Annotated in this window: 110 protein-coding genes, 1 tRNA gene and 1 riboswitch (1 of these 112 only partly in view); of the genes, 61 read left to right on the plus strand and 50 right to left on the minus strand. The window is 71.3% G+C overall.

Annotated elements, in window-relative coordinates:
- Positions 1-308 precede the first annotated feature (308 nt).
- The gene (locus AB0K18_RS00815; protein ID WP_364907921.1) at positions 309-614 is read right to left on the minus strand and encodes a DUF6355 family natural product biosynthesis protein; all 306 of its coding nucleotides are present in this window, start codon (positions 612-614) and stop codon (positions 309-311) included.
- Positions 615-847: 233 nt separating this feature from the next.
- Between AB0K18_RS00815 and AB0K18_RS00820 the strand changes: the two genes are divergently transcribed.
- Positions 848-1834, plus strand: a complete 987-nt coding sequence (locus tag AB0K18_RS00820; RefSeq protein WP_364907924.1) for a hypothetical protein — start codon at positions 848-850, stop codon at positions 1832-1834.
- A gap of 354 nt (positions 1835-2188) precedes the next feature.
- Positions 2189-2596, plus strand: coding sequence for a hypothetical protein (locus tag AB0K18_RS00825; protein WP_345400377.1), 408 nt, complete (start codon positions 2189-2191; stop codon positions 2594-2596).
- A gap of 124 nt (positions 2597-2720) precedes the next feature.
- Here AB0K18_RS00825 and AB0K18_RS00830 read toward each other — a convergent pair whose 3' ends face one another.
- Together AB0K18_RS00830 and AB0K18_RS00835 are read right to left on the minus strand one after the other, a co-directional pair.
- The gene (locus AB0K18_RS00830) at positions 2721-3173 is read right to left on the minus strand and encodes a hypothetical protein (protein WP_364907927.1); all 453 of its coding nucleotides are present in this window, start codon (positions 3171-3173) and stop codon (positions 2721-2723) included.
- A 367-nt stretch (positions 3174-3540) separates the two neighbouring features.
- On the minus strand, positions 3541-3915 hold the full coding sequence (locus AB0K18_RS00835) for a tetratricopeptide repeat protein (protein WP_364907929.1): 375 nt from the start codon (positions 3913-3915) through the stop codon (positions 3541-3543).
- A 791-nt stretch (positions 3916-4706) separates the two neighbouring features.
- Here AB0K18_RS00835 and AB0K18_RS00840 point away from each other — a divergent pair.
- On the plus strand, positions 4707-5051 hold the full coding sequence (locus tag AB0K18_RS00840) for a hypothetical protein (protein WP_364907932.1): 345 nt from the start codon (positions 4707-4709) through the stop codon (positions 5049-5051).
- Between the two features lie 49 nt (positions 5052-5100).
- Here the strand turns inward: AB0K18_RS00840 and AB0K18_RS00845 are convergent, their stop codons facing one another.
- A complete protein-coding gene (locus AB0K18_RS00845) occupies positions 5101-5982 on the minus strand; it encodes a hypothetical protein (RefSeq protein ID WP_364907935.1) in 882 nt (293 codons plus the stop codon).
- A gap of 84 nt (positions 5983-6066) precedes the next feature.
- Between AB0K18_RS00845 and AB0K18_RS00850 the strand changes: the two genes are divergently transcribed.
- The 3 genes from AB0K18_RS00850 to AB0K18_RS00860 all read left to right on the plus strand — a co-directional run bounded on the left by AB0K18_RS00850 (position 6067) and on the right by AB0K18_RS00860 (position 10697).
- The gene (locus tag AB0K18_RS00850) at positions 6067-7023 is read left to right on the plus strand and encodes a helix-turn-helix domain-containing protein (RefSeq protein ID WP_364907937.1); all 957 of its coding nucleotides are present in this window, start codon (positions 6067-6069) and stop codon (positions 7021-7023) included.
- Between the two features lie 174 nt (positions 7024-7197).
- Positions 7198-8997, plus strand: coding sequence for an ABC transporter ATP-binding protein (locus AB0K18_RS00855; protein ID WP_364907940.1), 1800 nt, complete (start codon positions 7198-7200; stop codon positions 8995-8997).
- The gene (locus AB0K18_RS00860) at positions 8994-10697 is read left to right on the plus strand and encodes an ABC transporter ATP-binding protein (protein WP_364907943.1); all 1704 of its coding nucleotides are present in this window, start codon (positions 8994-8996) and stop codon (positions 10695-10697) included. The genes AB0K18_RS00855 and AB0K18_RS00860 overlap by 4 nt, the downstream gene beginning before the upstream one ends.
- Here the strand turns inward: AB0K18_RS00860 and AB0K18_RS00865 are convergent.
- Positions 10675-11322, minus strand: a complete 648-nt coding sequence (locus AB0K18_RS00865) for a helix-turn-helix domain-containing protein (protein WP_345400413.1) — start codon at positions 11320-11322, stop codon at positions 10675-10677. The genes AB0K18_RS00860 and AB0K18_RS00865 overlap by 23 nt on opposite strands.
- 128 nt (positions 11323-11450) lie before the next feature.
- Here AB0K18_RS00865 and AB0K18_RS00870 point away from each other — a divergent pair, with 128 nt between their 5' ends.
- From AB0K18_RS00870 to AB0K18_RS00890, 5 genes are read left to right on the plus strand one after another with little or no spacing between them, the layout of a single operon-like run.
- On the plus strand, positions 11451-12524 hold the full coding sequence (locus AB0K18_RS00870) for a Gfo/Idh/MocA family oxidoreductase (RefSeq protein WP_364559209.1): 1074 nt from the start codon (positions 11451-11453) through the stop codon (positions 12522-12524).
- Between the two features lie 38 nt (positions 12525-12562).
- Positions 12563-13321 carry a phytanoyl-CoA dioxygenase family protein gene (locus AB0K18_RS00875; RefSeq protein ID WP_364907946.1) on the plus strand — a complete coding sequence of 253 codons (759 nt, stop codon included), beginning with the start codon at positions 12563-12565 and terminating at the stop codon, positions 13319-13321.
- A 5-nt stretch (positions 13322-13326) separates the two neighbouring features.
- Entirely contained in the window at positions 13327-14244 is a 918-nt protein-coding gene (locus AB0K18_RS00880; protein WP_364907949.1) for a sugar phosphate isomerase/epimerase, read from the plus strand.
- Positions 14245-14257: 13 nt separating this feature from the next.
- Positions 14258-16327 (plus strand): alpha-amylase family protein, encoded by a 2070-nt coding sequence (locus AB0K18_RS00885; RefSeq protein ID WP_364907952.1) that lies wholly within the window; start codon positions 14258-14260, stop codon positions 16325-16327.
- Positions 16324-17277, plus strand: a complete 954-nt coding sequence (locus tag AB0K18_RS00890; RefSeq protein WP_364907955.1) for a zinc-binding dehydrogenase — start codon at positions 16324-16326, stop codon at positions 17275-17277. Before AB0K18_RS00885 ends, AB0K18_RS00890 begins: the two co-directional genes overlap by 4 nt.
- A 49-nt stretch (positions 17278-17326) precedes the next feature.
- Here the strand turns inward: AB0K18_RS00890 and AB0K18_RS00895 are convergent, their stop codons facing one another.
- On the minus strand, positions 17327-18349 hold the full coding sequence (locus AB0K18_RS00895; protein WP_364907958.1) for a LacI family DNA-binding transcriptional regulator: 1023 nt from the start codon (positions 18347-18349) through the stop codon (positions 17327-17329).
- Positions 18350-18569: 220 nt separating this feature from the next.
- Here AB0K18_RS00895 and AB0K18_RS00900 point away from each other — a divergent pair, with 220 nt between their 5' ends.
- The 4 genes from AB0K18_RS00900 to AB0K18_RS00915 are packed head-to-tail and all read left to right on the plus strand — an operon-like array spanning position 18570 to position 22970.
- Positions 18570-19883 carry an ABC transporter substrate-binding protein gene (locus tag AB0K18_RS00900; RefSeq protein ID WP_364907961.1) on the plus strand — a complete coding sequence of 438 codons (1314 nt, stop codon included), beginning with the start codon at positions 18570-18572 and terminating at the stop codon, positions 19881-19883.
- Positions 19884-19923: 40 nt separating this feature from the next.
- The gene (locus AB0K18_RS00905) at positions 19924-20871 is read left to right on the plus strand and encodes a sugar ABC transporter permease (RefSeq protein WP_364907964.1); all 948 of its coding nucleotides are present in this window, start codon (positions 19924-19926) and stop codon (positions 20869-20871) included.
- Entirely contained in the window at positions 20868-21776 is a 909-nt protein-coding gene (locus AB0K18_RS00910; protein WP_355418131.1) for a carbohydrate ABC transporter permease, read from the plus strand. The genes AB0K18_RS00905 and AB0K18_RS00910 overlap by 4 nt, the downstream gene beginning before the upstream one ends.
- Before the next feature lie 3 nt (positions 21777-21779).
- A complete protein-coding gene (locus AB0K18_RS00915; RefSeq protein WP_364907967.1) occupies positions 21780-22970 on the plus strand; it encodes a hypothetical protein in 1191 nt (396 codons plus the stop codon).
- 77 nt (positions 22971-23047) lie between these two features.
- Here AB0K18_RS00915 and AB0K18_RS00920 read toward each other — a convergent pair whose 3' ends face one another.
- Positions 23048-23398 carry a Rieske (2Fe-2S) protein gene (locus tag AB0K18_RS00920; RefSeq protein WP_364907969.1) on the minus strand — a complete coding sequence of 117 codons (351 nt, stop codon included), beginning with the start codon at positions 23396-23398 and terminating at the stop codon, positions 23048-23050.
- A gap of 87 nt (positions 23399-23485) precedes the next feature.
- Here AB0K18_RS00920 and AB0K18_RS00925 point away from each other — a divergent pair, with 87 nt between their 5' ends.
- A complete protein-coding gene (locus AB0K18_RS00925; RefSeq protein WP_364907972.1) occupies positions 23486-24616 on the plus strand; it encodes an amidohydrolase family protein in 1131 nt (376 codons plus the stop codon).
- A gap of 94 nt (positions 24617-24710) precedes the next feature.
- Here AB0K18_RS00925 and AB0K18_RS00930 read toward each other — a convergent pair whose 3' ends face one another.
- Positions 24711-25874, minus strand: coding sequence for an endo-1,4-beta-xylanase (locus AB0K18_RS00930; protein WP_364907975.1), 1164 nt, complete (start codon positions 25872-25874; stop codon positions 24711-24713).
- 116 nt (positions 25875-25990) lie between these two features.
- Here AB0K18_RS00930 and AB0K18_RS00935 point away from each other — a divergent pair, with 116 nt between their 5' ends.
- Positions 25991-26371: a DUF6578 domain-containing protein gene (locus tag AB0K18_RS00935; RefSeq protein ID WP_364907978.1), complete on the plus strand. Its 381-nt coding sequence runs from the start codon at positions 25991-25993 to the stop codon at positions 26369-26371.
- 409 nt (positions 26372-26780) lie between these two features.
- Here the strand turns inward: AB0K18_RS00935 and AB0K18_RS00940 are convergent, their stop codons facing one another.
- Positions 26781-28376 (minus strand): ATP-binding protein, encoded by a 1596-nt coding sequence (locus AB0K18_RS00940; protein ID WP_364907980.1) that lies wholly within the window; start codon positions 28374-28376, stop codon positions 26781-26783.
- 237 nt (positions 28377-28613) lie between these two features.
- Between AB0K18_RS00940 and AB0K18_RS00945 the strand changes: the two genes are divergently transcribed.
- Positions 28614-28982 (plus strand): hypothetical protein, encoded by a 369-nt coding sequence (locus tag AB0K18_RS00945; protein WP_364907983.1) that lies wholly within the window; start codon positions 28614-28616, stop codon positions 28980-28982.
- Between the two features lie 41 nt (positions 28983-29023).
- Complete coding sequence (locus AB0K18_RS00950; RefSeq protein ID WP_364907986.1) at positions 29024-29431, plus strand: DUF305 domain-containing protein; 408 nt, start codon at positions 29024-29026, stop codon at positions 29429-29431.
- A gap of 164 nt (positions 29432-29595) precedes the next feature.
- Here the strand turns inward: AB0K18_RS00950 and AB0K18_RS00955 are convergent, their stop codons facing one another.
- Positions 29596-30690 (minus strand): hypothetical protein, encoded by a 1095-nt coding sequence (locus AB0K18_RS00955; protein ID WP_364907989.1) that lies wholly within the window; start codon positions 30688-30690, stop codon positions 29596-29598.
- Positions 30691-31078: 388 nt separating this feature from the next.
- The gene (locus AB0K18_RS00960) at positions 31079-31975 is read right to left on the minus strand and encodes a helix-turn-helix transcriptional regulator (RefSeq protein WP_364907991.1); all 897 of its coding nucleotides are present in this window, start codon (positions 31973-31975) and stop codon (positions 31079-31081) included.
- Between the two features lie 157 nt (positions 31976-32132).
- Here AB0K18_RS00960 and AB0K18_RS00965 point away from each other — a divergent pair, with 157 nt between their 5' ends.
- Complete coding sequence (locus AB0K18_RS00965) at positions 32133-33203, plus strand: kelch repeat-containing protein (RefSeq protein WP_364907994.1); 1071 nt, start codon at positions 32133-32135, stop codon at positions 33201-33203.
- Between the two features lie 91 nt (positions 33204-33294).
- On the opposite strand, the gene AB0K18_RS00970 is transcribed toward AB0K18_RS00965, so the two are convergent.
- The gene (locus AB0K18_RS00970) at positions 33295-33861 is read right to left on the minus strand and encodes a hypothetical protein (protein WP_364907997.1); all 567 of its coding nucleotides are present in this window, start codon (positions 33859-33861) and stop codon (positions 33295-33297) included.
- Between the two features lie 245 nt (positions 33862-34106).
- Here AB0K18_RS00970 and AB0K18_RS00975 point away from each other — a divergent pair, with 245 nt between their 5' ends.
- A complete protein-coding gene (locus tag AB0K18_RS00975) occupies positions 34107-35147 on the plus strand; it encodes a hypothetical protein (protein ID WP_364908000.1) in 1041 nt (346 codons plus the stop codon).
- A gap of 144 nt (positions 35148-35291) precedes the next feature.
- Here AB0K18_RS00975 and AB0K18_RS00980 read toward each other — a convergent pair whose 3' ends face one another.
- The 5 genes from AB0K18_RS00980 to AB0K18_RS01000 form a co-directional block, all read right to left on the minus strand.
- Positions 35292-36788, minus strand: coding sequence for a hypothetical protein (locus tag AB0K18_RS00980; protein ID WP_364908003.1), 1497 nt, complete (start codon positions 36786-36788; stop codon positions 35292-35294).
- 272 nt (positions 36789-37060) lie between these two features.
- Positions 37061-37867 (minus strand): LLM class flavin-dependent oxidoreductase, encoded by an 807-nt coding sequence (locus AB0K18_RS00985; RefSeq protein WP_364908006.1) that lies wholly within the window; start codon positions 37865-37867, stop codon positions 37061-37063.
- A gap of 130 nt (positions 37868-37997) precedes the next feature.
- On the minus strand, positions 37998-38819 hold the full coding sequence (locus AB0K18_RS00990) for an alpha/beta hydrolase (protein ID WP_364908009.1): 822 nt from the start codon (positions 38817-38819) through the stop codon (positions 37998-38000).
- A 19-nt stretch (positions 38820-38838) separates the two neighbouring features.
- Positions 38839-39408 (minus strand): DJ-1/PfpI family protein, encoded by a 570-nt coding sequence (locus AB0K18_RS00995; protein ID WP_345400512.1) that lies wholly within the window; start codon positions 39406-39408, stop codon positions 38839-38841.
- 86 nt (positions 39409-39494) lie between these two features.
- Positions 39495-40265: a GntR family transcriptional regulator gene (locus tag AB0K18_RS01000; RefSeq protein ID WP_364908012.1), complete on the minus strand. Its 771-nt coding sequence runs from the start codon at positions 40263-40265 to the stop codon at positions 39495-39497.
- Positions 40266-40680: 415 nt separating this feature from the next.
- On the opposite strand from AB0K18_RS01000, the gene AB0K18_RS01005 reads away from it, so the two are divergent.
- The 7 genes from AB0K18_RS01005 to AB0K18_RS01035 are packed head-to-tail and all read left to right on the plus strand — an operon-like array spanning position 40681 to position 48850.
- A complete protein-coding gene (locus AB0K18_RS01005) occupies positions 40681-42069 on the plus strand; it encodes an extracellular solute-binding protein (RefSeq protein ID WP_364908015.1) in 1389 nt (462 codons plus the stop codon).
- Positions 42066-43016, plus strand: a complete 951-nt coding sequence (locus tag AB0K18_RS01010) for a sugar ABC transporter permease (RefSeq protein WP_364908018.1) — start codon at positions 42066-42068, stop codon at positions 43014-43016. The genes AB0K18_RS01005 and AB0K18_RS01010 overlap by 4 nt, the downstream gene beginning before the upstream one ends.
- The gene (locus AB0K18_RS01015; RefSeq protein WP_364908021.1) at positions 43016-43927 is read left to right on the plus strand and encodes a carbohydrate ABC transporter permease; all 912 of its coding nucleotides are present in this window, start codon (positions 43016-43018) and stop codon (positions 43925-43927) included. Before AB0K18_RS01010 ends, AB0K18_RS01015 begins: the two co-directional genes overlap by 1 nt.
- Complete coding sequence (locus AB0K18_RS01020; protein ID WP_364908024.1) at positions 43927-44994, plus strand: ATP-binding cassette domain-containing protein; 1068 nt, start codon at positions 43927-43929, stop codon at positions 44992-44994. Before AB0K18_RS01015 ends, AB0K18_RS01020 begins: the two co-directional genes overlap by 1 nt.
- On the plus strand, positions 44994-46070 hold the full coding sequence (locus AB0K18_RS01025) for an ABC transporter ATP-binding protein (RefSeq protein WP_364908027.1): 1077 nt from the start codon (positions 44994-44996) through the stop codon (positions 46068-46070). Before AB0K18_RS01020 ends, AB0K18_RS01025 begins: the two co-directional genes overlap by 1 nt.
- Before the next feature lie 37 nt (positions 46071-46107).
- Positions 46108-47568, plus strand: a complete 1461-nt coding sequence (locus AB0K18_RS01030) for an NAD-dependent succinate-semialdehyde dehydrogenase (RefSeq protein ID WP_364908028.1) — start codon at positions 46108-46110, stop codon at positions 47566-47568.
- 43 nt (positions 47569-47611) lie between these two features.
- Positions 47612-48850 carry an iron-containing alcohol dehydrogenase gene (locus AB0K18_RS01035; RefSeq protein WP_364908031.1) on the plus strand — a complete coding sequence of 413 codons (1239 nt, stop codon included), beginning with the start codon at positions 47612-47614 and terminating at the stop codon, positions 48848-48850.
- Between the two features lie 99 nt (positions 48851-48949).
- Here AB0K18_RS01035 and AB0K18_RS01040 read toward each other — a convergent pair whose 3' ends face one another.
- The 7 genes from AB0K18_RS01040 to AB0K18_RS01070 all read right to left on the minus strand — a co-directional run bounded on the left by AB0K18_RS01040 (position 48950) and on the right by AB0K18_RS01070 (position 56147).
- A complete protein-coding gene (locus AB0K18_RS01040; protein ID WP_364908034.1) occupies positions 48950-50494 on the minus strand; it encodes a cellulose binding domain-containing protein in 1545 nt (514 codons plus the stop codon).
- A 484-nt stretch (positions 50495-50978) separates the two neighbouring features.
- The gene (locus tag AB0K18_RS01045; protein ID WP_364908037.1) at positions 50979-52172 is read right to left on the minus strand and encodes a serine hydrolase domain-containing protein; all 1194 of its coding nucleotides are present in this window, start codon (positions 52170-52172) and stop codon (positions 50979-50981) included.
- 503 nt (positions 52173-52675) lie between these two features.
- Positions 52676-53875 (minus strand): cytochrome P450, encoded by a 1200-nt coding sequence (locus AB0K18_RS01050; protein ID WP_364908039.1) that lies wholly within the window; start codon positions 53873-53875, stop codon positions 52676-52678.
- 9 nt (positions 53876-53884) lie between these two features.
- Positions 53885-54649 carry an ABC transporter permease gene (locus tag AB0K18_RS01055; RefSeq protein WP_364908042.1) on the minus strand — a complete coding sequence of 255 codons (765 nt, stop codon included), beginning with the start codon at positions 54647-54649 and terminating at the stop codon, positions 53885-53887.
- Positions 54650-54661: 12 nt separating this feature from the next.
- Positions 54662-55426 carry an ATP-binding cassette domain-containing protein gene (locus AB0K18_RS01060; RefSeq protein WP_364908044.1) on the minus strand — a complete coding sequence of 255 codons (765 nt, stop codon included), beginning with the start codon at positions 55424-55426 and terminating at the stop codon, positions 54662-54664.
- Positions 55426-55815: a DUF1048 domain-containing protein gene (locus AB0K18_RS01065; protein ID WP_364908047.1), complete on the minus strand. Its 390-nt coding sequence runs from the start codon at positions 55813-55815 to the stop codon at positions 55426-55428. The genes AB0K18_RS01060 and AB0K18_RS01065 overlap by 1 nt, the downstream gene beginning before the upstream one ends.
- A gap of 2 nt (positions 55816-55817) precedes the next feature.
- Positions 55818-56147: a PadR family transcriptional regulator gene (locus AB0K18_RS01070; protein WP_364908049.1), complete on the minus strand. Its 330-nt coding sequence runs from the start codon at positions 56145-56147 to the stop codon at positions 55818-55820.
- 304 nt (positions 56148-56451) lie between these two features.
- On the opposite strand from AB0K18_RS01070, the gene AB0K18_RS01075 reads away from it, so the two are divergent.
- Positions 56452-56937 carry an IS3 family transposase gene (locus tag AB0K18_RS01075; protein WP_364908052.1) on the plus strand — a complete coding sequence of 162 codons (486 nt, stop codon included), beginning with the start codon at positions 56452-56454 and terminating at the stop codon, positions 56935-56937.
- Positions 56938-57685: 748 nt separating this feature from the next.
- Here AB0K18_RS01075 and AB0K18_RS01080 read toward each other — a convergent pair.
- Together AB0K18_RS01080 and AB0K18_RS01085 are read right to left on the minus strand one after the other, a co-directional pair.
- Positions 57686-57759: transfer RNA gene (locus AB0K18_RS01080), tRNA-Ile, on the minus strand.
- A gap of 285 nt (positions 57760-58044) precedes the next feature.
- Entirely contained in the window at positions 58045-58977 is a 933-nt protein-coding gene (locus tag AB0K18_RS01085) for a LysR family transcriptional regulator (RefSeq protein ID WP_364908054.1), read from the minus strand.
- 96 nt (positions 58978-59073) lie between these two features.
- Between AB0K18_RS01085 and AB0K18_RS01090 the strand changes: the two genes are divergently transcribed.
- Positions 59074-59301: a DUF6158 family protein gene (locus tag AB0K18_RS01090; RefSeq protein WP_364908057.1), complete on the plus strand. Its 228-nt coding sequence runs from the start codon at positions 59074-59076 to the stop codon at positions 59299-59301.
- Entirely contained in the window at positions 59298-59534 is a 237-nt protein-coding gene (locus tag AB0K18_RS01095) for a hypothetical protein (RefSeq protein WP_364908060.1), read from the plus strand. The genes AB0K18_RS01090 and AB0K18_RS01095 overlap by 4 nt, the downstream gene beginning before the upstream one ends.
- Positions 59535-59632: 98 nt before the next feature.
- On the opposite strand, the gene AB0K18_RS01100 is transcribed toward AB0K18_RS01095, so the two are convergent.
- The 3 genes from AB0K18_RS01100 to AB0K18_RS01110 all read right to left on the minus strand — a co-directional run bounded on the left by AB0K18_RS01100 (position 59633) and on the right by AB0K18_RS01110 (position 62608).
- Entirely contained in the window at positions 59633-60361 is a 729-nt protein-coding gene (locus AB0K18_RS01100) for a hypothetical protein (RefSeq protein ID WP_364908062.1), read from the minus strand.
- Positions 60358-61479, minus strand: a complete 1122-nt coding sequence (locus AB0K18_RS01105) for a VWA-like domain-containing protein (RefSeq protein WP_364908064.1) — start codon at positions 61477-61479, stop codon at positions 60358-60360. Before AB0K18_RS01105 ends, AB0K18_RS01100 begins: the two co-directional genes overlap by 4 nt.
- 73 nt (positions 61480-61552) lie before the next feature.
- A complete protein-coding gene (locus tag AB0K18_RS01110; protein ID WP_364908067.1) occupies positions 61553-62608 on the minus strand; it encodes a MoxR family ATPase in 1056 nt (351 codons plus the stop codon).
- A gap of 116 nt (positions 62609-62724) precedes the next feature.
- On the opposite strand from AB0K18_RS01110, the gene AB0K18_RS01115 reads away from it, so the two are divergent.
- The gene (locus AB0K18_RS01115; RefSeq protein WP_364908070.1) at positions 62725-63504 is read left to right on the plus strand and encodes a putative hydro-lyase; all 780 of its coding nucleotides are present in this window, start codon (positions 62725-62727) and stop codon (positions 63502-63504) included.
- Here the strand turns inward: AB0K18_RS01115 and AB0K18_RS01120 are convergent.
- Positions 63501-64301: a hypothetical protein gene (locus tag AB0K18_RS01120; RefSeq protein WP_364908073.1), complete on the minus strand. Its 801-nt coding sequence runs from the start codon at positions 64299-64301 to the stop codon at positions 63501-63503. The two genes, AB0K18_RS01115 and AB0K18_RS01120, sit on opposite strands and share 4 nt — an antisense overlap.
- Positions 64271-65224: a hypothetical protein gene (locus AB0K18_RS01125; RefSeq protein ID WP_364908076.1), complete on the minus strand. Its 954-nt coding sequence runs from the start codon at positions 65222-65224 to the stop codon at positions 64271-64273. The genes AB0K18_RS01120 and AB0K18_RS01125 overlap by 31 nt, the downstream gene beginning before the upstream one ends.
- A gap of 41 nt (positions 65225-65265) precedes the next feature.
- On the opposite strand from AB0K18_RS01125, the gene AB0K18_RS01130 reads away from it, so the two are divergent.
- Positions 65266-65517: a TetR/AcrR family transcriptional regulator gene (locus tag AB0K18_RS01130; RefSeq protein WP_364909161.1), complete on the plus strand. Its 252-nt coding sequence runs from the start codon at positions 65266-65268 to the stop codon at positions 65515-65517.
- Here the strand turns inward: AB0K18_RS01130 and AB0K18_RS01135 are convergent.
- Positions 65459-66055 (minus strand): AAA family ATPase, encoded by a 597-nt coding sequence (locus AB0K18_RS01135; protein WP_364908079.1) that lies wholly within the window; start codon positions 66053-66055, stop codon positions 65459-65461. The genes AB0K18_RS01130 and AB0K18_RS01135 overlap by 59 nt on opposite strands.
- 85 nt (positions 66056-66140) lie before the next feature.
- Between AB0K18_RS01135 and secY the strand changes: the two genes are divergently transcribed.
- Entirely contained in the window at positions 66141-67430 is a 1290-nt protein-coding gene (secY, locus tag AB0K18_RS01140; protein WP_364908082.1) for a preprotein translocase subunit SecY, read from the plus strand.
- 95 nt (positions 67431-67525) lie between these two features.
- Here the strand turns inward: secY and AB0K18_RS01145 are convergent, their stop codons facing one another.
- The 4 genes from AB0K18_RS01145 to AB0K18_RS01160 all read right to left on the minus strand — a co-directional run bounded on the left by AB0K18_RS01145 (position 67526) and on the right by AB0K18_RS01160 (position 71070).
- The gene (locus tag AB0K18_RS01145) at positions 67526-68203 is read right to left on the minus strand and encodes a response regulator transcription factor (RefSeq protein ID WP_364908085.1); all 678 of its coding nucleotides are present in this window, start codon (positions 68201-68203) and stop codon (positions 67526-67528) included.
- Positions 68204-68438: 235 nt separating this feature from the next.
- Positions 68439-69671 (minus strand): histidine kinase, encoded by a 1233-nt coding sequence (locus AB0K18_RS01150; RefSeq protein WP_364908087.1) that lies wholly within the window; start codon positions 69669-69671, stop codon positions 68439-68441.
- Positions 69672-69716: 45 nt separating this feature from the next.
- The gene (locus tag AB0K18_RS01155) at positions 69717-70106 is read right to left on the minus strand and encodes a PPOX class F420-dependent oxidoreductase (protein WP_364908090.1); all 390 of its coding nucleotides are present in this window, start codon (positions 70104-70106) and stop codon (positions 69717-69719) included.
- 49 nt (positions 70107-70155) lie between these two features.
- Positions 70156-71070, minus strand: coding sequence for an aryldialkylphosphatase (locus tag AB0K18_RS01160; RefSeq protein WP_364908093.1), 915 nt, complete (start codon positions 71068-71070; stop codon positions 70156-70158).
- Between the two features lie 148 nt (positions 71071-71218).
- On the opposite strand from AB0K18_RS01160, the gene AB0K18_RS01165 reads away from it, so the two are divergent.
- Positions 71219-71683: a TIGR02611 family protein gene (locus AB0K18_RS01165; protein WP_364908095.1), complete on the plus strand. Its 465-nt coding sequence runs from the start codon at positions 71219-71221 to the stop codon at positions 71681-71683.
- Between the two features lie 45 nt (positions 71684-71728).
- Entirely contained in the window at positions 71729-72667 is a 939-nt protein-coding gene (locus AB0K18_RS01170) for a hypothetical protein (protein ID WP_364908098.1), read from the plus strand.
- Positions 72668-72677: 10 nt separating this feature from the next.
- Here the strand turns inward: AB0K18_RS01170 and AB0K18_RS01175 are convergent, their stop codons facing one another.
- Positions 72678-72998, minus strand: coding sequence for a co-chaperone GroES (locus AB0K18_RS01175; RefSeq protein ID WP_345400594.1), 321 nt, complete (start codon positions 72996-72998; stop codon positions 72678-72680).
- 76 nt (positions 72999-73074) lie between these two features.
- Here AB0K18_RS01175 and AB0K18_RS01180 point away from each other — a divergent pair, with 76 nt between their 5' ends.
- Positions 73075-74331: an ArgE/DapE family deacylase gene (locus AB0K18_RS01180; protein ID WP_364908100.1), complete on the plus strand. Its 1257-nt coding sequence runs from the start codon at positions 73075-73077 to the stop codon at positions 74329-74331.
- 129 nt (positions 74332-74460) lie between these two features.
- Here the strand turns inward: AB0K18_RS01180 and AB0K18_RS01185 are convergent, their stop codons facing one another.
- Genes AB0K18_RS01185 through AB0K18_RS01195 form a run of 3 tightly spaced genes read right to left on the minus strand, consistent with a single transcriptional unit; the run spans position 74461 to position 77341 of the window.
- Positions 74461-75264, minus strand: coding sequence for an ABC transporter ATP-binding protein (locus AB0K18_RS01185; protein ID WP_364908103.1), 804 nt, complete (start codon positions 75262-75264; stop codon positions 74461-74463).
- Positions 75264-76271, minus strand: coding sequence for an iron chelate uptake ABC transporter family permease subunit (locus tag AB0K18_RS01190; RefSeq protein WP_364908106.1), 1008 nt, complete (start codon positions 76269-76271; stop codon positions 75264-75266). Before AB0K18_RS01190 ends, AB0K18_RS01185 begins: the two co-directional genes overlap by 1 nt.
- The gene (locus tag AB0K18_RS01195) at positions 76268-77341 is read right to left on the minus strand and encodes an iron chelate uptake ABC transporter family permease subunit (RefSeq protein WP_364908109.1); all 1074 of its coding nucleotides are present in this window, start codon (positions 77339-77341) and stop codon (positions 76268-76270) included. Before AB0K18_RS01195 ends, AB0K18_RS01190 begins: the two co-directional genes overlap by 4 nt.
- Positions 77342-77431: 90 nt before the next feature.
- Between AB0K18_RS01195 and AB0K18_RS01200 the strand changes: the two genes are divergently transcribed.
- Positions 77432-78460 (plus strand): ABC transporter substrate-binding protein, encoded by a 1029-nt coding sequence (locus AB0K18_RS01200; protein WP_364908111.1) that lies wholly within the window; start codon positions 77432-77434, stop codon positions 78458-78460.
- 6 nt (positions 78461-78466) lie between these two features.
- On the opposite strand, the gene AB0K18_RS01205 is transcribed toward AB0K18_RS01200, so the two are convergent.
- Together AB0K18_RS01205 and AB0K18_RS01210 are read right to left on the minus strand one after the other, a co-directional pair.
- The gene (locus AB0K18_RS01205) at positions 78467-80881 is read right to left on the minus strand and encodes a helicase-associated domain-containing protein (protein ID WP_364908113.1); all 2415 of its coding nucleotides are present in this window, start codon (positions 80879-80881) and stop codon (positions 78467-78469) included.
- A gap of 78 nt (positions 80882-80959) precedes the next feature.
- On the minus strand, positions 80960-81454 hold the full coding sequence (locus tag AB0K18_RS01210; protein WP_364908114.1) for an ATP-binding protein: 495 nt from the start codon (positions 81452-81454) through the stop codon (positions 80960-80962).
- Positions 81455-81683: 229 nt separating this feature from the next.
- Between AB0K18_RS01210 and AB0K18_RS01215 the strand changes: the two genes are divergently transcribed.
- From AB0K18_RS01215 to AB0K18_RS01240, 6 genes are all read left to right on the plus strand, one after another.
- Positions 81684-82505, plus strand: a complete 822-nt coding sequence (locus AB0K18_RS01215; RefSeq protein WP_364383510.1) for a helix-turn-helix transcriptional regulator — start codon at positions 81684-81686, stop codon at positions 82503-82505.
- Positions 82506-82742 (plus strand): DUF397 domain-containing protein, encoded by a 237-nt coding sequence (locus AB0K18_RS01220; RefSeq protein WP_364908116.1) that lies wholly within the window; start codon positions 82506-82508, stop codon positions 82740-82742. It begins immediately after the preceding gene.
- An 88-nt stretch (positions 82743-82830) separates the two neighbouring features.
- On the plus strand, positions 82831-83106 hold the full coding sequence (locus tag AB0K18_RS01225) for a hypothetical protein (RefSeq protein ID WP_364908118.1): 276 nt from the start codon (positions 82831-82833) through the stop codon (positions 83104-83106).
- A gap of 44 nt (positions 83107-83150) precedes the next feature.
- Positions 83151-83909 (plus strand): hypothetical protein, encoded by a 759-nt coding sequence (locus AB0K18_RS01230; RefSeq protein ID WP_364908121.1) that lies wholly within the window; start codon positions 83151-83153, stop codon positions 83907-83909.
- Positions 83910-83929: 20 nt separating this feature from the next.
- Entirely contained in the window at positions 83930-84811 is an 882-nt protein-coding gene (locus AB0K18_RS01235; protein ID WP_364908124.1) for a maleylpyruvate isomerase family mycothiol-dependent enzyme, read from the plus strand.
- Positions 84811-85074 (plus strand): sigma factor, encoded by a 264-nt coding sequence (locus AB0K18_RS01240; protein ID WP_364908127.1) that lies wholly within the window; start codon positions 84811-84813, stop codon positions 85072-85074. Before AB0K18_RS01235 ends, AB0K18_RS01240 begins: the two co-directional genes overlap by 1 nt.
- On the opposite strand, the gene AB0K18_RS01245 is transcribed toward AB0K18_RS01240, so the two are convergent.
- Complete coding sequence (locus AB0K18_RS01245; protein WP_364908130.1) at positions 85071-85652, minus strand: histidine phosphatase family protein; 582 nt, start codon at positions 85650-85652, stop codon at positions 85071-85073. The genes AB0K18_RS01240 and AB0K18_RS01245 overlap by 4 nt on opposite strands.
- Before the next feature lie 38 nt (positions 85653-85690).
- Positions 85691-86602 (minus strand): TIGR03621 family F420-dependent LLM class oxidoreductase, encoded by a 912-nt coding sequence (locus AB0K18_RS01250; RefSeq protein WP_364908132.1) that lies wholly within the window; start codon positions 86600-86602, stop codon positions 85691-85693.
- Between the two features lie 58 nt (positions 86603-86660).
- Here AB0K18_RS01250 and AB0K18_RS01255 point away from each other — a divergent pair, with 58 nt between their 5' ends.
- The 9 genes from AB0K18_RS01255 to AB0K18_RS01295 all read left to right on the plus strand — a co-directional run bounded on the left by AB0K18_RS01255 (position 86661) and on the right by AB0K18_RS01295 (position 94853).
- Positions 86661-87428 carry a phytanoyl-CoA dioxygenase family protein gene (locus tag AB0K18_RS01255; RefSeq protein WP_364908134.1) on the plus strand — a complete coding sequence of 256 codons (768 nt, stop codon included), beginning with the start codon at positions 86661-86663 and terminating at the stop codon, positions 87426-87428.
- Positions 87413-88369 (plus strand): phosphotriesterase-related protein, encoded by a 957-nt coding sequence (locus tag AB0K18_RS01260; protein WP_364908137.1) that lies wholly within the window; start codon positions 87413-87415, stop codon positions 88367-88369. Before AB0K18_RS01255 ends, AB0K18_RS01260 begins: the two co-directional genes overlap by 16 nt.
- Positions 88366-89574: a cytochrome P450 gene (locus tag AB0K18_RS01265; RefSeq protein ID WP_364908140.1), complete on the plus strand. Its 1209-nt coding sequence runs from the start codon at positions 88366-88368 to the stop codon at positions 89572-89574. Before AB0K18_RS01260 ends, AB0K18_RS01265 begins: the two co-directional genes overlap by 4 nt.
- A 49-nt stretch (positions 89575-89623) precedes the next feature.
- The gene (locus tag AB0K18_RS01270) at positions 89624-90487 is read left to right on the plus strand and encodes a Gfo/Idh/MocA family oxidoreductase (RefSeq protein WP_364908143.1); all 864 of its coding nucleotides are present in this window, start codon (positions 89624-89626) and stop codon (positions 90485-90487) included.
- A gap of 7 nt (positions 90488-90494) precedes the next feature.
- Positions 90495-90614: riboswitch (cobalamin riboswitch) on the plus strand.
- A 72-nt stretch (positions 90615-90686) separates the two neighbouring features.
- Positions 90687-91670, plus strand: a complete 984-nt coding sequence (locus AB0K18_RS01275; protein ID WP_364908146.1) for an ABC transporter substrate-binding protein — start codon at positions 90687-90689, stop codon at positions 91668-91670.
- A gap of 2 nt (positions 91671-91672) precedes the next feature.
- The gene (locus AB0K18_RS01280; protein ID WP_364908148.1) at positions 91673-92797 is read left to right on the plus strand and encodes an iron ABC transporter permease; all 1125 of its coding nucleotides are present in this window, start codon (positions 91673-91675) and stop codon (positions 92795-92797) included.
- Positions 92794-93567 carry an ABC transporter ATP-binding protein gene (locus tag AB0K18_RS01285; protein WP_364908151.1) on the plus strand — a complete coding sequence of 258 codons (774 nt, stop codon included), beginning with the start codon at positions 92794-92796 and terminating at the stop codon, positions 93565-93567. Before AB0K18_RS01280 ends, AB0K18_RS01285 begins: the two co-directional genes overlap by 4 nt.
- On the plus strand, positions 93564-94223 hold the full coding sequence (locus AB0K18_RS01290) for an adenosylcobinamide amidohydrolase (protein WP_364908154.1): 660 nt from the start codon (positions 93564-93566) through the stop codon (positions 94221-94223). The genes AB0K18_RS01285 and AB0K18_RS01290 overlap by 4 nt, the downstream gene beginning before the upstream one ends.
- A 45-nt stretch (positions 94224-94268) precedes the next feature.
- Entirely contained in the window at positions 94269-94853 is a 585-nt protein-coding gene (locus AB0K18_RS01295) for a Uma2 family endonuclease (protein WP_364908156.1), read from the plus strand.
- Here AB0K18_RS01295 and AB0K18_RS01300 read toward each other — a convergent pair.
- Together AB0K18_RS01300 and AB0K18_RS01305 are read right to left on the minus strand one after the other, a co-directional pair.
- Positions 94816-96501, minus strand: coding sequence for a hydantoinase B/oxoprolinase family protein (locus AB0K18_RS01300; RefSeq protein WP_364909164.1), 1686 nt, complete (start codon positions 96499-96501; stop codon positions 94816-94818). The two genes, AB0K18_RS01295 and AB0K18_RS01300, sit on opposite strands and share 38 nt — an antisense overlap.
- Positions 96501-98504: a hydantoinase/oxoprolinase family protein gene (locus AB0K18_RS01305; protein WP_364908158.1), complete on the minus strand. Its 2004-nt coding sequence runs from the start codon at positions 98502-98504 to the stop codon at positions 96501-96503. Before AB0K18_RS01305 ends, AB0K18_RS01300 begins: the two co-directional genes overlap by 1 nt.
- 105 nt (positions 98505-98609) lie before the next feature.
- On the opposite strand from AB0K18_RS01305, the gene AB0K18_RS01310 reads away from it, so the two are divergent.
- From AB0K18_RS01310 to AB0K18_RS01335, 6 genes are all read left to right on the plus strand, one after another.
- Positions 98610-100076: a zinc ribbon domain-containing protein gene (locus AB0K18_RS01310; protein WP_364908161.1), complete on the plus strand. Its 1467-nt coding sequence runs from the start codon at positions 98610-98612 to the stop codon at positions 100074-100076.
- Complete coding sequence (locus AB0K18_RS01315) at positions 100076-101707, plus strand: serine/threonine-protein kinase (RefSeq protein WP_364908163.1); 1632 nt, start codon at positions 100076-100078, stop codon at positions 101705-101707. Before AB0K18_RS01310 ends, AB0K18_RS01315 begins: the two co-directional genes overlap by 1 nt.
- A gap of 79 nt (positions 101708-101786) precedes the next feature.
- Positions 101787-102443: a response regulator transcription factor gene (locus tag AB0K18_RS01320; RefSeq protein WP_364908166.1), complete on the plus strand. Its 657-nt coding sequence runs from the start codon at positions 101787-101789 to the stop codon at positions 102441-102443.
- A gap of 89 nt (positions 102444-102532) precedes the next feature.
- Positions 102533-104596 (plus strand): DUF6421 family protein, encoded by a 2064-nt coding sequence (locus AB0K18_RS01325; RefSeq protein WP_364908169.1) that lies wholly within the window; start codon positions 102533-102535, stop codon positions 104594-104596.
- A complete protein-coding gene (locus tag AB0K18_RS01330; protein WP_364908171.1) occupies positions 104593-105222 on the plus strand; it encodes an SDR family NAD(P)-dependent oxidoreductase in 630 nt (209 codons plus the stop codon). Before AB0K18_RS01325 ends, AB0K18_RS01330 begins: the two co-directional genes overlap by 4 nt.
- On the plus strand, positions 105219-106277 hold the full coding sequence (locus tag AB0K18_RS01335) for a low specificity L-threonine aldolase (RefSeq protein WP_364908174.1): 1059 nt from the start codon (positions 105219-105221) through the stop codon (positions 106275-106277). The genes AB0K18_RS01330 and AB0K18_RS01335 overlap by 4 nt, the downstream gene beginning before the upstream one ends.
- A gap of 57 nt (positions 106278-106334) precedes the next feature.
- Here the strand turns inward: AB0K18_RS01335 and AB0K18_RS01340 are convergent, their stop codons facing one another.
- Positions 106335-107741, minus strand: a complete 1407-nt coding sequence (locus AB0K18_RS01340) for an NAD(P)/FAD-dependent oxidoreductase (RefSeq protein ID WP_364908177.1) — start codon at positions 107739-107741, stop codon at positions 106335-106337.
- 5 nt (positions 107742-107746) lie between these two features.
- Entirely contained in the window at positions 107747-108376 is a 630-nt protein-coding gene (locus tag AB0K18_RS01345; RefSeq protein ID WP_364908180.1) for a DUF305 domain-containing protein, read from the minus strand.
- A gap of 133 nt (positions 108377-108509) precedes the next feature.
- Here AB0K18_RS01345 and AB0K18_RS01350 point away from each other — a divergent pair, with 133 nt between their 5' ends.
- Complete coding sequence (locus AB0K18_RS01350) at positions 108510-109220, plus strand: DUF3105 domain-containing protein (protein WP_364908183.1); 711 nt, start codon at positions 108510-108512, stop codon at positions 109218-109220.
- 19 nt (positions 109221-109239) lie between these two features.
- On the opposite strand, the gene ald is transcribed toward AB0K18_RS01350, so the two are convergent.
- Positions 109240-110355: an alanine dehydrogenase gene (gene ald / locus AB0K18_RS01355; protein ID WP_364908186.1), complete on the minus strand. Its 1116-nt coding sequence runs from the start codon at positions 110353-110355 to the stop codon at positions 109240-109242.
- A 163-nt stretch (positions 110356-110518) separates the two neighbouring features.
- Here ald and AB0K18_RS01360 point away from each other — a divergent pair, with 163 nt between their 5' ends.
- Positions 110519-111457: an excalibur calcium-binding domain-containing protein gene (locus AB0K18_RS01360; protein ID WP_364908189.1), complete on the plus strand. Its 939-nt coding sequence runs from the start codon at positions 110519-110521 to the stop codon at positions 111455-111457.
- Here the strand turns inward: AB0K18_RS01360 and AB0K18_RS01365 are convergent.
- Positions 111454-111875 carry the 3' end of an NCS2 family permease gene (locus tag AB0K18_RS01365; RefSeq protein ID WP_364908191.1) on the minus strand. 958 nt of this gene lie beyond the right edge of the window, so the window shows 422 of its 1380 coding nt (coding positions 959-1380); its start codon lies off the right edge, out of view — the gene reads right to left on this strand; the stop codon is at positions 111454-111456. The genes AB0K18_RS01360 and AB0K18_RS01365 overlap by 4 nt on opposite strands.

The following is a 111875-nucleotide window of genomic DNA, read 5'->3' on the forward strand; positions in this document are numbered from 1 at the left end:
GGCGAACCTCGCCTCCAGCACCACGCGCGTCGAATGACAGGGCGAACTTCGCCTCCAGCACCATGCGCGTCGAATGACAGGGCGAACTTCGCCTCCAGCACCATGCGCGTCGAATGACAGGGCGAACTTCGCCTCCACCACCATGTCATTCGACGTTGAGGTCCAGTCGCTCGCACTGCCGGTATTTGCGGGTCACCGGAATGCACCCGTAGCGCTATTTCCGGATTTATTCGATTAATGGCGGTGAATGCGGGCGGGCCCGGCGCGTGGTCGCACGCGCCGGGCCCGGCCCCCGAGCTCGTCTCCGGTCAGCAGGTGCCGCGGTGGTAGACCCTGAAGACGTTGTTCCAGCTGCCCAGGTGGGCGACGCTGCCCGGCGTGACGCAGTGGTAGGTGTTCGACGAGACGATGCGGGTCACGAACAGGTTCTCGTTGGCCTGCGAACAGTTCTTGTACATCGCCTGGTCGTTGTCCCGGTACAGCCCGCACGGGTTGCGCGCGGCCGCTGCCGCTGCCGCCGCGCCGGCCGGCACCGCCGCCGTCCCTCCCGCGAGCAGGATCGCGCCGATCGAGGCGGCGAGGACCATACGTCGTGCGGTGTTCGTCCTGGTCATGGTGGTTCTCCTTCGTGCTGCTCGCTCCCGCCGGGCGGCGGGGAGACGACCGTCAGTGAAGTCGTGGAGGCGAGGTGTCCAACAGGACCTCGGACGGATTCGGCCGAACCCGGACGCGGAGAGTGATGGATCGTAAACTTTCCGCAAGGATCGGCGGACGGGACAGAGGGGCGATGAGCGCGGATCTGCAAGGGGGTACGGAGCGTCGCGGCGACTTCGATGCGCTTGCGGCGGTGACCTGTCACGAGGGCCTGGTGAGGCTGCTGGCCGAGGAGTTCGCGCGGGCCGACGCGTCGCTGCGGGAGCTGGAGTCACGGGCCGGCAAGCTGGGCGGCACCCGCCTGCCCCGCGCCACGTGCGCCGACATGCTGGCCGGGCGGCGGTTCCCGAAGAAGGCGGTGATGCTGGCGTTCCTGCGGGCCTGCCGGGTGCCTGAGGAGCGGCTGCCGGAGTGGGAGCGGGCCTGGGAGCGCGTACGGGTGGGGCGGTTGCCCGTGACCACGGAGGACGCGGTGCGTGGCGGGACGGCCGCCGCGGTTCCCGGCGAGGTGGGCGCGGCTGCGGGTGGTGTCGGTTCGCACGGTGAGGCGCTCGCGTCCGGTGGCGACCTCTCCCACGGCGCGCCGTCCAAGGTGGTCGTGGCCACTGTGCTGGCGGCGGTGGTGGCGGCAGGGGTGACCGCGGTGGTCGTCATCGGCCTGCACCGGGTGGATCCGCCGCCGCGCCGTACCGTCGTCGGCCGCATCGTCACCGACGACGGGCGGGCGTTCGGTCCTGGCGGGTGGAGCCGCTTCACGGTGCGGGTCTCCCCGGCCAACACCGGCGTGCGCCTGATCCGCCGCCTCGACGTGGGCGTCCCCCTCCAGCAGGCCACCATCACGGTGGACGGCCTCCCGGCCGGCGCCTGGCCGCCGCTGCTCGGCGACGACGTCTACAAGTGGCGCGACCAGGTGGTGGACCTTCCCCCCGAGGTGACCGCCGGCCGCCGCTCCCTCACCGTCGTGAACACGTTCGCCTCGCACAACGACGGCTTCAACGAGTTCCGGTACGACGTCCAGCACCAGGTCGGCGGCCGCTGGTCCACGGCGGACACCCTGGACGTCGGCCCCGCCCACACCGCCGACGAGGCCGCCCACGACTACCGCATCGAGGGCGAGGGCTGGCGCGGCAGCCAGACGTTCGCGTACCCGCCGTCCAAGGAGGACTGGACCGTCCGCTGAACGAGCCCACCCACGCCAGCCCACTCCGGCCGCCTTGTGGGCTCCCGATCCCACTCGCTCGGGTGACCTCGGCGCGCCGGTGGTTCCAGCCTGAACCCCCTTCCACGAAGCGCTTCCAGTCGCCTTCTGGGGCCGGATGAGCGTCCTGTTATTGAATGCAATCTGTGGGTTTTGACGGGTTGTTTGGGTTTAAGGAGGTAACTGAGAACATCTGCATGGGTACGTCTGCTTGCGTCTAGGTGTCCCGACAAAAGTGCGGGTGCCGGATTCTGGCCGATTTATCCAGGCAAGGAAACGAGAGCAGTGAATACCAACATTCGCCAAGCGCGCGCGTCTCGTCGCGGACGGTACGCGATGCTGGCCGTGGCCGCCGCCGCCTCCAGCGTCATCTTCCTTCCAGTGGCCCAGGGTGTGGCCTCCGCGAGCGCGGGCTTCCACACCGTTCAGGCCGGCGGCCCGCCCGCCCCGGCGGCGCCGGTGCGCCACGTCACCAAGGTGCGCCACGTCCCGAGGGAGAAGCCCATCCTGCACAACCCGCGGTACCACATGCCGCGGATCAGGGTGATCATCCACAACCGCAACCACAACAAGAACCGCCGCCACCACGAGATGCGCCACCACCGCCACGAGCGGGTCCTGCCGCAGCGAGAGGTCGAGCCGGAGGTCAACGAGGAAGAGCAGCCGCCGATCGAGGAAGAGATCGAGGAGAACGAGCCCGTGAGGAACGACGGCCGCTGGTGGTGGCCGAACGAGCTGCGCTAATGCGCGAGCGGTGCTCGTACGTACGACAGGGCCGCGGTGCAAGCGGTGGCTGCGACGGGACCGCGGGCGCCACGCGCCACGCGGACCCGTCCCCGGCCGCCCGCGCCGCGGCCCTGTCGCGGCATCACGTGAACGGGTTGTCCGACGTGTACGACTTGGTACGGGTGTTGTACTGGCTGCCCGGGTAGAACCAGCCACCGGTCACCTCGAAGCGCACATTGGCGACGGCGGCGCCGTGGGCGACCTCGGCGGCGTACAGGGTGGTCATCTGGCAGCCCGGCGTGGACGTCGTCCCGGTCGACACCGGCCAGATCTGGGTGCCGCCGTTGACGTAGATCCGCAGATTGGGCGCGGGATAGGCATGCAGCCAGCACAGCCGCACCGCGTAGCGGAACATCGTGTCCCCGTCGTCGAACGCGATCGTGCCCTCCAGCCGGGCCAGCCCGGTGTTGCCGGGATCGGTCCCCTTCAGCTGGATGTAGACGGGCTGGTCGGGCCCGTACGCCGCGTGCGCGGGGGAGAGCGGCAGGAAGACGGCGGCCAGCGCCGCGACGACGACCGCCATCGCCCTCACCACGCGCCGGACCGTGGAACGTGCTGCCAAGTCACACCTCATCTCTTCGAGGAAAGCTCGGCGCATTATGCGATCACCGATGACCACCGGTCCAGAATGACGCCCACGGATGCTGTTTCCGGTCGTACCACCACCAGTCCAAATCCGTTCTTTTTGTACGCCACCAGCATGGGAAGGCCAACGAGCACACCCGTAATGCGTTGGATGCGGTGAAATTTTCATCCGTCGTTCGGGAATCGCCCGGCGGTCGCCGGTGAATGGAGAACGCTTTCCCGGTAGTCCGAACCTCTGGACGGCGCTTGAAGGGCTTTCGGCGCAGAAAAGTTCGCTGAGCCGCTGGGATGGCTCGACCTCGTCTCACTGAGCGTGACTACAGGCTGAACGGGTCGAAGTCCCAGTCGAACCGTTCGCTCCTTGCCGCCACCAGCCGCTCAGGGTGGTCGGGTGGCAAGAGCCGCTCGTAGAGAGCCATTGTGTCCGCGTACAGCTCCTCGCTTTGCGCCACCTCGCCGACCGTGCGCAGGTCGACGGAGAGGTTGACGGCGGCGGCCAGCGACAGCAGGTTCTCGTCGCCGTAGAAGGCCTGGACCTGCTCCACATTCTTCTCGTCCAGCTCGCGTGCCTTCTCGTGCATACCCAGGGCCGCCAGATCGTTGGCGAGGTTGACGGCGCTGCCGAAGGTGTAATCGTGATCGGGGCCGACCTTGGCCAGCAGCCCTTTGCGGGCTTCCTCGTCCATCTCCATGGCCCGCTCGGTGTCCCCGCGCAGCCGATAGAACAGGGCGCAGGCTCAGCACGTTCCGGTTGTATGAGCCACCCTCTGCGGTCCGGTTCTGAAGGAACTCCTCACCGAAGGCCTTGGCGAAGTTGTAGTTGGCCGTCTGGTGGAGGTAACGGACGATGTCGACGCCGAAGCGTTGCACGGCCTCCTCCTTGCAGGCGGTCATGCCGGACGGGCGCACGTGGGGCAGGAGAGTCGCGTAGGCGTCCCAGTTCTGGGTGTTCTCCGGGTCGCTCGGGGCTCCGGTGGCCAGGAGCTGGTGCACCTCGTGGTGGATCTCGTCACGGAGGACGCCCTGGTGCATCGAGCGCGGCATCGGCGCGATGGCCGCGACCTCGTCCGTGGACGTCGTGCGGCGCGGCCTGCGCGTGATCGCCCGGGCGGCGGCCACCTCCGGCGGTCACGCGGTGGCCGTGGGAGCGCTGACGTCAATACGAGGCTGCGGCACGCCGGTGTGCGGGACGTGCCGGCCTTTCTGGCGGCCGCCACCGACGCGGGGCTGCTCCGTCCGGAGGGCGGTGGGATCTACCATTTCGTGCACCCGAGAATACGCGAACACACCGCCGAGATTCCTGACTGATCACGAGCGGCTGTCCAAGAAATGGCGGAGAAATGCGCGTCCGAGTGTCTGTATTTCGTCAACGCGCGTTTCAAACCGGCGACGATCGTGCGGGCGGAAAAAAGAATGCAGACGCAGGCTCTTGACGTTTCCCCGCGGTCGTCCGTCACGATGAGCGTGAGGAAGGGAGGAGCACATGCTCAAGGAAGCATGCGCCACCGCCGCACTGGTGGCCGCCACCCTCGTCCCGTCAACATCGCAGGTCCAGGCCGGTACCGCGGACTGTGTCCGTGCCGCCGCCGGTGTCGCGGAGTCGCGTGCGGCCCCGTGCAAATGGATGACGAGCGATTCCGGCAGGAAGTGCCTCTACTGCAAGGGGAAGCGCGGCGGCTGGAAACGCCAGTACTGCGAGAAGAAGGAGACCAAGCCGAAGCTCAGGGAATGCGACACGGCGCCCGACCCGGCCAACCCGAAGAAGGTCTGCACGATATGCAAGGAGGACGGCACGGTGGTGTCGAGGGACTGTAAGACGACACCTTAGGAACGTGCGTCCACGCCCCGGCCCCCTTGGAGGTGGCCGGGGTCGCGCGTCATGAGAGGCGGTTCGGTGGCGGGATCAGTTCCGTGCGCAGGTCGTGGCCGCCGTCCGGGCGGCGGGCCTCGTAGTAGAGGCGGTGGGTGCCGTCGGGGAGGGGGAGGACCTCCAGGTAGCGGACGTCCGCGACGGGGCCGCCGGTCACCGGTGTCAGGAGGCCCGATGCGCCGGGCACGGCCAGGCCCGTTCGTTCGCGCCAGTTCTCGGCGGCCGAGGCGCGGCCGTCGTAGCAGGCGCGGCCGTCCGGCAGCACGCTCGTCAGGCGGGCGCCGCGGGCGTCCCACGTGCCGGGGCGGCCGGTCAGGACCGTGCCGTGCCGGCGCCAGGTCAGGCCGTCCTGGCTGGTCGCGTACACGGTGCTCATGCGGTCCTCGGCGCCCGGCACGTCCAGCGGGTGGCAGCAGAGCCACGCCCGCCAGGTCCGGCCGTCGTGGCGGATGACGGGGTCCTTGACGCCGGTGCGCGCGTCGCCCGCGAAGACCGTGCGCACGCCGGCCGTCGCCAGATCCTCGGGTGAGTCGGCCTCCAGGACGCCGATCCACCAGTGCCTGGTTCCCGGGGTGGCGCAGCTGACGTACAGGCGCCAGCGGCCCGACGGGGTGCGGACCAGGGCGGGGCGCTCCACCATGGCCGCGCGGAACCGGTCGCGGGGCAGCAGCGCGACCGTGGTGAAGCGCTCGCCGTCGGCGGAGCGGGCGATGACGTTGTGGTCCTCGCCGTCGCGGACGCGGTAGGCGAGCACGTACGTGCCGTCGTCGTCGAGCGCGGCGCTCGGCGCGCCGGCCCAGCGCTGCGGCCCTGGACCCGGCGCGGGGACGGCGATCTGCGAGCGGCCCTGGCCCGGCAGGGGGAAGGGCAGGTGCGTGGTGAGGGTCATGCGTCTCAGCGTCGCGGGACAGGGGGGCGGCGGGGGAGTGGCAGGAACGCCCATATACCGGAATTTCCTGCCATACTGCGAGGCGTGATCCGGGATGTCGTCGCCGTGGTCGGAGACGTGGCCGCCACGTTCGAGCTGGGGATCGTCTGCCAGGTGTTCGGCCTCGACCGCGCCGACGACGGGCTGCCCGTCCACGACTTCGCGCTCTGCGCGCCGGAGCCCGGCATGGTCCCGACGACGTCGGGGTTCGCCGTGCGGGTCGAGCACGGGCTCGATCGCCTCGCCCGCGCCGACCTGGTGACCGTGCCCGCCTGGCCGGCGCTCACCGCGCCCGTGCCCGAGCCGCTGCTGGACGCCCTGCGCGCGGCGGCCGACCGCGGCGCGCGGATGCTGACCGTCTGCACCGGCGCCTTCCTCGCCGCCGCCGCGGGGCTGCTCGACGGGCGGCGGGCCACCACGCACTGGCAGTTCGCCGGGCTGCTCGCCCGCACCTATCCGCGCGTCCAGGTCGAACCGGACATCCTGTACGTCTCCGACGGCCCCGTGCTCAGCAGCGCCGGAGCGGCGGCCGGGATCGACGCCTGCCTGCACCTCATGAGGGCGGAGTACGGCGCCGCCACGGCCAACGCCCTGGCCAGGCGCCTCGTGATGCCCGCGCACCGCTCCGGCGGCCAGGCCCAGTACGTCGAGGCGCCCATGCCGCCGCCGCGCACGCCGTACGAGCTGTCGGAACTGCTCGACTGGATGCTGCGGCACCTCGACGAGCCGCTCACCGTGGACGCGCTCGCGGCCCGCGCCGCCATGTCGCCGCGGACGTTCGCCCGCCGCTTCAAGGCATTGACCGGCACCACGCCGCACCGCTGGCTGCTGGAGCACCGGCTGCGGCTGGCCGAGGAACTGCTGGAGACCACCGACCTGAGCGTGGACGCGGTGGCGGCGCGGGCCGGGTTCGGCGGCGCCGACACCCTGCGGCACCACTTCGCCGCCCGCCGCGGCATCGCCCCCGCCGCCTACCGCCGCGCCTTCCGCCACAGTCCCTGACGCCGGCGCCCGCTCCGGCTCCTTCCTGCGCAGACGGCCGCCCAGGCTCCTTCCCTGACGCCGGCGCGCGCTTCGGCTCCTTCCTGTGCAGACGGCCCTTCCCCACGGCTCGCGCGTCGGCGGTCCTCCTCGCGTACCCTTATTCGTACGCGTACGAAAATCGAAGGGAGCGCGATGACCACCATCGACTCCGCGCCGCCGGCGACGCGGCGCGAACGCGTCCGTGACCCCGCGGACGACGCGAGCATGACCACCCTGCTGCGCCCGCACCTCCCGGCCTTCGCCGCCGTCGTGACCCTCCAGATCGCCGGCGCGCTGGCCGGTCTGGCGCCGCTGCTCGCGGTCGTCGAGCTGGGCCGCACCCTGCTCGCGCCCGGCCCGGCCGACCCCGCCCACGTGCGCACAGTGGTGATCGCGGGCGCGGCAGGACTGCTCGTAAGGCTCGTGTGCACCGCCGCCTCGTCGGGGCTCGGGCACGTCCTCGACGCCGACGTGCAGCTCGCGCTGCGCCGGAGGCTGGCCGCGCGGCTCGGCCGGGCGCCGATCGGCTGGCTGTCCCGCCGCAGCACCGGCGAGCTGGCCAAGGTGGCGGGCGAGGACGTCAGCGCCGTGCACCCGCTCATCGCCCACGCCCCGGGCGAGCTGGTGGCGGCGTTCGTGGTGCCGGCGGCGTCGCTGGTCTACCTGCTCACGATCGACTGGCGGCTCACGCTCGTCACGCTGATCCCGGTCGTGCTCGCCCTCGCACTGGTGCCGCTGCTCATGCTGCCCGCCAGGGCGCGCGAGCAGGAGGAGTTCGACGCGGCGATGGGGCGCATCGCGGGCTCCGTGGTCGAGTTCGTGCAGGGGATCGCGGTGGTGAAGGCGTTCGGCGGGTCGGGACGCGCCCACCGCGCGTTCCTCGTCGCCGTGGACGATTTCATCGCCACCTTCGTGCGCTGGGTGCGCGGCATGTCGCTGGTCGCCGCCGGGATGCAGCTCGCGCTGTCGCCGCCGTTCGTGCTGCTGGTCGTGCTGACCGGCGGCGCGGCGCTCATCTCAGGGGGCGGCCTCGCCCCGGCTGACCTGCTGCCGTTCCTGCTGCTCGGGCTGGGGCTGACCGCTCCTGTGGCGGCGCTCGGCCACGGCTTCGACGACCTGACCGCCGCGGGCCGCGCGCTCGGCCGGGTCAAGGACGTGCTCGCCGTAGGTCCCCTGCCCGAGCCCGCCACCCCCGTGACGCCGCACGGGCACCGGGTGGAGCTGCGTGGCGTGCGCTTCGGCTACGAGCCGGGCCACGAGGTGCTGCGCGGCGTCGACCTGGTGCTGGAGCCCGGCACCACGACCGCCGTGGTGGGCCCGTCGGGCGGCGGGAAGTCCACGCTGGTCCGGCTGCTGCCGCGGTTCTTCGACCCGGAGCACGGCGCGGTCCTGCTGGGCGGCGCCGACCTGCGCGACATCGGCGGGGACGAGCTGTACCGGCGGGTCGCGTTCGTCTTCCAGGACGTGCGGCTGCTGCGCGCGCCGGTCGCCGACAACATCGCGCTCGCGGTGCCGTACGCGAGCCGCGACGCCGTCGTCCGCGCCGCCCGGCTGGCCGGCATCCACGACCGGGTCATGGAGCTGCCGCGCGGCTACGACACCGTGATCGGCGAGGAGGCGCGGCTGTCGGGCGGCGAGGCGCAGCGCGTCGCGCTCGCCCGCGCGCTGCTGGCCGACGCGCCCGTCCTGGTGCTCGACGAGGCCACCTCCTTCGCCGACCCGCAGACCGAGCAGGCGGTACGCCGCGCGCTCGCCGGCCTCGGCGGCGACCGGACGATCCTGGTCATCGCCCACCGCCAGGAGACCGTGGCCGGCGCCGACACCGTCGTCCTGCTGGAGGACGGCGTGATCACCGAGCGGGGAGCGCCCGCCGAACTGCTGGAGCGCGGCGGCAGGTTCGCCGCCTTCTGGCACGCCCGCAATCCCGCGCGCCAAGAGGAGGAGCTGCGATGATCACCACGCTGCTGCGGGTGCTGGGCGACGCCTACGCCCGCCCGATGCGCCGCACCCTGGCCCTGATGACGGTGGCCGCCGTCGCGGAGGGCCTGGCGTACGCGCTGCTCGTCCCCGTCCTGCGGGCGCTGCTCGGGGGCGAGCCGGCGACGCCCTGGCTGGTGGGGTTCGGTGCGGCGGTGGCCGGGTACGCCGTGTTGCGCTACGCCGCCGACCTGTCCGGCATGCGCGTCGGCACCACCCTGCTGCGCGGCATGTACCACCGCCTCGGGGAGCACCTGGCGAGGCTCCCCATCGGCTGGTACGACACCACCCGCGTCGGCGAGGTCTCCGTCATGGCGGGCCGCGGCCTGCTCCAGGCGATGGGCGTGGCCGCGCACCTGCTGGGGCCGTTCGTCTCCGCGCTGGTGACGCCGCTGACGATCGTGGCCGTGATGACCGCGTACGACTGGCGGATGGGCCTGGCCGCGCTGGCCGCGGCGCCCGCCGTCGCGGCGGTGCAGGCGCGGGCCGGCCGCGCGACGGCGGCCGCCGACGCCGACCGGCACGAGCGCGACAAGGAGGCCACCGGCCGGGTCATCGAGTTCCTCCAGGCCCAGCCGGTGCTGCGGGCGGGCGGCCGGAGCGGTGAGCGGTTCGCGCTGCTCGACGACGCGCTGCGGGGCGTGCGGCGGGCCTCCCGCGCCACGGTGCTGGCCACGGTGCCCGCCGCCGTGGGCCTGACGCTCACCGTGCAGGTGGTCTTCACCGCGCTGCTGGCACTCGGGGCCTACCTGGCGCTGGGCGGGAGCATCGGCGCCGCCGAACTGCCGGCGATCCTGGTGCTGGCGGCCCGCTGCGCGGACCCGCTGCTGTCGCTGTCGGAGATCGGCGGCAGGCTGCGCGCCGCGCGCGCCGAACTGGACCGGCTCGACGCCGTGCTGCGCACCGAGCCGCTGCCCGAGCCCGCGACGCCGGTCCTCCCTGACCGGCATGACCTGGAGCTCGACGCGGTCACCTTCCGGCACGGCGACCGCACGGTGCTGGACGGCGTGTCGCTGACCGTGGCGCAGGGCGAGCGGCTCGCCGTGGTCGGGCCGTCGGGCGCGGGCAAGAGCACGCTGCTGCACCTGCTCGCCCGCTTCTACGACGTGGACGCGGGCGCCGTAAGGGTCGGCGGCGTGGATGTGCGCGACATCGGCGCCGAGGCCCTCATGTCCCGCGTCGCCATCGTCTTCCAGGACGTCTACCTCTTCGACGGCACCATCGAGGAGAACGTCAGGCTCGGCCGCTCCGGCGCCACCGACGCCGAGGTCAGGGCCGCGGCGCGGGCGGCCCGGCTGGACGAGGTCGTCGAACGCCTGCCCGGCGGCTGGTCGGCGCACGTCGGCGAGGGCGGCGCGCTGCTGTCCGGCGGCGAGCGCCAGCGCGTCTCGATCGCGCGGGCGCTGCTCAAGGACGCTCCCATCGTGCTGCTCGACGAGGTGACCTCCGCGCTCGACCCGGTCAGCGAGGCCGCCGTGCACGCGGGCATCGAGCGGCTGATGGCGGGCCGCACGGTGGTGATGGTCGCGCACCGCATGCGGACGGTCCGGCGAGCCGACCGCATCGTGGTCCTCGACGGCGGCCGGGTGGCGGAGGAAGGCGGCCACGACGAGCTGGTGCGCCTGGGCGGCCGGTACGCCGCGTTCTGGGCGGTCAGCGCAGCAGACCGTCGATGAGCGCCGCCAGCGCCTCCCGGTGGGTGTCGCGGGCGTTGAGCTCGGCCCAGCGCCCGGCCAGCGCCGCCAGCCTCGGGTGCGTGCCGCCGCGCAGCCCGGCCACCACCCGGTCCTCGTACGCGGGGACGCCGGCCCGGCGGCGCGCGCCCTTCACCCGGATCGTCAGGTCACCGACGATGTAGAACCAGATCGACCGGTAGACGAACAGCGCGCGCTCAGGCGGGTTGCCGCACTCGACGGCGGCGTCGATCATCTCCTCGACGAACCACAGCGCCGAGGGCGCGATGAGGTCGCCGCCCGCCAGCACCTCGACGATCCACAGCCGCTCGGCGAGCTCCTCGTACAGCAGGGCCGCCACCGCCAGCAGCCGCTCGCGCGGATCCGCCGGCAGCTCGGGGCGGGGGAGGGCCTTGGCCTGCTCCTCCATCAGGAGCAGCAGCAGCTCGTCCTTGTCGCGTACGTGGTAGTAGAGCGTCATCGGCGCGCTGCCCAGCTCCTGGGCCAGCCGGCGCATCGACAGCTTCTCCGGGCCCTCCGAGCGCAGGATGCGGTCGGCCGCCGCCAGGATCGCCTCAAGGGTGAGGCGCGGCGGGCGGCCGACGCCCTTCGCGCGGTCCTGTGCCATGGTCACCAGCCTATGGGGGGCCGTCCCGCCCTTCGCACGGGCGTTGACCCGACGGTGTGCGTCCCTTTACCGTGGCTCTGCAAACCGATTTGCATCGCTGGGGGACACCACCACCGAAAGGCGAAGAGTTGAGCAAGCTGCGCGTCGGCGTCATCGGGCTGGGCGAGGTCGCCCAGGTCATCCACCTGCCCGTCCTCGAATCGCTGCCCGACCGCTACGAGCTCGCCGCGATCTGCGACATCTCGCCCGGCCTGCTGGAGCGGATGGGCGAACGCCATCGGGTCGGGCGCCGCCACACCGACTACCGGGAGATGATCGCCGCCGGCGGCCTCGACTGCGTGATCGTGCTCAACAGCGACGAATACCACGCCGACTGCACGATCGCGGCGCTCGACGCGGGCCTCGACGTGCTCGTCGAGAAGCCGATGTGCCTCAGCCCCCGCGAGGCCCAGGACGTCATCGCCGCCCGCGACCGGTCGGGCAGGACCGTGATGGTCGCCTACATGCGGCGCTTCGCCCCGGCGTTCACCGAGGCCGTCGAGCGGCTGCCCGAGCTGGGCCCGATCCGCTACGCCCGGGTGCACGACGTGATCGGCGAGAACCGGCTCATCGTCGACCAGACCTCCTACGTCGACCGCCCGGACGACGTCCCCCAGGAGGCGATCGACGACAAATGGGCGCGCAGGTCCGCGCTGGTGAAGGAGGCGATCGGGGACGTCCCGCAGGAGCTGGAGTGGACGTACGGGCTGCTGTGCGGGCTCGGCAGCCACGACCTGTCGGCCATGCGCGAGCTGCTCGGCCGCCCCGAGGAGGTCTCAGCGGCCAAGATGTGGCGCAGCGGCGGCTACGTCGTCGCCCTGCTCGACTACGGCGACTTCGTCGTCACCTACGAGACGGGCGTGGACCAGCAGCTGCGCTACGACACCTACATCGAGGTGTACGGCGCGAGCGGCACGATGAAGGTGCGCTACGACACCCCGTACGTCCGGCACTTCCCGACGACGCTGCACCTGGAGCTGACCGACGGCGACTCCTACGAGCGCTCGGTGCGCCGCCCGCACCTCAAGGACCCCTACACCTATGAGCTCGAGTACTTCCACGAGGTCGTCACCACCGGCGCGACGCCGAAGACGACCCCCGAGGACTACCTCCAGGACATGGAGCTCTTCATCGACATCATCCGGGCCCTGGACAAGAGCTGACCCCCATGACCGCGACCCCCCGGAAAGGCGCCACCGCGATGACCGAGACCCTGACCGAAGCCGACGTCGCCTTCTTCCGCGCGAACGGCTACCTGCTGCCCGGCCGGCAGCTGCTCACCGAGGAGCGCCTGGCCCGGCTCGAACTGATCTTCAACGAGCACCTGAGCGCCAAGGGCGACAAGCTCTCCGACGAGCTGGACACCCCGCACTACCGTGACGACCGGCTGCTGGACTTCCTGCTCTCCGACGAGGTGCTCGACTGGATCGAGCCGCTCATCGGCCCCGACATCGCGTTGTGGTCGAGCCACTTCATCTCGAAGGACCCCTTCACCGGCCGGGCGACCCCCTGGCACGAGGACAGCGCGTTCTGGGAGGGCCGTTTCGATAGGTACGACAGCATCGTCACGATCTGGCTGGCGCTGGAGGAGGGCTCGTTCAAGGAGAACGGCTGCATGCGCGTCATCCCCGGCTCGCATCTCAACGGCGGCTTCTCCGACGGCTACCGGCCGACCGACATGACCGAGCAGACTTTCCACGCCGAGCTGTCGGGCGTGGACGAGTCGAAGGCGGTCTCCTTCGAGCTGAAGCGCGGCGAGTTCTCCATGCACGACGGCCGCATCGTGCACGGCGCCCGCCCCAACACCAGCGCCACCCGCCGCACCGGCTACACCATGCGCTACTTCCCCAGCTCGGTGAAGATGCAGGACGTCCCGCAGAACGAGGGCTGGAAGATCTGGCTGGCCAGGGGGCGTGACCTGGCCGGCAACGACTACGCCGACGTCCCGGCCGGCCGGTGAGCCGGATGAGGCTGGGGCTGCTGACCGCCTGCCTGCCGGGCGAGCCGCTGGAGGACGTCGCCCGCTGGGCCGGCGGCCACGGCTACGCCGCGCTGGAGATCGCCGCCTGGCCCGACCGGCCCGGCAGAGACTGGGAGGCCAGTCACCTGGACGTCGAGTCGTTCGGGAAGGACGACGCCGCCCGGGTGGGCGCGATGCTCGACCGGCACGGCCTGAGCGTGTCTGCGGTCGCGTACTACGAGAACAACCTGCACGCCGACCTCGAGGTCAGGGAGGCGACGCACGAGCACCTGCGCCGCTGCGTGGACGCCGCGCAGCTGCTCGGCGTGGGGCTGGTCGGCACCTTCGTGGGCCGCGACGTGACGCTGACCGTGGCCGAGAACCTGCGGCTCGCCGAGCGGGTGCTGCCGCCGCTGGTCGAGTACGCCGCGGCCAGGGACGTCCGGCTCGTCATCGAGAACTGCCCGATGGAGGGCTGGCACCCCGACGGCTACCCGGCCAACCTCGCCTACTCGCCCGAGCTGTGGGGCCGGCTGGCCGAGCTCGGCCTGTGGCTCAACTACGACCCCTCGCACCTGGTCTGGCTCGGCATCGACCCGCTGGCCGCGCTGGAGGCGCACGCGGACAGGATCCTGCACGTGCAGGCCAAGGACGTCGAGGTGCACGCCGCCGCCCGCGACAGGTACGGCGTCTTCGGCCGGGTGCTCGACCGGCGGCCCTGGGAGAGCGGCTGGTGGCGCTACCGCATCCCCGGGCTCGGCGAGGTCGACTGGCGGCGCCTGATCGACGCGCTGCATCAGCACGGGTACGAAGGCGCCGTCTCCGTCGAGCACGAGGACCCGGTCTGGAGCGGCAGCCCCGAGCGGGTCCGCCAGGGCCTGACCATCGCGCAGCGCACCCTCGACCCGCACGTCAACGTCTAGGAGGGCCCTGCCCATGCACCGCGGTGTCTACTTCGACGCCTGGTTCCCCCGCCAGCACTGTTATCACCCGAGCCTGCCGCCCCGCCGCCTGCGCATGATCGACGACCTCGCCGACTACCGCGCGACCGTGCTGGTGTGGGCGTCCATGGGCGGCGGCTCGCTGTCCCTGCCCTACCTCGAACAGGAGGCGTTCGGCCCGGTCGACGCCCGCTCGCGCTTCTACGGCTTCGTCAACGACAGCGAGTTCGTCGCCGCCTGCCACGAGCGGGGCATCAAGGTGCTCGGCATCGTCTTCGAGGCCCAGGGCTGGGAGTTCCCCGTCGAGCTGACCGAGCAGGAGGACGCCGTCCTCGCCATCAACGAGCTGCGCGGCGCGGGCAGGCGCGGCTGGATGGGGCTGCGCGAGTTCAGCGCCAACCGCTACCCGAAGCTGTGGAAGCCGGTCGAGCACTACTTCCCCGGCGGGCTGGTCAACTCCGACGGCGAGCCGGTCACCGACCTCATCGAGGAGTGCGTGGCCCGCGACATCCACGGCGAGCCCTGCCACGCCCACTGGGTGGAGTGCCCCGACCGCGAGCACCAGTGCTTCTACATGGACCGCAACAACCCGGTCTGGCGCGAGTACCTCAAGGCCGTGATCAGGATCCAGATCGACGCCGGCGTGGACGGCATCCAGCTCGACGAGGCCGAGCTGCCGATGGGGGCCTTCCAGTACGGCGCCTGCTTCTGCAAGGACTGCATGAAGGGCTTCCGCGCCCACCTGCAGGGGCTCCCCGAGGTGGACCCCGCGCTCGACGGGGTGGACCTGGACACCTTCCACTACGGCGAATGGCTGCTCGCCCAGGGCTACGACTTCAAGACCGGCCGCGAGTCCACGCCGCTGTTCGGCGAGTACTACGCCTTCCAGTGCCTGTCGATCAAGAAGTACTTCGCCGAGCTGGCCGGCTACGCCCGCGACCACGCCCGTTCGCGGGGCCGGGAGATCATCGTCTCCGGCAACTTCTTCAACTGCGAGCCGATGTACCTCGCGCTCGCCGACGACGTCGATCTCGTCATCACCGAGATGCGGAACACGACGTACCGGCAGCCGGAGTGGTACCGCTACGTCGCGGCGTTCGCCGGCGACAAGGACGTCGTCGTGGTCGAGAACCCGTACGGCGGGGTCGTCCCCGAGCTGGTCGGCCTGCTCGGGCAGGGCAAGGGCTACGACCTGTTCCGGCTGTCGCTGTTCGAGGCGGCGGCGATGGGCGTCAACATGTCGGTGCCGTACGGCTCGTGGATGGGCAGCGTCATCGAGGACTCCTTCTCCGCGCCGCACGGCCTGGCCGTCGAGATCCAGGACTTCCTGGCCGGGCACGAGGAGCTGTTCGCGCGCCGGACGGCCAACGAGGTCGCGGTGGTGTTCAGCGTCGCGAGCACGCGCGAGCTGATCGGCAAGGCGGACGTCAGCGACAACACGGCCAACGCCCGCGACGCGTCGGTGGTGGTGCCGTACCGCGTGGTGACGGGGACGCTGTCGGAGTCCGCGGTGCCGTACGACGTGGTGATCTGGCCGGACGGCGTCACCGCGCCCGACCGGGCGGACGCGAGCGAGCTGCTGCACTACTCGACCGTCATCCTGCCGGACGTCTTCGCGCTGACCGAGAGGCAGGCCGCCGCCGTCCGGCACTACCTGGCGGCCGGCGGGACGGTCGTCGTCACCGATCGGGTGGCGGACGCGCTGCCGCGGCACGACAACGTCCGCACCGCGCGCCACGACGTGCTCGGCGAGCTGCTGCCGCGCGGGCGGCAGGTCGAGACCCCGGCGCCGGTGGCCGCGAACCTGCACCGCCTGGCCGGCGGCTCCTACGCGCTGCACCTGGTCAACTACGACTACGACCGCTCGGAGGACGCCGTGCGGGTGCGTACCGGCGTGCCGCTGCGCGTGCGGCTGCCCGAGTCCAGGCCGCACGCGACGGCGGTGGCGAGCGACGGGACGCGGACGCCGCTGGAGGTGACCCAGGAGGACGGCGTGCACGTCGTCCTGGTGGACACGCTGGGCGTCTACACGATCGTCGTCTTCCACGACGGGGAGCTTTCATGAGGATCGCGGCGCTGCGCGGGCGCGAGAAGTGGATCGTCGAGGAGGCTTCGGTGCCGTCGATCGGGCCCGACGAGGTGCTGGTCAGGGTCGTGGCGTCGGGCGTGTGCGCGTCGGAGCTGGAGCCGTGGCTGACCGGACCGCCGGAGGGCGCGGCTCGCTATCTGGGCCACGAGGTCAGCGGCGTCGTCGCCGAGGCCGGCGCCGGCGTGAGCGCGTTCTCCGCCGGTGACCGGGTCGGCGTGTGGGTGACCGAGCGCGGTTTCGCCGAGTACGTCGCGGTACGCGCCGAGCACTGCTTCCCCGCCGGCTCGGGGCCGCTCGACGAGGCACTGGCCGAGCCCCTCGCCTGCGCGGTCAACGCCGTGGAGGCCGCCGGCGTCCGGCTCGGCGACGACGTGGTGGTCATCGGGGCCGGGTTCATGGGGAACCTGGTGCAGAAGCTGGCAGCCCTGCGCGGGCCCCGGCAGCTCATCGTGGCGGACGCGCGCGCCGACGCCCTGGAGCGGGCCGCCCGGCTCGGCGCGACCAGGACCGTGGACGTGACCAGGGAGTCGCTGCCCGACGTCGTACGCACGCTCACCGGCGGGCGCGGCGCCGACGTCACCTTCGAGTGCACCGGCACCCAGCGCGCGCTCACGGCGTGCGGCGACACCACCCGCATGAGCGGCACGATCGCGATCGTCGGCTTCCACCAGGGCGCCGACCGGTCGGTCCCGCTGGCGTACTGGAACTGGATGGCCTTCACCCTCGTCAACGCCCACTTCAGGGACGTGAACGTCATCATGCGCGGCATGGCGACCGGCATGCGCCTGCTCGCCGGCGGCGTGCTGTCGATGGACGGGCTGGTCAGCCACCGGTTCCCGCTGGAGGAGATCGACACCGCGTTCGCCGCGCTGCGCGACAAGCCTGAGGGCTTCGTCAAGGCGGTGGTGACGTTCCCCGAGGAGTGACGCCTCCGCGCCTCCGCGCCTCCGCGCCGGCGCGCGCGGCCGCCCCGGCTCAGGCCGTGCCGCGCTCGACCAGGGGACAGGGCAGCACGACCGTGCGGCCGGTGCCGGTGTAGCGGCCGGACATGCGGCTCAGCAGCAGGTCGCCGGCCGTGCCGCCGGCCTCGTACGCCGGGTTGCGCACGGTCGTCAGGAGGGGCGTCACGATGGTCGCGGCGTCGACGTCGTCGAAGCCCACGATGGCCACGTCATCGGGCACCGACAGCCCCAGCTCGTGGGCGACGTCGAGCGCGCCGATCGCCATCAGGTCGTTGGCGCAGAAGACGGCGTCGGGCCGGGACTTGAGCGTCATGAGGGCCTTCATCGCGGTGTAGCCGCCCTTGCGGGTCCAGTCGCCGCGCACCATGCGCTCGGCCGGCACCTTCCGCTTGGCGGCCTGCATCGCCGAGCGGAAGCCCGCGGTGCGCGTCACGCCGTAGTGGGGCGGGCCCTGGATCATCGCGATGCGCTTGTAGCCGCGCGCGGCGAGGAAGGCGCCCGCCGCGCGCGAGCCGGTCTCGTCGTCGGGGACGACCGCGTCGCACAGCGGATGGTCGAGCTGCGCGCCGATGCAGACGATGGGCGTCTGCTGGTCGACCTCCGCGAGCTGGACCTGCGAGGCGGTCTCGCCCGAGGCGAAGACGATGCCGTCGACCCCGCGGTCCATCGCGTCCTGGAAGAACTTCAGCTCCCTGTCGTGCTGGCCGTCGGTGTTGCAGACGTACGTGCCGAGCCCGGCGGCGTCGACCGCGTCGGCCAGGCCGCGGGTGAGCACGGCGTAGAACGGGTTGGTGATGTCGGGGACGACCACCGCGATCATGTGCGAGCGCCGGGTCCGCAGGTTGCGGGCCACGATGTTCGGCCGGTAGCCGAGCTCGCGGATGGCCGCCAGCACCGTGCCCCTGGTCGCCGCTCCGACCGCACGCTTGCCGGACAGCACGTGGGAGACGGTCGTGGGGCTCACTCCCGCGTGGCTGGCGACCTGGGCGATCGTCACGCGGGAGGGTGGGCTGGGCTCAACCTCGCTCCTCGACATGGGGAGCATTCTACTGAGATTCTTGAGGCAAAACGATTTGACGGCGCAGTTCGCTGTGATCGGCTGGCGTGGTCTCGGGGCCGTCACAATGTGACGCGAGCCACTGTGCATCCATTGACAACCCGCCCGGACGTTGGCAAGACTTCCCGCCAGGCGCCAATCGATTTGCATCAGTCGAAGCTCCGGATCTTCCACTGAGCGAGCAGCAGGGAGCGGTGTGATGAGAATCCATGGATCCTGGACGGCCCCGGCCGTCATCGTGATGGCGCTCGCGACGACCATGAGCCTGACCGCCTGCGGAAGCGACGCCCCGCCGCAGAACACCGGCATCGGCAAGGGCACGGGCCCCGTCAAGGACCCGGCCTCGCCGCAGACCGTGACGTTCTTCTCCTGGGTCGGCAACGAGCCGCAGATGAAGAAGATGGCCGCCGAGTTCACCGAGCAGCACCCCAACATCACCATCAAGTTCGAGAACGCCCCCGCCGAGCAGGCGCAGCAGGTGCTCAGCACCCGCATCGCCGGCAACACCGCCCCCGACGTCGCCTACATCAACGCCAGCGACACCAGCGACTACGCCGCCCGCGGCGCGCTGGTCGACCTCGGCGAGTACATGGGCCGCAGCGAGGTCGTCAAGCCGGACGACTACGTCGACGGCTTCAGGACGTTCGTCACCTGGAACGGCAAGATGTGGGGCCTGCCCTTCGACGGCGAGACGACCGGCCTGTTCTACCGCACCGACCGCTTCAAGGAGGCCGGCCTCGCCGGCCCGCCGAAGACCTGGGAGGAGTTCAGGGCCGCGGCGGAGAAGCTCACCGCGAACGGCAAGTACGGCTTCGAGATGTTCGCCTCCGAGGCGGCCTACTACTTCTACCCCTGGCTCTACCAGGCCGGCGGCGAGCCGGTGAGCGCGGACGGCAAGGACGTCGCCTTCGACAGCGAGGCCGGCAAGACCGCCGCCGCCTTCTACGTGGACCTCGCCAAATACTCGCCGCGCGACTACCTCAACTCCAACTCCTACGACGGCCGGGTGGCCTTCGCCAGGGGCGACGTCGCGATGTACGTGGCGGGCGCCTGGTTCGCCGGCACGCTGGCCGACGAGTACCCCAAGCTCGAAGGCAAGTGGGCCGCCGCGCCGCTGCCCGAGGGGAGCGCCGGATGCAAGACGACCATCGCCGGCGACTCGCTGGTGATGTTCAGCCAGACGAAGGTCTCCGACGCCGCGTGGCTGTGGATGGAGTTCCTGTCGCGGCCCGAGAACCTGGCCGACTGGACGTACAAGACCGAGGGCACGCTGCTGCCTCCGACGAAGTCGCTGCTCGAAGGCGAGGACCTCGCCAAGGAGAAGCCCGTACTCAAGCCCTTCGCCGACCTGATGGCCTGCGGCGTCGCGAGCGCGGTCGCCAACCCCAAGTACCCGCGGGTCGAGACCATCCTCAACGAGGAGCTCAGCAAGGCCATCTACGGCGACCAGACCGCCGCCGAGGCGCTGGACAACGCCGCCCAGCAGGGCAGGGCGATCCTCGGCCGGGGCTGAGCGGCGGCGCGCGGCGGCGTACGGAGGAAGGAAGAGACAGATGGCGCAGCCGCTGGTGACCACCGAGCCGGTGAAGAGTGCTCCTCGACCGCCTGGCAGGCGCGGCCTGCCGGCCCTGATATGGCGGGAACGCTCGGCGTACGTCTTCCTGATGCCCGGCATGGTGATCTTCTCGGTCTTCACACTGGCCGCCCTGATCTTCGCCGTCTACCTGACGTTCCACCGGTGGAGCATCATCGAGCCGGACAAGCCGTTCGTCGGCCTGACGAACTACCGCGACATGATCCACGACGAGCGGTTCGTCGAGTCGGTGCTGAACACCGTCTACTTCAGCGGCGCCTCGGTGCCGCTGTCGATGGCGACGGGCCTGCTGCTCGCGCTGCTGCTCAACCTGCCGCTGCGGCTGCGCGGCCTGTTCAGGGCGGCGTTCTACCTGCCGGTCATCACGCCGTTCGTGGTCTCGGCCATCCTCTGGAAGTGGCTCTACAACGGTGACTACGGCCTGTTCAACTACTACCTGCTGCAGGCGCACCTCATCGACGAGCCGCTGCTGTGGCTGTCGGACAAGAACCTCGCGATGCCGGCGGTCGTGCTGATGAGCGTGTGGGCGGGCGCCGGGTTCTCGATGGTGGTCTACCTCGCCGGGCTGCAGGCCATCCCCAGGGAGCTGTACGAGGCCGCCCGCATCGACGGCGCGGGCCCCTGGCAGCGCCTGCGCTATGTGACGATCCCCAGCCTGCGGCCCACCACCCTGTTCCTGCTGGTCATGGGCATCATCAGCTCCCTGCAGGTCTTCACCCAGATCTTCGTGATGACCAACGGCGGGCCGGTCAACAAGACGACGACGATGGTCTATTACATGTATCTCTGGGCGTTCAAGTACTTCGACATGGGCTACGCCAGCACGCTGGCGTTCGCGCTCTTCCTCATGCTGCTCGTGTTCACGGCGCTGCAGCTGCGCCTCGCCCGGCGGGGCTCCGCCGTATGACCGGCAACCGGTTCGGGCTGCGGCAGAAGCTGCTGACGTACCTGGTGCTCGCGCCGCTCGCGATCCTGTTCCTGGCGCCGTTCGCGTGGCTGGTCAGCGCGTCGTTCCAGCCGATGGGGGAGATCTTCTCCACGACGCCGCACTGGATCCCGCAGGACGCGACGCTGGAGGGCTACAAGGGTTTCCTGAACGTAGGCGACCTCACCAAGGCGCAGCAGGCCCAGGGGCACGGCGACTGGCGGTGGTTCGCCAACAGCGCGTTCGTCGCGCTGTCGATCACCGTGCTGCAGACGTTCTTCAACGCGCTGTGCGCCTACTCCTTCGCCAAGCGCCGTTTCCCCGGACGTAACGGGATCTTCGTCCTCTTCCTGGCGACGATGATGGTGCCGGGGCAGGTCACGCTCATCCCGAACTACCTCATCATCCAGCACATCCCCTTCTTCGGCGGGAACGACTGGACAGGCAGCGGCGGGCACGGCTGGCTCGACTCCTACTGGGGGCTGATCATGCCGGGCATCGTGTCGGCGTTCGGCATCTTCCTGCTGCGCCAGTACATGCTCTCGATCCCCGACCAGCTGCTGGAGGCCGCCCGCATCGACGGGGCCGGCGAGTTCCGGATCTTCCGCTCGGTCGTGCTGCCGCTGTGCGGGCCCGCGCTGGCGGCGAACGCGATCTTCACCTTCCAGGGGGCGTGGGAGGACTTCTTCTGGCCGCTGATCATCATGTCTAGCCCAGACAAGATCACCGCACCGGTGGGTCTTGCCCTGTTCGTGGTGCAGAACCGTACATCCTGGACCTTGTTGTTCGCCGGGTCGGTGATCGCGGTGCTGCCGATGATCGTCGTGTTCCTGGTCTTCCAGCGGAGGTTCGTGCAGGGCATCGCCCTCACCGGGATCAAGGGGTGAATCGTGACGGCGCAAAGTCCTGACGAGGTACGCGACCTGCTCGCCCGGCTGCTCGACGCCGGGAACGGCGTGCTGCGCTGTGCGCCCGCCTGGGTCGCGCGCGACTTCCTGCCGCCGGGCAGGCGGCTCGGCCTGCCCGAGGACGCCTACGACGTGGGCGAGCGGGGCGCCGTCTGCGAGCGCTGGCTCGCCTCGACGACCAAGGCCGACAACCGCGTCGGGCCGCCCGACGAGGGGCTCAGCCACGTGGTGGGGGAGCACGGCGAGCGGCTCCTGCTGCGCGACGCGGTCGCCGCCGACCCGGCCGCGGTCATGGGCGCCGCGTACGCCGCCGCGCATCCCGGCGGGCTCGGGCGGCTGGCGAAGATCTTCGACTACGCCTACCGGCTGCCGTACCACATCCATCCGCCCCAGGAGTACGCGGCGCTGGTCGGCAGGAACGCCAAGGACGAGTCCTACCATTTCCTGCCCGGCGTGGACATGGGGGCGCATCCTGAGACGTTCTTCGGGGTGCACCCGTGGATCGCGGAGCAGGGCGCGTACGAGGTGCTGCTGCCGTACCTCGTCGACTGGGACAGCGACCTGATACTCCGGCACGCCCGCGCCGAGCTGCAGGTGCCCGGCGAGGGGTTCCACGTGCCGTCCGGCGTGCTGCACGCCCCCGGCACGGCGCTCACCCTGGAGCTGCAGGAGGACTCCGACGTCCTCGCCATGTTCCAGGCGCTGAACGCCGGCCGGATCATCTCCAAGGACCTGCTGTTCAAGGACGTCCGCCCCGGCGACCGCTCGGAGCACGGCGAGCGGTTCCCGCTCGGCTTCGTGGACTGGCGCACCAACGGCGACCCCTGGTTCTACGAGAACCGCCACCTGACTCCGCAGCCCATCGGCGGCGGGGAGAGCTGGGTCTTCTACAACACCGGCAAGTACGCCGGCAAGCGCCTCGTCGTCCCGCCCGGCGGCGTCCACCGGCTGCGCGAGCCCGGTGTGTACAGCGTGTTCGCCTGGACGGGGACGGGCACGTACGCGGGGCACGAGGTGCGCGGCGGCGAACCGGGGCTTGACGAGCTGGTCGTCACCCACGACGCGGCCGTGCGGGAGCACGAGGTCGTCAACACCGGCGCCGACGACCTCATGGTGTTCCTCTTCTTCGGCCCCGACCTGCACACGGACGTCCCCTCGATCCCCGGCAGGTGAGTCACACGTGCAGGACTGATTCAAACAGGCAGGACTGGATCACACGTGCAGGACGGGATCACACGTGCAGGACGGGATCAAACGTGCAGGATGACCTCCCCGTCCTGCTGGGACACCCGGTACGTCCTGAGCCCCACGCGCTTCGGCTCCAGCAGCGACCGCCCGCTCTCGATGTCGAACTCCCAGCCGTGCCACGGGCAGCGGACGACCCGCTCGTCCCTGCCGTACACGTACTCGTGCGGCCCGGCGGCCACGAAGGTGCCGCCCAGCGAGCCGGCGCACATCGACGCCCCCATGTGCGGGCACTTGTCGCTGATCGCGAAGAACTCCTCGCCCACGCTGACGACCCCGACCCGCCGCCCGTTCACGTCGACGATCCGGCACCCGTCCCTGCGGACGTCCTCCACGCTGCCGACCCGAACGTCCATGTCACCGCTCCACTGTCGCCATGCCAATCGATTTGCTATGCATGACTATGACCGCTCAGCGGCCTCTCGGCAACCACCGGAGCCTCCATGACCGACCCCGTCACCCGTACGCCTCCCCGCTACCGGCTCGTCGACTGCGACGTCCACCCGATCACCAAGCACGGCCTCGCCGACCTGCGCCCCTTCCTGTCCACGGCAGAGCGGCGCCGCCTCGGCCTCGACGAGCGCCGCGCCCTCACCACGACCGGGCACCGCGAGGCGGTCTCGATCCCGCGCAACATGCTCTACGTCAACCCGGCCGGCGTGCTCCGCGACGACGCCCGCGCCCCCGACGGGTCCGCCCCGGGCGCCGACCCGCTCTTCACCGCGCGGCACCTCCTCGACGCCCACGGCATCGACCGCGCGGTGCTCATCGGCGGCGAGGTGCTCGGCCTCGGCGCCATGCCCGACCCGGACGCCGCCGCGATGATCGCCTCGGCCTACAACCGGTGGCTGGCCGCGACCTGGTTCGACGCCGACGACCGCTACCGCGGCTACATCGTGGCCGGCGCGCAGGACCCGCACCTGGCGGCGCGGGAGATCAGGCGCGCGGCCCAGGACGAGCGCTTCGTCGGCGTGCTGCTGCCGCTCACCGACCTGCTGATGGGGCAGCGGCACCACTACCCGATCTACGAGGCCGCGCACGACCTCGGCCTCCCTGTCGCCGTCCACCCCAACTCGGGCGAGGGCATCTTCCGTACCTCGCCGCCCATGGCCGGCGGGACGCCGACGTACTACGTCGAGTGGCACAGCGGCCTCAGCCAGGTCTTCCAGGCGAACGTCATCAGCCTCGTCTGCCACGGCGTCTTCGAGCGCTTCCCCGGCCTCAAGGTGATCATCACCGAGGGCGGGCTGGGCTGGATCCCCGACGTGATGTGGCGGCTCGACAAGAACGTCAGGGGCCTGCGCGACGAGGTGCCGTGGGTCAGGCGGCTGCCCAGCGAGTACATCGTGGACCACGTCCGCTTCACCACCCAGCCGCTGCCCGAGCCCAGGCGCCGCCATCACCTGCATGTGCTCTGCGAGATCGCGCACGCGGAGCGCACGCTGATGTTCAGCTCCGACTACCCGCACTGGGACTTCGACGACCCCCGCTACGCCCTCACCTCGCTGCCGGAGGCCATCAGGCAGCGGGTGAGCAGCGAGAACGCGGTCGAGACGTACGGGGATCGCCTCTGAGGGCTCTGAGGGCTCTGAGGGCTCTGAGGGCTCTGAGGGCTCTGAGGGCTCTGAGGGCTCTGAGGGCTCTGAGAGCTATGAGGGATGTGAGGGCTCAGAGGGGCCGGCGCGCCGGAGCCTGCTGGAACGCGCGCAGCATCGCCGCGTACGCCGGCTTCGGCCGCAGGTCCTCGTCGAACGGCAGCGGCCGGCGCGCGGCCCCGTCCGCACGCGGGTAGTCCTCCTGCAGCCAGGTGTAGCGGTCGCTGAGGCCGAAGCTGAGCACCACTTTCACCGCCGGCTCCTGGAGGGCCACGGACAGGTAGCGGGCGTAGACGTCCGCGACGGCCGCGTCCCTGACGGCGACCTCGGCGGGCAGGCCGTCGTCCTGGACGTCCATCTCCGTGATGAAGATCGACAGCCCTCGCGCCGCGACCTGTCTGAGGAAGCTCCGGTACGCCTTCGCGTCGAAGCTCTCGGCGAACCCGTCGGCGTTCAGGTGCGCCTGGACGCCCAGGGCGTGCACGGGGACGTTCCTGCTCCTCAGGTGGTCGATGGCCTTGAGCATCGACCTGCGGCGGGCGACCGCGTCGTCCCCCGTCTCGAAGCCGAACTCGTTGATGAGCAGCACCGCGCGGGGGTCGTGGCGGTGCGCGAGGCGGAACGCCTCCTCGACGTAGGAGGGGCCGATGGTCTGGTACCAGGGCTCCTGCGTCCAGTAGCCGTTGGCGTCCTTGTCCTCGCCGTCGGTCACCTCGTTCGCCACCACCCACGCCTTGACCCGGCCCGCGTAGTGGGCGACCTCTCTTTTGATCGTGCCGAAGAGCAGGTCGCGGGCCTCCCGTTCGCCGAGGCCGAACAGGGCGTCCTCCTCCCATCCGTCGCCCAGGCCCTCGTCCCAGACCAGGTGGGCGGCGAGGACCGGCTGGCCGTTGCCGGCGGCGTACTGCACGATCTGGTCGCCGTACGTGAAGTCCAGCGGGGCGTCGGGCGTCGGTTTGAGCCGGTACCACAGGAGATCGTCCTCGGTGAGCAGCATGCCGCTCTCGCGCGCGTACAGCTCCGCGTAGGCGGTGTCCGGCTGCACCTGCCAGGTGGCGGCGGAGGAGCCGTACCTGATCCCCTTGGCGAGAGCCGCCCGCCTCAGCGCACCCGCCGGCTCGGCCCAGGCCGTACCCGCCGTCAGGAGCTGCGCCGCGCCACCGCCCAGCATCGCCATCGCACCCAAGCCACCACCGGCGAGGAACGAACGCCTGCGGAGCCCTCCCTGATCTGCCATCGCTTTCCCTTCACCGTTCCGACGGACGCGCGCGCAGTGATGCAAATCGATTTCCCTACAGATACACCCGCCCGCCACCGGTGGGAAGGCCCAAGGCCGCCGGGTACATTGCCGGAGTGAGATGGAACGTCTGGGTCGACGAGTGGCAGATGGAGTGCTGCGGCGACCCCTTCCACGTCGGATCGACGGTCACCTGGACCCTCGCCCCGGCCGACCGCGAGTGGCTGACGCGCGCCCTGGGCGAGGAGACCGCCGCCACCATCGAGTGGGCCGAGGAACACCACGACGAACCCACCTCAGCCCACATCACCGTCGAAGCCCACGTCAGGCACATCTCCGCCGCCCACGCCCGCCACGTACAGGCGGAAGGCGACACCTACCTCCACCCGACCGACGCCGTCCTGACCCCGCTCACCTCAGCCGACGGCTCACGGCCACCGTCCTCGGACGACCGCGACTTCATCGGTTACGTCGTCACCTTGGAAGCAGATCAGTAGCGGCAACAGTCACCCCCCTCGCGTGCCGACCACGCGGTCCGAGACATTCAGGCGCCGTAATGGGCTCGACACATATGGCTGCGACCCACTGTCGTATCGTCCCATTTGCTCTTTGAGCCGCATCTAAGCACCGAATAGCCATACCTCCGGAGCTAAGATGCATCGCACCTTGGATATGCCTTATTTGCTCCAGCTTCCACGGTGGGGTGTCTCGGCGTGTCCCGGATTCCGGACCTTGTCGACTTTTTCCACCATGCCAACATGTGCCGTTCTCCGAAGAGACGGAATGGTGGCAAAGACAAGATCGATTTGCTCAGAGGCTTGCGACCGAATGAATCAATCCTGTGGGCCGGAAACCAGCACATCGTTCGAGTAGCAGAATCGGTTCTGCTCGAAACTCGGGCAGCTGTCACACGCGCAGGACGGTGACCTGGCGGCCGGACGGGGTGGTGGCTTGGTCGAAGCCGCCGCGTTCCTGCCAGGGCGGGGCCTCGGGACGGCGGTCGAAGATGACCAGGACGCCGGTGGCGAGGGTGAGGCGGTCGAGGTAGCGGTCGAGCTGGGCCAGGCCCTCGGGCTTCGGGTCGTCCGCGCCTGGCCGCCACACCTTGAGTTCCATGGCTTCGCGTTGCATCAATCGTTCGCCGTCTGGGCCGCTGTACGGCCAGCGAACGAGCACGTCCAGGCGTTTGGTGCCGGCGGCGTACTCGCGGTCGAGGTAGCCGCCGCCGTTGACCAGGCGGTGCAGGAAGGCCATGAGGATGATCTGACACGCGGCCTCGTGGTAGCCCTCCTGCTGGATGAGGACTTCGCCGTGCTCACGCCAGAACACGACGAACTCCTCCAGCAGGCGTGGCAGGTCGAACCGGCCGTCGGGGAGCACGAAGCTGTGCGGGTCGGCGTGGATGTTCTGCTCCGTGAGGTCGCCCAACACGCGCAGGATGACCTCCCGATAGATCGGGTTGGCCACCTGTGGCGGAGGTTGTTGCGTGATCAGGCCCAGATCGCGGGCGTAGGACAGGTCCTCGGAGTTGCCGCGGTCGGTGTAGGGGCCGCCGGCCACGATCGGCTCCATCACCCGCTTGACCCGAGGCTCGTACAGCCGGGCCGCCAGAGAGTCCAGGTGGATGGCGCGCGCCCGGATCAACCGCTCTTTCGCGTCCTCCACCTGCCGGTCGCCGATTGTCCTGGTCACCCCCATCTTGAAGGTGATCTCATGGGCGAGGGCGTTGACCAGCCACGGTTGTCCCTGGGTGAGCTCGAAGACGCGGTCCACCGCGTCCTTGGTGAACTCCTGGCCGGTGGCCTGGGTGTGCTGGTCGTAGAGTTCGGCGATCTGGTCGGCGGTGAAGTCGCCCAGGCGCAGCGAGTCAGCGAGGATGTTGAACGGGCTGGCCGCGTTGAACCGGCCGGGGGCGCCGCCGGAGGCGACCTTGTAGTCCCGCAGGTTGCGCAACCCGCACAGCACCACCGACGAGGGGAACGGATAGCCCTTCGATCGCCTGTTGTGCCCGTCGCGGAGCTGGCCGAGGATGCTGGCCAGGCTGTTGCCCTGCAGGGCGTCGATCTCGTCGAGGAACAGCACCACCCGGCGCGGGCAGCGTCGGCACCACTCACGCAGCGCCGCACCGAACCGGCTACCCGGCGTGGCCTTCGGCCAGGAACGCGGCGGTAGCAGCTTCTTCGGCCAGCCCGACAGATCAGCGGCCTCGCGGAGGGAATCCAGCAGAAGCGCCTCAGCCCAGGCGACGTCGTCGCCGGCCGCTTTGGCGCGCTCGCAGGAGAACATCAATGCGGCGGTGTCGCCCTCGGCGGTCAGGTCGGAGGCCAAAGCGTCCAGGACGGTGGTTTTTCCGGTCTGCCGGGGGGCGTGCAGGACGAAGTAGCGGTCCACCTCGATGAGCGCCCGTGCCTCAGGAAGCCGCGGTGCGGGGGGCAGCATGTAGTGGCGCTGCGGATCGCAGGGACCGGTCGTGTTGAAGTACCTCGCTCGGGGTGGCGGCATGGTCACATCCTGCCACCGTTCTGATGTGAGGACTCGAAGGTCCTCAGGCATGCCTCGGCCGGCTTGAACCGGCTCGGGCAGATCGCCGAAGGCCGGGTTCAGGCGAGGTGCAGGGCATCGAGCCGGAACCCGCCGACGGTGCGGCGCTTCAGGAAGCGACGCAGTGGTACGGGAAAGCCTCAGAATCGCCTTCACGGTTTCCTCGTCTCGGCGATCGCAGTGCTCATCGCGCCGAGAATGGGCGAGCGGTGCGAGATCGAGGACCTCGCGGCGTTCAGCGACGAGGTCGCCGCCATGCACCGCTGCGAGCGTCGACCGGTCAACGAGTTCGTCGTGGAGGAGGTCGTTCTCCCCGACCGTGTCCGCCAGCGTCTCGCCGCTGCTGATGGACTGCCGCGCATCGACTGGTCGAGATCCTTTTGGGTCTGTGGGCTGGGTGGGTCCACCGGTGAGGCGGACGCGGCGCCCATGGGCGTGCTCAGTGCGATGGTGAAAGCGCCGGTGATGAGTACACGTGCGGACAAGGTGATCATTTCGACCTCCTCGGCCGGGTACGAATACCTGCGGCCGTCACGAGAGGATTTGCCTGGACCGGGTAGTCGATAACGGTCGATATGGCGAATAAGTGAAGGATGCGGGCCCGGGTAATGCGACAGCTCGGGCAGTCCATCGTCACGACGCAGACCGCCGAGGTCGGCGAGATGAAGGGCCGGCTGGAGCGGTGGTATCCGAGAAGCCCGGCACCGAGCCCGCGCGAAACCACGATGCCGGACCTGTCAGGGCTTTCCGGGGATCAGCTCGACCAGACGTTCCTGCGGCACATGATCCCGCACCACATGATGGCGATCATGATGTCGCAGCAGCTCCTCATGCATGGTGAGGCGCAGCATGCCGAGGTCGCCGGCTTCGCCCGCAAGGTGCGCGACGACCAGTGGGCGGAGGTGCGGACAATGCGGCGGTACCTGGCCCAGTGGTTCGGTGAGCAGAATCCACCCTGCTTCCCGGCAGGCCCGGGCATGCCCGGCATGACACCGGGGCCGCCCGGGCCGGACTGAGCGCCGCTCCACTCGTGGCTCGCGCTATCAGGACGGCATGACTCGTCGCGGGACGGCGTAGGCGCAACCGTGGTCGCTGCCTCTACGCCATCGACGTCCTGTACTCAGCAGCGCACCATCGAAAACCGCATCGGCAGCTTGAGCAGTGACACGTCGGTGGCCCGCTACAGGAGTCTTTCGGGTCTGGTCGCTGCTTCTTCGCGGAGCGCGGTGACGAAGGTCTGACGGGCTTCCTGTGAGTGGGGGTTCTGGGTGTGGCGCTGGTAGAGCTGCCAGCAGGTGTTGATGCCGTGGAGCAGGTTGTCAAGGAGGTCGGGGGCGGGGCGAGCGGGGTGGAGTGAGGTGAGGGGCAGGTAGATGGTGTCCGGGCTGAGATCGAGCTTGGCCTGATCGGCCTGGACCCTGTCGATGAGCTGCTGGGCGGCCGTGATGCGGTCCTGCACTTCGAGGATGCCGAGCAGGTGGCCGTCGGCGACGTTGAGTGCATTGCGGATGAGGGGCATGATGACATGCCTGGCGCGGGCGCCCAGGTTCATGGCGGTGGCGATGTCGGTGAGGCTTTCCAAGGCCAGCGGTTTGTCGGGCTGCTCGGCGCTGGCTACCACGTGCATCGGGTGCATGCCAGTGCGCAGGGCGGTGACGTTGAGTGCGGCGTGAAACCAGTGGGCGGCGGCGATGGTGGCCGCGGTGGGGTCGACCTGGGTGAGGAGGTCCTGATTACCGAAGGGGTTGTCGCGGAGCAGGCGGTCCGCCTGCGAGATCTGCAGGGGTGAGGCGTCCTCACGGCTGAGGGTGACGGCCTGCTGGGCACGGTCGGACAGGTCGCCGCGTTCGGCTTGTTCGATGGCGGCGAGTTCGGCGGCGACGTCTGTGGTGACATGCGTCGTGAGCTGAGACGTGTCGAGTACGCGTAGGGCGCGGGCGAGGTCATGGGCGGCGTGCTCGACCTTGGTACTGATCGGCCGGTCGGTGGGCCGGGAAGCGGTGATCAGGGGGAGGACCTTGGCGAAGGCGTCGCGTTCCTGTTGCCGATGCCAGCCGAGGCTGCTGGGGTTGTGCCGGTCGGCGGCGCTGGCGGGGTGCGTGTAGGAGCGCCAGCAGACGTGGGACAGGCGGGTCAGCGCACCGGCGAGCTCGCGGGTGTTGTGGGGAAGCTGGTCGTGGGTGAGCCGGGCCACGATGATGGCGGTGTCGCCGATGCCGGTGCTCCACAGGGCGAGCAGCGTGTTGTGGGCACGGTCGATGGCATACCGAGTCACGGATACCTCTTCAAAGAGAAAGGGGGCCAGAGAAAGAGCTCTGCTCACGGCAGTTCTGGACACGCCCAGGATGCTGGATCGGCCGCTCAGGCGAAGCCTTTTTCGCCATTGTTCTGCGTCGCTGATCAGCGGTTTTGCTCACGTACGCGGCATAAATCCTGTCGCCAGCGAGTACCGTCCCGGCATGCCTCATCCGCCCGCGTACGCGGCCAGCCTCCTGTCTCCGGAGACTGCCCGCGACACCCTTCTCGCGGTGGCCGGTGACACGCTCGTTCAGCAGGACGACCAGTGGTGGGACCAGATCATCTGGGCGGTCGCCGCCCGGCACCACGTGCTGGTGATCGGTGACGAGGACTTCCTGCGGCGTGCGTACGCGATCGCCGCCGCGTCATGTGAGCCTGGTCGAAGCGTCCGTGTTCACGTCCGGATCACTGACGTGCACGCCCTCCGGGCTCATGTCCTGGGTGCCGATGACCGACAGCAGCTCCAGCTGGGCCGCCCCTCGGCTGCCGGGTGGTGCGGTGAACCACAGCAGACGCTGGCGGCCGTCCTCGCTGAAGAGGCTGTGGCAGTCCACCTCGATGATCCCCAGCACCGGGTGGACCAGGCGCTTGTGGTCGGCGCGGCGCAGCGCCACGTCATGGGCGTCCCATAGGGCGGCGAATTCGGCGCTGCGCCGCCGCAGCGCGGCGACCATCTGCGCCACGTGCGGGTCGCGGCCGCGGCGGGCGGCGACCGCTCGCAGGTCGGAGACGAAGACCCGCGAATGGTGCGGGTGCTCCTCCGGCGGATAGAGGGCGCGGGCGGCGGGGTCGGTGAACCAGCGGTAGACGTAGCTGGCCTTCGGGCCCTGCCGGTACGGGTGTCGGCCGATCAGCGCGGCGGCCAGGTCGTTCTGGACGAGGGTCGCGTGCAGGTCGGTGATGATCATCGCGGGCGTCGTGGCGAGCCGGTCCAGCATGGCCAGCATGGACGTCTGGACGTGCGTGGTCGTGCCGTGCGACGCCGGGACGGGCCGTTCCGCGAGATGGAACAAGTGATCGCGCTCGTCGCCCGCCAGCCGCAGCGCGCGGGCGAGCGCGGCCAGCGTCTGGGCCGACGGCTGGGCGCCCCGCCCGCGTTCGAGCTCGGTGTAGTAGTCCGCTGACAGACCCGCGAGCTGTGCGACCTCCTCCCGGCGCAGCCCGGGCACCCGGCGCCGGGTGCCGGCGGGCAGGCCGACGTCCGCCGGACGTACGCGGGCGCGGCAGGTCTTCAGGAACGCGGCGAGTTCGCGGAGGTTCACCTCTCCATCGTGACCTCCGGCGGTGGCCGTAGCCAGGGGCTGACAACCCCTGGGTGAACGCAGCCCTGGCCCGCGGCCGGGTGGCAGGCGAGCGTGAACGGGACCCAAGGCGTTCGTGGCCCGACGGCCCGAGCACCGACGAAGGCTAGGAGGCATCATGAGACGTGGTATCGCCCTGCTCCTCGGCGCGGTCCTCGCGGCGAGCCCCGCCCTGCCCGCTCACGCGCACCCCGACCACCCGACGCCCACGGCGACCGCGACGGTTCCCGCCGTCGAGCCGGTCTACGGGAAGGGGTGGCGGCCGCGGGCGGCGATCGGCAAGGGGCCCCGCCAGGAGCACAGCGTCGCCGCGGTCGGCCACCGGGTGTACCTCATCGGCGGCATCATCCCTGACGCGGCCGGCGGCGTCGAGACCACCGGGCGGATGGAGGTTTATGACACCCGGCGCGACACCTGGTTGACGGCGGCCCCGCTGCCCGTCCCGATGAACCATCCCAACGTGGCGACCGTCGGCGGCCGGATCTACGTGCTCGGCGGGCTGTCCGGCGGCGCGTCGTGGCAGGCACTGCGGGACAGCTTCGTGTACGACCCGCGTACCGACAGGTGGACGCCGCTGCCGCCGATGCCCGCCGGTATCGAACGGGGCAGCGCCGCCATGGGCGTGCGCGGGACGAAGATCTATCTGGCGGGTGGCATGCGCACGCTGACGCCCGGCCCCGGCGGCTTGCAGGACACGGTGGACCTCGTGTCGTCGTACGACGTCGCGACCGGCCGGTGGGAGCGGCTGCCGAGCCTTCCGCAGGCGCGCGACCACGTCGGCGGCGCCGTCATCGGCTCGACCTTCTACGTGCTCGGCGGTCGCGACCGGGGCCAGGTCAACGTGCGCGACACCGTGTACGCGCTCGACCTGCGGGCGCGCCGCTGGTCGGAGCGGGCGCCGATGCCGACGGCCCGGGGCGGGATCGCCGCCGCGGCCGTAGATGGCAAGATCTACACGTTCGGCGGCGAGGGACGGCACGACGGGACGAACCCGAACACGGTCTTCTCCGAGACCGAGGCGTACGACACGGCGCACGACCGCTGGGTGCGCCTGGCGCCGATGCCGGTGCCCCGGCACGGCACCGCCGCCGTTGCGGTGGGCGGCACGATCTACATCCCGGGCGGCGGCACGGCGGCCGGCGCGGCCCCCGTGGACGTCAATGACGTCTACCGCCCGGCGGCCTCGTAGCCGGAAAGACGGCCTGGCGGGACAGGAGGGCCACCACCCCCAGGGGGATCGCCAGTAGTCGCCGCGGGCGTGCGCGGTACGACGGGGGCCGTCAGGGGCGCGGGTCGATGACGTGCAGGCGTTCGGGGCCGGGGTCGTGACCGAGCAGACGGACCAGGTCGGAGGTGCCGCCGGCGCCGTCGCCGGGCCGGCCGTCCCAGACGACGACCGCGCGCGGCTCGGGGTCGAGGGCGCGTGCCAGCCGTACCATCCACTCGTTCGTACGCGCGAACACCTCGTCACCGCGGCCCGGCTCCCCGGGCAGTACGGCGACGCGGGCGCGCCGGCACAGCCGCTCGAAGCGTTCGTGCCAGTCGGTGCCCTCCAGGTCCACCGACCGGCGGGCGAAACCTTCAGGCGGCAGCGCCAGGCACAGGCGTACCGAGGCGCCGCGGAGCAGGGCCTGTTCGGCGCCGATGATGTCCGCGCCGCGTGCGCCGCCGCAGATCACGGTGGTGCGCGGGCCGACGTGCCAGGCGTCGAAGGCGGCGCTCATGGCGGCGGTCACCGCGCCGACCAGCGCCTGGGGGAAGCGCGGCGGGTTCCTGCCGGGGGCGTCGACGAGGTGGCCGCTCACGATGAGCGCGCGGGTCACGTCTTCGTCCGGGATCTGCTGCACAGGGGCCACCACCGCCTCAGGTCACCGGTCACGCTACCCACCCATGATCGGCGTTACCAGAGGGTCATTGACAGCACTTCGGTCCGACCGTAACGTGGCGATATGAACACTCAGGCATGAATATTTATTCCGCCGCTCCAATCGGGAAATGCCAAGGAATGCAGGCTGCCCGTCATTTCCTGATATTTCCGCCTGCCCTCACGCGCTCCGGCGACCCCCGTCCGGCCCCTTGAAGGGAACCCCCCATGAAACCGCTGACCAGCCTCCGCAAGGCCGCCACGCCCAAAGCCGCCGCCGCGACATTGCTCCTCGCCACCACCATCGTCGCGACCAGCCAGAGCGCGGCGTCGGCCGCCCCCTGTGACGACCGTCTCGTCGGATGGGGAACGGTCCCCGGCTACGGCTTGAGCACGACGACGGGCGGCGGAAACGCGACGCCCCAGACCATCACCACGCTGGAGGAGCTGGAGCGGTACGGCGGTGACGCGACGCCACGGGTGCTGCGCATCTCCGGAAAAATCACCACCGGTTCGTACGCCGTCGACATCGCCAGCAACAAGACCCTCATCGGCGCCGACGAGAACGCCACCATCCACGGCGGCATCAACATCGCCCCCGGCAGCAGCAACATCATCGTCAGGAACCTGAACTTCGAGGGCTTCTGGCCCGAGTCAGGGCCGGACGACACGATCTCCGCCCGCGGCGCCCACCACCTGTGGTTCGACCACCTCAACATCTGGGACGCCGGCGACGGGCTGCTCGACCTCACCAAGGGCTCGGACCTCATCACGGTCTCCTGGGTGAAGTTCTGGTACACCGACCCGTCCCACCCGCACCGCCTGGCCACCCTGAACGGATCCGACGCCAACGACGACGAGATCGACGCGGGGAAGCTGAACGTCACCTACCACCACAACTGGTTCGCCGACCTGGTCGACCAGCGCATGCCGCGCGTCCTCTTCGGCAAGGGGCACGTCTTCAACAACTACTACACGACCGTCGACAACAATTACGCCGTGGGCGCCGGCGCGCTCGCCTCGGTGCTGATCGAGAACAACTACTTCAGGAAGACCAACAACCCGCACCAGTTCATGTACGTGCGGCCGTCGTACATCACCGCGCGCGGCAACGTCTACGACCAGACCACCGGCCTGCGGGACACCGGCGCGGGCGGCACCGGCGGCGGCGTCACCCCGTTCACGCAACCGCCGTACCCCTACAAGGCCGACAACGCCCACAAGGTCCCCAACCTCGTGACCCGCTGCGCCGGCCCGACCCTGTCCTGAACGCCCGAGGTGACCCGGAGGCGAGACTCCTCCGGCCACCGGCCGCTTCGCCGCGCTGGACCACGCCGCCCATCTCGGCGCGCGCCCTGACCCGCTCGGCGACGACGTGACGGCGATTCGGATCGCCGTCACCCGGTCGGCGGGTTACGCGGGTGGCTGGGAGGCGAGGACCACATGGGAGGTCTTCGCCGATTCGACCGTCGAGTTCCCCACAAGCTGGATGACGTACGTGTACTTGCCGGCCGTCGCCGGCGTGTCGGCGAAGCCGAACGACCCGTCGGCGGCGGCGGTCATCTTGGCCACGCCTTTCGAGGTCGTGCCGTCGGAGTTGGAGACGTGACGGACGACGGTGACGATGGTGCGCGGGAACGTGATGCCGTCGGCGGCGAACGTGCCGCTGAATTCGAGCCGCTCACCGACGACGCCCGTCTTCGGGCCGGTCACCCTGAGCATCGGCCGGTACCGGCCCGCCTCGACGACGGCCGTGTCCCAGCTGCTGTTGAACCATGAGTTGCCCGGCCAGGACAGCCGATACTCGTACGACCCCGATTTCGGCACGGTGTCGGTGAACCGGTACGTGCCGTCCGCCTCCGTGGTGACCTCCCGGAAGGGCCGCGAGGTGCCGTCGGGGAGCCAGCTGTACAGGTGCAGCGTCTGTACGCCGGGCGTCGCGCCGGTGCTCAGCGTGAGCCGCCCGCTGAAGGTCAGCTCCTTGAGGGCGGCCGGCTCGTCGGGAGCCGTCATGGTCAGGGCGGAGGCGTGGTACGGGGAATGCGGCAGCCGCCAGAGGTGCAGCCGCCCGGTGTCAGGGTCCTTCAGCGTCGCGTAGGTGAGGACGCCGTAGAAGGCGATGCTGCCCGGCACCAGCGCCTTCCCCTCGTGCTCGGCCGAGTAGATCACCTCCGACGTGCCCTGGTCGTACACCACGAGCTCCGCCGCGTCGCCCCTGTTCCAGCCGCCCACGACGTAGTCGTCGTCCGGGCTGGCCGAGACGGCGGCAGGGGCGCCCTGCTCGCCCGGCCTGTCGTAGGCGCGCGTCCTGGCGTTGGTCGTCGTGTCCCAGGCGTCGAACCGGTCACTGTCGACCGGCGCCGACAGGGCCGTATCCCCGTAGTGGGCGACAGCGAGATCCCGCAGGGACGTGTCCGCGCGGATCTCGCCGCGCGTGGTGGCCACGTCGGCGCTGACGTCGTACACCTTGATCGAGGCGGGACCGGCGCCCGGCTCGCCCGCCAGCAACGTGTTGCCTTTGACGGCGAGGAGCGGAGGCTGCGTCGTGCCCGTCCCGATCGGCACGAGGGCGGGCGTCGGCCGCCACAGCTCAAGGGCGACGACGCCTCCCTGCCCCGCCTGGCCGCACCCGTATCCGACCCAGATCCGCTCGTACGACTGGGCCAGCGTGGACGGGCACGGGTAGGCGGCGAGGTCGACCCGCTTGGTGATGGCGAGCGTCGCGATGTCGACCTCGATCACCTCATGCGAGTCGCGCAGCGCCGCGTACACCCGCCTGCCGTTGTCCGCCACGGACAGAGCCACGGCACCGGCCAGGCCGCCGATGGTGTCGATGAGCGTACCGCCGCTGTCGGTGACCACGATCCGATCGTCGGCGGCCACGAAGATCTTGCCGGTGTGCCCCACCACGTCACCACCCCTGCCGGCGTCAACTCCGAGGTCGATGACGATATCGGCGGCCGAGACGGCAGACGCCTGACCGGCGACCAGACCCGCCGCCAGGAGCAACGACCCAGCCAGGGCGCCTAATCGGTGGGAGAGGGGAGTACGGCCATTGCTTGAGAAGCGCACATGCACTCCGTTCAGGAGAAGCGATTGTCGAACGTATGTTCGCACGCCTGATCATCACCGTCCAGAACCGCCCAGGAGAAGACGCTCCCCACGATCTTCCGGCAGGTGCGTCACCCGGGCGGGCCCGCCTTCACGCGCTGCGTCAGCCGTTCCACCGAGCCCCGGTAACCGTGGAGGTGTTCCAGCCACCACGTGGCGCCCGCCTCGGCGTAGGCCCGTACCGGCGAGCCCGGCTCGCTCACTCCGATGACCGCCACGTCGAGATCGTCGGCGGTGGCCCGGTGCCGGCGCAGCGCGGCGACCTGAGCGGCCAGGGAGCCGGGCGAGAGCGTCATCCGGCCTTCCTGGTCGTCGCCGGCGACGATCCAGCCGTCCCAGCGGGCGGCCCGCCGGAGCGCGCCCGCGGCCGTGCCGCCGACCCAGATCGGGACCCGGGGCCGCTGGAGTGGCAACGGCGCGAGCCGCACCCCGTCCACCGTGTGATGAGCGCCCCGATGCCGAACCTCGTCACCGGACCAGAGCGAGGACATCACGTCGAGCGCCTCATCGAGCACCGCCCCACCAGGACGCGCCGAACCGAACGCGGTGAACTCCTCCCGCACGCCACCCAGCCCGGCCCCCAAGATCACGCGGCCACCGCTCAGCCTGTCGAGCGTCGCCACGGTCTGGGCCAGGACCTCCGGCCGATGCCGGGCCACGGCCGTCACCGCCGTGCCCAGCCTGATCCGCGAGGTCGCCTGGGCCGCGGCGGCCAGCGCCACCCACGGATCCGCCGACGGCGTGCCCCAGGCGAAGGCCAGATGATCCCACACCAGCACGGCGTCCCACCCGGCCGCCTCAGCCTCGCGGGCGAGAGCGACCAGCCGCGCCGGCTCCGCGAGCTCACCGAGGATCGCGACGTCGATGCCGTAACGCATGCCCCCACCCAAGCACCCGCCACCGACACTTCCGCCGCCGGCCTCGGCCACAGCGTCTCGTGGGATCAGGGCTTGAACGGGGCACAGATCTCCCCGTTCAAGCCCGTCGGATCTGCTGCTGCCGCAGCGGTCAGGAAGCTCGGTCCCGGCCGAGGAAGCATGACAGGAGTCGCCTGAAGTCGTGCGGGTGCTCGAGCGCCGGCACGTGCCCGCACCGGCCGAACACGTGCAGACGGACGTCGGCGAGGTGGTCGAGCAGGGGCAGGGCCGCCGTCCCGAGCGGGGTGACCCGGTCCTCGGCGCCGTGGACGAGCAGCACGGGCGCGCGGATCCCGGCCAGCGTTCGCGCCGAGAGGGTGAGGTCGTCGGCCCAGCGTGCCCTGGGTGGAGGGAACAACGACGTGTACGCGGCCGCCCCCGCTCGCATCGCGGCGGCACGGGCGGCGACGGCCGACTCGGTCACGAGCGCTTGGTCGAGGACGAGGCGACTCAGCATGTCTCGTGCCCCGATCGGGTCGGGGGCGGCGGCCCAGACCGCGTCGAGTTCGGCGGACAGCGGCGCCCCGGGGGCGCCCATCGTCGAGACCGCCACGACACGGGTGACCTGCCGGGGACGCGCGGCCGCCAGCGCCAGCGCCACGGCGCCGCCCATGGAGTGGCCCACCACGGCGTAGCGCTCGGCGCCGAGAGCGTCCATCAGGCCCGCGGCCTGCTCCGTCCACAGCCGGAGCCCACCCCTGGAGCCCGCCGGGATCGGCGTGCGGCCGAACCCCGCCTGGTCAGGGGCCACCAGGTGCCAGGACGTGCCCAGCGCCTGTGCCGTCGTCGCCCAGGCGCCGGGTCCGGTCGTACCGGGTCCGGAGCCGTGCAGCATCAGCACCGCGGGCCCGGTGCCGCTCTCCAGGACGTGGACGGGGGAGCCGTCGACCGTGACGGTCCGGAGTGCCGTCACCGGGACGGGCCGGGCGTGCTCATGACGATGCGGAATTGAGGGACTTCGAGAAGACCTCCATCATCGCCCTGCCGAACTGCGGCATGTCAGGCCATCCCCGGCAGGAGACGAGGTTGCCGTCCACGACGTCGGGAGCGTCGATGACCGTCGCCCCCGCGTTCTCCATGTCACCGGTGATGGGCGGGAAGCACGCCGTCTTCCGCCCTTTCAGCAGCCCGTACACGGCCGGCACCTGCGCGCCGTGGCACACCAGCGCGATCGGGAGGTTGCGCGCGAAGAAGTGCTCGGTGATGCGCCTGACGTCGGCGTCGACCCGGATCCACTCGGGAGCACGTCCTCCAGGGATGATGAGGGCGTCATAGCGCTCGACGTCGACCTCGGCCCAGGGCACGTCCACCGGCAGCTTCCGGCCGTTCTTCTCCACGTAGGCGTCGGAGTTGGGATCGAACTCGTGGATGACCAGCTGAACGTCGCGCATCGTCCGTGACGAGACGTCGACGTCCCAGCCGCCCTCCTGCACGCGATAGTAGGGATACATGGTGTCGAGCTCCTCGGCGGCGTCGCCGGTCAGGAGCAGCGCTCTGGGCACCTGCTTCTCCTCGCATCCGGGGCGGTGAGGTGGATCCAATCCGATCCGATCGGATTGAGTCAGCATTCCTCGGCCCGGCCCGCCCGTCAAGCCTCCATCGCCTTTCCGTCCGCGCCCTCGGCCTCGTCGAACAACCGCCGGAACCGCTCGCCGGACCGCAGGATGTGCCGGCGCATGGCGTAGGCGGCGGCGTCGGGGTCACGCGCGGCGATCGCGGCCAGCACCTCTTCGTGCTCGGCCATGGCCAGGTGAGTGACCTGGGCGTCGCGGTGCAGCCGGAAGAGGTGCACGTGCGTGTGCAGGCGAGCGAGTGCCTCGCGGATGACCTGGTTCTCCGCGCTCAGGGCGACGAGATCGTGAAAAGCGGCGTCGCGCAGCCCGAAGGCGCCGTAGGCCATGGGTCCCTTGCCCCCCTCCAGCTCCTCCATGTCCTCCAGCATCCGTCGCATGCCGGCCACCTGCTCCGAGGATGCGCGTTCTGCGGATCTGCGCGCCGCGGCCGGCTCGAGGAGCAGGCGGACCTCGAGCATGTCCTCGAATCGGTGACGGGTGATCTGCGGGGGGATGCGATAGCCGGCATGGGGCACTCGTACGACCAGGCCCTCGGCCTCCATGCGGTTCAGGGCGTCTCGGATCGGCGTCTGTGAGACCCCCAGCTCTCGCGCCAGGACATCGATCGTGACGCGGGAGCCAGGCTCTATCCGTAGCGACATCATCTGTCCGAGCAACGTGTCGTACACCTCGTCGGCGAGCCGGCCGCGAGATCTTCGCGGCGGCGTCCCGCCCGTCCCGCCGGTCCCGCTCGTCCCGCCCGTCATGGCCTCACGGCGCCGCGCGATCACCGCTTCGTCGTCCATCGTGACGTGAGGTCCTTTCTCGCGTCTTCGGGAACCTGTTGTCATCGGTCGCCATACTGCGGGATGTTGACGCTCCCAATCGGATCGTATAGGAAAGGTGGCGGATGCCAGCCATCCCTCACCTATCGGGGAACCGTCCGCCATCGCTCCGCTTCGATCAGTTGGAGCTTCCATGAGCATGCTCGACGTCCTGCTCGGTGCGCCACCGGGCCGCACGAGGACCGAATTCTCGACTGCTTGAAGCCCCATCACGTCGCGGCGTATCCGTGTCTCCGGTCCGCGGGTCGGCCCCCGCGACAGCCGGCGACACGCCTGAACAACCCGGCAACCGCTCGGCGAAGCACGCAGCAAGGCTCCAGAAGTCCCCGCCCAGAAAGCAGGCGAGAAGATGCGGTATCCCAAGCGAAGAGGACGAATGTCCGTTCCCAGCCGAAAGGCGCGGCTGGCCACGGCGGTCATGTTGGTGGCCACGACCGTGGCGGCCTGCGGCGGCCAGAACGACAGCGCCCCCAAGGCGCCGGCGACCATCCCGGAGCTCACCAAAGATCCGCTGACCCTCAGCTTCATCTGGTTCGACTGGCCACCCGCCCACGCGCTGGAGACCTTCGCGAACGCGGAGTACGCCAAGGAGCGGCCGAACGTGACCGTCAAGGTCAAGACCGTGCCGAACGCGAACTGGCACGACGCGATGTTCACCCAGTTCGCCGCGCACAAGACCGACTTCGACATCCCGATCCTGGACTCCCAGCACATCGGCGAGGCCGTGACGAACGGCAACATCCTGGACATCACCGACTTCGTCAAGAAGAACATCGACGTCAACGCCTACAACCCGTACCTCCTGGCGGCCTACGGCCAGTTCCCCCAGGCGGAGACCGGCAAGCGCGACGAGAACGCCAGCCTGTACGGACTGCCGCTGCTCGGCGACACCTGGACGATGATCTACCGTAAGGACCTGATCGGCGACAAGCCACCGCAGACCTGGGACGAGATGATCTCAGTCGCCGAGAAATGCCAGGCGGACAACCCCGGCGTCAGCGGGCTGGCCTTCCACCAGGCCAACGGCTCCGACGCCGCGGCCGTCACCTACAACACGGTCAACGGCGTCTACGGCGGCAACCTCTGGAACCCCAAGACGCGCAAGATCGACGGCGTCCTCAACGACGCCGCGGGCCAGGAGGCGATGGACGTCCTGGTCAACAAGATGAAGCCGCTGACCGCCAAGGGTTCCGGCAACTGGTTCATCGACGAGGTGAACGCGGCGGTCGCCCAGGGCAAGGCGTGCATCGCGTTCAACTGGATCGCCGCGAGCGGCGGCCTGCTCGACCCGAAGCAGTCGACGCTCGGCACCACGCGGGAGCAGATCCTCGACAAGCTGGGTTTCGCCACCCTGCCGACTCAGAAGACGAACCTGGTGCCTCTCGGCGGCATGGGGATGCACGTGTCGGCCTATTCGCCCGAGGCGAACCAGCATGAGGCCCTGAACTTCATGAAGTGGTTCGAGCAGGCCGACATCCAGAAGAAGTGGGCCGCGGCCGGCGGCGTGCCATCGCGTACGGACGCCCTGGAGTCGCCCGAGTTCCTCGACGCCGCGCCGTTCAACCAGGTGTACACCGACTCGGTGCCGCGGATGCGGGACATGTGGAACGTCCCCGAGTACGCGCGCCTCGTCGACATCGAGAACACCAACGTGAACGCGGCGCTCAACGGCGCGAAGGCGCCGAAGGAGGCGCTCGACGACATCGCGAAGGGGCAGCAGAGCGTGCTCGACGCCGCCAGCGGGAAGGGCGGCGGCGGACTGTGAGTGACTCCGCCCCCCTGACGACCGACGACCCCGGGCAGGTGGCGTCCGCGACGCCGCCTGCCCAGGGCCGGTTCCGCCGCCTGAGCGATCGCGGGCTCGCCGTGGCCTTCACCTCGCCCGCGCTGCTGCTGTTGCTCGCGATGTCGGTGTTTCCCTTGCTGTGGGCGTTGTACCTGTCCTTCACCGACTACTCGGCCACCCGCGGGGGGCCGGCCCAGTTCATCGGGTTCGGGAACTACACCGCCATCCTGGCTTCGGAGCAGGTCCACCTGAGGGCCTTGACGACGTTGATCTACGTGGTCGGCGCGGTCACCCTGCAGACCGTGCTCGGTTTCGCCATCGCCTATCTGATCTCCCGGCGCACGCACGGGCGAGGACTGCTGACCACGCTGTTCCTGGTGCCGATGATGCTGTCGCCGGTCGTGGTCGGGCTGTTCTGGCGGTTCATGCTCGACGCGCAGTTCGGCGTGATCAACAGCATGCTCGGCTCGCTCGGCCTGGGGCAGGTGGAGTGGCTCACCGGGCAGCGGACGGCACTGATCTCCCTGATCCTGGTCGACACCTGGCAGTGGACGCCGTTCATCATGCTCATCGCGCTCGCGGGCCTCACCGCGGTCCCCAAGTACCTGTACGAGGCCGCCTCGATCGATCGGGCGTCCGAGTGGTTCCGGTTCCGCACCATCACCCTTCCGCTGGTGTGGCCACTGCTCCTCATCGCCGTGCTGTTCAGGGCCATCGAGGCGTTCCGGCTGTTCGACCTCGTCTACATCCTCACCAGCGGAGGTCCGGGGGTCTCCACCGAGACGTTGTCGTTCCACGTCTACAAGGTCGCCTTCCTGGGCTTCAACACCGGAACCGCCTCGGCGTACGGGATCCTGATGATCCTCGTCGTCATCGTCCTCACGCAGCTCTACCTGCGCTACCTGAACAAGCTCAAGGAGGACTGATGGCAGTCTCCGTCGACGAGGCCGTGTCCGCACGTCCCGGCCGGGATCGCAGGCCCCCCGCGCGCCGCTTCGGCGGCCGGGGCCGCGCCGTGCTGGAGGTCGCGCTGCTGACCGTGCTGGCCGTCGTGATGCTCTTTCCTGTGCTGTGGATGATCGAGACGTCCATCAAGGAGAACCGGGACGTCTACGCCGTCCCGGCCAAGTTCTTCGACTTCAAGGTCACCCTGGACCATTTCAAAGACGTGTTCGTCTCCTCCGGCGGCGGTCGTTCGACCCTGTCCGGCTCGTTCCTCAACTCCGTCGTGGTCGCCGGGGCCTCCACGGCGCTGGCCACCGTGCTGGGGGTGCCGGCGGCCTGGGCCTACTCACGCTTCGCCATGAAGGCCAAGAAGGACCAGCTGTTCTTCATCCTGTCCACGCGCTTCATGCCGCCCGTGGTGGTCGTGATCCCGATCTTCCTCATGTATCGCCAGGTCGGACTCATCGACACCAAGCTCGGCCTGATCCTCATCTACGCCGCGTTCAACGTCCCGTTCACGATCTGGATGATGAAGGGGTTCGTCGACGAGGTGCCCGCCGAGTACGAGGACGCCGCCATGCTCGACGGCTACACCCGCTTGCAGGCGTTCTGGCGCTTCACCCTGCCCCTGCTCCTGCCCGGCATCGCCGCGACGGCGGTCTTCGCGCTCATCTTCTCGTGGAACGAGTTCGTGTTCGCCATCTTCCTCACCTCCAGCGACAGCGTGCGGACGGCCCCACCCGCCATCGCCGGCCTCATCGGCGGAACCACCGTGGACTGGGGTCTGGTGGCCGCCGCCTCCGTGGTGTTCGCCCTGCCGGTGCTCGTCTTCGCCTACCTGGTGCGCAGGCACCTCGTCGCCGGTGTGACGCTCGGGGCGGTGCGACGCTGATGGCGGGCATCGAGGTGCAGGCCCTGCACAAGCGCTACCCGGACGGGACGGTCGCGGTCGATCACGTGGATCTGTCCATCCGCGACGGCGAGCTGTTCGTGATGCTCGGCCCTTCGGGCTGCGGCAAGACGACCACACTGCGGGCCATAGCCGGCCTGGAGAGGCAGACGACGGGCGACATCCGGATCGGCGACACGCTGGTCAACGACCTGCCGCCCGCTGAGCGCGACATCGCCATGGTCTTCCAGTTCTACGCCCTCTACCCGCATCTGAGAACCCGCGACAACCTGGCCTTCCCCCTGCGGGCCGAGGGACTGCCCAAGGCGGAGGTGCGCGAGCGGGTCGAGGAGGCCGCCCGGCTGATGCGGCTCGGTCCGCTCCTGGACCGGCGGCCGCGCCGGCTGTCCGGCGGGGAGCAGCAGCGCGTCGCGCTCGCTCGCGCCCTGGTGCGACGACCGCGCGCCTTCCTCATGGACGAACCTCTCACCAATCTGGACGCGGAGCTGCGGGCGGACATGCGCACGGAGATCAAGCACCTGCAGGGGGAGCTGGGGACGACGATGGTCTACGTCACCCACGACCAGGTCGAGGCCATGTCGCTCGGCCACAGGATCGCCATACTCAACAAGGGCCGCGTCGAGCAGATCGGCACGCCGCTGGAGGTCTACGACCGTCCGGCGAGTCTCTTCTGCGCCGCGTTCATCGGCTCCCCGCCGATGAACCTCATCGAGGTGGAGGTGGCCGACGGGAAGCTGCGCAGCCAGGGCGGACTGGCCCTCATGCCACCGCCGGGCCTGCCGCGCGAGCGTCGCCTGGTCGCAGGCGTCCGGCCGGAGGCGCTGGAAGTCACCGAACCACGGGCGGAACGCTCGGTCCCGGCCCGCGTGGTCTCGGCCGAGTGGCTCGGCGACGAGATCATCTACGTGGTCGACCACGGCGGCGGGCGGGACGTACGGGTCCGGATGCCGCCGACCGTCCGTTTCGCCGCTGACCAACCGGTCGGGCTGCGGCACACCGGCGGGACCCCGGTGGTCTACGACGCGAGCACGGAAGAGCTGGTGGCCTGATGGGCAGCGTGACAGTGCGCGGGCTGCACAAGTCCTTCGGCAAGGTCCAGGCTCTGGACGGGGTGACGCTGGACGTGCCGGACGGATCGTTCTTCGTCGTGCTCGGACCCTCCGGGGCGGGCAAGACGACGACCCTGCGAGCGATCGCCGGCCTTGAGAAGCTCGACGCCGGGTCGGTGCATCTGGACGGCAAGGACGCGACCGGTGACGCCCCGGCCGCACGCGACCTGGCCATGGTCTTCCAGAACTACGCCCTCTACCCGCGGCACACGGCGTACGAGAACATCGCCTCGCCGCTGCGGGCACGCCGCCGATCCGCGAGCGAGATCGCCGCCGCCGTCGAGCGGATCTCGGGCCTGCTGCACATCGAACGTCTGCTGCAGCGTCGTCCGGCGCAGTTGTCGGGCGGTGAGATGCAGCGCGTCGCCCTGGCCCGGGCGCTGGTACGTCGCCCGCGCGCGTTCCTCATGGACGAGCCGCTGACGAACCTCGATCTCAAGCTCCGCGTCGAGATGCGCACCGAGCTCACCCGCATCCACCGCAGCCTCGGCGCGACCTTCGTCTACGTGACCAACGACCAGGTCGAGGCCCTGTCCATGGCCGACCAGGTCGCGGTGCTCAAGGAGGGGAAGGTGCAACAGGTCGGAACGCCGGCCGAGGTGTACGAGCGCCCGGCCAGCCAGTGGGTCGCGGGATTCGTCGGGAGCCCGCCGATCAGCCTGCTCGCCTGCCACGCCGAGGGAGATCGTCTGGTCGGGGCGGAAGGCTGGACGCTGCCGCGGCCCCGCTGGACCACGGCCGAGGACGGCCGTCCGCTGCTGCTGGGCCTGCGCGCGGAGGACCTGTCCGTCGAGCGGCGTGGGGACGCGTCGTTGCCGGGTGAGCTCTACGGCCTCGAGCCGCTCGGCGACCGGACGGTGGTCGACGTCCGCGTGGGCAAGGAGATCCTCAAGGTCAAGGCACGGACCACCGTCACCGGTACGCCGGGCGAGCGCCTGCTCGTCACGGTCGACCTGGACCGTGCGCACCTGTTCGACGCGGGCACCGGGCTGGCGCTGTCCGAAGCCGGAAGGTGATCGGTGGCGCACCGAGAACATCACAGGAGGCGGCGCGATGAGTGACCCGATGAACGTCCTGGCCCCCGAGCACCGGCGGCTCCGGATCGGCGACGCCTGGCGCGACGCCGCCGGCGGAGCCACCTTCGCCGTCGAGGACCCGGCCACCGGCAAGACCATCGCCGAGGTGGCGGACGCCGGCGCCGTCGACGGGCTCGCCGCCCTGGACGCGGCGAGCGAGGCGATGGCGGAGTGGGCGGCGACCCCGCCGCGGAAACGGTCGGAGTCGCTGACCGCGACGTACCGGGCGCTGATCGAGCGATCCGAGGAGGTCGCCCGGCTGATCACGCTCGAAATGGGCAAGCCGCTCGCCGAGGCTCGCGGAGAGGTGGCCTACGGCGCCGAGTTCTTCCGTTGGTTCGCCGAGGAGGCGGTGCGGGTCGAGGGGCGCTACAACACCGCTCCCGCCGGTGGATATCGCATCCTCACCGTGCCGAAGCCGGTCGGGCCGTGCGTCTTCGTGACGCCCTGGAACTTCCCGCTGGCCATGGGCGCCCGCAAGATGGCTCCTGCGCTGGCGGCGGGCTGCACGACGATCACCAAGCCGGCCGCCCAGACGCCGCTCACCATGCTGTTCCTGGCCCGCATCATGGAGGAGGCCGGCGTCCCCCCGGGTGTCGTCAACGTCGTGACGACCACGCGCGCCGGCGAGGTGGTCGCACCACTGCTGGCCGACCGCCGGACCCGCAAGCTCTCGTTCACCGGGTCGACCGAGGTCGGGCGCGTGCTGCTCCGGCAGGCGGCCGACAACGTGCTGCGCACCTCCATGGAACTGGGCGGCAACGCGGCCTTGATCGTCTGTGCCGACGCGGACCTGAACGTCGCGCTCGACGGTGCCATGGTGGCCAAGATGCGCAACATCGGGGAGTCCTGCATCGCGGCCAACCGCATCTACGTCGAGGAGCCGGTGCGCGAGGAGTTCACGGCGCGCTTCGCCGAGCGGATGGGCGCGCTCTCGATGGGCCACGGTCTCGACGAAGGCGTGGACGTCGGGGCGTTGATCGACGAGGCGTCGGTCACCAAGCTCGACGAGCTCGTCGCCGACGCGGTCGATCGCGGCGCCCGTGTCCTGGTGGGCGGCGAGCGCCCGGACGGGCCGGGCTCCTTCTACCCGCCCACGGTCCTCGTCGACGTGCCCGAAGACGCGCGGATGCTGCAGACGGAGATCTTCGGCCCGGTGGCGCCGATCCTCTCGTTCACGTCCGACGACGAGGTGCTGGCGAAGGCCAACGACACCGAGCACGGCCTGGCCGGATACGTCTTCACCCGTGACCTCCAGCGGGCGATCCGGTTCGCCGAGGGGCTGGAGACGGGGATGCTCGGCGTCAACCGTGGCCTGATCTCGGACCCGTCGGCTCCGTTCGGAGGCGTGAAGCAGTCCGGGATCGGCAAGGAGGGGTCGCACGAGGGCGTCCTCGAGTACCTCGACGTCACCTACGCGGCGATCGACCTACCGTGACCGGCACGGACCCGCACCGCCGACGTTCCAGAGAGGCACTGACATGCTTGAGACCGTCCGCGGACCACGCCAGCTGATAGTGGGCGAAGGGGTCGCGCAGAACATTCCACGCGTGGTGGCCGAGTGCGGCTCGCGCGTCCTCATCGTGACCGACCGGGTTCTTCTGGGACAGCCGGGCGTGGCCGGGATCGTGGCCGCCGTACGGGAGAAGGTCGAGGTCGTCGGGATGTTCGCCGACGCCACCCCGGACGTGCCACTCGCCGATGTCGCCCTGGCCGTCTCGGCCGCCGCAGAGGTGGACGCCGACGTGATCCTCGCCATCGGAGGTGGCACGGTGATCGACCTCGCCAAGATCGTCGGCGTCATCCGGTGCCACGGCGGGACGCCGCGCGACTTCTACGGCGAGTCGAAGGTGCCGGGGCCGACGACTCCTCTCGTCGCGATCCCGACGACGTCAGGCACCGGCTCCGAGCTCACGCCCGTCTCGGTGCTGACCGACCCGGACCGCGAGCTGAAGGTGGGGGTCTCCAGCGTCCACATCGTGCCCGACTTCGCCATCGTCGACCCCGAGCTCACCTACACCTGCCCCGCGACCGTCACCGCCCACTCCGGCATCGACGCGTTCTGCCACGCCGTGGAGAGCTACACCGCGCGACCCCGGCCCCACGGACCGCGCGACCCGGTGGAGCAGGTCTTCCTCGGCCGCAACCCGATCACCGATCACTACGCGCTCCTGGCGGCGGAGCGGATCGCCCGCAGCCTGCCCCATGTCGTCAGGGACGGAGGCGACAAGGAGGCGCGCGCGGACATGTCCTACGGGTCCATGCTGGCCGGGCTCGCCTTCGCCCACGCGGGCAACGCGGCTCCGCACGCCCTCCAGTACCCCATCGGCGCAGCCACCCGCACACCGCACGGCCTGGGCGTCGGGCTGCTGCTGCCCTACGCGCTGGACGCGGCCAGGGACGCCATCGGCGACCGGCTGGCCATCCTCGCCGGGGTGTGCGGGCTCGACGTGACCGACGCCTCGGAGGCCGAGGCCGCCGACACGTTCCTCACCTGGCTCGACGGGCTTCTCGCCGACATCGGCATCCCTCCTACCCTGGCGGACATCGGCGTGGCACGCGCCGACCTGCCGCGCTTCGCGGAGATGGCCGGCGGTGTCACCCGCCTGATCCAGAACCATCCGGGTCCGACCGACACCGCCAGCCTGACCGCGATCCTCGAAGCGGCCTGGCACGGGGACCGGGCCCGACGCGTCCTGACCCCGGAGCAGGGACAGTGACGAGCCTTTCGTGTGACGATCGCCGGCTACGCCTTGATGGGAGCCGCCGTGGGCCCGCCCCTACCGGCGGGTGCCGGTAGGGGCGGGCTCGCACATCGATCAGGGGCTGGTGCAGGTGTATCCGGAGGGCAGGGCCGTGTTGCCGTCGGGACGGCTGACCTGGAAGCCGAGGCTGGTGGTGCCGGCTCCGGGGGCCAACGTGCCGTTGTAGCTCATGCTCTTGGCCGTGACGGTCTGCCCGCTGGTGGTGACGGCGGCGTTCCACGAGCCGGTCAGCGTATGCCCGGCCGGGAGCGTGAAGGTGACCGTCCAACCGTTGATCGTCGAGGTACTGGTATTGGTGATCGTCAGCGGCTGGACCACATAGCCCGAACCCCACTGGGTCTGCACGGTCGGCGTGGCCGTACAGGCTCCGGTGCTGCCGCCGCCGGTGGTGGTGACCGCGACGGTGGCGGACACCGGCGAGAGGTTGCCGGCGGCGTCCCGCGCGCGGACCTGGTAACGGTAGGTGGTGCTCGGGGTCAGGCCCGTGTCGCTGTACGAGGTCGTGGCCGAGGTGCCGACCTGGGCGAAGGTGCCGCCGCTTGCCCCGGGTGCGCGCAGGACGTCATAGCCGGCCACCCCGACGTCGTCGGTGGCCGCGGTCCAGGACAGGTTGGTGCTGCTTGCGGTGGTGCCGGAGGCCGCCAGTCCGGCAGGGGCGGTGGGTGGCGTGGTGTCGTCCGTGCCCCCCTGGAACTGGTTGAAGAAGTTCCACACCACTTCCTTGGTCCAGGTCCGTGCGCCGTCGTCGCCGGTGGACCCGTCCACTGGACCGGGGGTGTGACCCCCGTCGAACGCCGCCCATACGACCGGGTACCCGGACCGGCATCCCGAGTAGGCGGTGACGACGTGACTCAGGCTGCCCTGTGCCGGCTCAGGAGGGTTCTGTGCGGTGCAACCGTTGTTCCTGACGAACGTGTCGCGCAGGGACCGGCCCAGCGAGATGTTGAGCACGTTGTCCCTGAGGCCGTGCAGCCCGATGTAGGCGATGGGCTGGGTGCCGCCGCTGCATCCGCTGAGCTGTGCGCCGGCGTAGACGGCGACCGCGCGGAAGACCGTCGCCCGGGCGCAGGCCAGGGCGTAGCTCATGCCGCCGCCGTAGCTGAAGCCTCCGGCGAACCGCTGCGTGGTGTCGACACACAGGTCTGCTTCGATCAGCTTGAGCATGTCGTCGACGAAGGTCAGGTCCTCGCCGCCGGAATTGGCCCAGCCGTTGTTCAGGCCCTGGGGGGCGACGAAGATCGCGGTGTTGTTCGCCAGTTGCCTGAGCCCGTAGTAGGACCAGGTGAATCCGCTGGACCCGCCCGAGTCGACGTCGTTGGCGGTGCCGCCCAGCCAGTGGAACCCGAAGATCAACCGGTAGGGATCGGCGTTGTTGTAGTTGTCGGGAATTCTCAAGATGAAGGAGCGAGTCCGGCCACCGCTCTGGATCGAGTGCGTGCCGCTTCTGAGCGTTGGAGTCTTGCCGCAGCCCGCCGTCGCCGCGGCGGCGCTCGCCGTGCGTGACGCGGCTTCGCTGCTGCTCAGCGCCGTACCACCGGTGGCCGTCACGAGAAGCGCCGCGACCGCGACGGCGGCGAAGATGGATGTACCCCGTAACATCACTCACCTGCCTGTGGCTTCGCCGAGAGGGGCGGTGCCGGGGCCTCGGATAGCGTCAACATGGGGTTGATCAGTCCTCTCGTCCGTGCCGGCCTGGTGGCAGACGAAAGGCGTGACACATAATCGTGTTACCGCTAACACAGCTCTCGCGCCTGCCCTCCGCCGATGGGTGGTGGTGCGACCGGAGCAAATACGAGGCGGGCAGATGCCGTCAAGGCGCGGCCCGCTCCTCCGTTACGGATGAGCGGCGACTCATGCCCCTCCTGCTGGCAGGTGACACATCGTTCACCCGGAACAGACTGAAAGTTTCACGGCAACAAGCGTGCTACACCTGGCCTGCGCCGAGACTCCGTAAGGGTCGCGAGCCGAAACGCGCTGAGCACCGCCAGGCCGCCGCGCTTCCCAACCAGGCCCGCAGCAGCAAGGGAACGGACCCCGCCGGACGTGCCGGACGGGGTCGTGGTGTCCGGTGAGCCTTCGCAGGTCAGCTTGCGGCCGGCTCGTCGCAGAACGCCGCCTTGACGAGCCCGTCCAGCAACTTGGGGTAAGTGGCGAGGTCGAATGGGGCGTCGCCGGTGGTCACTGAGGCGGTCAGCGTCTTGCTGCCGTCGGGCGAGCTGTACATCAGCGCGGCGTAGCCCGCCGGAGGGCTGCCGTTGTGGTTGAGAACGATGCCGCAGGCCGGACCCAGGTCCTTAACGAACATGCCCAGCCCGTAGCGGCCATAGAGGGGGTCGCTCTTCGCGTGCGGCTCGCGCATCTCGGCCTGCAGCTTGGCCGGCAGGAGCTTTCCGCCGTTCAGCGCGGAGAAGAACGTCTGGAGATCCTGGGTGGTCGAGATCATGTCTCCGGCACCTGCCAGCAGGGAGGGGTTCTGGCGGGAGACATCGGCCACCTTCCACTGGCCGGCGTCCTGATAGCGGAAGTAGCCGTGGGCGTACGGGGCGGGCAGCTGTGTCCGGTTGCCCGGCACGACAGTGCCCTTCAACCCGAGCGGCCGCACGATCCGCCGCTTCAGCTCCGCGTCGAACGAACGGCCGGCGACCTTCTCGATCAATAGCCTGGCCAGCGTGTAGTTGGTGTTGGAGTAGCTCCAGTCCGTCCCCGGCGCGAACTTCCTCGGCTTGGACAGCGCGAACCGCACCAGCTCCTGCGGCCGGTAGGAGTGGAACCGGTTGTCCAGCCACTCCTTGCCGGTCGCGGGGAGACCGGGCACCCACTTCCCGTCGGGGTTGAGGTCGCCGGTGTAGTTGAACAGGCCGCTGGTGTGCTGCAGCAGCATCCGCACCGTGATCCGCCGGTCCAGCCCGAGGTTGGGCAGGTAGCGGGCTACTGGGGCGTCCAGCCCGATCCTGCCCTCGGCCACCAGTTGCAACACCACGGTCGCGACGAAGGTCTTGGTCACGCTGCCCACCCAGAAATGCCCGTTGCTCGGCGGCTTCGCGCTTGCGCCCAGCTTGCGCGCCCCGGCGCCGCCGACCCACTCGCCCCGCTCATCGTGCACTCGCAGCTGTACCCCGAGGAAACCGGCATCGACGAACGCCTGGATGGCCTGCTGCAGGTCCGGGCGATCCTGTTCGGCGGCGGCCTTCGGCACGGCCGTGCTGCTGTCCGCGGAGGCCACCGCGGGTGCGATCGTTCCGGCCAACAGCCCGGCCGCCAGCGCCGTGACCGCCACCGGCCGGAAGACGGTGTGCCGGCGTCTCGGCCCGGCACCGTCACGGCGCATCGTCCCGATCGCTCCGGCGTGCGTCTGACCGCTCTGGCCGGCTGGCCCGGGAACCCGCCCAGGAGTCGGCTCGGTTTCGACATGTCGTGCCAGCACTTCGCGCAGTCTGCGCAGCCCCGCTGTGGAAAAGCGGTGGTTGTCTTGTCCCATGATGAATGTCCTTATCTGCAGTGTTCGATCTTGCGAGCCGCTCCGGGGCCGGGGCGTGACCGCCATCGGAGTAGCTCTTGACGAACGCCCCGCCTACTCCGCCGGGTCGTCCCCGACGATCTCAGGGATCGGCGTCCCGTGGTCGCGCAGCCAGGTGGTGGAGCGGCGGCGTGAGTTGCCGTGGATCCGGATGTGAGGGGTGCGGGATGGGGCAGGGCAGGTACTGGTCAGCGTGGCGCGAGTGATGAGTGGTCGGTGACGCGTCTGGCTCGTGCGAGCCCTCGCCCGACGTCGGTTCGTGATCAGGCGTCCCAGGTGACCGGGAGGCTCTTGACGCCATAGATGTCGGCGGCCTCGGGGCGCAGGGCGACCTCGTCGGCGGGCACGGCCAGGCGGAGCGCGGGGAAGCGGCCGAGCAGCGCGGGCAGCGCCACCCGCAGCTCGACGCGGGCGAGCTGCTGGCCCAGGCACTGGTGGACGCCGTGGCTGAAGGCCAGGTGGCCGCCCTCCTGCCGGTGCACGTCAAGCCGGTGCGGGTCGGTGAAGCGGTCGGGGTCGCGGTTGGCGGTGGACAGGGACAGGACGACCGTGCTGCCGGCCGTGATGGTGTGGCCGCCCAGCTCGACGTCCTCCAGGGCGACCCGGAAGAACTGCTTGGCGACTGTCAGGTAGCGCAGTAGCTCCTCCACGGCCTGGTCGGTGAGGGAGGGGTCGGCGCGCAGCGCGGCGAGCTGGTCGGGGTTCTGCAGCAGGGCGAAGGTGCCCAGGGCGATCATGTTGGCGGTGGTGTCGAAGCCGGCCGACAGCAGGATCAGGGCCATGCCCTTCAGTTCCTCGTCGGTCAGGTCGCTGTCGAGCAGGTCGCTGAGCACGTCGTCGGTGGGGTCGGCCCGCTTGGCCGCGATCAGCTCGGCGAGGTACTGCTGCGTGGCGACGTAGGCGGCGAACAGTTCCTCGTCGCCCACCTCGCCGCCGAGAAACTTGTCGATGTTCTCCTGGAAGAAGCCGCGGTCCTCGTACGGCACCCCGAGCAGCTCGCAGATCACGATGGCCGGGATCGGCTTGGCGAATGCGGTCACCAGGTCCACGGTCGGCCCGGCCTTCTCCATGGCGTCCAGGTGCTCGGCGGTGACCTGCTCGACGCGCTCGGTGAGCAGCCGCATCCGGCGGACCGTGAACTTGCCGACCAGCGGCTTGCGGTAGCGGCCGTGCCGCGGCTCGTCCATCAGCAGGAACTCGCCGGGCGGCGCCGGGGGCACCTCGATGTCGCCGTAGTCGACGGTCGGGTGGTGCTTCATCAGCTCCCGGCGGGAGCTGAAGCGCGGGTCGGCGAGGATCTGCCGGGTCAGCTCGTAGCCGGTGACGACCCAGCCCTGGTGGCCGTCGGGGAAGGTGAAGTGGCTGATCGGGCTCTGCTCGCGGGCGTCGATCAGCTCCTTGGGCGGGTCGAAGGGGCAGCCGGGCCGGCGGCTGGTGGGCATGGAGGGGAGGGTGTGAGTCATGGGGACTCCTCAGGAGATCTTGCGGCGGTAGGTGTTCATGGCGAAGGCGTAGGCGACGACGAGGATGCCGACGCACCAGCCCAGGGCGACCCAGATGTCGTTGCCGACCGCCTGGCCGGCGAACAGGGCGCGGATGGCGTTGACGATGGAGGTGACCGGCTGGTTGTCGGCGAAGACGCGCAGCGGGGTGGGCATGGTGTCGGTGGGCACGAAGGCGGAGCTGAGGAAGGGCAGGAAGATGAGCGGGTAGGAGAACGCGCTGGCGCCCTCCATGGTCTTGGCTGTCAGGCCGGGGATGATGGCGATCCAGGTCAGCGCCAGGGTGAACAGGATCAGGATGCCCGCCACCGACAGCCAGGCCAGCACGCCGGCGCTGGAGCGGAAACCCATCAGCAGCGCCACGAGCATGACGACCACGAGCGAGACCAGGTTGGCGACCAGCGAGGTCAGCACGTGCGCCCAGAGCACGGACGAGCGGGCGGTCGGCATCGACTGGAAACGCTCGAAGATGCCGCCCTGCATGTCCATGAACAGGCGGTAGGCGGTGTAGGCGATGCCCGAGGCGACGGTGATGAGCAGGATGCCGGGCAACATGTAGTTCACGTAGGAGGAGTCCGACCCGGTCCTGATCGCGCCGCCGAAGACGTAGACGAACATGAGCATCATGGCGATCGGCATGATCGCGGTGGTGATGATGGTGTCGGGGCTGCGGGTGATGTGGCGCAGTGACCGCCCCAGCAGGACGGTGGTGTCGCCGAAGAAATGCTTGCTCATGGTGGGGGTTCCTTAGGCTTTCGTGCCGACGAGGGAGAGGAAGACGTCCTCGAGGGTGGGCTGCTTCTCGACGTACTCGACCTTGGCGGGCGGCAGCAGCCGCTTGAGCTCGTCCAGGGTGCCGTTGACGAGGATGCGGCCCTCGTGCAGGATCGCGATCCGGTCGGCGAGCTGCTCGGCCTCGTCCAGGTACTGGGTGGTGAGCAGCACCGTGGTGCCGCCCTGGGCGAGCTCGCGAACGGCCTGCCAGACCTCGATGCGGGCCTGGGGGTCGAGGCCGGTGGTGGGTTCGTCGAGGAAGACGACCGGCGGGTCACCGATCAGGCTCATCGCGATGTCCAGGCGGCGGCGCATGCCTCCGGAGTAGGTGGCGACCTTCCGGCCGCCTGCGTCGGTGAGGGAGAAGCGGGCGAGCAGATCGTCGGCGATCTTGCCGGGGTTCCTGAGGTGGCGCAGGCGGGCGACCAGGACGAGGTTCTCGCGCCCGCTGAGGATCTCGTCCACGGCGGCGAACTGGCCGGTGAGGCTGATCGATGCGCGCACGTCGGCGGCCTGGGTGGCGACGTCGAAGCCGTTGATGCGGGCGGTACCGGCGTCGAGCTTGAGCAGCGTGGACAGGATCTTCACGGCGGTGGTCTTGCCGGCTCCGTTGGAGCCGAGCAGGGCGAAGATGCTGCCGCGCGCCACCTCGAAGTTCACGCCGCGCAGCACCTGCAGATTCTTGTAGGACTTCTCCAGGCCGTGCACCTGGATGGCGGGAGGTTGCTGGGTCGTCATCACTGTGTCCTGTCTTGTTCTGCGGCGCGGTCGATGGCGCTGGTGAAGCGGTTGCGCTCGCGGGTCCGGTATTGGCCGAGGGGGTAGTTGGCCATGAATGCCTCGACGAACTCCACGGGGTCCTCGCCGAAGATGTCGCGGATGGGGGTGCGGTCGGCGGCGCTCTGCTCGAACAGGTCGGCGAGGTCCTCGTACATCGCCATCGCGCCGGCACCGTCGGCCGGCCCGAAGTGCATCAGGTATCGCTCCAGCGCCTCGACGGCCGTGCGGTAGTTGTCGGGGAGGTGCTTGATGCGCGCCTTGTACTGCCACCAGCGCTTCTTCTCCTCCAGCGGCCCGGTAACGAGCTCCAGGTACTGCAGGTAGCGATTCTTCGATTCGTCGGCCATGTCTACTTGCTCCCTTCGCGGAGCTGTTCGAGCCTCTCGGCCAGGAAGCTCCAGGTCCTCCAGAACTCTTCGAGGTACTCCCGCCCCTGGCCGTTGAGGGAGTACACCTTGCGCGGCGGCCCTTTTTCCGACGGGACCTTCTCCACGTCGACCAGGCCGCGCTGTTCGACCCGGACCAGCAGGGCGTAGATGGTGCCTTCGACGATGTCGGTGAAGCCCTGGTCGCGCAGTCTTGCCGTGATCTCGTAGCCGTAGGCGGGACGGGCGGAGAGGCTCGCCAGGACGATGCCCTCCAGCGTGCCCTTGAGCATCTCCGTCGCGAGCTTGCCCATGGAGCACCTCCTTTCAGCTACTCGGTGACGCTGACTACCGGTATAAAGTAACACTGACTACCGGTACCTAGCAACACCGGATAGCTGAGAATGGGTCAGAATTCCGAGCGTGGAGGTGCGGGTGGCCTGATCGCCGTTTCGTGAGCGAGGGCGCATCCGCTTCAATTGGAAGCGGAACTGGGGCACCCCAGTGCGCATGTTCGGCGGAAGATCACCGACCTGATGCTGGCCGTCCTCAAGGCGGTGTGCCCCGGGTTGAGTGGAGGTGATTTTCTGGATTCTTGTGCCGCTTGATGAGAGGAAGGTGGCATGGGACGACGGGGCTACCCGCCTGACCAGCCTGATCCGGCAGATCCACCAGGACTCGCGCGGCACCTACGGCGCCCGCCAGGTGCACGCCGAACTGACCCTCGGCCACCAGGTCACGGTCAGCCACGAAGCGGTGGAGCCACTCATGCGCCGGGCCGGGCCGGAAGGACTCAGCGGCCGGCCCAAGTGGCGGCGCGCCAGACCGGACCAGATCGCCACCGACCTGGTCGACCGCGCCTTCACCCGGACCGGGCCCAACCAGCTGTGGATCACCGACATCACCGAGCACCCGAACCCGCGAGGGCAAGGTGTACTGCTGCATAGTGCTGGACGCCTACTCCCGCCGGGTGGTCGGCTGGTCCATCGACTCCCCCAGACCGCCACGCTGGTGACCAGCGCGTTAGGCATGGCCATCGACAACCGCACACCACCCGCAGGAACCATCATCCACTCCGGCCAGGGGGTCCAGCTCGGATCCTGAGCCTTCACCCAGCGGGCCAAGGACTCCGGCCTGCTGCCCTCGATGGGCAGCGTCGGCGACTGCTTCGACAACGCCATGATGGAATCGTTCTGCTCCCGGATGCAGGTCAAGGCGCCGCGCGTCCCATCAGCCTAGAACGCATCGGCCCTGGTCCATATGGCCTCCAAGAAATCCCCCTTATGGGGCATAGGCGGTACGCCGAAGCGCTACACGGACTCGGGGAAGAGGCACGACGGGCGGGGCCTGAAGCATCGCGACGTGAAGACGACCCGCATCGTTCCGATCCCTCCCGAACTGGTGTCCATCCTCAGGGAGCACATCGAACAGCACGGCGTGGCGGACGATGGCCGGCTGTTCCGCAACTCGAACCGGTGAGGTCTTCTCGGGCTCGACCATCTCCAAGGTGTGGAAGGTGGCGCGGGCCTTCGCCCCCGCTCCCGAGCAGGTCGTCCCCGCTGGCTGCCCGGCCGTACGACCTGCGGCACGCCGCCGTGTCGCTCTGGCTCAACGCCGGCGTCCATGCCCCGGAAGCCGCAGAGCGCGCCGGGCACGGGGTGGATGTGCTGCTCAAGGTGTACGCAAAGTGCATCGACGGACAGCGGGAGGTCGCCAACGGCCGGATCTTGGGAGCCCTTTCGCAGCGACGCGGAACGCAATGGACCCCGGACTCCAACCGGGGTCTTTTGCTAGGTGTGACCTGGGAAAACGTCCCAAGATCCATTCCGCGTATGTGCGGTGGTGAGAAGAGTAGGGCGGGTGGGACTTGAACCCACGACCCACGGATTATGAGTCCGATGCTCTGACCGGCTGAGCTACCGCCCCTGGATGAAGTTGTGTCGTGTCTGGCGCGGCGGCTGAAGGATCTTGCCGTGGCCTAGGCGCTAACCAAGGCTAGAGCATCGGATCCGGTCGTGGTGCCGGGCCAGGCGGGGTGAACGGGTTCCTGCGACATCATTCCATGTCTGCCGGGGTTGGTGGAGTGCGGAACGATCATATTCTCCGTGGGCGTACTGCCGGGCGGGGCCGGTCGGGAGGGGGCCGGTGGGAGATGCGGAGGGCTGGGAGTTCTGAGTGGTCAGGGGGCGCGGCTCCCTGACGTGGGCGGGGTTAGGGGGCGGTGCCGTAGCCAGGGGTGCGGACCAGCCAGTCCGAGTAGATCGGGCTGCGGCGTACGGCGTCCAGATGGGCCTGTTTGGCCTGCGAGATCACCCAGGCGGCTTCGGGGGCGGTGGGGTGGCGGCCGAGGAGTTGCCGCCAGCGCAGCGGCGCGCCGGCCAGCGGCACCATGACGAGCCCCTGGGCGGGCTGGTGGGTGGCCTGGCACAGGACGACGGCCCGTCCGACCTGGGCGAGGTGGGTGCAGGTCGGTACGTCGGTCTCGTAGATCGTTCCCGGCGTGAACCCGGCCCGCGCGCACGCCATCGCGAAGCAGTCGGCGAAGCAGCCGTCGCCCGGCGTGACCGCCCACTGTTCGTCGGCGAGGTCGGCCAGCTGCACCTCCTTCTCCCGCGCGACCGGGTGATCGGCGGAGACCAGGCAGAAGACGGGGTCGAGGCTGATGGTCTCCCAGACGAGCGTGCCGGTGGGGGTGCCGGAGTCGCCGCAGGCGCCGGTGAGCACGTAGTCGAGGCGGCCGAGCTCGACCATGCTGTTCAGCTCGTACGTCGACCACGACGTGTACGTGCTGACCTTCCGCTCGGCGGCGAGCCGGTCGACCAGCCCGCCCAGTATCGGCCCGTTGGTGGCGCCGATGCGGAAACCGGGGGAGGGGGTGTGAGCGAAACGTACGGCTTCGTCCTGCAGTTCTTTGGCTGCGGGGAGAAGCACACGCGCGCGGGCGAGCACGAGTTCGCCGAGGCGGGTGGGCCTGGCGCCGTGGCGGTCACGCTCGAAGAGGGCGCCGCCGAGCACCCTCTCGATGCGCTTGAGCTGCGCGGTCAGGGCCGGTTGTGCCAGCCCGAGCAGGGACGCGGCTTTGCTCACACTTCCCGCGTCCGCGACTGCGCGGACGATCCTGAGGTGCCGTAGCTCGAGGTCCATAACGGGAAGGTAAAGCGGCGGTCTCTTACAGACAATGCCTCTATGTCAGGAATTGTGACAGATATTGGTCGAGGGTTCCTGGGGTAGGGGGAGCGCATGACGACCATGGGAATAGACCCCGCCCAGCTCAGCGACGAAGACGTCGTACGCGAGCTGCGCCAGTTGCACGCCACCAGAAGCGACACGTTCTTCCACGGATCGGACGACGCCCTCGCCCACCACACCTCCCGCACCAGCGAACTGGAGGCCGAGTACCTGCGCCGCTTCCCCGATCGCGAGATCGACCCCGCCAGGCTGAGGGAGGGAGCGAGGCAGCGGTCATGACTGAAGGCCACGATGTGCAGGCCCTGTCGGACGTGGACTTCCACGTCTACGAGGCCGTCGCCGCCCAGGCCGTCACGTCCGGCGTCGCCCGGCTCGACGGGCTGACGCGCGCGTGCGGGCTGGGCGAGGAGGAGGTGCGGGCCAGTCTCTCGACGTTGATCGAGCATGGGTACGTGGTGCCGCTCGGCGACGGGTACGGGCTGGGGCCGCACACGTTCGAGGTCGAGTACTGACGGGGCTCGGCTGGATGCCCCGGACGGCAGCGGTGGGTATCAAGCGGTGACGGCACCCTGGTTCAAGGCGGGTTGGTGCCGGGCGACGGTTGCGCCCCTCATGTGCCGGGCGGCGGCAGTGCCTCGTCCGCGCCGAATGACGACAGTGCCCTGAGCACGGCTGCTTGCTCCGCCGTGACGCCCGCCCCCCGCTGGGCGGACGCCTCCTCCGGCGTGAGCCCGGCCGCGCACCAGGCGGCCACCTCGGCCAGGGGCACCGCGCCCCACCAGGCCGCCATGACCTCCAGGGCGGGACGTCCGAGCGCGGCGGCCTCGGCGGCGGTGAAGCCCAGGGTTCGGAACAGCCGCGCGTCCCCCTGATCCACCCGCCGCCGCGCCCACTCCAGGGCCTCGTCGCCGTCCCAGCCGGCGTCGGCGTACGCGCGGGCCACCGCCGCCGGCACGCCCGCGCGCAGCAACCGGCGCAGCGCCTGCGTGACGGCCGGGTCGGGCAGTTCGGGCTCGGGCGTGACCAGGCGGGCCAGCCAGCGGACGCGGCGCGGGCGTTCGCCGGCGAGGTGCCTGCGGGCCGCGTCGTGCGGGGCGACGCCCAGCTCGTGCCAGCGTACGGCGTCGGCCGGCGTCATCCCGGCGCGCTGCCACGCGGTGACGGTCGCGGGCGTGGCGGCGGCCGTGGCCCACAGGCGGGCGTCGCCGGGGTCGGTCACCCCCGCCTCCCGCCAGGCCGTGGCCTCCTCCCGCCCGAACCCGGCCGCCCGCCATCGACGCAGCTCGCCCTGCGTGAAGGACTGCTCCGCGGAGCCGTCCTCGCGGGGTGTGCCGGTCATGCGGCACTTCCTTCCGTCACGCGTACGGTGTGCGCCCACGGCGGTGGCTCGGGTCCGGTGCCGAACAGGCAGACCACGACCTGGGGGCGTGGCCGGCGGTCGGGCCACGGGGTGTCGCCGTCGGTGAGGACGACCAGCAGGTCCGCGCCCGGCGCCGCGGCCTCGAAGCCGGGGCGCAGATCCGTGCCGCCACCGCCGGCCAGCTCGACCTGGGCCGCCGACCTGACCCGCTGCGCCGGGTACGCCTGCGTGTCGCAGCACGTCACGTCGACCCACTGGTGGCCGGTCGCGCGGAGGATGCCGTCCAGCTCGGTGAGGCCCCGTTCCAGCGCCGTACGGGTCACGCTGCCCGACGTGTCGACCAGCACCGCGACCCGGGGGAGCGGGCGTACCAGGGCGGGCAGCACGATCGACGGCGTCGCGGAGGCGCGTCTGGACGGGCGGCGGTGGCTGTAGTCGACCCGGCCGGACGCCTGCGCGAGACCCCTTCTGACCAGACGGGCCAGCCGCGCCCGCCAGTCCACCTCGGGACGCAGCACCGCCTCGGCCCAGCGCCGCCAGCCGCCCGGGGCCGTCCCTCTGGCGTCGATCTCGGCGGCGACGGCTCTGGCCAGTAGCTCGCGTTCCAGGGACGTCATCGACTCAGGGCCGGTGAACGGCGGCGGCGCGCAGGGAGCCAGGCCGGGCGGGACGTCGATGAGGTCGAGCAGCTCGGCGTACCGCTCGGCGAGCAGGCCGTCGGGCAGGCCCAGGGTGTCCGGGGTGATGGCGTCGGCGGGGACGGCGTCCAGGCGGGCGAGGTCGTCGTTGATCTCGGCGTCGGCGGCCTGGGCCCAGCGCAGGGCCGTCTCCTCGTACGGGCGGGCGCGGGTGTGGTGGTCGCGCAGGAAATGGCCGACGTGGTGGAGCAGCCACCAGCCGAGCTCGGGGACGGGCAGGGCGGTGGCGGGGTCGAGGTGCACGTTCCCGTGCTCGTCGGCCGAGGGGCGGGGCGGTGCGGTGTCGTGGACGAGCGGCTGGAGGGCGAAGAGCGCCGAGGCCAGGTACGGCGCCCGCGCCGCCGCCCACAACCGCGCCGCCGCGAACCGCTCACCGGCCTCCCGCTCGCGCCCGGTCACGGCCGCCCCCCGGCGGAGCGTTCACGGCCGGTCCCGGTGAGCGTTCGCGGAGTCGCAGCAGCAAGGAGCGGGCTCATGGCAGCAGCCCTGCGGAGCGGAGGATGGGCGTGAGGTGCAGGACCGTGCCCGGCAGGACGGCGCCCCTGGGGCGGCGGGCGGCCAAGGAGCGGGCGGCGGTGGCGGCCACGTCCGGGGTGTGGCGGGCCACGCGGGCGATCAGCGTCCAGGCGCGCTGCCACGTGTCCGCGCTCCCGTCGGCCGCGACGTGCGCGACCACCGAGCCGAGCACGGCGTGCACCCGGTCCACGCGGTCCGGCAGCGGCGCGGTGGGGTCGCTGAGCAGGGTCTCGGGGTCGGGCAGGTCGAGGTCGCGCAGCCAGGACAACAGCTCGAAGCCGGCCGCCTCCCCGACCGCGCCGACCACCAGCTCGGCCCGTACGGTCTCGGACGACCCCGTGTAGGCGAGGGCGGTGGCGGCCAGCTCCCAGGTACGGGGGCTGGGCCAGGCGCGGGCGGGCCCGTCGGGCACGGAGAGCACCAGCTCAGGCCGTACCCGCAGAAAAGCCCCCACCAGCGCCCGCGAGCGTGACACGTCGGCGGGACGGACGGCGGCCGGATCGAGGCCGTCCAGGGACGGCGGCGGGAAACCGGCGGTGAACCCGTCGGCGACGGAGGCGGCGCTGACCGTCCAGTCGAGGTGGATCAGCCGGTTGGCCAGCGGCGCCGACAGGTCCCACCCGTCGGCGGCCTGCTCGGGCGGGTTGGCGGCGGCGACGACGCGTACGGAGTCCGGCAGCGTCAGGTCACCGACGGCCCGTTCGAGCACGACCCGCAGCATCGCGGCCTGGACGGCGGGCGGCGCGGTGGTCAGTTCGTCGAGGAACAGGATGCCGGTGCCCGACTCGGCGAGCCGTTCCGCCCACCGGGGCGGCGCGAACCAGGTACGCCCGTCCCGCAGCACGGGCAGCCCGGCGAAGTCGCTCGGCTCCCTGATCGAGCCGACCACGACCTCGACCGGCAGCCCGAGCCGCTCCCCGAGCGCCAGCACGGTCGACGTCTTCCCGGTGCCCGGCGCGCCCCACAGGAGCACGGGCAGGTTCGCCGTCACGGCGACGGACAACGCGTTCACGAAACCCCCCAGAACTCTCGTCAACCCATGTTGACGGTGACAGAGTCAACGTAGGTTGACGAGGGCCGGGATGTCAAATGGTGGACCGCCGCACTCAGGGCTCATAGTGTCGAGAGGTGGACGTCGCCGACCTGAGCCCCGCGCAGGCGCGGGAGCGCTTCCGCACCGGCGAGCGGGTGCCGACCGCCGGCTGGTGCCGGGGCTGGACGCAGGCCAACCTCATCGCCGTGCCCAGCGAGCTGCGTTACGAGCTGCTGCTGTTCGCCCATCGCAACCCGCAGGCGTGCCCGGTGCTCGACGTGGGTGAGCCCGGGGTCTGGTCGACCGAGCTGTTCTCCGGCGACCTGCGTACGGACCTGCCCGGCTACCGCCTCTACCGCGACGGGCGGGCGGTGGCCGACCTGGACGACGTGGTCGCGGAGTGGCGGGCGGACCTGGTGCCGTTCCTCATCGGGTGCAGCTTCACCTTCGAGCGTGCGCTGCTGGCCGCCGGGGTGCCGGTGCGGCACCTGGAGGCGGGGACGAACGTGCCGATGTACGTCACCTCGATCCCCTGCGAGTCCACCGGCAGCCTGGCGGGGCCGCTGGTGGTGTCGATGCGGCCGGTGCCGGAAGAGCTGGTGGCGACCGCCGTCGAGGTGAGCGGCCGCTACCCGAGCGTGCACGGCGCGCCCGTGCACACCGGCGACCCGGCCGCCATCGGCGTCGAGAACCTCGCCGCGCCCGACTACGGCGACCCGGTCGAGGTGCGGGCGGGCGAGGTGCCGCTGTTCTGGGCGTGCGGGGTGACGCCGCAGCAGGCGGTGCTAGCCAGCGGCGTGCCGTACGCGATCGGGCACCTGCCCGGCCACATGGCGATCATGGACGTCCGAGACGACCACTATCGAGTGACTTAACGAGATATTTCGCCGTATAGGTGGAGGCTTCGCACAGCTCCGCCGGTGTCCCCTCGAACACCACCTCGCCCCCGTGCCGCCCCGCCTCCGCCCCCAGGTCGATCACCCAGTCGGAGTGCTTGACCACGTCCAGGTCGTGCTCGACCACGATCACCGTGTTGCCCGCGTCCACCAGCCGGTCGAGCAGCGCCAGCAGCGTGTCCACGTCGGCCGGGTGCAGGCCGATGGTCGTCGCACACCCGCGTCACCGGATCCATGAACGCCAGATCGGTTCTGATCTCGCCCCTGCCCCTGCACACCGGGCAGGCGCCCGCCGAGTTGAAGCTGAACAACCCCGCCGGCACCCCGTGCGCCTCGGCGAACATCCGGCGCAGCGGGTCCATCGCGCCGAGGTAGGTGGCGGGCGTGGAGCGGGGCGCGGCGGCGATGGGCGACTGGTCGATGAGGATCGTCTCGGGGTGCTGCTCGACCGGCTCCTTGCGGACGAGCGTGCTCTTGCCCGAGCCGGCCACGCCCGTCACGGCGGTCAGCACGCCGAGCGGCAGGTGCACGGTGACGTCCTTGAGGTTGTGCGCGTTCGCGCCCGCCACGGTCAGCCGGCCGGACGGCTCGCGGAGGCGTTCCTTGAGCCCGCGCACCCGCCGCAGCGTGCGGCCGGTCAGCGTGTCGCCGGCGGCCAGCCCGGCCACCGGGCCCTCGTACACCACGCGGCCGCCCGCCGCGCCCGTGCCGGGGCCCAGGTCCACCACGTGGTCGGCCAGCCCGATCAGGTCGCGGTCGTGCTCGACGACCAGCACCGTGTTGCCCTTGTCGCGCAGCTCCAGCAGCAGGTCGCCGAGCCGGTGCAGGTCGCGCGGGTGCAGGCCGCCACCGGGTCGCCGAGGCGGTCCAGCACCTCGATCAGGCCCGTGACCTCCATGGCGCAGTAGCCGGCCAGGTTGCGGCCGTCGATCACCGAGGCCAGGGCGGCGGCGTTGAGCCGGGCGCCGCCGCAGGCCGGGCAGGTGCGCTCGGTCACGTAGGGGCGGGCCTCCTCGTCCACCTGCTCGCGGGCCCGCTTGAGGTAGAGCCGGTCGAAGCGGACCAGCACCCCCTCGTACGTGTTGTCGTACTTGCCGCGCCTGACCTTGAAGCCGCTGCCGTACAGCAGCAGCTCGCGCTCGCGCGCGGTGAAGTCGCGCAGCGGCTTGGCCGGGTCGAACCGCCCCGACCGCGCGTAGATCTGCCAGGGCGCGGAGCCGACCGGGTGCAGCGCGAGCGCGCCCTCGTCGAGCGAGCGGTCCTCGTCGATGAGCCTGCCGAGGTCCGGCGCCACCTTGCGCCCCAGGCCGTCGCACTCGGGGCACATGCCCTGCGGGTCGTGGAACGAGTACGCCGTCGCCGGGCCCGCCGACGGCTCGCCGCGCCGCGAGAACAGCACCCGCAGCAGCGCGTGCACCTCGGTCATCGTGCCCACCGTGGAGCGCGCGCCGCCGCCGACCGGCTTCTGGTCCACGACGACGGCGGCCGTCAGGTTCGCCATGCGCGCGGCCCTGGGCCGCTCGTGCTTGGGCAGCCGGTGCCGTACGTACGCGCCGAACGTCTCGTTGAGCTGCCGCTGCGACTCCACGGCGACCGTCCCGAACACGACGGACGACTTGCCCGAGCCCGACACGCCCGTGAACACCGTCAGCCGCTCCTTCGGCAGGCGCAGCGAGACACAGGCCGAGATCCTCGCCATCGCGCTCGACGTCATGGCGGAGGAGGGGGGCGGGGCTGAGCCTGGCCACCGTCGCCAGACGGCTCGGCGTCCGGCCGCCGTCGCTGTACAAGCACTTCCCGTCGCGGCACGCGATCTACGACGAGCTGTTCAGGCTGGGCCAGGAGGGCCTCGACCTCGCCGCCTCCCTGATCGCCGGGCTCGTCTCCCAGCAGCTCGCCAACCAGCCCGGCGCCACCTACGAGCAAGGCCGCTTCACCCGGCTCGTCCCCCGGCTGCCGGACGTGCTCGCGGCGGTATACCCGCCGCCGTGAGCTGCTCGCCGATCGGCGCCGCGCCGGGACGGTTGTCGATCTCCAGGTGCGGGACGACCGGCGGCTCGTCCACCCGGATATCACGCAGGTAGTCGTCGAACGCGGCGAGCTTGCCCGCGTCGCGCGCCAGGCCCCGCGCCACCAGCCGCGCGCGCAGCGTCGGCCCGTCCGAGCGCACCCACAGCAGGCGCACCGGCGGGCCGCCCAGCTCCACCACCCACCGCTCCCAATGGGCCGCGTCGTGCACCTGCGTGGTGAACGGGCCGTCCAGCGCGACCGGGCAGCCGTGGCTCCTGATCTGCCGGGCCACCCGGGTCAGGCCGGCGTATTCGTACCGCTTGATGTGCTCGTCGTACCAGGGGCCCTCGCGCTCGCCGTCCGGGCGGCCGTGGGCGCGCAGCACCGTGCCCGCGAACTCGCCGTAGACGGTGTCCTTGTCCAGCAGCGCGGGCGCCGGGCCGAGCCGGGCGAGCAGCTCCGCCGCCACCGTCGACTTGCCCGCGCCGGGCGGCCCGCTGATCACCCACACAGTCGTCATGCGATCAACGTACGCGGATCCGCGTACGCCGGTGCCTCGTCTCGGCGGACGACGCCCGGCCCGCCCCCGGTCAGACTTCTTGCCCATGCTGACCGTCTTGACCAGGGCCTTCCGCGTGCCGGAGCTGCGCGGGAAACTGCTGTTCACACTCGCGCTCATCGGGTTGTTCCGGCTGGGGCAGACGCTGCCCGCGCCCGGCGTGGACGTCGTGGCCGTCCGCGAATGCGCCGGATCCGCCGAGGGCGGCCTCCTCGACATGGTGCAGCTGCTCAGCGGCGGCGCGATGCTGCACCTGTCGGTGTTCGCGCTCGGCGTCATACCGTACATCACGGCCAGCATCATCATGCAGCTCCTGGCCGTCGTGGTGCCCCGCCTCGACCTGCTGAGGAAGGAGGGGCAGAACGGCCAGGCCAAGATCAGCCAGTACACCCGCTACCTGACCGTCGGCCTCGCCCTGCTCAACGCCGGCACCGTCGTCACCCTCGCCCGCGCCGGGCAGCTCCTGCCCGGCTGCGCCCGGCCGCTGCTGCGCGACCCGGGGCTGCTCAGCGTCGCCGTGATCGTGCTGACCATGGTGGCGGGCGCCTGCGCGGTCATGTGGATGGGCGAGCTGATGACCGACCGGGGCATCGGGAACGGGATGTCGCTGCTGATGTTCACGCAGGTCGTGGCGGTCTTCCCGGGGTACATGTCGCGGATCTTCGTCATCAGCCCGGTGAGCTTCGCCGTCATGCTCGCAGCCGGGCTCTGCCTGGTGACCGCCGTGGTCTTCGTCGAGCAGGCGCAGCGGCGGGTGCCCGTGCAGTACGCGCGGCGGGTCGTGGGGCGGCGGTCGTACGGGGGGACGAGCACGTACATCCCGCTCAAGGTGAACCAGGCCGGCATCGTGCCCGTCATCTTCACCTCGTCCCTGCTGTACCTGCCGACGCTGGTCGCGCCGATGCTCCCGGACACGGCGCGGACCTGGGTCGAGATCAACCTCACCTCGGGTGCGCATCCGCTCTACATGACGGCGTACGTGGTGCTCATCGCCGCCTTCGCCTACTTCTACGTGTCGATCACCTTCAATCCCGCCGAGGTGGCGGACAACCTGCGGAAGTTCGGGGGGTTCGTGCCCGGGATCCGGCCGGGGCGGCCGACCGCCCAATACCTCGGGTTCCTGGTCTCCCGGCTCACCGCACCCGGGGCCGCGTACCTGGCCGTGCTGGCGCTGCTGCCGCTGATCGCGTTCGCCATCCTGCGCGATCCTGGGACGCAGCAGAACTTCCCGTTCGGCGGGACGAGCGTGCTCATCATGGTGGGGGTCGGGCTCGACACGGTGAAGCAGATCGAGTCGCAGCTCCAGCAGCGCAACTACGAGGGCTTCCTGCGCTGACCCTTGGGCGGGGTCAGATGGGCCGGGTCCGATCGGCACGCTCAGGTGGATGCTCAGGTGAGCGGGGCCAGGTGGGCGGGCTCAGGTGGGCGGGCTCAGGCGGGCAGGGCGAGGCCGGCGCGCATCGCGAACACCACCAGCTGCGCCCTGTCCCGCGCGTGCAGCTTCACCATGGCGCGGCTGACGTGGGTGCGTACGGTGTCGGGGCTGATCGTCAGCTCCTTGGCGATCTCCTCGTTCGACCGGCCCGTCGCCACCCACGCCACCAGCTCCCGCTCGCGCGGCGTCAGCGTCTCGACCCCCTCCACCGGGCCGCCCCCGTGCCGCCCGAACAGCCCGATCACCTTCCTGGTGATGGCGGGCGACAGCAGCGCCTCCCCGGCGGCGACCACGCGCACGGCGTTGACCAGCTCGTCGGGGGCGCTGTCCTTGAGCACGAAACCGCTGGCGCCGGCCTGGAGTGCGGCGAAGACGTACTCGTCGACGGCGAACGTCGTCACCACGACCACCTTGGTGCCGCGCAGGCCGGGGTCGGCGGCGATGGCCCGCAGGGTGTCGAGGCCGTCCATGCCGGGCATGCGGATGTCGAGCAGCAGCACGTCGGGACGGACCCGCCGCAGCAACGCCAGCGCCTCCCGCCCGTCGGCCGCCTCCCCGGCCCAGCTCAGCCCCTCGGCACGGTCGAGCAACGCCCGCAACCCCATCCGCACCACAGCCTGATCATCAGCCACCGCCACCCGCACCACCGCCGCCTCATCCGGCGCGGCGGTCATGAGAACACCTCAGCGGTCATGCGGGCGAGGCGGGGCTGCGGGCACGTCGCCCGCCGGAAAGGTCCCGCGGACGCCTCACCCGAAGCAGCGGTGGTGCGGACATCTACGGAAAGCAGGCCGCCGCCTGGAAGGCGCAGTCCTTGCGGGGGTGCCGGTGTGGCAGTCGTGTGGATGTCTGGGGGGAGTAGGCCGCTGTTTGGAAGGCGCAGTCCTTGCGGGGGTGCCGGTGTGGCGGTCATGTGGATGCTTGGGGGAAGTGGGCCAGGACCTGGAAGCCGCCGCCCTCTCGGGGGCCGGTTGTGAGGTGGCCGCCTGCCTCAAGCACGCGGGCGCGCATTCCGGACAGGCCGCGTCCTTCCACATCCTCCGTCCGTGGGCCGGTGCCTCGGTCGCAGACCTCCACCATGAACGCGTCCGCGCTCTCGCTTGCGCGGACGAATGCGCGGGTGGGGCCGGCATGGCGGAGCACGTTGGTGAGTGACTCGCGGACCACCTGGTAGACGGTGTCCTGGAGGCGCGCGGGCACGGCCAGATGCGGGGGATCGAGGTCCACGGGCAGGCCCGCCGCGCGTACGCCGTCGATGAGCCTCGCCAGGTCGCCGTCCGGCGGGTCGATGCCGTCGAGCGCTGCCCTGAGCTGTGCCAGCGCGGTCGTGCTCGTCTCCTTGATCGCCAGCAGTGAGGCCCGCGCCTGCTCGGGGTCGTCGTCGAGCGTGACGAGCGCGACACCGGCCTGCATCGCGATGGCCGCCAGCCCGTGACCGGCCACGTCGTGCACCACCCCGGCGATCCTGGCCCGCTCCACCGCGACGGCGTCCGCCGGAGCGGTGCCGGAAAGGGCGGCCTCCGCCGGTGCCGTGCCGGAAAGGGCGGCCTCCGCCGGTGCCGTGCCGGAAAGGGCGGCCTCCGCCGGTGCCGTGCCGGAAAAGGCGGCGTCCGACGGGGTCGTGCCGGGAAGGGCGGGGTGCGCCGGGGTGGCGCTCACCGCAGCGGCATCGGCCGTGTCTGAGGGCGGGTCGAGCGCGCGGATGGTGCCGACCGGTGCCGTGTGGGCGGCCGGGATGCCCCAGGTCGCCTGCCGCGCGTCGGGATCCGCGAGGGACGCGTGCTCGGGGCGGGTCAGGGCGGCGACGGAAGGCGCGGAGCCCGCGGGGAAGCGGGACGCCGTGCCGCCGGCGGTCGCTTTCTCCGAGTGGCCGGGGGAGCGGGACGCCGGGCTGGAGGGCGCTTCTTCCGAGGAGCCGGGGGCGGGCTGGTGGTGGGAGGGGGCGGCGGCGGCTGCGGCGTAGGCGGCGCGGGCCTGGGCGAGGCCGCTGAACGACCACGGCACCGCGAGCCACCCGGCCCACGCCAGCATGACCACGACCGGCACGTCGCCCGCCCTGCGCAGGCGTGACAGCGCGGCGAGCGGCCTACGCCACCGCCCGTCGCCGCGCGTGTGCCGCAGCCGGGAGTCCTCGGTCGCCATCCCCCACCCGATCAGGCTTGTCGTCGCCCCGATCCTAGCGAGCTTTCAGGGGGTGCGGCTCTGCCGGTCGCCGTCCAGACCCCACGAAATGATCTTGGTCGGCGTGATCCTGATGACCTCGCGGGAGAAGAACGGCAGCGGCGGATCCACGTCGGCCAGCGCCTGCGCGGTGCCCCTGATCTCGATCCCGCGCGCCACCCACGGGTCCACGGAGGCCAGGTCGTCCACCACGAGCGAAACCGTGCTGCCCCGCCGCACGTTGCCGAACTTCTTCGACGCGCCCATCGCGTGCCCGCCGATGGTGATCGTGCCGGTCTCGGCGTCCAGGAAGTAGCCGACCGGGTTGTTCTGCACCTGCCCGTCGGGGGCGACCGTGGCCAGCCGGCCGAGGTGCTGGCCGGCGAGATAGTCCTGTTCTGCGGCTGTGAAGATCATGCGCCTCAGTCTGCAACCTTAACATTGGTTGAGGTCAAGGGCAGACCTTTCAGGAGGCGCTCAGGGACTCGGTCAGCCAGCGCAGCGGGTTGGTGTGGGTGATCGTGTGGAGGACGTCGTCGCCGACGCCGGCCTCGCGCAGGCGGGGCAGCAGCGCCTCGAAGAGGTCGGCGTACCCGGGGCCGTCGTACCTGCGCACCTGGGCGACCCGGCTCAGGCCGGTGCTGAGCAGGAGGCGACCGGCGTGGCCGTCCTCGATGAGGCCGAGCGCGAGCCTGGCCGCCTCGTCGGCGCCCAGGGCGAGGGAGCCGAGGCTGACGTACGCCCCCGCCTCGGCGATCTTCCTGGCCGTGCCGAGGTCGCCGCCCGCGTAGCCGACGGCGACGCGGGAGGCGGGCAGGTTCTGGCCGAGCAGGATCTCCAGCAGCGCGAACGCGTTCCTGCCGTGGGTGGCGACCGGCAGTCTCGTACGCAGGGAGGCGCGGGCGGCGGCGACCAGGCAGCGTTCCTCGGCGGGGGTGGGCTCCGCGCCCCAGCAGCCGACCTCGCCGATCACGCCGGGGAAGACGCCGGTGCCGTCCACGCCGCTGAGGATCTCGTCCATGAGGCGGGCGGTGAGCGTGTCCACGTCGGCGTCACCGACGTGGCAGAACGGGCCGGCGTACAGGCCGGTGGCGGCGATCACGGGGACGCGGCTGCCCGCGGCGATGCGGGCGAGCGCGGCGGCGTCGCGGCCCATGCCGAGACAGGTGAGGTCCACCACGAGCCCGAGCCGTCCTGACTGGCGGAGTTCGCGGAGCTCGGCGGTGACGGTCTGCTCCTCGTCGAGCCACCGGTGCGGGTCGGAGTCGATGCCGACCGCCCACCGCATGTCGGTGCGCAGATGCTCATGGGGGAGTACGACGCCGTCGATGGCGGCCGCGCGTACAGGGCCGGTGACGGTACGGAGCAGAACCTCGGGCATAACAGACATTAACCGATGTTTGCCTGCCATAGCCTGCTTGAGCAGCAAATTTTACGGAGAATGGTGTTTGTTGACTTGCTAGTCGGCTGCAAGTGAGTCCGCAGACCGGGCCGTATCCTGGGGTGCACACCGACTGCCGGGGGGAAATGTGCAGATTCAGAACTCCGACACCGGCGAAGCCGACGTGATCAAGGACGAGGCCGCCGCGCGCTCCGGCATGCCCGCACGCCGCAGGGGCATCCAGGGCCGGCTCGACGGCATCAGGGCCACCCGCACCGGCGCGCTCACGCTGAAGATCGTGGTCGGCATCATCGGGGTGGTCATGGTGGTGGGCGGCCTGATCATGGTGCCGTTCCCCGGGCCTGGCTGGCTGGTCGTGTTCGCGGGGCTGGCGGTGCTGTCGACGGAGTTCCACTGGGCGCGCAAGCTGCTGGAGTTCGGCAAGCGCACGCTGCACGCCTGGACGGAGTGGTACAAGCGGCAGGGCTGGACCGTCCGCATCCTCGTGCTCATCGTCACCCTGGCCGCCGCCGGGGCGATCGTCTACGCCGGGCTGCGCACGCTCGGCATCGACGTCATCGAGATCGGCCTGAACTTCGTCCAGACCCGATAGGCATCGCTCGGGAAGTCCGGCGATCGGCTGCATAGTCTGCGGGGCGTGATCGCTCACCTCGCCGCCGCCCTGTCCTTATTCGTACCCGCCGCTCCCGCGGTGACCGCCGCCGGTCTGCCCCTGCCCGGCACGGGCGGCATGACGTACCAGGAACGGAAGGGCGATCCCGTCCGCCTGTCGGCCTACGGGCTCGGCACCAAGCGCACCTACCTGCGATCGGCCACCGGCAACTCCTTCACCTGGGAGAAGAGCCTGTCGGAGGTGTCGGTGTCACCGGGCGGCACGCTGACGGCCGGGGTGCCGGTGGCGTACCGATCCGGCTACGACGCGCTGCAGGTCACCGACCGCGCCACCGGACGAACCACCACCATCCGCACCGTCAAGAAGCCCATGACGGCCTCCTACGCCTCCTGGTCCCGCGACGCCAAGCGGGTCGCGCTGACCGTCGAGCAGAAGATGGGCGGCGCCTGGCAGGTGCTCGGCTTCACGGTCGTCGACGTGGCCGCCAAGCGGGCCCGCACGGTCCGCATCGCCGGGCTCAGCCGCAAGGCGGGCTTCTGGTGGAGCCCCGACGGCAATCTGGTCTCCAGGCATGGCGCCGGCCTGCGCGTCTATCGGCCGTCGGACGGGAAGGTGCTGCGCACGCTCGCCGGCGCCGGCCTGCCCACCGGCCCCGAGGACGCGTACTCGCCGTCGGGCCGGCGGCTGGCCACCTGGTGCCCGGCCCGCTTCAAGGAGCAGCTCTGCCTGGTCGACCCGGCCACCGGCGCGATCGCGCGCCGGGTGGCGGCCCGTCCTGAGGCGGTCTTCGGCTGGTGGGACGAGAGCCACCTCATCGCCGTCACCGCGCACGGGCGCGCCTACCGGCTGGCGGTCATCGACTTCAGCGGCAGGGTGACGCGGGTGCTGGCCGGTGTGCCCGCCGCGACGTGGGGCTCGGACCTGTGGCTCTCCTTCGCGCGTACGAGGGCGAAGGCGTCGTAGGAGGGGCGGGTCAGAGGTAGAGGCCGGTGCCGTGGTCGGTCTCCTGGGTGGCCACCGCGTGCAGGTCGCGCTCGCGCATCACCAGATAGGTCTGGGCGTGCACCTCGACCTCGAACTGGTCCTCGGGGTTGAACAGCACCTTGTCGCCGACCTTGACCGAGCGCACGTTCGTGCCGACGCCGCAGACCTCGCCCCAGGCCAGGCGGTTGGCCATCTTGACCGTCGCGGGGATGACGATCCCGGAGCCGCTGCGCCGCTCCTCGGCCTCCTGCTCCAACCTGATCATCACCCGGTCGTGCAGCATCTGAATCTCGAACTTGGGCTCTACCACAGGCTCAAGTTTACGAGCAGGCGGACGCGCCGGACTCCAGGACGGTTCGTCGCCCACCCGTGAGAAGGTGTGCTCCATGCACGACGTGGAAGCCCGGGTCCTCGATGCCATCGACGCGCCCGAGACCGTGAACCTGCTGGCCGAGACCGTCAAGGTCCCCAGCGTGACCGGCACAGACGCCGAGTCCGAGCTGCAGCACCACTTCGCCCGCCTGCTCACCGAGGCCGGCATGGACGTGGACGTCTGGAAGCTCGACCTGCCCGACCTGACCAGCCGCCCCGGCTTCCCCGGCACCGAGGCGCCGCGGAGCGAGGGGTACGGCGTGGTCGCCGTCACCTCCGGCGGCGAGGGCCCGCCCGCCCTCGCCCTCCAGGGCCACGTGGACGTGGTGCCGACCGGCGACCTCGCCAAGTGGGCGGGCAGCGACCCGTTCGCCGCCCGCATCACCGGCGACGTGCTGCACGGCAGGGGCGCCTGCGACATGAAGGCCGGCCTGGTCGCGAACCTGGCGGTGGCCCGCGCCGTGCACCGCGCCGGCATCCGGCTGGCCAGGCCGCTGGCCGTGCACTGCGTGATCAGCGAGGAGGACGGCGGGCTGGGCGCGTTCGCCACCCTGGCCAGGGGGCACACCGCCGAGGCCGCGGTGATCAGCGAGCCCACCTCGGGGGCGGTCATCACCGCGAACGCGGGCGCGCTGACGTTCCGGCTGGAGATCGCCGGGCGGGCCGCCCACGGCGCCACCAGGAACGAGGGGGTCAACGCGATCGAGGCGTTCTGGCCGGTGTTCGCCGCGATCAGGCGGCTGGAGGCCGAGCGCAACCGCGACGTGCCCGAGCTGTTCGCCGGGAACGCGCTGCCGTACCCGATCGAGGTCGGGACGGTCCGCGCCGGCGACTGGGCCAGCACCGTGCCCGACCTGCTGATCGCCGAAGGACGTCTCGGGGTGCGGCTGGACGAGGACCCGGCGCGGGCGCGGGCGGCCTTCGAGGAGGCGGTCGCCGACGTCGCCGACCCCTGGCTGCGGGCCAACCCGCCGGTCGTCACGTGGCCGGGCGGGCAGTTCGCCAGCGGGCGGCTGCCGGCCGGGCACGAGCTGCTTGCGCAGGTGCGCGACGCGGTGACCGCCACGACGGGCGCGACGCCGGCCGAGACGGCGGCGCCGTACGGGAGCGACCTGCGCCTGTACACGGCGGGCGGCATCCCGACCCTGCACTACGGCCCTGGCGACGTCCGGTTCGCGCACGCCCCCAGGGAGCAGGTGCGGCTGAGCGAGCTGCGCGACGTCACCCGCGCGCTGGCCCTGCTCGCGGTCCGCCGCTGCGCCGCCTACTGAGCCGCTTACTGAGCCGCCTGCTGACCAGGCCCGGGGCGGCCACGCCGCCCCGGCCACCACCGTCGAAGCCGCCGACCAGGCGGAGGCGGCGACGCCGCGATCAAGGCGGCGCGGCGGTCAGGCAGGCGGTCAGGCGGTGGCGGCGACGCGGCGGCGGGACTCGGGGACGATGAGCGGGGTGCCAGACTGCGGGTCCTGGATGATCTCGCAGCGCAGGTCGAACACCTCCCGCACCAGCTCGGACGTGACGATCTCGGCCGGATCGCCCGAAGCGACGACCTCGCCGCCGCACATCACGATCAGGTGCGTGGCGTACCGGCACGCCTGGTTGAGGTCGTGCAGCACGGCCACCATGGTCCGCCCGGCCTCGTGCAGGTCGGCGCAGAGGTCGAGCACCTCGATCTGGTGGGAGATGTCCAGGAACGTGGTCGGCTCGTCCAGCAGCAGGATCGGCGTCTCCTGCGCCAGCGCCATGGCCAGCCACACCCGCTGCCGCTGCCCACCCGACAGCTCGTCCACGATCCGGTCGGCCAGCCCGGCCACGTCGGTGGCGCGCATGGCCTCCGTCACCGCCGCCTCGTCGGCCTTCGACCACTGCCGCATCAGCTTCTGGTGCGGGTAGCGGCCACGGGCCACCAGGTCGGCCACGGTGATGCCGTCCGGCACGATCGAGCTCTGCGGCAGCAGGCCGAGCCGCCGCGCCACCTCCTTCGACGGCAGCGAGGTGATCACGCTGCCGTCCAGGTGCACGGCGCCGGACTTCGGCTTCAGCATCCGCGCGAGCGCCCGCAGCAGGGTGGACTTGCCGCACGCGTTCGGGCCGATGATCACGGTGAAGGACGCGTCGGGGATCGCCACGCTGAGGTCGGAGGCCACGACGCGCTGGTCGTAGGCGAGGGTGAGGCCGGTGCCGGACAGGCGGGAGGAGACCATCAGTGGCGGTCCTTTCGCAGAAGCAGGACGAGGTACGTGCCGCCGATCGCGGCGGTCAGCACGCCGACGGGAAGCTGAGTGGGGGCGAGCAGCCGCTGCGCGGCCAGGTCGGCGGCGATCAGCAGCACGGCGCCCATCAGCGCCGACGCCGCCAGGGTGACGCCGGGGGAGCGGGTGAGCCGCCGGGTGAGCTGCGGCGCGGCCAGCGCGACGAACACGACGGGCCCGGCGGCGGCCGTGGCCACCCCGGCCAGCAGCACCCCGGCCGCGATGGCCGCCGCGCGGACGACCTCGACCCTGATGCCCATGGCCTTGGCCGCGTCGTCGCCCATCTCGATCATGCGCATCGGCCGCGCGATGGCCGCGCACACCGGCAGCAGCACGACCAGCGCGAGCGCGACGGGCCCCGCGTGGTCCCAGCCGCGCCCGCTCAGGCTGCCGGTGAGCCAGGCGCCCGCGGTGGCCGCGTCGTTGATGTTGGCCCTGGTCAGGATGTACGAGTTGACGGCCAGCAGCAGCGCGTTGGCCCCGATGCCGACCAGGACGAGCCGGTAGCCGGCCACGCCGCCCCGGTAGGCCAGCGCGTACACCAGGGCCGCGGTCACCACGCAGCCGAGCAGCGCGCCGCCGGCGATCATGACGGCGGAGCCGCCGGCGACGACGGCGATGATGCCGCCCGTGGAGGCCCCCGCGGTGAAGCCGATGAAGTCGGGGCTGCCGAGCGGGTTCCTCGTCAGGCTCTGGAAGATGGCCCCGCTCAGTCCGAACGCGGCCCCGACCAGCAGCCCGGTCACCACGCGCGGGGCGCGCAGCTTGCTCACGATCAGCTCGGCGACCGGCGTGCCCTGGCCGAAGAGGGCGTCGATGATGTCGGGCGCCGGCACGGTGAACTCGCCGGTGGACAGCGCGGCCACGCTCACGGCGAAGCCGGCGAGGACGAGGATCGCGGTGACGAGCAGGGCGCGCGGCGCGAGCCGTACGGACCAGGGTCCGACGCGGACGTTCACAGCGCCGCCACCCGCCTCCGCCTGGCCATCAGGATGAAGATCGGCGCCCCGATCACCGCCCACACGATGCCCACCTGCACCTCTCCAGGACGGGCGATGAGCCGCCCGACCACGTCGGCGCCGAGCAGCAGCACGGGCGCGGCCAGCGCCGAGTACGGCAGCACCCACCGCTGGTCGGGCCCCACCGCGGCGCGCACCGCGTGCGGCACGATGAGCCCGACGAACCACAGCGGCCCCGCGGCGGCGGTGGCCGCGCCGCACAGCAGCGTGACGGCGACGCCGGTGAGTAGCCGCGTGCGGTTGACCGCGACGCCGAGCGCCTTGCCCGCGTCGTCGCCGAGCGCCAGCATGTTGAGCGGCCTGGCCAGCAGCAGCCCCATCACCAGCCCGGCGGCCATGAACGGCGCCAGCCGCACCAGCGTGTCGGCCGTCTGCCCGGCCAGGGAGCCGGTCAGCCAGAACCGCATGCGGTCGAAGGTCTGCGAGTCCATGCGCAGGATGGCCGAGGCGACCGCGGTGCACACCATGCCGAAGGCGACGCCGGCCAGGGCCAGGCGTACCGGGCTCGATCCCGAGCGGCCCGACGCGGCGAGCGCGTAGACGACGAACGAGGCCAGGGCGGCGCCGCCGAAGGCGAACCAGACGTACACGGTGGGGTCGCCGAGCCCGAACACGCCGATCGCCAGCGTGACGCCCAGCGCGGCGCCCTCGTTGATGCCCAGCAGGCCGGGGTCGGCGAGCGGGTTGCGGGTCAGGCTCTGCATGAGCGCGCCGGCCAGCCCGAGCGTGGCGCCGACGCCGAGGCCCAGCAGCGTACGGGGGACGCGCAGCTCGCGGATGACCGTGTGGTCGCTGGAGCCGTCGGGCGCCAGGAACGCGTCGATCACCGTGCCGAACGACACCGACCGCGCGCCCAGCGCCACGCTGGCCAGCGCGACCAGCACCAGAACGGCGAACGTGACCACCAGCCCGACGACCAGCACGGACGGGCGCCCGCCGGCCCTCCCCCCGGCCCTCCCCTCGGCGGTCCCGCTCACGGCCACCTGGGCCGTGTCCTCTGCCGGGCGCACCCGACCCCCTCTCGTCGTACGTCAAACTTAGGCAAGGCTAATCTAATGGTCCAGCAAGCAAGCAAGGCCAGGCAACCTTAGGAGATGCACATGTCGGGACCGGTACTGCCTCGCAGGGGCTTCCTCGCGGGCGCGGCGGGACTCGCGGCGGCCCTGACACTGGCGGCGTGCGGCGACGGCGGAGGCGAGGCGGCACCGGCCGGGTCGCCCGCCGGGTCGCCTGCCGGGTCGGGCGCGCCGTCCGCGCAGGGCTGGACGTTCACCGACGACCGTGACAAGAAGCTCGACCTGCCCAAGGTCCCCACGAGGATCGTCGCGCAGGTCGGCGCCGCTGCCGCGCTGTGGGACTTCGGCGTGCGCCCGATCGGCGTCTTCGGCCCCCACAAGCTCGCCGACGGCGGCAAGGACCCGCAGGTGGGCAACGTCGACATCACCAAGGTCACCGGCCTCGGCAACGTGTGGGACGAGTTCAACGTCGAGCAGTACATCGCGCTGCAGCCCGACCTCCTGGTCAGCAGCATGTACGTCAAGGGCACCCTCTGGTACGTGCCCGAGAAGTCGAAGGACACCATCGAGCAGGTCGCCCCGACCGTCGGCGTCATGCTCACCGGCAAGAGCGCGACCGAGGTCATCGGCACGTACGAGCGGCTCGCCCAGTCGCTCGGCGCCGACCTGGCGGGCGTGCCGGAGGCCAAGGCCCGGATGGAGGCGGCCACCGCGAAGCTGGCCGAGTTCAAGGACCTCAAGGTCCTCATGGTGTCGGGCGGCGCCGACGCGTTCTGGATCGTCAACCCGCCCGAGTACCCCGACATCGTGCACCTGACCAGCGCCGGCCTCGACGTCGTCAAGCCGGACAAGGTGGACGACGGCGGCTTCTTCCAGACGCTGAGCTGGGAGAACGCCGACACCTACGACGCCGACGTGATCCTCTACGACACCCGCACGCAGGCGCTCAAGCCCGAGGAGATGATGAAGAAGCCCACCTTCGCCAAGCTCTCCGCGGTCGAGGCGGGCCAGCTCTACCCGTGGAACGCCGAGGCGCCCTTCAGCTACCAGGGCTACGCCGACTTCCTGGAGGGCCTGGTGGCCGACCTGGCGAAGGCGAAGCCGCTGAAGTAGCGGGGATCAGTAGGCCCCCCGCACCTCGACGATCTCGGCGAGCGGGAACTCCAGGTAGTCGCCCGCCTCCTCGCACCAGGCGTCGAGCGCGCCGCCCTTGAGCTCGCCGTGGCTGATCGTGGCGGTCAGCCCGTCGGCGAGCGTGATGCCGGCCCGCACGCCGCGATCGACCACGAACCCGAGCAGCGACTGCTGCGCGGTCGGCAGCCGGGTGGCCATGCGGCCGATGATGGCCCAGGTGCGGCCGTTCCTGTCGTCCTCGGGCCGGCCGGCGGCGAGCAGCCTGCGGGCATGCTCGTACGGGTCGGGCGCGGGCTCGGCCAGCATGTAGGGGGGCGTCTCGGTGATGCCGGGGAAGTCGGACAGCTCGGCCACCTGCCCGCCGGGCAGCAGGATGAGCTTGCCGCCCGCCGGCTCCTCCGGGCGCGCCCGGTGGATGGTGATCTCCCCGGTGTCGGAGACCGGCACGGGGGAGTAGCCGACCTCGCGCAGCGCCGACAGCGTGCGGTCGGCGGGCGCCCTGCTCACCAGCACCGTGGGCGCGAGCAGCCGCAGCCCTAGCCGGCCGAGGCGCCGGTGCGCGGCGATCTCGGCGAGCAGCGCGGTGTCGGTGGCCTGGATGACGCAGCCGACCGTGGTGACCGTCACCTCGCCGTGGCGCCGCGCCGTGTCGCGGACCAGGTATTCGAGCGGCTGCGGGATCGTGCCGACCGCGGCCAGCTCGTCGAGCAGCGTGTCGGCCTCGTAGCCCTGATCGAGGGCGCGGCGTACGCTCTCGGTGGTGAAGCGCCACACCGAGGCCGCGCCGCGTGACTCGCGCTCGGCGGTGCGGTCGAGCAGCGCCGCGAGCTCGGCCGAGGGCGGGCCGGTGACGACGGCGGTCAGGTCGGGGCCGAACAGCGCGCTCCTGCGGACGCTGGCCAGCGCGCGGGTGGCGGCCTCGGCCAGCATGGGGTCGTGCTCGACCATGGGGACGGCGTCGTCGTTCTCGTCGCCGGGCCGCGCGGTGAGCCCGGCCAGCGCCCTGCCGAGGTCGGTCAGCGCGTTGTTGGCCAGCAGCCCGAGCAGGCGGGCCTCGTCGAGCACGGCGGGCGCGCACGAGCGCAGCAGCCGCACGTCGAGCAGCGGCGCGTGCCAGTGGACGCCCGCGATGAGGCTGTCGCGGTCGGCGAACGCGGTGCCGGCGGGCAGGCCGGCCAGCACCGACAGCACGGCTCTGCGGATCTCGGCCAGCGTGCCGCCGATGGGGTCGTCGCCGAGCACGGTGCCGTACTTGCCGTCGATCTTGCGCAGGGAGGACCGCTCCATGCGCCACCAGGCGGCCAGCAGCACCCGCAGCCGGGCCGAGCCCTCGTCGAGCCGCCAGCGGTCGAAGCGCTCGGTGGGGATCATGCCGCCGGACGGCTCGTCCCAGGCCAGCAGCCTGGCCACGGCGCAGATCTCCAGCAGCAGGCGGGTCTCGTCCTCGTCGCAGCCGGTCTCCTTGGCCACCCTGCGGACCTCGCGCACGCCGACGCCGCCGGTCTTGAGCAGCGGCAGCGGCGTCTTGGAGGTGTTGTCGAGCAGCGCCGCGCAGCGCTCGACGACGTGCGGCGCGGCCAGCGTCATGAGGTGGTCGACCTCTTCTGGATCGACCGGGATGGTGGCGATCTCGGGGGCTTCGGGCCGGTAGGGCGGGTGGTAGCCGGGGCCGCGCAGCGTGATCGCCACCTCGCGGGGGATCTCGGCGACGTGCCAGCTCGGGCGGAAGAGCAGGCCGTGGTCGGCGCACCACTTCTCGGGCGTGCCGGGGGTGACGAACGTGCCGCCGTCGACGTCGAGTGCGGGGCCGTCCCAGGCGAAGCGGTCGAGCAGCGGGACGGTGCCGGTGGGGGCGCCGGCGATGATCGTGCGCAGGCGCTCGGCGTCGCTCAGCGTCTCGATGACGCGGGCGATCGCGCGGCGCTTGTTGCCCTGGGCGGGCAGGCCGAGCGAGCGGGCGAGCGCGTGGAGCGCGTCGTTGCTGATCGACCAGGAGTTGAGGTAGTGCTCAAGCGGCTCGCCCAGGCTGAGCGGGGCGGACCAGTAGCGGGTGACGCCCTCGGCGAAGTGGATGACGCCGTCGTCGCCCGGCCAGGCCAGGGCGTGGTCGTAGAGGTGTTCGAGCCAGGGGGTGACGTCTTCCGCGCCCCTGTTGAGGAAGCGCGCCAGCGAGTCGGGGGTGGGGCGGGTCATGGCCAGGGCGGCCTCGGCGAGCTGCAGGCAGGGCAGCGGCAGCCGGCGCAGGGTCTCCATCACGGCGAAACCGTTGCCCAGGCGCTGGGCGAGGGTGTCGAGGCGCCGGGGCCAGGGCGCGGCGATGGCGTCGGGCCTGTTCGCAAGGATGCGCCCAAGCCCGTCCTCGTCCAGTGTTCGTAGCCAGCCGAGCAGGTGATCTTCCATCTGTCAGCACTCTCATGGGGTCGCGCGCGGGACTCACCGTGAGCCATGACCATCCACGGTAATGCAGATCACCCCCGGTCAGGAGAGGACTGCCCAGACGATCTTTCCGTGGGGCGCGAGTGCGGACCAGCCCCAGCGGAGGCTGAGCGATTCGACGATGTGGAGTCCGAGGCCGCCGGTGTCAAGGGGGCCAGGGTATCGCAGCACCGGCACCGTGGAGCCTGGATCGGTGAAGGCGCAGGTGACGAGGGGACCGCGGCGGACGAGTGACATGTGGACCGTGCGCTGCCTGCGCGGGTCGTCGAGGCACAGGCCGTGGCGCAGGGCGTTGGTGGCGAGCTCGGAGACCACCAGTTCCATGTTCTCGGCCGGCTCGTTCAGGCCCCAGCCGGCCAGGGTGCCGGCGGTGAGGCTGCGGGCGGAGTGGACCGAGGACGCCTCGGGCGGGAGCACGTACGTGGCGCTGGCCGACGGGCCTGGGACCAGGAGATCGCGAGCCGCCTCAGGCCACCAGCCGATCGGGGGCCACCAATCGAACGTGGTCCACTGGTCGTGCGCCGTGGTGGATTGCACGTGATCATTCTGCGACAAACTCTCGTGCAGGTGCAAGAGCGAATGCACGTGCAGACAACTCGTGCACGCGCTACGGTTTCCCTCAAAAGGTCAATATGGGGGAAAGGGGATCTTGTCCGCGGCCATGATCTTTCGGCCGTGAAGTGACACACTTGTGGCAAGGAAACGACCAAGGAGCAAGCACGTGTCCATTGATCCGCCCGGGACCGGTTCGACCGTTCGGCGCATCATGCTGGGGGCGAGCCTCAGGCGTCTCCGTGAGCGCAGCGGGCTCGACCGGGCACAGGCCGGATTCCACATCCGGGCGTCCGAGTCCAAGATCAGCCGCATGGAGCTCGGCCGCGTCGGCTTCAAGACACGTGACGTGGAAGACCTGCTCACCCTGTACGGCGTCGTCGACGATGCCGAACGCCGTGCCCTGCTGGAGATGGTGCGCGAGGCCAACACCCCCGGGTGGTGGCACAAGTACTCGGCCGTGCTGCCGACGTGGTTCACCACGTACATCGGCCTGGAGGAGGCCGCGAGCGTGATCCGCACCTATGAGGTGCAGTTCGTGCCCGGTCTGCTGCAGACGGCCGCTTATGCGCGTTCTGTTTATCAGCTGGGCAACCCCGATGCGACCCCCGAGAGTATCGAGCGGCGCGTGCACATGCGCATGCAGCGCCAGGAGCGCTTCACCCGGAAGGACGGGCCCAAGCTGTGGGCCGTCATCGACGAGGCGGCGCTCAAGCGGACCATCGGCGGGCGGGAGGTCATGTCCGAGCAGCTCCAGCATCTGCTGGAAGTCGCCGCCCTTCCCAACATCACCATCCAGGTGATGCCCTTCAGGTTCGGCAAGCACGCCGCTGAAGGGGGCGCGTTCAGCATCTTGCGGTTTCCCGAGTCCGACCTGTCGGACGTTGTCTACGTCGAGCAGCTCTGGGGTGCCCTGTACCTGGACAAGCGTGAGGACGTCGACCCGTACCTCACGGCCATGGAGCAGTTGTGCGTGGAGAGCACCACGCCAGGAGGCACCGTCGAGCTCATCGGCGGTCTTCTCAGAAAGATGTAGATGAACCAGACCTACAACGGCATGCCTGCGGCCGACCTGACCGAGGTCGCCTGGCGCAAGAGCCGCTACAGCAACTCGCAGGGCAACTGCGTCGAGCTCGCGGAGCTCCCGGACGGGGGCATCGCGGTGCGCAACTCGCGCTTCCCCGACGGGCCTGCCCTGATCTATACCCGTGACGAGATCCGGGCTCTGGTGCTCGGGGCGAAGGACGGAGAGTTCGACGGCCTGCTGGTGTAACACCGTGTTAACCCCCGGCGCGTCCGCTTAACGGCGGCGCGCCGGGGGTGTAACCGCCCGGCCTCCTCCTCCGGCGAGGATCGGGGTCATGCTCGACCAGATGACCCTGTATCCGATCGCCGACGACGTGCTGTTCGCACCCGGCGGCAAGGTCGTGATCCGCACTTATGGTGTCGCGCCCGCGGCCGGCGGGGCCACCACGACGACCCCGGCCAGCGTCTCCTACCGCACGTGGGTGACCGGCCTCAGGGACCAGCCGCGCTACTGGCACTGGGGGCATTTCGAGGACGCCGCCTCCGGGCATCGCAAGGTCCTCGAATGGCTCACCGGGCGCGGCCCGCAGCCTTCCCAGGCACTCGTCTGATCGCTATCCTCTAAGCCAAGCAATCGCTTGGTAGAGGAGGCGCCGTGCGGCGCGCGATCCACCTTATCGAGGAGGTCGACTTCCGGCCGATGAACTCCAGGCGGCCGCTCGACTACCTCACCTGGCTGACCCGCTACAAGCGCGAGGACGAGAGCCGCACCGCGCCCACGCTCACCTCCGGCATGTCCATCAGGTCCCGTGAGATCGACCTGGTGGGCGCCTTCTACGCGGTCGGCATCACCGGCCACCCGCAGTTCAAGGCCGTCACGCTGTGGGACTGCCACGGCGGCTGGGACGGCGGGTGGCGGCAGATGATGGAGATCTACCAGGGCGTCGACGCCCGGCTGTTCCTGTCCGACATCGACGACCTGCGCTTCTCCGCCTTCTCCCGGCCGCTCGGCGCCGTGCCGGGCTGCCCGCCGCTGTCCGCGGCGCCCGCCGCCGAGCTCTACCTCTTCGAGAGCGCCCGCGTACGCCCCGGCGCCGCCCTCGACTACCTGCACGCCGTACGCACCGAACGCGCCCCGCTGCTCGCCGAGCACGGCCACACCCTGGCCGGCCTGTACGAGGTGCTGTTCTGCGACACCGAGGCGGTCACCCTCTGGGCCGTCTCCCTCGACGACCACCTGGCCACGCAGCGCGCCCGCGACGCCGCGCTCGGCCTCGACGACGAGGCGCCGCCCGACCCGCGGCTGCTCGCGTGGGCAAAACGCGCCCGCGACTATCTCGAAGGCCCCTGGCGTGAGACGCTGCTCGCACCGTTCCCCGGCTGCCGCCTGGCTCCGGGGCACCCGCCGGGTTAGCGTCGGCTGCGGAGGTGGCCATGACGGACTCGTACCTCTTCGACGGGCAGCGCCCCGACGACCACGTCGCCTCGTGCCCCGACTGCACCGCGGCGATCGCGCTGCTCGATCATCCCGAGGCCGCCGCCGAACCGCCGCCCAGGCTGCGCGAGGCCGTGCTGTCCGGGGCGCGCCGCCGCCGCACCCCGGCCGCGATGGGCGTGGCCACCGTCGCCGTCCCGTACGCCGAGCAGGTCGCGCTCATGGACGACCTGCTGGCCGAGCTGAGCCCGGCCCAGTGGGAGGCGCCGGTCCCCAAGCACGGCACGGTCAGGGGCATGGTCGAGCACCTGACGGCCAACGACGCGACCGTGGCCAGGTTCATGGGCGTCCCGGGAGCCCCCGCGCGGACCGCGCACCGGCGCTGGCGCGAGCAGGCGGGCTCGCTGCTGTCGCGCGTGTCGGCGGGCAGCGAGGTGCTGCTCGGCGTGGAGGTGGCGCTGGCGGGCGCGCGGCCGGCCCGCGCGCCGCTGCGCCAGGCCATGATCCAGCGCACGTTCGAGACCTGGACGCACGCCGACGACATCAGGGCCGCCACCGACCGGGCCAGAGCGGCGCCGAAGCCCGAGCACGTGCACATGGTCGCCGAATTCGGGCTGGCGCTGCTGCCGCGCGCGCTGCGCGGGCCGCGCCGCGACGTCTCGGCCACCATCGTGCTCACCGGGCCGGGCGGCGGCACCTGGACGATCCCGCTCTCGCCCGCCTCCGACCACGTCGCCGTGCTCATCTCGGCCGACGCCGCCGGCTTCTGCCGGCTGCTGGGCAACCGGTGGCCGCCCGGCGCCTTCCCGTACGCCGCCGAGGGCGACCCCGCGCTCGCCCGTGACCTGATCGCCGCCGCCGCGACCCTGGGATGCGACTGATGAGCGACATCAACCTGTGCGCGCGCCTGACCGCCGGCGACCTCGACGCGCTGGCCGACGCCTACGACCGCCACGGCCCGTACGTGTACGGCGTCGCGGTCAAGGTCACCGGCAGCCCGGCGCACGCGGAGAAGGTGACGCAGAGCGTGTTCGTCGCCCTCTGGGAGCAGCCGCTGTCGTACGACCCGGCGCTCGGGCCGTTACGCGGCTGGCTGGTGAGCAGGGCGCTGCACGAGTCGGCCCTGCGCGCGAAGGTCGGTTAGCTCACAGGGGCGTTCCAGGCCAGCAGCACCGGCTCGGCGTGCTCGTACCCGAGCCGCGAGTACGTGCCGGTGTCGAGCTTGAGCAGCCGCCCCTCCTCGGGCGCGAGTCCCAGCCAGCGGGCGGCCAGCACGCGCAAAAAGTGGCCGTGCGCCACCAGCGCCACCCGCCCGTCCACCGCGCGGGCACGCTCGATCACCCGGTCGGCACGCACCGCCACCTCGGAGGCGCTCTCGCCGGGATGGTCGGCGTCGCCGGGGATCACGCCGTCACGCCACAGGTACCAGCCGGGCCGCGTCTCGCGGATCTGCGGCGTGGTGATGCCCTCATAGCCGCCGTAGTCCCACTCCCACAGGTCGGGGTCCACCTCGTACCCGCTCAGCCCGGCCAGCTCGGCCGTGCGTATCGCACGCTGGGCGGGGGACACCAGCACCAGCTGGAAAGGCTCCTTGACCAGCGGCGCCAGCGCCCTGGCCTGCACCTCGCCGTGCTCCGTCAAAGGCAGGTCCGTACGGCCGGTGTGCCTGCCCGCCTTGCTCCACTCGGTCTCTCCGTGCCGGAGCAGCAGCATCTCGTTCATGGTCCCCATCATCCGGCACGGCCCCGGGCCGCCCGCCGTCAGGTGCCCGCCAGTTCCTCGGCGACGGGCTCGAAAGCGGGCAGATCGCGCTCGTGGTGCAGTACGAAGTAGGACAGGTCCTGCTCGTCCCGCCAGTGGCGGAGCCGGTCCGCGATGTCGTGCCGGGTGCCGAGCAGGAGCTGCGGGGTGCCCTCCAGCGGTGCCGTGCGCGCGGCGCTCCACGACTCGTCGGCCTTGAGCTCGCCCACCGCCATCACGCTCGTGCCCAGCTCCAGGCGGGGGTAGCGGTCACCGGCCGCCTCCTTGACGACGGCCAGCCTGGCTTCTAGCGCGGCTCGGCCGCCGTCGCGTACGTCGGGGCCGCTCCCATCGGGCAGCACCCGCAGCGTGAGGTTGACGACGTCGGCCTCCCGGGCGGCCAGGCGGATCATCCTCGCGCCGCCCGCGCCGATCACCAGCGGCGGGCGGGGCCGCTGCACGGGCTTGGGGCGCTGGTCGAGGCCGGTGACGCGGTAGTGCCGCCCGTCGAAGCTGAACGGGCCGTCGCCCCAGAGCCCCTTGAGCACGTGCAGCGCCTCGCGCAGCCGCTCGACCCGTACGCCGGGCGGCTCCAGCCGCAGCCCCGCGCCCGCGTAGTCGGCGGCCATCCAGCCGGTGCCGATCCCCACCTCAAGGCGCCCGCCCGACAGCACGTCCAGCGTGGCGGCCTCCTTGGCGAGCACGGCGGGATGCCGGAAGTCGTTGGCGAACACCAGCGTGCCGACCCGCAGCCGCCCGGTGGCGCACGCGGCCGCCGTCAGGGCCGCGACGGGCGCGAACCTGTCGCCGGTGAGGTGGTCCGGCACCAGCAGCACGTCGAACCCGGCGCCCTCCAGCCGCCTGGCCTTCTCCGCCCACGCGCGCCCCGACTCCGCCTGCCTGACCACCGCGCCGAACCTGAACCGCCGCATGGCCGTGAGTCTAACCGGAGGTCTTACCAAGCGCTTGCTCTGGTGCGAGACTGTGTCCATGGAGATCCCGGTACGGGAGGCGACCGCCGCCGAGGCGGGCTTCTTCGCCGCGCACGGCTGGGTCAGGCTGAGCCGGCTGATCGGCCCCGCCACCGCCGCCGCACTGCGCGAGCGAGCCCTGAGCCACCTGCGCGAGCGGTCCAGAGAGCACCGCGGCCCGGTGGACGCGGCGTTCGGGCAGTCCAGGGACGTCGCCGCGACCGACGAGGCGTTCGCCGCCCTCGCCCTGCACCCCCGGATGGGACGCAACGCCGTCCGGCTGCTGCACGGCGTGCGGGCCGTCCGCGTGCAGGTCACCAACCTGCTCGTCAAGGAGGCGGGCGAGCACGGCGCCACCGAGTTCCACCAGGACTTCCCCTGGATGCCGATGGACCGCTCGGCCATGCTCACCGTCTGGCTCGCCCTCGCCGACGTTCCCGCCGACATGGGCGCGCTGCGCTTCTACGCGGGGTCGCACCGCCACGGGCTGCTCGGCCGCAGCTTCACCCGCCCGGATGACGACCAGCTCACCCAGCACCCCTGGCTGAAGGAGCTGGAGCTGTCGCCGCCGCTCGACCTCAAGGCCGGCGACGCGACCGTGCACCACGCGCTGACCGTGCACGGCGCGCCCGCCAACCGCCACGACCGCCCCCGCCTGTCCTTCACCGTCACCTACTTCGACGCCGACGCCCTCTACACCGGCCTGCCCTACGCCCAGACCGACGGGCTCGGCCTCCAGGTCAACCGGCCGTTCGAGCACGAGAGGTTCCCGTGCCTGAAACCGTGACGGGCCCGGTCGCCGAGCTCGGGGCGACGCTCATGCACGAGCACGTCTTCGGGCTCAGCCCTGAGATCCTGTGGAACTGGCCGGACATCCCCGAGGGCTGGGACCTGGAGACGCGCGCCCGCGAGGCCGCCGCCAAGCTCGACGCGCTCAAGGCGGCCGGCATCGACACCGTCGTCGACCTGACCGTGGTCGGACTCGGCAGGTACGTCCCCGCCGTCCAGCGGGTGGCCGAGCTGACCTCGGTCACCATCGTGGCCGCCACCGGGCTCTACACCTATGACGCGCTGCCGCCGTACTTCGGCAACCGCGGGCCGGGCTCGCTGTTCGGCGGGCCCGACCGGCTGGCCGAGTTCTTCGTCCGCGACCTCACCGAGGGCATCGGCCGCACCGGCGTCAAGGCGGCCATGCTCAAGTGCGCCTCCGACCGGCAGGGCATGACGGACGGCTGCCGGCGGGTGTTCAGGGCGGTCGCCGAGGCCCACCTGGCCACCGGGGCGCCCATCACCACCCACTCGAACAGCGCCTCCAAGGGCGGGCTGGAGCAGCAGAAGCTGCTCGCCTCGCTGGGCGTGGACCCCGGCCGGGTGGTCATCGGCCACGCCGGCGACTCCACCGACCTCGCCTACCTGGAGGAACTGGTGGCGAACGGGTCCTACCTCGGCATGGACAGGTTCGGGATCGACACGATCTGCCCGTTCGACGACCGGGTGGCGGTCGTGGCCGCGATGTGCGAGCGCGGCCACGCCGGCCGCATGGTGCTCGGCCACGACTCCTACTGCTTCAACGACCGCTTCGACGCCGCCGTCGTACGCCGCCGCCACCCCCGCTACCACCTGCTCCACATCTCCCAGGACGTGCTGCCCGCGCTGCGCGCCAGGGGCGTCACCGAGGAGCAGATCCACCAGATGCTCGTCGGCAACCCCCGGAGGATCTTCGGATGACCGAGCACGCGACCCTGGGCGACTTCGACGTGAGCGCCGCCTGGCACGTGGCCGGCCCGTACCCGTTCCTGGCCAGGCTGCGCAGGGAGGCGCCGGTGTTCCGCAGCGCGCGGCTGGGGGCGTACGTGCTGACCAGGTACGCCGACGTGCGCGCCGCGTACGGCGACCCGCGCCGCTTCTCCTCCAAGGGCTCGCTGACGATCTCCCGCAGCCTCACCCAGGAGACCCGCGACAAGCTGGGCGAGCACGGCTCGTTCCTGTCGAGCTTCGTGGCCAACGTGGACCCGCCCGACCACACCCGCCTGCGCAGGTCGGTGTCGCGGGCGTTCACGCCGCGCGCGGTGGCCGCGCTGGAGCAGGAGTTCCGGCGGCTGAACGAGGACCTGCTCGACCGGCTCGCCCCGCGCGGTCGGGCCGACTTCGTCACCGAGATCGGGCACGAGCCGTCGGTCAAGCTGACCGCCCGCTTCATCGGCGTGCCGGAGGAGGACGAGGCGTTCGTGCAGGAGCACGTCAAGGACTGGTTCCAGCTCTTCCTGTCGCCGCAGCCGCCGCAGCGGCAACTTGAGCTGGCCGCGAGCTTCCTCGACTACCTCGCGTACGTGGACCGCCTGGTGGCCGAGCGCGCCGCGCGCCCGCGCGACGACTTCACGTCCCTGATGACCGCGCTCATCGGCGCCGAGCTGACCCACCGCGAGGTGGTCGAGCTGATCTCGACGATCCTGCTCGGGGGCAACGACACCGTGCCGAACCAGCTCGGCAACACCGTGCTGCGGCTGCTCAGGGAGGGCCGCTGGCCGGTGCCTGAGCCGCTGCTGGCGGGCGCGTCGGAGGAGTGCATGCGCATCGACGGGGCGTCGCTGGGGTCGTTCAGGTACGCGGCGGAGGACGTCGTCCTGCACGGCGTGACGATCCCGGCGGGCTCGCTCGTGCTGCTGTCCACCGACTCGGCGGGACACGACGAGAGCGTCTTTCCCGAGCCGGAGCGGTTCGTGATCGACCGGCCCAACGCGGCCGAGCATCTCGTGTTCGGCTACGGCATCCACTTCTGCGTGGGCGCGGCGCTGGGCCGGCTGCAGCTGCGCACGGCGCTGGAGGTGCTCGGGCGGCGCCTGCCCGGCCTGCGGCTGGTTCCCGGGCAGGAGATCGCGTACCGCAGGTCGCTCGTGGGCCGCGGGCTGACGGCCCTGCTCGTGGAGTGGTGATCTTCTCCTCTATGGTGGGAAATATCCTGATTTCCTGAGGAGGACGTGCATGGAGCCGGTGGCGGTCGGACTGATCGGGGCGGGACCCTGGGCGCGCATGGCGCACGCGCCCATGCTGGCCGAGAGCCCGCACACGCGGCTGGCCGGCGTCTGGGCCCGCCGCCCCGAAGCCGCCGCCGAGCTGGGCGCGCCGGTGTTCGAGCGGGTCGAGGAGCTGTTCGAGCACTGCGAGGCCGTCGCGTTCTGCGTCCCGCCCGCGGTCCAGGCCGAGTACGCCGTCCGCGCCGCCCGCGCCGGCAAGGCCCTGCTGCTGGAGAAGCCGCTCGCCGACTCGCTCGACGCCGCCCAGCGCGTCGCGGAGGCCGTCGCCGAGTCCGGCGTCGCCTCCCAGATGGTCTTCACCATGCGCTACACCGCCGCCACCCGCGCCTTCCTGGCCCGCTGCGCCGAGGTCGAGCCGTTCGGCGGGCACGCCGCCAACATCTCCGGCGCGCTGCTCGGCGACCACCCCTTCGCCACCCCCTGGCGGCTGGAGCGCGGCGCCCTGCTCGACGTGGGACCGCACGTGATCGACGTGCTCGACGCCGCGCTCGGCCCCGTCACCGCCGTGCGCGCGCACGGCCACCCGCTGCGCTGGATCGGCCTGCTGCTGGAGCACGAGGGCGGCGCGGTCAGCGAGGCGTCGCTGAGCATGGCAGCGGGCGGCGACGTGCCGCCGTCCACCATCGCCGTGTACGGCCGCACCGGCAACGCGGTCCTGCCGCCCCGCGACGGGGACGACGACCACTTCGCCAGGGTCGCCGAGGAGTTCGCCGCCACCGTCCGCAAGGGCGGCGGTCACCCCCTGGACGCCGCGCACGGGCTGCGCATCCAGCGGATCATCGCCGAGGCGGAGGCCCAACTCGCCCCTTGACGCGGCGGGCGTATGAGGGATTGATAGCGTTTGCCCGACGCGCAGAGCGCAGCGAAGTCCGGTGAGAGTCCGGCGCTGTCCCGCAACTGTCATAGCCAGGTCGCCTGCCTCCGCGCCGACGCACATCAACCCTCGTGGAAAAGGGTGATCCGTCACTAGCAGCGGGTCTCTCGGTTCCAACAGTGTGAAAGGACTACTCGTGAGGCCCGTACGCACGGCCTTCGCGGGCGCGCTGCTGGGAACGCTCGTCCTGGCCGGTTGCGGCCAGACCGGCACCACAGCCGGCCCCGGCGCAGCCCCCACCACCTCAGCGACCGCCGCCCCCTCCGCCGCCCCCTCCGCCGCCGGCTTCCCCGTCACCGTCGAAGCGGCCAACGGCAAGGTCACCATCCCCAAGCGGCCCGAGCGCATCGTCTCGCTCTCGGCCACCCACACCGAGACCCTCTACGCCATCGGCGCGGGCTCCCAGGTCGTCGCCGTGGACGACCGCTCCAACTTCCCGCCTGAGGCCCCCAAGACCGACCTGTCGGGCTTCAAGCCGAACGTCGAGGCCATCGTCGCCCAGAAGCCCGACCTCGTCATCCTGTCCGACGACCTCGACGACGTCGTCTCCGAGCTGGGCAAGGTGAACGTGCCCGTGCTCCACCAGCCCGCCGCCACCGGGCTGGACGAGGCGTACGAGGAGATCTCCGAGCTGGGCGCCGCCACCGGCCACCAGGACGAGGCCGACAAGCTCGTCACCGGCATGAAGACCGCCATCGACGACCTCGCCGCCAAGGCGCCCAAGGACACGAAGCTTACCTACTACCACGAGCTCGACCAGACACCCTACGCCGTCACGTCCAAGACGTTCATCGGGCAGATCTACGGCCTGTTCGGGCTCACCAACATCGCCGACGAGGCGCCCGACACGGCCGGCGGCTACCCCAAGCTGTCCGCCGAGTTCGTCGCCCAGGCCGACCCCGACCTGATCTTCCTCGCCGACGTCAAGTGCTGTCAGCAGAACAAGGACGCGCTGGCCGCCCGGCCCGGCTGGAAGAACCTGTCCGCCATCAAGGAGGACAGGGTGACCGAGCTCGACGACGACATCGCCTCCCGGTGGGGGCCCCGCGTGGTCGACCTGGCCAGGACCATCGGCGAGGCCGTCACCAAGGCCTCGGCGAAGACCGACGGCACGGGCTGACGATGGCGAAACCCGCCGGCCCCGGCCGACCCGATGGGGCGGCACAGGCCGGGTCCGCGCGGACCGACGTGGCGGGGCGGCCCCGTCCCGCCCGGCCCCGTCCCGCCGGCGCCCGGCCTGCGCGGGCGCGGCCGCTGTGGATCGCCGGGGCGCTGGTCCTGCTGGCCGGGTGCATGATCGCCGGCCTGCTCGACGGGGCCGCCGACATCTCGCCCTGGCAGGTCGTGCTCCAGGTCGCGGACTGGCTGCCGTTCACCCACGTCGACTCGGGGCTGGCCCCGGTCGAGCAGGGGCTGCTGTTCGAGCTGCGGCTGCCCAGGGTGCTGGTCGCCGCCGTCGTCGGCGGGCTGCTCGCCATGGCGGGGGCCGGGTACCAGGGCGTCTTCCGCAACCCGCTCGCCGACCCTTATCTGCTGGGCGCGGCCGCCGGGGCCGGGCTGGCGGCGACGGCGGCCATCGTGCTGCTGCCCTCCGCCAGCGTGCCGGTGGCCGCGTTCGCGGGAGCGGTGGGCGGGGTGTTCCTGGCGTACACGCTGGGCAACACCGCGGGACGCAACGGCGGCACCGCCACGCTCGTCCTGGCCGGCGTGGCCGTCACCTCGTTCCTCACCGCGATCCAGACGTTCCTGCAGCAGTTCGAGGTCGAGAAGCTGCAGCGCATCTACGCCTGGATCCTCGGCGACGTCGGCGGCGGATGGGACCAGCTCCTGCTCGTCCTGCCGTACGCCGCCGTCTCGGCCGTCCTGCTCCTGCTGCACGGCCGCATGCTCGACGTGCTGTCCGTGGGCGACGAGGAGGCGGCGGGGCTCGGCGTACGGGCCGGGCGGGTGCGCTTCGTCGTGCTGCTCGCCGCCTCCCTGGCCACCGCCGCGGCCGTCGCGGTCAGCGGGCTCATCGGGTTCGTCGGCATCGTCGTCCCGCACGTCGTGCGGCGGCTGGCCGGCGGCTCGTACCGGATCGTGCTGCCGCTGTCGCTCATCGGCGGCGCTGCCTTCCTGGTGGTGGCCGACCTCGCCGCCCGCACCGTGCTCGCGCCCGCCGAGCTGCCGATCGGGGTGGTCACGATGTTCGTGGGGGCGCCGTTCTTCGTCGCCGTCCTGCGCATGACCAGGCGGGTGGTCACGTGATCGGGGCACGCGGACTCACCGTACGGCTGGGCGAGCGCGAGGTGCTCTCCCAGGTGGACCTGCACGTGCGGCGCGGCGAGTGGACCGCCGTCATCGGGCCCAACGGGGCCGGCAAGTCCACGCTGCTCAAGGCCGTCATGGGGCTCGTCTCCCATCGGGGCGAGGTCGAGCTGGGCGGGCGGCCCGCCGCCGCGCTCAAGCCGCGCGAGCGGGCCAGGCTCGTCGCGTACGCGCCCCAGACGCCCGCCCTGCCGCCCGACATGACGGTCTTCGACTACGCGTTGCTCGGGCGCACGCCGTACATCCCCTACCTGGGACGCGAGAGCGGGCACGACCGGGCCGTCGCCGAGTCCGTCCTGGAGCGGCTCGACCTGACCGGGCTCGCGATGCGGCCGGTCGGCGAGCTGTCCGGCGGCGAGCGGCAGCGCGCCGTGCTGGCCAGGGCGCTCGCGCAGGAGGCGCCCGTGCTGCTGCTCGACGAGCCCACCACCGCGCTCGACCTCGGCCACCAGCAGCAGGTGCTGGAGCTGGTCGACCGGCTGCGCCGGGCCGACGGCCTGACCGTCGTCACCACCCTGCACGACCTCACCGTCGCCGGCCTGTACGCCGACTCGCTCCTGCTGCTCGCCGAGGGCCGCGCCGCCGCCACCGGCGAGCCCGCCGCCGTGCTCACCGAGGAACTCGTCGGACGGCACTTCGACGCGCAGGTCAAAATCGAGCCGGGCCCCGACGGGCGGCCTGTCGTGCATCTCGTCAGGGGAGGGCCATGAAGCTCACCTACCGCGTCGAGGACGGCGCCAGGCTGGGGGCGCTGCTGTGGGAGTTCGGCCCCGGGTGGCGGATGATCTCATCCGCGCCGCTCGGCGGGGGCATCGGCGAGCGCGAGTGGGTGCTGAACGCCCAGGTCGTGGCCGGGTACGCGCGCATGGACCCGGCCGACCACCTCAGCTCGCTCGGGCCCTCCCACCGGGCCGGGGTCGGCATGATGACCGCCGCCTCCGTCGACCGGTACGTCCGCGCCACCGACGGCGGCGTACGGGCCTGGGCCACGGTCGGGCTCCGCGTCCCCACCTGGGCCGCCGCCCCCGAGGGCCACCAGGACCCTGAGCTGGCCCCCATCCGCATCGGCACCATCAACATCGTGGTCGCCCTGCCCGTCGCCATGACGGACGCGGCCCTGGTCAACACCGTGATGACGGTCACCGAGGCGAAGACCCAGGCCATGCTCGAAGCCGGCTTCGCCGGCACCGGCACCGCCTCGGACGCCGTCTGCGTCGCGGCCCGCGCGGACGGCCCGCAGGAACTGTTCGGCGGCCCCCGCTCGGGCTGGGGCGCCCGCGCGGCCCGCGCCGTCCACACCGCAGTCCTGCGCGGCGCCGAAGCGTGGCGGGACCATCACTCAAGGTCAACTTTTTTGGGTAAGTAGCATGTGCATGAGGGTCTGACTCCCGATACTGAGTGGGTGACCGCAATGGCGACGATCGAACCGGCCAAGCACGTCGCGCGGACCGAGGCGCTCAGCGCGCCGTTCACCGTCGACGACCTGCTCGAGATCCCGGACGACGGGTTCCGATACGAGCTCTTCAACGGGAGCCTGCTAGTGAGTCCTGCCCCCACCCCCGTCCATCAGGACATCATTTTCGCACTGCAGATGATTCTGCATGCGGCCAAGCCCGCCCACCTGAAGGTGCTGTCGACAGTCAACGTGCGGGCGAGCGACAGCGACTTCTACATTCCCGATCTCGTGGTCGTGCCGAAAGTTGCGGCCAAGTCCGTGAGACTGATGTTTCGGCCGGAAGATGTGCTGCTGGCGGTGGAGGTCGTCAGTCCTGGGACTGCGGCGGTGGATCGGAACCTGAAGAATGCGGCTTTTGCAGCGGCGGGCATCCCTGCTTACTGGCGGCTTGAGCCTGGGCAGGGGCCCGCGTTGCATGTCTATGAGCTTGATGGCGACTCCTATGCCGAGCCGGTCGTGTTCCGGGCCGGTGCGCAAGCCGATCTGTCCGAGCCCTTCCCCGTCAGTTTCGACCCCGGTGATCTGACCGATCTGGCGTGAAGCCGTAGTCCTTCTCGGCGCCTCGGCGGGTGATGTGGCCGGTGGTGAGGTCGGTTTCGATGGCCGGCCTCTCGCGGGCCGTGGGTGGGCCGAGGCCGGCGCCGCCGGTCGTCTCCACGATGAAGGCCTCGCCGGCCGTGAACCGCACGTTGTTCGCCTTCGAGGGGAGGCGTTCCACGGTGCCGTCCTTGTGGCGGCGGTAGAAGCCGCCCACCCGGCCCGGGTGCCCGCCGTCGCGGCCGGGTGGCGGGAGGCGGAGGCGGTCGCCGCGAGTGGTGACGTGGCAGTCGGCCAGGAAGCGGTAGACGGTGCGGGAGCCCAGGCCGCCCCTGTAGCGGCCGGGGCCGCCCGAGTCGGGGATGGTCTCGATGGACTCCACGATGATCGGGCAGCGGCTCTCCACCGGCTCGGCCTGGGGCACCGAGTTGCGGCCGATGCCGAAGTGCACGCCGGTCGCGTCGGGCCCGTCCAGGCCGCGCCGGGCGCCGACGCCGCCGAAGTCGTACGACAGATGGATCCAGTACGGCGCCCCGACGGCCGCGATCGAGAACGGCTGCAGGATCCCGCCGGCCGCGATGGCACGCTCGGGCACCGCGTCCGACAGCGCCTGGAAGACGGCCTCCATGGCGGCGTAGACGGGCACGTACCGGCCGCCGCAGGGGTAGGGGGAGCGGGCGTTGAGCAGGCTGCCCTCGGGCAGGTGCACGTCGATGGCGCGCAGGCAGCCGTCGTTCATGGGGATCGCCGGGTCGAGGAAGCAGCGGACGGCGAACACGGCGGCGGCCAGCGACTGCGACGCGGAGGCGTTGATGGCGGCGGGGACCTGCGGGCCGGTGCCGGTGAAGTCGAGCCGCGCGGCCCCGTCGCCTAGGACGACGGCCACCCGGATGTGATGCGATTTTTCGAGATCGATGCCGTCGTCGTCGATCGGGTACGCCGCCTCCCACCGCCCCGAGGGCAAGTCCGCGAGCGCCGCCCTGGTCCGCGCCTCGGTGTGGTCGAGGTAGTCGTCCACGCCTTCGGCCAGGCCCCGCACGCCGTAATCGGCGATCAGCGCCTCCAGGCGGGTCGCGGCGACGGCGGTGCCCGCCACGAGGGCCCGTACGTCGCCCAAGACCTTGCCGGGGGTGCGGCTGTTGGCCCGCAGGATGGCCTCGACGGCCGGGTCGAGGCCATCGCGGGTGGCCAGGCGCACCGGCGGGAGCTGCAGGCCCTCCAGGAAGATGTCCGTGGCCAGCGGGGCCATGCCGCCCGCCGAGAGGCCGCCGAGGTCGGAGACGTGGATCATGGTGGCGGTGAAGTACGCGGGGACGCCGTCCACGAAGACCGGGCGGTAGACGAGCAGGTCGTTGGTGTGCACGCCGCCCCGGTAGGCGTCGTTGAGCGCGTACACGTCGCCCGGTGTCATGGTCCCGGGCGGGAAGTCGCGCAGCAGCTCGGGGAGCGCGACCTTGAGCGCCATGCTGTTCATCAGCGTGGTGGCCATGGAGTGGGCGATCAGCCGCCCCCGTACGTCGAGGATCGCGGCCGAGGCGTCGGAGCCCTCCACGATGAACGTCGAGTACGCCGACCGCACGACCACGATCCCGGCCTCCTCGGCGGCGACGACGAGCGCGTTGCGCAGCACCTCGGCGGTCAGGGGGTCCATCACGGCTCGCTCCTCCTGGTGAGGTGGACGGCGCGGGTGCCGGTGACGGTCGCGGTCCAGCCGGGCGGCACGACGATGGTCGACTCGGCGTCCTCGACGATGGCGGGACCACAGAGCACGCCCGCGCCCCCGAGCGTGTGCCTGGTGTGCACGGGCACCTCGGCATGGCCCCCGCACTCGGGAAAGTACGCCCGCCGCCAGCCCGGCGCGCCACCCGGCGTCGCCACGGGCTCTTCCGCACTCTCCATCGATGGGGGCGGCAGGGTGACGCGTACGCGGTAGCTGACCAGTTCGACCTCGCCCCGTTGCGCGATCCCGTACACCTCCTCGTAGCGCCGCGCGAACCGCGACTCCAGCGTGGCGCGGTCGGCGGTCCAGGGGATGGTGAGCTCGTGCGCCTGGCCGCGGAAGCGGGCGTCGACCGAGCGCGTCACGGTGGCGACGGCGAGCGGGACGTCCAGGTCGCCGGCGGCGTCGGCGGCGAGCGCGGCGAAGACGGCCTCGGGGTCCGGCGCGTCGAGCCGGGTCAGCACCCGGTCGGCCGACAGCGCGCCCGCGAGCAGCCCGGCCGCCGAGGCCACCCCGCAGTAAGGAGGCACCACCACGGTCGCGATCCCGAACCGCTCCGCCACCCGCGCCGCGTGCATGGGCCCGGCCCCGCCGAAGGCGACCAGCGCGAACCCGCGCGGGTCGATGCCCCGCTGCACGGTGACCACGTGCACCGCCGACGCCATGGAGGCGCTGACGATCGTGTGCACGGCGTACGCCGCCTCCTCCCGTGAAACCCCGAGCGACCCGGCGAGCCGGTCCAGGGCGGCCCCGGCGAGGCCGGGGGAGAGCGGGATGGAGGCCGACGACAGGTAGCCGAGGACGAGGTTCGCGTCCGTGACGGTCGGCTCGTCCCCGCCCAGGCCGTAACAGGCGGGTCCGGGGGAGGAGCCGGCCGAGCGGGGCCCGACGCGCAGCGTGCCCGCCGGGTCGAGCCAGGCCACGCTGCCGCCGCCCGCTCCCACCTCGGCCAGGTCGATGGCGGGCGTCTTGATCGGCACGCCGGTGCCCGCCCGCCGCCCGCCGAAGCTGCCCTTGCCGCCGACGTGGAACTCGTGCGTGATCTCCGGCCGCCCGCCCCTGATGACGCAGGTCTTGGCGGTGGTGCCGCCCATGTCGAACGAGATCGCGTCCGCGAATCCGGCCCCGGCCGCCGCCAGCACCCCGGCGGCGGGCCCCGACTCGATGGTGGCGACCGCCCGCCGCGCGGCCAGCTCGGCGGAGAGCACCCCGCCGCCGGACTCCATCACGTGGACGGGCGCGTGGATCCCGATGCCGGCCAGCCGCTCGCGCAGCCGCGACAGGTACGCCGCCATCAGCGGCCCGACGTAGGCGGAGACGATCGTGGTGGTGGCCCGCTCGTACTCGCGGATCTCCGGCCAGACCTCGGAGGAGACGACCACGTTCTTGACCGACTCGCGCAGGATCGCGGCGGCCTGCCGCTCGTGGGCCGGGTTGGCGTAGGAGTGCAGGAAACACACGGCGACCGACTCGATGCCGCGGGCGGCGATCTCGGCGGCGACCCGGCGTACCGAGTCGGGGTCGAGCGGTGTGAGCACCTCGCCGCGGGCCGAGACGCGCTCGGTCACCTCGAAGCAGTCGCCGGGGGAGACGGGCGGGGGCGGCGGGGTGAAGCGGAGGTCGTAGCGGTCCTCCTCGACGCGGGCGTACCGGCCGAGCGGAATCGTGGCACGAAAGCCGCAGGTCGTGACGAAGGCGACGCGTACCCCGGTGCGTTCCAGCACCGCGTTGGTGGCCAGGGTCGTGGCGTGCACCACCCGCGTGACCTGGGCGGGGTCGCTCCCCGCGAGCGCGCGCGTAACGCCGGTGACGATCCCCGCGATGGGGTCGTAGTGGGTGCTCAGACATTTGGCCACGGAGATCGAGCCGGACGTGCTGCGAACGACCACGTCGGTGAAGGTGCCGCCGACATCGACGCCGATCGTGATGCCCATTCAGGTACGTTATGTCCCCGAGCAAGCGCTTGTCTACGTAGCGGTCTATTGACTTACGGCACCTGATTGGGACGCTGGTCCTAGTCGTGCGTTTGGAGCGGAGAGATGGCGCGCTTCAGAGCCCTTGCCGGTGGCATCGCGGTCGCGGTGGTCCTCATCGCGCTGCCGGCGTCGGCGCACGAACATCCGAGCGGGATCACCGACCTGGTGAGCCCCGCCGTCGTACGCCTCGAGGCCGTCTCCCATGTGGAGATCACCCTGCTCGATCACGTCGGCGAGCTCAAACACGTGGAGCGGTCCTACGACATTCCGTTCGCGGCCGGGACGGGCACGGTCATCAGCCCCGACGGCACGATCGTCGCCCTGCGCCGGCTGGCCGTGAACCCCGACGACGTCGAGGTCTACGCGGCCAACAAGATCTTCGCGGAACACCACAAGGTCAAGATCCCCGCCGACCACAAGAAGCACCGCCTCGACGACGACATACTCGACCGCCACCTCCAGCAGTGCTACACGCCCGAGAGCGACATCGCCACCTGCATCATCGACGTCACCACCGAGATCACCGCCTTCCCCAACGTCTCACCGGCCAGCCCCGACGGCTTCAAGGTCAAGTGCATCAAGGCAGGGCCGAAGCCCGACTCCCCGGCCGTCCTGGTGCCGGAGACCCCGTCCGCCGGCGGCGTCGGCATGCCGACCGCGCCGCTCGCCGACAAGGTGCCCGATCAGCCGGGCGCGCCCACCAACGTGGCGGGCTTCCTCGGCCGTCCTGGGCCCAAGGTCACGCACACCGTCGAGATCGCCCACCTCGGCAAGGGCGGCGCGGCGGGCGACGGCGGCCGGCCGTTCGCCGATCCCGACAACAAGGTGGACGAGCCGGTCAAGCTCGGCGGCCTGGCCGACAAGGGCCTGGTCGGCGCCCCCGTGATCGGCGACAAGGACGGCCACGTCATCGGCCTGCTGGTCGGCGGCGGCAAGGAAGGCCGGATGATCGGCATCAGGGAGGTCACCGGCATCCTGGCCGAGGCCAAGGTCGTGCCGCGCAGGGGCGCGATCGACACGGCCTTCGAGGCCGCGCTCACCCGCTACCACACGCAGTACTACACCGAGGCCGCGCCCGGCTTCCAGCGCGTGCTCGAGCTCTATCCGGGCAACGTGGTGGCCGCCGAGCTGCTGAAAACCTCGCTGGCCAAGCGGGGCGGCCCCGAGGACCAGGGCACCAGGCGCACGGCGGAGCGGCAGACGGAGCGCTCGTCCCCGCTGTGGCCGCTGATCCTGGCCGCCGCGATACTTTTCGCCGCCGCCGGCGGCGGGGCGTATCTGCTGTGGCGCCGCCGCACTCCTGAAATACCGACAGAACCGCCACAGCCCCTGGCGGCCGGCCCACCACTCGACCAAGGCTCCGACCAGACCGTGGTCGTGCGGCGGTCCCAGCCGTTCCACGTGGTCCCGCAGCAGCAGCAGGTGATGACCGCGCCCGACCCGGCGATCAAGTACTGCACCTCGTGCGGCATGAGACTCGGCCCGGCGCACCGCTTCTGCGGCTACTGCGGCCACCCCATCGAGACGTGATGCCATTGAACGAAAGATCGCTCATCGGCCAGGAGGTGGCCGGGTACTACATCGAGGACATCGTCGGCAAGGGCGGCATGGCCGTCGTCTACCTGGCGCTCGACCCCAGGCTGAGCCGCCGCGTGGCCCTCAAGATCCTCAACCCGGTGCTCAGCGTCGACGACAGGTTCAGGCAGCGCTTCATCCTGGAGTCCAGGACGGTCGCCAGCATCGAGCACCCCAACATCATCCCGATCTACGAGGCCAACGCCGACGCCGACGGCGTGCTCTACATCGCCATGCGCTACGTCGACGGCCTCGACATGCGCCGCCTCATCCACGACCGCGGCCCGCTGCCGCTCGGCCCGGCCAACCAGATCTTCGCCCAGACGGCCGCCGCGCTCGACGCCGCCCACGCCCACGACCTCATCCACCGCGACGTCAAACCGGCCAACATCCTGCTGGCCGGCGACCACGTCTACCTGACCGACTTCGGCATCACCAAGCACCGCTCGTCCATCTCGGGGCTGACGCAGACCGACCAGTTCATCGGCACGCCCCGCTACATGTCGCCCGAGCAGATCAACAAGGAGCACATCGACGGCCGCTGCGACCAGTACGCGCTGGCCTGCGTGGTCTACGAGGCGCTGTCGGGGCGGCTGCCGTTCCAGCGCGAGAACGACATCGCGCTGCTCTGGGCCCACCTGGCCGAGCAGCCGGTGCCGCTGTCGCAGATCAGGCCCGAGCTGCCGCCCCAGGTGGACGCCGTCATGAGCAGGGCCCTGGCCAAGTCGCCCGAGCAGCGCTACGCCACCTGCTCGGAGTTCGTTGCGGCGCTGCGTGACGCGATCAGCGGCCTGGCGTACGACCCGTACGGCGGGCCGGGCTCGGGGCCGCACCTCATCCCGAGGCCCAGCCCCAGCCCGCACTCGGGCCCGCATTCCGTGCCGTCGTTCGCGGCCCCCGCCCCCCGCGCCACCGCGACGGCGGGACCGACCACGGGGCCCGGCGCCGCTCCTCCCACGAAGCCCGCCGCCGCCAGGAAACGGCCGGGCCGGCTGCCCGTCGTGGTGGCCACGCTGGTCGCCGCCGTCGCCGCGCTCGCGCTGGTCGCCGTCGTCATCATGAACAACCGCGGCGAGACCTGGACCCGCTACAAGACCAGCGCCGCCGCTCCGCTCACGTTCGACTACCCCGGCGATTGGACCGTCCGCACCCACCAGGACCTCTTCGCCGTCGCCTCGCCGCACGCGCAGGAGCTGGAGCAGCTGTTCGTGGCCGGTCCAGGGGCCGACTGGTCGCGCATCGCGGAGATCTTCGCCGACGACCCGGAGAGCCTGTCCGGCGTGTACGTCCAGGTCTCCGACACCCTCGACGCCAGCGGCACGTCCGAGCTGATGAAACCCAAGATGGAGGCCCTGCTGCCGGGCCAGGTCGACCTCGGCAAGCCGGTGCTCGACCAGGCCGGCAACAGCCCGGCCACCCGCTTCGACGGCTCGCTGCACGATCCCGGCACCGGCACCAGGCTGGGCTTCGTCAGCTACGTGATCGACCGCGAGCCCAAGACCATGCTCGTCATGTACTTCTGTCCCCGCACCACCTGCGACGACGCCGTCCAGGCCCGCATCAGGCAGAGCGTCCACGTGCCCTGACTTGGAACCCGCTTGCGACCGGCTTGGCACGCCCGTCGGGCGGGTGTTCAGGGGGACGCCCGGCGTCTACCCTCCGCCTGTGGGCATTCGCATCGTGATCGCCGACGACCAGGCGATGGTCAGGGCCGGGCTGCGCATGGTCGTCGAGAGCGACCCCGGCATGGAGGTCGTCGGTGAGGCCGCCGACGGGCGGGAGGCCGTCGCCGTCGCGCGCCGCACCCGGCCGGACGTCGTCCTCATGGACATCTCCATGCCGCGCCAGGACGGGCTGTCGGCGGCCAGGGAACTCCTCGGCGCGCCGTCGCCGCCGAAGATCATCACGCTCACGACGTTCGACACCGACGAGAACCTCTACGCCGCGCTGCGCGCCGGCACCAGCGGGTTCCTGCTCAAGGTGTCGCCGCCCGAGCAGCTCATCGAGGCCATCAAGGTGGTGCACGCCGGTGACGCGCTGCTCGACCCGGCCGTGACCAGCCGGGTGATCGCCACGTTCGCCGGGCGGGCCGAGCCGGTGCACTCGCCCGCGCTGGACGAGCTGACGCCGCGCGAGCTGGAGGTGCTGCGGCTGATGGCGCGCGGGCTGACCAACGCGGAGATCGCCGGGAAGCTGTACGTCGGCGAGGCCACGGTCAAGACACACGTGGCGCGGGTGCTGATGAAGCTGTCGCTGCGGGACCGGGCGCAGGCGGTCGTGTTCGCGTACGAGACGGGCGTCGTACGGCCGGGAGCCGGGTAAGTGTCTCGCCATTCGGGAGGGATTGGCGGAGCATGCGAGAGGTGTGTGTATATTTTTCGGCATAAGGCGGTAGATACAGGAGATATTTCATGGAGTCGTTCCCCCGGGTGCTGTTCGACGAAGCGCACAGTGAGTCGTGGACCATCCGCCGCGAGCTGGCGGAGGCCGTCAATCCCGCCCATCCCGACGACACGAGCTACGCCCGCGCGGCCGGGCTGCTGCGGCACCTGGGGCACACCGTCGCCGCCCACACCGGCGGCCCGCTCGACGCGGAGACGCTGGCCGCCCAGGACGTCCTGGTGATCGCGCACCCGTCTGACCCGCGCTGGGAGCGCACGACCGGCCACGGCGGCCCGGTCTTCACCCCGGCCGAGCTGGACGCGATCGAGGCGTACGTCGCCGACGGCGGCGGCCTGGTGGTGCTGGCCGAGGAGGAGCAGGACAAGTACGGCAACAACCTCGCCGACCTGCTGGCCCGCTTCGGCGTGCGCGTGGAGCACACCACCGTGCGCGACCCCGGTCACGCCTACCGCGGAGTGGCGACCTGGGTGCTGGCGGAACGTTCCACGGACGCGGGGCTGCTGGCCGGGGTGCGTACGGCCTGCTTCTACCGTTCGGGCGTGCTGAGCGCGGAGAACGCCGAGGTCCTGTTCAGCAGTTCGCCCTCGGCCGCGCCGGCCAACGCGCCGCTGGCCGTCGCGCTGCGGCACGGCAAAGGCCGGGTCGTCGTGTTCGCCGACTCCGACCTGTTCGGCGACGACTCGATCGAGGACCACGACCACCGCAGGCTCTGGGGCAACGTGATCACCTGGGCCGCCCGCGTCCCCGGCGACGAGGCGGACGGCGCCGAGCGCGACGAGGTCAAGGCCGCGAAGTTCGCCCGGCTCAAGGAGGTCGTGGAGGAGCTGCGCCCGCTGCAGGTCAAGGACGGCTCGGTGCCCGATGAGCACAAGGAGCGGGCGGGCGAGCTGGTCGCGGCCGTCGCCGAGCGGGTGGCCGACCTCGCCCCGCACTTCCCGCACGACGCCGCCTACCTCCAGGCCGTACGCGACGACCTCGGCAAGTGGGCCGCCCAGGGGCTCGGCGTGCCCGACTTCCTCGACTCGCTCGACCTGTTCCACCCCGACACCCAGCGCGAGGACGGGCTGGAGCACCTCGTCGTCTTCCCCATGTACACCCAGAACGGCAACCCCAGCAGGAACCTGGAGGCCGTCTGGATCCGGACCATCTGGCCCGGCTGGCTCGCCGAACTGGAGGCGGGCGGCTACGACAACCCGATGTTCGTGCCGATCGCGTTCGAGGACTTCACCTCCGGCTACGACACCCACTCGGCCGTGCTGTTCCCCGAGACGGTCGCCGTGCGCACCACGCCGGCCCGCTTCACCTGGGGCGGCATCTTCGCCGACCGCGAGGCCGCGCGCTTCCGCCGGGTCGCCAAGGCCGCGACCGAGACGCTCAGGCTCGACCTGCCGCCGGACGCCGAGCGGCTGCTCGACTCGCAGCGGCTGGCCCAGGACACGTACGTGCTGTGGGACCTCGTCCACGACCGCACCCACAGCCACGGTGACCTGCCGTTCGACCCGTTCATGATCAAGCAGCGGATGCCGTACTGGCTGTACTCGCTGGAGGAGCTGCGCTGCGACCTGACCGCGTTCGGCGAGGCCGTGCAGCTGGAGCGGCGCGGGGTGCCGTACGCCCGGTACGTCCAGCTCGCGATCCTGTTCGACCGGCTGTTCCGCTTCCCGATCACGGGCGAGCGGGTGCGCAACTACGACGGGCTCGGCGGGCAGCTGCTCTTCGCCTACCTGCACCGCAACGACATCGTGCGCTGGACCGACAACCGGCTCTCGATCGACTGGGAGCGGGTCGCCATCGGCGTGGCCGACCTGCGCGGCGAGGTGGAGAAGCTCTACCGCGACAGCATCGACCGGTCCAAGCTGGCGCACTGGCTGGCGGCGTACGAGCTGGTCACCGCGTACGTGGCCCCGCACCCCGCCTCGACCTGGGCCAAGGGGATCGCGGCGCTGCCCGAGGAGCAGAAGGCCAAGGTGGACGCGGTGCTGCCGGACGAGTTCCCCCTGAGCATGTTCTACGAGGCCCTGCGCCGTAAGCTGGCGGACGTGGTCGAATCGACTAGGGGACTCCGCGCATGATCATTGTGGTGACCGGGGCCGGTGGCCCCACCGGCGCGGCGGTGTCGGCATATTTCCGCAACGGCGGGCACACCGTCATCGAGGTCGGCAGGAAGGACTGCGACCTGCTCGACCGCGCCGCCGTCAACGAGCTGGCCGCCCGCGTCGAGCGTGAGCACGGCCGGGTCGACGGTGTCGTCCACCTGGTGGGCGGCTGGCGCGGCGCGCCCTCGTTCGCCGAGACCAGTCTCGACGACTGGAACGATCTGCACGATCTGCTCATCCGCACGCTCCAGCACGTGTCGCTGGCGTTCGAGCCGCTGCTGCGGCGCAGCGCCAACGGCCGGTTCGTGATCGTCTCCGCCCGGGCCGCGCAGGCGCCCGAGGCGGGCGGCGCCGCGTACGCCGCCGCCAAGGCCGCGGCCGAGGCGTGGACGCTCTCCCTGGCCGACGCGCTCAGGGAAACCGGCGGCGCGGCCGTCATCATCGTGGTGAAGGCCCTGGTCAACGCCGCCATGCGGGCGGCGAAGCCGGAGGCGAAGTTCGCGGGGTTCACCGACGTCGACGACCTGGCAGCGGCCATCGGCGGCCTCTACGACCGCCCGGCAGAAGAGATCAACGGCACCCGATTGGACCTCACCTCTTGAATCCCCGGCACGACCCCCGGCTCAAGGCGTTCGGCAGCGACAACTACGCCGGGGTGCACCCCGACATCCTCCAGGCCATCGCCGCGGCCAACGGCGGCCACCAGGTCGCCTACGGCGACGACGTCTACACCGAGGCGATGCGGCAGGTCTTCCAGCGGCACTTCGGCGAGACGGCGCAGGCGTGGCCGGTGTTCAACGGCACCGCCGCCAACGTCGTCTCCCTGCGGGCCATGACCGCGCCCTGGGAGGCGGTCATCTGCGCCGAGTCCGCCCACATCAACACCGACGAGGGCGGCGCCCCCGAGGTGGCGGGCGGCATCAAGCTGCTGACCGTGCCCACGCCCGACGGCAAGCTCACGCCCGAGCTGATCGACCGGCAGGCGTGGGGGTTCGGCGACGTGCACCGCGCCCAGCCGAAGGTGGTCTCGGTGTCCAACGTCACCGAGCTGGGCACCGTCTACACGCCCGACGAGCTGGCCGAGGTCTGCGCGCACGCCCACGGGCTCGGGCTGACCGTGCACCTCGACGGGTCGCGCCTCACCAACGCCGCGGCGGCGCTGGACGTGCCGCTGCGGGCGCTGAGCACCGACGCCGGCGTGGACGTGCTCTCCTTCGGCGGCACCAAGATCGGCCTGCTGTACGGCGAGGCGGTCGTCGTGCTCGACCCTGACGCGGCCACCGGCGTCGACTACCTGCGCAAGACGTACATGCAGCTGTCGTCGAAGATGCGGTTCGTGTCCGTGCAGTTCGAGGCGCTGCTCTCCGGCGACCTCTGGCTGCGCAACGCCCGCCACGCCAACGCCATGGCCAGGCGGCTCGCCGCAGCCGTCGAAGGCGTCCCCGGGGTGCGGCTGAGCAGAGCCGTCGAGGCGAACGCGGTCTTCGCCGTGCTGCCCGCCGACGTCGCCGACCGGCTGAGGAAGCGCTTCCGCTTCTACACCTGGGACGAGTCCACGGGCGAGGTGCGCTGGATGTGCGCGTTCGACACCACGGAGGAGGACGTGGACGCCTTCGCCGCGGCCCTCGCCGAGGAGGCCGCCGCCGCGCCCTCCTGAGGCGTCACCGCCCGGTGCGCCGCCCGCCCCGCCGCCGTCCTGGTTCGGACGGGACGGTCAGGGGCGGCGGAGGGCCAGGCGGGCGGCCTGCCAGCCGCCCATGCCGTGCACCCCAGGCCCCGGCGGCGTGGCCGACGAGCACAGGAACACCCCCGGCAGCGGGGTGCGCCACGGCGCCGGGGACCAGACCGGGCGGCGGACGAACTGGCCGAGGCTCGCGAGCCCGCCCGAGATGTCGCCGCCCACCAGGTTGGCGTCGGCCGCCTCCAGCGCGGCGGGGCCCATCGCGTGGCGGGCCAGCACCCGGTCGCGGAAGCCCGGCGCGTAGCGCTCGATCTGCGTCTCGATGGCGTCGGTCATGTCCCTGGCCGAGCCGTTGGGGACGTGGCAGTAGGCCCACAACGTGGGGCCGCCGCGCGCCGGGTCCGCCGTGTGCGGCTGGACGAGCAGCACGTACGGGCGGGGCGAGTGCCGCCCGGCGGCCGTCTCCGCCTCGCTCAGCGCGATCTCCTCCAGCGTGCCGCCCAGGTGCACCGTGCCCGCCCCCGCGACGGCCGGATCGCGCCACGGCACCGGCCCGTCGAGCGCCCAGTCCATCTTGAACACGCCGGGCCCGTGGCGATAGCGGGCCAGCCGCCGCCGGTAGCCGCCGGGCAGGTCATCGGTCATGGCGAGGAACTGCCGGGGCGTCACGTCGAGGACGACGACGGGCGCGTCGAGCTCGGCCAGCCGGCGTACGCGATGGCCGCTCACCGCCTTGCCTCCGAGCGCCCGCAGCTCGGCCACCAGCGCGTCGGCCAGCACCTGAGACCCGCCGCGCACCACCGGCCACCCCACGAGGTGCGCCAGCGAGGCCAGCATGAGCCCGTAGCCCGTGGTGAGCGGCGCGCGCAGGTCGAGCAGCGAGTGCGCCGCCATGCCGGCCAGCAGCGCCCGCCCCTCGACCGTACGGAACGCCGTCCGCGCGAACGTGGTCGCCGGCAGCGCCGCGACGGCCCCGAAGGCGGCCGCCCGCGCGAAGGCGGACACCGGCAAGGACCCCCACGGGCCCAGGGGTTTGAGAAGCAGCTCGGCGAGGGGGAGACCGCCGCGGGCCACCATCCCCGCGGTCGCCAGCCAGGCGGGCCCGTCGCGGCCGAGCCCCCGTGCCGTACGCCGCGCGTCGCGGTGCACCAGCACGGCGGGCCGGTCGTCGAGCGGGTGGGCGGCGGGCAGCGGCGGGTGCGCGAACTCGACCCCCTTGAGCCCCAGCTCACGGAACGCCGGCGAGGCCAGCGCCATCGCCATCACGGTCGCCCCCACGTCGTGGACGCGCCCCGGCAGCGTCAGCTCGGCGGACCGCAGCCCGCCGCCGAACCGGTCGGCCGCCTCCAGCAGCGTCACCCGCAGCCCGGCGCGGGCCAGCAGGACGGCGGCCACCAGCCCGTTGGGCCCCGACCCCACGACGACCGCGTCGGGACGCATCGCGCCTACTGCGGCTTCAGTATCGAAGGCAGGGGCTGGGCGCCCCGCTTGGCGAGCAGGTCGGTCATCAGCTTGATCTCCCCGGTCTGCCCGTCGATGATCTTCTGGGCCATGCCGACGACCTCGCTGCGCGTGGACAACGGCCGCAGCCCCTCGGCCATCTGCACCCCGCCCTCGTGGTGGCGGATCATGAGCTGCAGGAACAGCACCTCGGCCTGCTGCCCCTCGGCCTGCTTGAGCTGCGTCAGCTCCTGCGTCGAGGCCATGCCGGGCATGAGGCCGCCCTGCGGGCCGGGCACGGCGGCGGCGTTGTGGCCGTGGCCGCTCATCCAGGCCATCGGCCGCTGGTCGGTGGCCTGGCTCAGCCCCCACTGCTGCAACCAGCCGAGGAACATGCCCCGCTGGTTGGCCTGGGTGTTGATGATGTCGAAGGCCAGACTGGAGATCTCTTTGGCGGGCCCCTTGTCCCTGATCGTGAACGCCATGTCGACGGCCTGCGCGTGATGCGCGGCCATGTCGCGGGCGAACCCGGCCTCGGGCGAGGTGTCGCCCGGCGTGCCGGAACGGCCGAACAGCAGGAACGCGGCCGCGGCGAGCACCAGCACACCGCAGATGATCAGGACGGGTTTCCTCACGGGCTTTTCCATGGCCCGTCCAGCGTACCCACCTGCGCGCGGAGCTGTGATCGCATGCTTATGCGGGCCTTATTCTCCACATACGCCCGGAGGGCATAGGGTGACCCGGAGTTGGTACGCCGATGGAGGAACGATGACGAAGGAGAAGGCGCAGGCGCGGCGCGAGCATCTGCAGAAGATGCGGGCCGAGCAGCGGCGCAAGCAGCGCCGCGCGGCGCTGCTCATGTGGGGCACAGGCGGGCTCATCATCGTGGTGCTCGTCGGCGTGGTCGGCTTCTACCTCGTCAAACGTGCCCAGGAGACCTCGCTCGACGCGGTGGCGAGCGTCAAGTACGAGGCCGGCCAGCATGTCTGGAACGCGGTCTCGTACAAGGAGACGCCGCCGGTGGGCGGTGAGCACAACAACTACTGGCAGCAGTGCGCCATCTACGACAAGCCGATCCACAGCGAGCACGCGGTGCACTCGCTGGAGCACGGCGCGGTGTGGATCACCTACCGCCCCGACCTCGCCAAGGCCCAGGTCGACAAGCTCAAGGAGGTCGCGGGCTCGACGGGTCAGCAGGACTACATGCTGATGAGCCCGTTCCCCAACCTGCCGGCGCCGATCGTGGTGTCCTCCTGGGGCCACCAGCTCAAGCTGACCGACCCGGCGGACCCGAAGCTCGGGGCGTTCGTCAAGCGCTACCAGAACGGTCCCGACACGCCTGAGCCCGGCGCCACCTGCGGCGGCCCCGACGCGATCACCACGACCGCCGACCAGGCCCCGCTGCCGCCCGAGCCCACCGGCCAGCAGCAGACGCCGATGGAGACCCTGGCGCCGTCGCCCAGCGAGTCCCAGCAGTAAGACGCAGCAGTAAGAGGCGTCACCCGAGCACCTCGTCGAGGGCCGTCCACTCCAGCCCGTGCGCCTGCGCGACCGGGCGGCTGGTGAGACGGCCCTCGTGCGTGTTCAGGCCCAGCGCGAGCGCGGGGTCGGCGCGCATCGCCCGCTGCCAGCCCTGGTCGGCGATGGCCAGCGCGTACGGCAGCGTCACGTTCGTCAGCGCGAACGTCGAGGTGTGCGGCACCGCCCCCGGCATGTTGGCCACGCAGTAGAAGACCGAGTCGTGCACCCGGTAGGTGGGCTCCTCGTGCGTGGTCGGCCGCGAGTCCTCGAAGCAGCCGCCCTGGTCGATGGAGACGTCGACCAGCACCGAGCCCGGCTTCATCCGGCTCACCAGGTCGTTGCTCACCAGCTTCGGCGCCTTCGCGCCCGGCACCAGCACCGCGCCGATGACCAGGTCGGCCTCCAGCACGGCCCGCTCGATCTCGAACGTGTTGGACGCCACGGTCTGGCAGTGCCCCTGGTAGATGAGGTCGGCCTGGCGCAGCTTGTCGATGTTCTTGTCGAGCAGCAGCACCTCGGCCTGCATGCCGAGGGCGACGGCGGCGGCGTTCATGCCGGACACCCCGGCGCCGATCACCACGACGTGCGCCGCGTGCACGCCCGGCACGCCGCCCATCAGCACGCCCCTGCCGCCCGACGAGCGCATCAGGTGGTAGGCGCCGACCTGCGCGGCCAGCCGTCCCGCCACCTCCGACATGGGCGCGAGCAGCGGCAGCGCGCCGCCCGGCACCTGCACGGTCTCGTACGCGATGGCGGTGCACCCCGACTCGAGCAGCGCCCGCGTGCAGCCGCGCGAGGCCGCCAGATGCAGGTACGTGAACAGCACCTGCCCCTTGCGCAGCCGGTGGTACTCCTCGGGCTCCGGCTCCTTGACCTTCATCACCAGGTCGGCCTCGCCCCACAGCTCGTCGGCCTCGGGCACCAGGACGGCGCCCGCCGCGGTGTACTGCTCGTCGGGAACGGCGGACCCGGCACCCGCGTCGCGCTCCACGAACACCTGGTGCCCGTGGCGGACGAGCTCGTGCACCCCGGCCGGGGTCAGCGCCACTCGATACTCGCTGTTCTTGACCTCTCGCGGCACTCCGACCTTCATCGCGCAACTCTTTCGCTGAACGTGCGATCCTGCCCCCATTCTTGCTCCCTTCCCCCGGTTCGATGTGGAACATCCGCTTGATTACCCCGGTGTGGCTTCCTCTCGATAGGCTCACCGGCAGCCCGACCCGTCAGAATGGGCCGTCAGGATGGGAACGTCATCGATGGACAAGCCGGAAGAGCCGCCGATCGCGGATCCGGGGGAGCCGAAGGCCAGCAGACTCACCACCATCGTGCTGATCGTGTCGCTCGTCCTCGTCGTGCTCGTCGCGGGCGTGCTCGGCACGGTCGCCGTCCTGATGACGCGAAACCCTGACACGCCGCTGTTAGGCGGCAAGCCGCCGCAGCATCTCGCGGTGCCGATCCACTTCGCGCCCGTCACCGAGACCAAGCCCGCGCCCTGCCCGGGCGACCCGGCCGTGCTCGACAGCGCCCAGACCACCTGCTACCTCCTCGAAGACGGCATCACCGTGCAGTCGGTGCAGCGCATCGAGCCGCTGCGCGAGCGCGACGGCCAATACTCCGTCCGCATCGCGGTCGCGCCGGCGTTCAAGGAGCGGCTGATGGAGCTGGTCGACGAGCTGGCGCTCGACCAGCGGCAGGTGGCGATCGTGCTGGCGCCCGAGCAGGCCGACCAGCCCAAGACGGTGCTGGCCGCGCCCGTCGTCACCCAGCCGATGGAGGGCGACAGCGTCAGCATCGCGGGCTTCACCAAGGAGGACGCCGAGTCGCTGGTGGCCCGCATGCTCGGCGGCTCCCCGACCGGCGCCCCCACGGACCAGCCGACCCAGGGGCCGACCCAGGGGCCGACCCAGCAGCAGACGCCGCCCGGGACGCAGCAGACGCCGCCCGGCACCGGCCAGACCCAGCCCGGCACGAACCAGACGCAACCGGGTCAGACCCAGACCGGTACGGGCCAGACGCAGCCCGGCGCCCAGCGGACGGGCGTCTCGGGCCGGGTCCCCGACAAGCGCTTCCCGAGCTGCAAGGAGGCCGTGGCGGCCGGCTACGGCCCCTACCACAAGGGCCGCCACGAGGAGTACGCCTGGTACACCGACCTCGACGGCAACGGCGTGGCCTGCAACAGCGCCGACATCCGCTAGGCGAACAGCTCCTGCAGCCAGTCGATGGCGAAGTAGGCGAAGAAGACCAGCGAGACGATCCAGAGCAGCACCGGGATCTCGGAGAAGCGCCCCCTGACGGCCTTGATGAGCGTGTAGACGATCACGCCTGCCCCCACGCCGTTGGTGATCGAGTACGTGAACGGCATCAGCGCGATGGTCAGGAACGCCGGCACGGCCAGCTCCAGGTCGTCCCAGGGCACGTTCCTGCTCTGCGTCATCATGAGCGCGCCGACCAGCACCAGCGCGGGCGCGGCGGCAGCGGCGGGCACCACGCCGGCGAGCGGCGTGAACAGCAGCGTCAGCCCCATCAGCGCGCCGGTCACCACGCTGGCGAGCCCGGTACGCGCCCCCTCGCCGACGCCGGCCGCCGACTCGACGAAGACGGTGTTGGCCGAGG

The organism is Nonomuraea sp. NPDC049421, assembly GCF_040677005.1.
GTDB lineage: Bacteria > Actinomycetota > Actinomycetes > Streptosporangiales > Streptosporangiaceae > Nonomuraea > Nonomuraea salmonea.

Excerpts from the sequence above, each read along its gene's own strand:
- AB0K18_RS01100 (WP_364908062.1), bottom strand. The coding sequence starts at position 60,361 with ATGACCGGCACACCCCGCGAGGACGGCTCCGCGGAGCAGTCCTTCACG.
- AB0K18_RS00905 (WP_364907964.1), top strand. The coding sequence starts at position 19,924 with ATGGCGCAGCCGCTGGTGACCACCGAGCCGGTGAAGAGTGCTCCTCGA.
- AB0K18_RS01085 (WP_364908054.1), bottom strand. The coding sequence starts at position 58,977 with ATGGACCTCGAGCTACGGCACCTCAGGATCGTCCGCGCAGTCGCGGAC.
- AB0K18_RS01235 (WP_364908124.1), top strand. The coding sequence starts at position 83,930 with ATGACGGACTCGTACCTCTTCGACGGGCAGCGCCCCGACGACCACGTC.
- AB0K18_RS01145 (WP_364908085.1), bottom strand. The coding sequence starts at position 68,203 with ATGACCGCCGCGCCGGATGAGGCGGCGGTGGTGCGGGTGGCGGTGGCT.
- AB0K18_RS01290 (WP_364908154.1), top strand. The coding sequence starts at position 93,564 with ATGAAGCTCACCTACCGCGTCGAGGACGGCGCCAGGCTGGGGGCGCTG.
- AB0K18_RS01160 (WP_364908093.1), bottom strand. The coding sequence starts at position 71,070 with ATGCCCGAGGTTCTGCTCCGTACCGTCACCGGCCCTGTACGCGCGGCC.
- AB0K18_RS01295 (WP_364908156.1), top strand. The coding sequence starts at position 94,269 with ATGGCGACGATCGAACCGGCCAAGCACGTCGCGCGGACCGAGGCGCTC.
- AB0K18_RS01150 (WP_364908087.1), bottom strand. The coding sequence starts at position 69,671 with ATGGCGACCGAGGACTCCCGGCTGCGGCACACGCGCGGCGACGGGCGG.
- AB0K18_RS01095 (WP_364908060.1), top strand. The coding sequence starts at position 59,298 with ATGACTGAAGGCCACGATGTGCAGGCCCTGTCGGACGTGGACTTCCAC.
- AB0K18_RS00825 (WP_345400377.1), top strand. The coding sequence starts at position 2,189 with ATGCTGGCCGTGGCCGCCGCCGCCTCCAGCGTCATCTTCCTTCCAGTG.
- AB0K18_RS01280 (WP_364908148.1), top strand. The coding sequence starts at position 91,673 with ATGGCGAAACCCGCCGGCCCCGGCCGACCCGATGGGGCGGCACAGGCC.
- AB0K18_RS00965 (WP_364907994.1), top strand. The coding sequence starts at position 32,133 with ATGAGACGTGGTATCGCCCTGCTCCTCGGCGCGGTCCTCGCGGCGAGC.
- AB0K18_RS01255 (WP_364908134.1), top strand. The coding sequence starts at position 86,661 with ATGGAGATCCCGGTACGGGAGGCGACCGCCGCCGAGGCGGGCTTCTTC.
- AB0K18_RS00855 (WP_364907940.1), top strand. The coding sequence starts at position 7,198 with ATGACCACCATCGACTCCGCGCCGCCGGCGACGCGGCGCGAACGCGTC.
- AB0K18_RS01305 (WP_364908158.1), bottom strand. The coding sequence starts at position 98,504 with ATGGGCATCACGATCGGCGTCGATGTCGGCGGCACCTTCACCGACGTG.
- AB0K18_RS01225 (WP_364908118.1), top strand. The coding sequence starts at position 82,831 with ATGCTCGACCAGATGACCCTGTATCCGATCGCCGACGACGTGCTGTTC.
- AB0K18_RS00930 (WP_364907975.1), bottom strand. The coding sequence starts at position 25,874 with ATGGCAGATCAGGGAGGGCTCCGCAGGCGTTCGTTCCTCGCCGGTGGT.
- AB0K18_RS01330 (WP_364908171.1), top strand. The coding sequence starts at position 104,593 with ATGATCATTGTGGTGACCGGGGCCGGTGGCCCCACCGGCGCGGCGGTG.
- AB0K18_RS00865 (WP_345400413.1), bottom strand. The coding sequence starts at position 11,322 with ATGGCACAGGACCGCGCGAAGGGCGTCGGCCGCCCGCCGCGCCTCACC.
- AB0K18_RS01245 (WP_364908130.1), bottom strand. The coding sequence starts at position 85,652 with ATGAACGAGATGCTGCTGCTCCGGCACGGAGAGACCGAGTGGAGCAAG.
- secY (WP_364908082.1), top strand. The coding sequence starts at position 66,141 with ATGCTGACCGTCTTGACCAGGGCCTTCCGCGTGCCGGAGCTGCGCGGG.
- AB0K18_RS00815 (WP_364907921.1), bottom strand. The coding sequence starts at position 614 with ATGACCAGGACGAACACCGCACGACGTATGGTCCTCGCCGCCTCGATC.
- AB0K18_RS00975 (WP_364908000.1), top strand. The coding sequence starts at position 34,107 with ATGAAACCGCTGACCAGCCTCCGCAAGGCCGCCACGCCCAAAGCCGCC.
- AB0K18_RS01070 (WP_364908049.1), bottom strand. The coding sequence starts at position 56,147 with ATGGGCAAGCTCGCGACGGAGATGCTCAAGGGCACGCTGGAGGGCATC.
- AB0K18_RS01030 (WP_364908028.1), top strand. The coding sequence starts at position 46,108 with ATGAGTGACCCGATGAACGTCCTGGCCCCCGAGCACCGGCGGCTCCGG.
- AB0K18_RS01020 (WP_364908024.1), top strand. The coding sequence starts at position 43,927 with ATGGCGGGCATCGAGGTGCAGGCCCTGCACAAGCGCTACCCGGACGGG.
- AB0K18_RS00900 (WP_364907961.1), top strand. The coding sequence starts at position 18,570 with ATGAGAATCCATGGATCCTGGACGGCCCCGGCCGTCATCGTGATGGCG.
- AB0K18_RS00845 (WP_364907935.1), bottom strand. The coding sequence starts at position 5,982 with ATGACCCTCACCACGCACCTGCCCTTCCCCCTGCCGGGCCAGGGCCGC.
- AB0K18_RS01250 (WP_364908132.1), bottom strand. The coding sequence starts at position 86,602 with ATGCGGCGGTTCAGGTTCGGCGCGGTGGTCAGGCAGGCGGAGTCGGGG.
- AB0K18_RS01185 (WP_364908103.1), bottom strand. The coding sequence starts at position 75,264 with ATGGTCTCCTCCCGCCTGTCCGGCACCGGCCTCACCCTCGCCTACGAC.
- AB0K18_RS01200 (WP_364908111.1), top strand. The coding sequence starts at position 77,432 with ATGTCGGGACCGGTACTGCCTCGCAGGGGCTTCCTCGCGGGCGCGGCG.
- AB0K18_RS01125 (WP_364908076.1), bottom strand. The coding sequence starts at position 65,224 with ATGGCGAGGATCTCGGCCTGTGTCTCGCTGCGCCTGCCGAAGGAGCGG.
- AB0K18_RS01340 (WP_364908177.1), bottom strand. The coding sequence starts at position 107,741 with ATGCGTCCCGACGCGGTCGTCGTGGGGTCGGGGCCCAACGGGCTGGTG.
- AB0K18_RS00875 (WP_364907946.1), top strand. The coding sequence starts at position 12,563 with ATGACCGAGACCCTGACCGAAGCCGACGTCGCCTTCTTCCGCGCGAAC.
- AB0K18_RS00920 (WP_364907969.1), bottom strand. The coding sequence starts at position 23,398 with ATGGACGTTCGGGTCGGCAGCGTGGAGGACGTCCGCAGGGACGGGTGC.
- AB0K18_RS01325 (WP_364908169.1), top strand. The coding sequence starts at position 102,533 with ATGGAGTCGTTCCCCCGGGTGCTGTTCGACGAAGCGCACAGTGAGTCG.
- AB0K18_RS01270 (WP_364908143.1), top strand. The coding sequence starts at position 89,624 with ATGGAGCCGGTGGCGGTCGGACTGATCGGGGCGGGACCCTGGGCGCGC.
- AB0K18_RS00835 (WP_364907929.1), bottom strand. The coding sequence starts at position 3,915 with ATGGAGATGGACGAGGAAGCCCGCAAAGGGCTGCTGGCCAAGGTCGGC.
- AB0K18_RS01135 (WP_364908079.1), bottom strand. The coding sequence starts at position 66,055 with ATGACGACTGTGTGGGTGATCAGCGGGCCGCCCGGCGCGGGCAAGTCG.
- AB0K18_RS00985 (WP_364908006.1), bottom strand. The coding sequence starts at position 37,867 with ATGCGTTACGGCATCGACGTCGCGATCCTCGGTGAGCTCGCGGAGCCG.
- AB0K18_RS01055 (WP_364908042.1), bottom strand. The coding sequence starts at position 54,649 with ATGAGCAAGCATTTCTTCGGCGACACCACCGTCCTGCTGGGGCGGTCA.
- AB0K18_RS01025 (WP_364908027.1), top strand. The coding sequence starts at position 44,994 with ATGGGCAGCGTGACAGTGCGCGGGCTGCACAAGTCCTTCGGCAAGGTC.
- AB0K18_RS01035 (WP_364908031.1), top strand. The coding sequence starts at position 47,612 with ATGCTTGAGACCGTCCGCGGACCACGCCAGCTGATAGTGGGCGAAGGG.
- AB0K18_RS01300 (WP_364909164.1), bottom strand. The coding sequence starts at position 96,501 with ATGGACCCCCTGACCGCCGAGGTGCTGCGCAACGCGCTCGTCGTCGCC.
- AB0K18_RS00940 (WP_364907980.1), bottom strand. The coding sequence starts at position 28,376 with ATGCCGCCACCCCGAGCGAGGTACTTCAACACGACCGGTCCCTGCGAT.
- AB0K18_RS01205 (WP_364908113.1), bottom strand. The coding sequence starts at position 80,881 with ATGGAAGATCACCTGCTCGGCTGGCTACGAACACTGGACGAGGACGGG.
- AB0K18_RS00840 (WP_364907932.1), top strand. The coding sequence starts at position 4,707 with ATGCTCAAGGAAGCATGCGCCACCGCCGCACTGGTGGCCGCCACCCTC.
- AB0K18_RS01155 (WP_364908090.1), bottom strand. The coding sequence starts at position 70,106 with ATGATCTTCACAGCCGCAGAACAGGACTATCTCGCCGGCCAGCACCTC.
- AB0K18_RS01005 (WP_364908015.1), top strand. The coding sequence starts at position 40,681 with ATGTCCGTTCCCAGCCGAAAGGCGCGGCTGGCCACGGCGGTCATGTTG.
- AB0K18_RS00860 (WP_364907943.1), top strand. The coding sequence starts at position 8,994 with ATGATCACCACGCTGCTGCGGGTGCTGGGCGACGCCTACGCCCGCCCG.
- AB0K18_RS01265 (WP_364908140.1), top strand. The coding sequence starts at position 88,366 with ATGACCGAGCACGCGACCCTGGGCGACTTCGACGTGAGCGCCGCCTGG.
- AB0K18_RS01215 (WP_364383510.1), top strand. The coding sequence starts at position 81,684 with ATGCTGGGGGCGAGCCTCAGGCGTCTCCGTGAGCGCAGCGGGCTCGAC.
- AB0K18_RS01350 (WP_364908183.1), top strand. The coding sequence starts at position 108,510 with ATGACGAAGGAGAAGGCGCAGGCGCGGCGCGAGCATCTGCAGAAGATG.
- AB0K18_RS00890 (WP_364907955.1), top strand. The coding sequence starts at position 16,324 with ATGAGGATCGCGGCGCTGCGCGGGCGCGAGAAGTGGATCGTCGAGGAG.
- AB0K18_RS01050 (WP_364908039.1), bottom strand. The coding sequence starts at position 53,875 with ATGACTCACACCCTCCCCTCCATGCCCACCAGCCGCCGGCCCGGCTGC.
- AB0K18_RS00880 (WP_364907949.1), top strand. The coding sequence starts at position 13,327 with ATGAGGCTGGGGCTGCTGACCGCCTGCCTGCCGGGCGAGCCGCTGGAG.
- AB0K18_RS01360 (WP_364908189.1), top strand. The coding sequence starts at position 110,519 with ATGGACAAGCCGGAAGAGCCGCCGATCGCGGATCCGGGGGAGCCGAAG.
- AB0K18_RS00895 (WP_364907958.1), bottom strand. The coding sequence starts at position 18,349 with ATGTCGAGGAGCGAGGTTGAGCCCAGCCCACCCTCCCGCGTGACGATC.
- ald (WP_364908186.1), bottom strand. The coding sequence starts at position 110,355 with ATGAAGGTCGGAGTGCCGCGAGAGGTCAAGAACAGCGAGTATCGAGTG.
- AB0K18_RS01220 (WP_364908116.1), top strand. The coding sequence starts at position 82,506 with ATGAACCAGACCTACAACGGCATGCCTGCGGCCGACCTGACCGAGGTC.
- AB0K18_RS01090 (WP_364908057.1), top strand. The coding sequence starts at position 59,074 with ATGACGACCATGGGAATAGACCCCGCCCAGCTCAGCGACGAAGACGTC.
- AB0K18_RS00950 (WP_364907986.1), top strand. The coding sequence starts at position 29,024 with ATGCGACAGCTCGGGCAGTCCATCGTCACGACGCAGACCGCCGAGGTC.
- AB0K18_RS00925 (WP_364907972.1), top strand. The coding sequence starts at position 23,486 with ATGACCGACCCCGTCACCCGTACGCCTCCCCGCTACCGGCTCGTCGAC.
- AB0K18_RS01015 (WP_364908021.1), top strand. The coding sequence starts at position 43,016 with ATGGCAGTCTCCGTCGACGAGGCCGTGTCCGCACGTCCCGGCCGGGAT.
- AB0K18_RS01315 (WP_364908163.1), top strand. The coding sequence starts at position 100,076 with ATGCCATTGAACGAAAGATCGCTCATCGGCCAGGAGGTGGCCGGGTAC.
- AB0K18_RS00910 (WP_355418131.1), top strand. The coding sequence starts at position 20,868 with ATGACCGGCAACCGGTTCGGGCTGCGGCAGAAGCTGCTGACGTACCTG.
- AB0K18_RS00885 (WP_364907952.1), top strand. The coding sequence starts at position 14,258 with ATGCACCGCGGTGTCTACTTCGACGCCTGGTTCCCCCGCCAGCACTGT.
- AB0K18_RS01180 (WP_364908100.1), top strand. The coding sequence starts at position 73,075 with ATGCACGACGTGGAAGCCCGGGTCCTCGATGCCATCGACGCGCCCGAG.
- AB0K18_RS01240 (WP_364908127.1), top strand. The coding sequence starts at position 84,811 with ATGAGCGACATCAACCTGTGCGCGCGCCTGACCGCCGGCGACCTCGAC.
- AB0K18_RS01040 (WP_364908034.1), bottom strand. The coding sequence starts at position 50,494 with ATGTTACGGGGTACATCCATCTTCGCCGCCGTCGCGGTCGCGGCGCTT.
- AB0K18_RS01060 (WP_364908044.1), bottom strand. The coding sequence starts at position 55,426 with ATGACGACCCAGCAACCTCCCGCCATCCAGGTGCACGGCCTGGAGAAG.
- AB0K18_RS00945 (WP_364907983.1), top strand. The coding sequence starts at position 28,614 with ATGGGCGAGCGGTGCGAGATCGAGGACCTCGCGGCGTTCAGCGACGAG.
- AB0K18_RS01065 (WP_364908047.1), bottom strand. The coding sequence starts at position 55,815 with ATGGCCGACGAATCGAAGAATCGCTACCTGCAGTACCTGGAGCTCGTT.
- AB0K18_RS01000 (WP_364908012.1), bottom strand. The coding sequence starts at position 40,265 with ATGGACGACGAAGCGGTGATCGCGCGGCGCCGTGAGGCCATGACGGGC.
- AB0K18_RS01310 (WP_364908161.1), top strand. The coding sequence starts at position 98,610 with ATGGCGCGCTTCAGAGCCCTTGCCGGTGGCATCGCGGTCGCGGTGGTC.